The sequence below is a fragment of the Parabacteroides sp. 52 genome (assembly GCF_010500925.1).
Lineage (GTDB): Bacteria > Bacteroidota > Bacteroidia > Bacteroidales > Tannerellaceae > QVMG01.
Genome location: NZ_QVMG01000012.1, coordinates 1 through 87,373, shown reverse-complemented (window position 1 = coordinate 87,373; position 87,373 = coordinate 1). Strand labels below are relative to the sequence as shown.

Annotated in this window: 70 protein-coding genes and 1 riboswitch; of the genes, 29 read left to right on the top strand and 41 right to left on the bottom strand. The window is 43.8% G+C overall.

Annotated elements, in window-relative coordinates:
* Positions 1-131: 131 nt before the first annotated feature.
* Positions 132-1,352: an S-adenosylmethionine:tRNA ribosyltransferase-isomerase gene (locus D0T51_RS08610; protein WP_163727969.1), complete on the bottom strand. Its 1,221-nt coding sequence runs from the start codon at positions 1,350-1,352 to the stop codon at positions 132-134.
* Positions 1,353-1,475: 123 nt separating this feature from the next.
* Between D0T51_RS08610 and D0T51_RS08605 the strand changes: the two genes are divergently transcribed.
* From D0T51_RS08605 to zupT, 3 genes are read left to right on the top strand one after another with little or no spacing between them, the layout of a single operon-like run.
* The gene (locus D0T51_RS08605) at positions 1,476-2,414 is read left to right on the top strand and encodes a cation diffusion facilitator family transporter (protein ID WP_163727967.1); all 939 of its coding nucleotides are present in this window, start codon (positions 1,476-1,478) and stop codon (positions 2,412-2,414) included.
* 3 nt (positions 2,415-2,417) lie between these two features.
* The gene (locus tag D0T51_RS08600) at positions 2,418-3,008 is read left to right on the top strand and encodes an epoxyqueuosine reductase QueH (RefSeq protein WP_163727964.1); all 591 of its coding nucleotides are present in this window, start codon (positions 2,418-2,420) and stop codon (positions 3,006-3,008) included.
* A 60-nt stretch (positions 3,009-3,068) separates the two neighbouring features.
* On the top strand, positions 3,069-3,878 hold the full coding sequence (zupT, locus tag D0T51_RS08595; RefSeq protein WP_163727962.1) for a zinc transporter ZupT: 810 nt from the start codon (positions 3,069-3,071) through the stop codon (positions 3,876-3,878).
* Positions 3,879-3,908: 30 nt separating this feature from the next.
* Here the strand turns inward: zupT and D0T51_RS08590 are convergent, their stop codons facing one another.
* The gene (locus D0T51_RS08590) at positions 3,909-5,132 is read right to left on the bottom strand and encodes a hypothetical protein (RefSeq protein WP_163728027.1); all 1,224 of its coding nucleotides are present in this window, start codon (positions 5,130-5,132) and stop codon (positions 3,909-3,911) included.
* Between the two features lie 151 nt (positions 5,133-5,283).
* Here D0T51_RS08590 and D0T51_RS08585 point away from each other — a divergent pair, with 151 nt between their 5' ends.
* Positions 5,284-6,645, top strand: coding sequence for a TrpB-like pyridoxal phosphate-dependent enzyme (locus D0T51_RS08585; RefSeq protein WP_163727959.1), 1,362 nt, complete (start codon positions 5,284-5,286; stop codon positions 6,643-6,645).
* A gap of 211 nt (positions 6,646-6,856) precedes the next feature.
* Here D0T51_RS08585 and D0T51_RS12355 read toward each other — a convergent pair whose 3' ends face one another.
* The 3 genes from D0T51_RS12355 to D0T51_RS08570 all read right to left on the bottom strand — a co-directional run bounded on the left by D0T51_RS12355 (position 6,857) and on the right by D0T51_RS08570 (position 9,763).
* Positions 6,857-7,318, bottom strand: a complete 462-nt coding sequence (locus tag D0T51_RS12355; protein WP_163727957.1) for a T9SS type A sorting domain-containing protein — start codon at positions 7,316-7,318, stop codon at positions 6,857-6,859.
* Positions 7,319-7,515: 197 nt separating this feature from the next.
* Positions 7,516-7,905: a DUF3244 domain-containing protein gene (locus D0T51_RS08575; protein WP_163727954.1), complete on the bottom strand. Its 390-nt coding sequence runs from the start codon at positions 7,903-7,905 to the stop codon at positions 7,516-7,518.
* A 139-nt stretch (positions 7,906-8,044) separates the two neighbouring features.
* A complete protein-coding gene (locus D0T51_RS08570; RefSeq protein WP_163727952.1) occupies positions 8,045-9,763 on the bottom strand; it encodes a lipopolysaccharide assembly protein LapB in 1,719 nt (572 codons plus the stop codon).
* A 357-nt stretch (positions 9,764-10,120) separates the two neighbouring features.
* Between D0T51_RS08570 and D0T51_RS08565 the strand changes: the two genes are divergently transcribed.
* Positions 10,121-11,416 carry an acyloxyacyl hydrolase gene (locus D0T51_RS08565; protein WP_163728024.1) on the top strand — a complete coding sequence of 432 codons (1,296 nt, stop codon included), beginning with the start codon at positions 10,121-10,123 and terminating at the stop codon, positions 11,414-11,416.
* Between the two features lie 22 nt (positions 11,417-11,438).
* On the opposite strand, the gene D0T51_RS08560 is transcribed toward D0T51_RS08565, so the two are convergent.
* Positions 11,439-11,849, bottom strand: coding sequence for an organic hydroperoxide resistance protein (locus tag D0T51_RS08560; RefSeq protein WP_163727949.1), 411 nt, complete (start codon positions 11,847-11,849; stop codon positions 11,439-11,441).
* Between the two features lie 175 nt (positions 11,850-12,024).
* On the opposite strand from D0T51_RS08560, the gene ruvB reads away from it, so the two are divergent.
* The 3 genes from ruvB to D0T51_RS08545 are packed head-to-tail and all read left to right on the top strand — an operon-like array spanning position 12,025 to position 16,750.
* The gene (gene ruvB / locus D0T51_RS08555; RefSeq protein WP_163727946.1) at positions 12,025-13,050 is read left to right on the top strand and encodes a Holliday junction branch migration DNA helicase RuvB; all 1,026 of its coding nucleotides are present in this window, start codon (positions 12,025-12,027) and stop codon (positions 13,048-13,050) included.
* Positions 13,051-13,054: 4 nt separating this feature from the next.
* Positions 13,055-14,557, top strand: coding sequence for a lipopolysaccharide biosynthesis protein (locus tag D0T51_RS08550; protein WP_163728023.1), 1,503 nt, complete (start codon positions 13,055-13,057; stop codon positions 14,555-14,557).
* A 57-nt stretch (positions 14,558-14,614) separates the two neighbouring features.
* Positions 14,615-16,750 carry a S46 family peptidase gene (locus D0T51_RS08545; protein WP_203583353.1) on the top strand — a complete coding sequence of 712 codons (2,136 nt, stop codon included), beginning with the start codon at positions 14,615-14,617 and terminating at the stop codon, positions 16,748-16,750.
* An 83-nt stretch (positions 16,751-16,833) separates the two neighbouring features.
* On the opposite strand, the gene D0T51_RS08540 is transcribed toward D0T51_RS08545, so the two are convergent.
* The 14 genes from D0T51_RS08540 to D0T51_RS08475 form a co-directional block, all read right to left on the bottom strand.
* Entirely contained in the window at positions 16,834-18,300 is a 1,467-nt protein-coding gene (locus tag D0T51_RS08540) for a PD40 domain-containing protein (RefSeq protein ID WP_163727944.1), read from the bottom strand.
* 11 nt (positions 18,301-18,311) lie between these two features.
* A complete protein-coding gene (locus tag D0T51_RS08535) occupies positions 18,312-20,057 on the bottom strand; it encodes a DUF6057 family protein (protein ID WP_163727941.1) in 1,746 nt (581 codons plus the stop codon).
* A 45-nt stretch (positions 20,058-20,102) separates the two neighbouring features.
* Entirely contained in the window at positions 20,103-21,284 is a 1,182-nt protein-coding gene (locus D0T51_RS08530; protein WP_163727938.1) for a dicarboxylate/amino acid:cation symporter, read from the bottom strand.
* Between the two features lie 44 nt (positions 21,285-21,328).
* On the bottom strand, positions 21,329-22,804 hold the full coding sequence (nhaC, locus tag D0T51_RS08525; protein ID WP_163727937.1) for a Na+/H+ antiporter NhaC: 1,476 nt from the start codon (positions 22,802-22,804) through the stop codon (positions 21,329-21,331).
* Between the two features lie 69 nt (positions 22,805-22,873).
* Positions 22,874-24,157, bottom strand: coding sequence for a murein hydrolase activator EnvC (locus D0T51_RS08520; protein ID WP_163727933.1), 1,284 nt, complete (start codon positions 24,155-24,157; stop codon positions 22,874-22,876).
* A 6-nt stretch (positions 24,158-24,163) separates the two neighbouring features.
* Positions 24,164-25,018, bottom strand: a complete 855-nt coding sequence (locus D0T51_RS08515; RefSeq protein WP_239056751.1) for a DUF4292 domain-containing protein — start codon at positions 25,016-25,018, stop codon at positions 24,164-24,166.
* Positions 25,015-26,757 carry a lipopolysaccharide assembly protein LapB gene (locus D0T51_RS08510; protein ID WP_163727930.1) on the bottom strand — a complete coding sequence of 581 codons (1,743 nt, stop codon included), beginning with the start codon at positions 26,755-26,757 and terminating at the stop codon, positions 25,015-25,017. Before D0T51_RS08510 ends, D0T51_RS08515 begins: the two co-directional genes overlap by 4 nt.
* Before the next feature lie 24 nt (positions 26,758-26,781).
* A complete protein-coding gene (gene dut / locus D0T51_RS08505; RefSeq protein ID WP_163727928.1) occupies positions 26,782-27,213 on the bottom strand; it encodes a dUTP diphosphatase in 432 nt (143 codons plus the stop codon).
* A 40-nt stretch (positions 27,214-27,253) separates the two neighbouring features.
* Positions 27,254-29,089, bottom strand: coding sequence for a 4-hydroxy-3-methylbut-2-en-1-yl diphosphate synthase (locus D0T51_RS08500; RefSeq protein WP_163727925.1), 1,836 nt, complete (start codon positions 29,087-29,089; stop codon positions 27,254-27,256).
* An 8-nt stretch (positions 29,090-29,097) separates the two neighbouring features.
* Positions 29,098-29,604 (bottom strand): 5-(carboxyamino)imidazole ribonucleotide mutase, encoded by a 507-nt coding sequence (purE, locus tag D0T51_RS08495; protein ID WP_163727923.1) that lies wholly within the window; start codon positions 29,602-29,604, stop codon positions 29,098-29,100.
* 81 nt (positions 29,605-29,685) lie between these two features.
* Entirely contained in the window at positions 29,686-30,066 is a 381-nt protein-coding gene (gcvH, locus tag D0T51_RS08490; protein WP_163727920.1) for a glycine cleavage system protein GcvH, read from the bottom strand.
* A gap of 17 nt (positions 30,067-30,083) precedes the next feature.
* Positions 30,084-30,704 carry a phosphatase PAP2 family protein gene (locus D0T51_RS08485; RefSeq protein WP_163727917.1) on the bottom strand — a complete coding sequence of 207 codons (621 nt, stop codon included), beginning with the start codon at positions 30,702-30,704 and terminating at the stop codon, positions 30,084-30,086.
* Positions 30,705-30,716: 12 nt separating this feature from the next.
* A complete protein-coding gene (rpoN, locus tag D0T51_RS08480) occupies positions 30,717-32,165 on the bottom strand; it encodes an RNA polymerase factor sigma-54 (protein WP_163727914.1) in 1,449 nt (482 codons plus the stop codon).
* 203 nt (positions 32,166-32,368) lie between these two features.
* The gene (locus D0T51_RS08475; protein WP_163727911.1) at positions 32,369-32,971 is read right to left on the bottom strand and encodes a DUF4294 domain-containing protein; all 603 of its coding nucleotides are present in this window, start codon (positions 32,969-32,971) and stop codon (positions 32,369-32,371) included.
* Positions 32,972-33,177: 206 nt separating this feature from the next.
* Here D0T51_RS08475 and dinD point away from each other — a divergent pair, with 206 nt between their 5' ends.
* The 4 genes from dinD (at position 33,178) to D0T51_RS08455 (ending at position 37,822) form a co-directional block, all read left to right on the top strand.
* A complete protein-coding gene (gene dinD, locus D0T51_RS08470) occupies positions 33,178-34,008 on the top strand; it encodes a DNA damage-inducible protein D (protein ID WP_163727908.1) in 831 nt (276 codons plus the stop codon).
* A gap of 196 nt (positions 34,009-34,204) precedes the next feature.
* Entirely contained in the window at positions 34,205-34,924 is a 720-nt protein-coding gene (locus tag D0T51_RS08465; RefSeq protein ID WP_239056749.1) for a hypothetical protein, read from the top strand.
* A 12-nt stretch (positions 34,925-34,936) separates the two neighbouring features.
* Positions 34,937-37,000 (top strand): helix-hairpin-helix domain-containing protein, encoded by a 2,064-nt coding sequence (locus D0T51_RS08460; RefSeq protein ID WP_163727905.1) that lies wholly within the window; start codon positions 34,937-34,939, stop codon positions 36,998-37,000.
* Between the two features lie 42 nt (positions 37,001-37,042).
* Positions 37,043-37,822: a radical SAM protein gene (locus D0T51_RS08455; protein WP_163727903.1), complete on the top strand. Its 780-nt coding sequence runs from the start codon at positions 37,043-37,045 to the stop codon at positions 37,820-37,822.
* Positions 37,823-37,838: 16 nt separating this feature from the next.
* On the opposite strand, the gene D0T51_RS08450 is transcribed toward D0T51_RS08455, so the two are convergent.
* The 5 genes from D0T51_RS08450 to D0T51_RS08430 all read right to left on the bottom strand — a co-directional run bounded on the left by D0T51_RS08450 (position 37,839) and on the right by D0T51_RS08430 (position 40,866).
* Positions 37,839-38,942, bottom strand: coding sequence for an acyltransferase family protein (locus tag D0T51_RS08450; RefSeq protein WP_163727900.1), 1,104 nt, complete (start codon positions 38,940-38,942; stop codon positions 37,839-37,841).
* Between the two features lie 99 nt (positions 38,943-39,041).
* Positions 39,042-39,512: a DUF4252 domain-containing protein gene (locus D0T51_RS08445; RefSeq protein WP_163727897.1), complete on the bottom strand. Its 471-nt coding sequence runs from the start codon at positions 39,510-39,512 to the stop codon at positions 39,042-39,044.
* The gene (locus D0T51_RS08440) at positions 39,509-39,922 is read right to left on the bottom strand and encodes a hypothetical protein (protein WP_163727894.1); all 414 of its coding nucleotides are present in this window, start codon (positions 39,920-39,922) and stop codon (positions 39,509-39,511) included. Before D0T51_RS08440 ends, D0T51_RS08445 begins: the two co-directional genes overlap by 4 nt.
* A complete protein-coding gene (locus tag D0T51_RS08435) occupies positions 39,912-40,421 on the bottom strand; it encodes an RNA polymerase sigma factor (RefSeq protein WP_163727892.1) in 510 nt (169 codons plus the stop codon). The genes D0T51_RS08440 and D0T51_RS08435 overlap by 11 nt, the downstream gene beginning before the upstream one ends.
* Positions 40,411-40,866: a DUF4252 domain-containing protein gene (locus tag D0T51_RS08430; protein WP_163727889.1), complete on the bottom strand. Its 456-nt coding sequence runs from the start codon at positions 40,864-40,866 to the stop codon at positions 40,411-40,413. The genes D0T51_RS08435 and D0T51_RS08430 overlap by 11 nt, the downstream gene beginning before the upstream one ends.
* Before the next feature lie 310 nt (positions 40,867-41,176).
* Here D0T51_RS08430 and leuS point away from each other — a divergent pair, with 310 nt between their 5' ends.
* Positions 41,177-44,020, top strand: a complete 2,844-nt coding sequence (leuS, locus tag D0T51_RS08425; protein WP_163728009.1) for a leucine--tRNA ligase — start codon at positions 41,177-41,179, stop codon at positions 44,018-44,020.
* Positions 44,020-44,895 (top strand): YitT family protein, encoded by an 876-nt coding sequence (locus D0T51_RS08420; RefSeq protein ID WP_163727886.1) that lies wholly within the window; start codon positions 44,020-44,022, stop codon positions 44,893-44,895. Before leuS ends, D0T51_RS08420 begins: the two co-directional genes overlap by 1 nt.
* Here the strand turns inward: D0T51_RS08420 and D0T51_RS08415 are convergent, their stop codons facing one another.
* Positions 44,896-46,422, bottom strand: a complete 1,527-nt coding sequence (locus D0T51_RS08415; RefSeq protein ID WP_163727883.1) for a phosphoethanolamine transferase — start codon at positions 46,420-46,422, stop codon at positions 44,896-44,898.
* A gap of 47 nt (positions 46,423-46,469) precedes the next feature.
* On the opposite strand from D0T51_RS08415, the gene D0T51_RS08410 reads away from it, so the two are divergent.
* Positions 46,470-47,054, top strand: a complete 585-nt coding sequence (locus tag D0T51_RS08410; protein ID WP_163727880.1) for a non-canonical purine NTP diphosphatase — start codon at positions 46,470-46,472, stop codon at positions 47,052-47,054.
* A gap of 4 nt (positions 47,055-47,058) precedes the next feature.
* Positions 47,059-49,434: a two-component regulator propeller domain-containing protein gene (locus tag D0T51_RS08405; protein WP_163727877.1), complete on the top strand. Its 2,376-nt coding sequence runs from the start codon at positions 47,059-47,061 to the stop codon at positions 49,432-49,434.
* Positions 49,435-49,534: 100 nt separating this feature from the next.
* Here D0T51_RS08405 and nadA read toward each other — a convergent pair whose 3' ends face one another.
* Positions 49,535-50,518, bottom strand: coding sequence for a quinolinate synthase NadA (gene nadA / locus D0T51_RS08400; protein ID WP_163727874.1), 984 nt, complete (start codon positions 50,516-50,518; stop codon positions 49,535-49,537).
* A 554-nt stretch (positions 50,519-51,072) separates the two neighbouring features.
* On the opposite strand from nadA, the gene D0T51_RS08395 reads away from it, so the two are divergent.
* The 3 genes from D0T51_RS08395 (at position 51,073) to mutS (ending at position 55,410) form a co-directional block, all read left to right on the top strand.
* Positions 51,073-51,603, top strand: coding sequence for an RNA methyltransferase (locus D0T51_RS08395; protein ID WP_163727872.1), 531 nt, complete (start codon positions 51,073-51,075; stop codon positions 51,601-51,603).
* Between the two features lie 11 nt (positions 51,604-51,614).
* Positions 51,615-52,562, top strand: a complete 948-nt coding sequence (cysK, locus tag D0T51_RS08390) for a cysteine synthase A (RefSeq protein WP_163727869.1) — start codon at positions 51,615-51,617, stop codon at positions 52,560-52,562.
* 265 nt (positions 52,563-52,827) lie between these two features.
* Complete coding sequence (mutS, locus tag D0T51_RS08385) at positions 52,828-55,410, top strand: DNA mismatch repair protein MutS (protein ID WP_163728006.1); 2,583 nt, start codon at positions 52,828-52,830, stop codon at positions 55,408-55,410.
* Between the two features lie 88 nt (positions 55,411-55,498).
* Here mutS and D0T51_RS08380 read toward each other — a convergent pair whose 3' ends face one another.
* From D0T51_RS08380 to ychF, 4 genes are all read right to left on the bottom strand, one after another.
* Positions 55,499-56,290: a gluconate 5-dehydrogenase gene (locus D0T51_RS08380; protein ID WP_163727866.1), complete on the bottom strand. Its 792-nt coding sequence runs from the start codon at positions 56,288-56,290 to the stop codon at positions 55,499-55,501.
* An 8-nt stretch (positions 56,291-56,298) separates the two neighbouring features.
* Positions 56,299-57,141 (bottom strand): 5-dehydro-4-deoxy-D-glucuronate isomerase, encoded by an 843-nt coding sequence (gene kduI, locus D0T51_RS08375; protein WP_163727862.1) that lies wholly within the window; start codon positions 57,139-57,141, stop codon positions 56,299-56,301.
* A 27-nt stretch (positions 57,142-57,168) separates the two neighbouring features.
* Complete coding sequence (locus tag D0T51_RS08370) at positions 57,169-58,368, bottom strand: DUF2264 domain-containing protein (protein WP_239056755.1); 1,200 nt, start codon at positions 58,366-58,368, stop codon at positions 57,169-57,171.
* Positions 58,369-58,624: 256 nt separating this feature from the next.
* Positions 58,625-59,728, bottom strand: a complete 1,104-nt coding sequence (gene ychF, locus D0T51_RS08365; protein ID WP_163727856.1) for a redox-regulated ATPase YchF — start codon at positions 59,726-59,728, stop codon at positions 58,625-58,627.
* A gap of 198 nt (positions 59,729-59,926) precedes the next feature.
* Between ychF and D0T51_RS08360 the strand changes: the two genes are divergently transcribed.
* The gene (locus D0T51_RS08360) at positions 59,927-61,150 is read left to right on the top strand and encodes a 6-bladed beta-propeller (protein ID WP_163727852.1); all 1,224 of its coding nucleotides are present in this window, start codon (positions 59,927-59,929) and stop codon (positions 61,148-61,150) included.
* 65 nt (positions 61,151-61,215) lie between these two features.
* Here D0T51_RS08360 and D0T51_RS08355 read toward each other — a convergent pair whose 3' ends face one another.
* Both D0T51_RS08355 and polA read right to left on the bottom strand, forming a co-directional pair.
* Positions 61,216-62,247, bottom strand: coding sequence for a BF3164 family lipoprotein (locus tag D0T51_RS08355; protein WP_163727851.1), 1,032 nt, complete (start codon positions 62,245-62,247; stop codon positions 61,216-61,218).
* 503 nt (positions 62,248-62,750) lie between these two features.
* Positions 62,751-65,519: a DNA polymerase I gene (gene polA, locus D0T51_RS08350; protein ID WP_163727848.1), complete on the bottom strand. Its 2,769-nt coding sequence runs from the start codon at positions 65,517-65,519 to the stop codon at positions 62,751-62,753.
* Between the two features lie 116 nt (positions 65,520-65,635).
* Here polA and D0T51_RS08345 point away from each other — a divergent pair, with 116 nt between their 5' ends.
* Positions 65,636-66,610 (top strand): polyprenyl synthetase family protein, encoded by a 975-nt coding sequence (locus D0T51_RS08345; RefSeq protein ID WP_163727846.1) that lies wholly within the window; start codon positions 65,636-65,638, stop codon positions 66,608-66,610.
* 121 nt (positions 66,611-66,731) lie between these two features.
* Here D0T51_RS08345 and deoC read toward each other — a convergent pair whose 3' ends face one another.
* Genes deoC through D0T51_RS08310 form a run of 7 tightly spaced genes read right to left on the bottom strand, consistent with a single transcriptional unit; the run spans position 66,732 to position 73,813 of the window.
* Positions 66,732-67,595: a deoxyribose-phosphate aldolase gene (gene deoC, locus D0T51_RS08340; protein WP_163727844.1), complete on the bottom strand. Its 864-nt coding sequence runs from the start codon at positions 67,593-67,595 to the stop codon at positions 66,732-66,734.
* A gap of 4 nt (positions 67,596-67,599) precedes the next feature.
* Entirely contained in the window at positions 67,600-67,932 is a 333-nt protein-coding gene (locus D0T51_RS08335) for a nucleotide pyrophosphohydrolase (RefSeq protein WP_163728003.1), read from the bottom strand.
* Positions 67,933-67,935: 3 nt separating this feature from the next.
* A complete protein-coding gene (gene dtd / locus D0T51_RS08330; protein WP_163727843.1) occupies positions 67,936-68,388 on the bottom strand; it encodes a D-aminoacyl-tRNA deacylase in 453 nt (150 codons plus the stop codon).
* Between the two features lies 1 nt (position 68,389).
* A complete protein-coding gene (uvrC, locus tag D0T51_RS08325) occupies positions 68,390-70,201 on the bottom strand; it encodes an excinuclease ABC subunit UvrC (RefSeq protein WP_163727841.1) in 1,812 nt (603 codons plus the stop codon).
* 29 nt (positions 70,202-70,230) lie between these two features.
* Positions 70,231-72,108: a tRNA uridine-5-carboxymethylaminomethyl(34) synthesis enzyme MnmG gene (gene mnmG, locus D0T51_RS08320; RefSeq protein WP_163727839.1), complete on the bottom strand. Its 1,878-nt coding sequence runs from the start codon at positions 72,106-72,108 to the stop codon at positions 70,231-70,233.
* A gap of 20 nt (positions 72,109-72,128) precedes the next feature.
* The gene (gene ybeY, locus D0T51_RS08315) at positions 72,129-72,569 is read right to left on the bottom strand and encodes an rRNA maturation RNase YbeY (protein WP_163727837.1); all 441 of its coding nucleotides are present in this window, start codon (positions 72,567-72,569) and stop codon (positions 72,129-72,131) included.
* Between the two features lie 11 nt (positions 72,570-72,580).
* A complete protein-coding gene (locus D0T51_RS08310) occupies positions 72,581-73,813 on the bottom strand; it encodes a nucleoside recognition domain-containing protein (RefSeq protein WP_163727835.1) in 1,233 nt (410 codons plus the stop codon).
* Positions 73,814-73,991: 178 nt separating this feature from the next.
* On the opposite strand from D0T51_RS08310, the gene D0T51_RS08305 reads away from it, so the two are divergent.
* The 8 genes from D0T51_RS08305 (at position 73,992) to nrdG (ending at position 85,891) form a co-directional block, all read left to right on the top strand.
* The gene (locus D0T51_RS08305; RefSeq protein WP_163727832.1) at positions 73,992-74,954 is read left to right on the top strand and encodes a 2-hydroxyacid dehydrogenase family protein; all 963 of its coding nucleotides are present in this window, start codon (positions 73,992-73,994) and stop codon (positions 74,952-74,954) included.
* A gap of 310 nt (positions 74,955-75,264) precedes the next feature.
* A complete protein-coding gene (locus tag D0T51_RS08300) occupies positions 75,265-76,437 on the top strand; it encodes a C1 family peptidase (RefSeq protein ID WP_163727829.1) in 1,173 nt (390 codons plus the stop codon).
* A 312-nt stretch (positions 76,438-76,749) separates the two neighbouring features.
* Entirely contained in the window at positions 76,750-77,976 is a 1,227-nt protein-coding gene (locus D0T51_RS08295; RefSeq protein ID WP_163728000.1) for a 3-phosphoshikimate 1-carboxyvinyltransferase, read from the top strand.
* 8 nt (positions 77,977-77,984) lie between these two features.
* Positions 77,985-78,404 (top strand): phospholipase, encoded by a 420-nt coding sequence (locus D0T51_RS08290; protein WP_163727827.1) that lies wholly within the window; start codon positions 77,985-77,987, stop codon positions 78,402-78,404.
* A gap of 6 nt (positions 78,405-78,410) precedes the next feature.
* Complete coding sequence (locus D0T51_RS08285; protein ID WP_163727824.1) at positions 78,411-79,214, top strand: metal ABC transporter permease; 804 nt, start codon at positions 78,411-78,413, stop codon at positions 79,212-79,214.
* 31 nt (positions 79,215-79,245) lie between these two features.
* On the top strand, positions 79,246-82,773 hold the full coding sequence (locus tag D0T51_RS08280) for a cell envelope integrity protein TolA (protein ID WP_163727822.1): 3,528 nt from the start codon (positions 79,246-79,248) through the stop codon (positions 82,771-82,773).
* 180 nt (positions 82,774-82,953) lie between these two features.
* Positions 82,954-83,193, top strand: a riboswitch (cobalamin riboswitch).
* A 147-nt stretch (positions 83,194-83,340) separates the two neighbouring features.
* Entirely contained in the window at positions 83,341-85,431 is a 2,091-nt protein-coding gene (gene nrdD / locus D0T51_RS08275) for an anaerobic ribonucleoside-triphosphate reductase (protein WP_163727819.1), read from the top strand.
* Positions 85,409-85,891, top strand: coding sequence for an anaerobic ribonucleoside-triphosphate reductase activating protein (gene nrdG, locus D0T51_RS08270; protein WP_163727816.1), 483 nt, complete (start codon positions 85,409-85,411; stop codon positions 85,889-85,891). Before nrdD ends, nrdG begins: the two co-directional genes overlap by 23 nt.
* A 242-nt stretch (positions 85,892-86,133) precedes the next feature.
* Here the strand turns inward: nrdG and D0T51_RS08265 are convergent, their stop codons facing one another.
* Entirely contained in the window at positions 86,134-87,006 is an 873-nt protein-coding gene (locus tag D0T51_RS08265) for an AraC family transcriptional regulator (protein ID WP_163727813.1), read from the bottom strand.
* Positions 87,007-87,373 lie beyond the last annotated feature (367 nt).

The following is an 87,373-nucleotide window of genomic DNA, read 5'->3' as shown; positions in this document are numbered from 1 at the left end:
AGTCACTAATAATTAATTGTTAATTATAAATTGTAAATTATAATCTTTCACGCTTCACCCATCGTTCATCACTAATCACTAATCGTTAAACGTTCATCACTAATCGTTAATCGTTAATGATTAATTACCGATTACAACAACAACGAACTATCCCCATAACTCAGGAAGCGGAAATCGTGGGTTAAGGCATAATCATAGAGCATTTTCCAGTTTCCTTTGACAAAAGCAGAGACGAGCAGAAGCAAAGTGCTTTGGGGCTGATGGAGGTTGGTGATGATTCCTTGCACGATCTTAAACGTATAACCCGGAGCAATCATTATTTGTGTTGCGGTCACCAGGCGGTCTGTCTGTGTGTTGTCGAGGTAGTCCAGGATATGTTGCAAGGCCTCTTGGGGGGAGAGAGTATCTTGGGGCTCTTTGTAAGGAGCCCATTGATCGACCACCATCTCTTCGGCAGTTGCCTGGGGGTGGGTGGCGAGGTACGTACCGATGTAATAGAGACTTTCCAGGGTGCGTACCGAGGTGGTACCTACGGCAATGATCTTGCCGGGATTCTCTTTTATGTGTTGGATCGTCTGGCGCGATACGGAGATAAACTCGGTATGCATCTCATGGCCTTCGATCGTTTCGCTTTTTACCGGCTTGAAGGTTCCGGCGCCTACATGTAGGGTCAGTTCTTCGCGGACAAAGCCTTTGGCGTCAAGAGCAGCCATCACCTCCGGGCTGAAGTGCAGTCCGGCTGTCGGAGCGGCCACCGAACCTTTTATCTTGGAATAAATGGTTTGATAGGTTTGCAGGTCGCTTTCCTCCGTATCCCTGTTGAGATAAGGAGGGATGGGCAAGACCCCTGTGGCATCCAGTAATTCAGCAAAAGTATAAGTCGGTTTATCCCAGGTGAACTCAATCAGGTGGGTATCTGCGGCACTTTGTAACTTTTCAGCGTAGAGGGTGATCGTGTCTTCACCGATCTGTACTTCTTTTGCCAACCGCCCTTCTTTCCATTTCTTGAGATTACCGACCATACAGGTCCAGCGGCATCGTTCTGTTTGCTGAAAGACCAGGGCGTAGTCGTGTGGATCGACCGGTTCCAGGCAGAATATCTCTATCCGTGCACCTGTCTCTTTGTGGAAAAGCAGGCGGGCCTGAATGACCCGCGTATTGTTAAACACCAACATCGCACCGGAAGGCAGGTAATCTGTTATCTGTTTAAACCGGCCTTCGTTAATCTCTCCTTCTTTATACAAAAGAAGTTTAGACTCATCCCGCTTGGCTAGAGGGAATTTGGCTATCTTCTCCTCCGGTAGCGAATAGTTATAATCCTCTATGCGAATATGTTGTATCGGTGTATTCATTTATCCTTTCTACTGATTGCGTTGCAAAAGTACGATAAAATACCTAACAATGGGGAGAGGGTGCTTTAGAAAAAAGCGTAGCTTTGCAGAAGGATCAATCGGTTTTAAGTAAACGGTTTTATTATGGCACATAATCATAATCACGGCGAAGGACATGGTCATCATGCCCATCATTCCCATGAATTGAGCTCGTTGAACAGGGCTTTCATCTTGGGTATAGGATTAAATATAGTCTTTGTCCTGGCAGAGTTTGGTGCAGGTTTTTGGTTTAACTCACTGGGCCTTTTGTCCGATGCCGGTCATAACCTGAGTGATGTGGCCAGTCTGGTACTGGCTATGCTGGCCTTCCGCTTGGCCAAAGTTCATCCTACCTCAAAGTATACGTATGGATATAAAAAAAGTACGGTATTGGTTTCTTTATTCAATGCCGTGATTCTGTTGATAGCCGTAGGCATCATCCTTGCAGAAAGTATCGAAAAGTTTATCCATCCCCAACCCGTAGAAGGAGGAGCTATCGCCTGGGTAGCAGGGATCGGGGTGTTGATAAACGGGTTTACAGCCTGGTTGTTTATGAAAGACAAAGACCGCGACCTGAATGTAAAAGGTGCTTATCTGCATATGGCAGCAGACGCCCTGGTCTCTATCGGGGTGGTTGTTTCCGGTATAATTATTATTCACACGGGATGGTATATTATTGACCCGATTATCGGGATCGGGATCGCTCTGGTTATCATCTATTCAACCTGGGATCTGTTGAAAGACAGTCTGCGCTTATCCCTCGACGGTGTTCCGACAGGTACCAGCCTGAAAGAGGTGGAAGAGATTATGCAATCCGTCGGCGGAGTAGAGAACGTGCATCACCTGCATATCTGGCCGATCAGTACGACCGAGACTGCGCTTACGGCTCATGTGGTCATACCCGATCTAACGCTTATGGAGAGAATCAAAGAACAGATAAAAAAGCAACTGAATGAGGCCGGCATACAACATATCACTCTTGAATTTGAATTTCCTAACAAAGCCTGTCCGGATGGGTGCGGGCCTTTGTTGAGTAAGGATTAAGTGATGCATACTGATTTATTACACATAAAACAGGGACTACCGGAGGGAGTGACAGATATTGTATTACATACCTGTTGTGCTCCTTGTTCTTCCGCTATTATTGAATGTTTGTTGGCCAATGGCTTACGTCCTGTCATTTTTTATTTCAACCCGAATATATATCCGTTGGAGGAGTATGAACTGCGGAAAAATGAATGTACCCGGTATGCACAGGCCCTGGGGTTGACTATCATTGACGGCGATTACGATCATGCCGGATGGCGAACGGCCATGGAGGGGTTGGAGAAAGAGCCGGAGCGCGGCCGCCGTTGCCTGCATTGTTTCAGGCAACGTCTGTTGGTCACAGCCTGTTACGCCAAGGAAAATGGATATACAGTCTTTACCACAACCCTGGCTTCTTCCCGGTGGAAGAGTCTGGAACAGATCCATGCTGCCGGACAATATGCGGCAGCAGCTTATCCGGGAACCTTCTTTTGGGAGCAGAACTGGAGAAAAGGCGGACTCAGTGAACGCCGGAAGGAGTTGATCGCCCTGCATGCCTTTTACAACCAACGCTATTGCGGTTGTGAGTTTAGTATGCGGAGTGATAAGTAATTTCAAAAGTGAACATTTCTTTTTATACATATGTTATTGTTTGAAAGGAAGATCAACTGTATGGAAAATAATATATTCATTCCCTTTTTACTGACTCTTTTTGCCGGTTTGGCTACCGGCATTGGCAGCCTGATTGCTTTCTTTGCCAAACAAACCAATAAGAGATTCCTTTCTTTCTCTCTGGGTTTATCTGCCGGAGTTATGATCTATGTTTCGTTTGTAGAGATTCTTCGTCAGGCGGAAGAAACATTGGTGGCAGAGATGGGCGTAAAAGAAGGTATGGGAATGACCGTATTGTTCTTCTTTGCCGGTATCCTGTTGATCGGCATTATAGACCGTCTGGTCCCTTCTTTTGAGAATCCCCACGAGGTACGCTCAGTAGAGAGTATGCAGGCTCCTCCGCCTAAAACCAAACTTATGCGCATGGGGTTGATGACGGCATTGGCTATCGGTATCCATAATTTCCCGGAAGGGATAGCCACCTTTACGGCTGCCATAGAAGATCCAGCCTTAGGCATAGCCATTGCTGTGGCTATTGCTATCCATAATATACCGGAAGGAATTGCTGTGTCTGTGCCTATCTACTATGCAACAGGCGACAGGAAGAAAGCATTTTACCTCTCTTTGTTGTCCGGCCTGGCCGAACCTATAGGAGCTCTTTTGGCCTACCTGGTATTGATGCCTTTTATGTCGCCCGCGGTTATGGGTTGTGTGTTTGCGGCTGTGGCAGGCATTATGGTTTTTATCTCCATGGATGAGTTACTCCCCGCTGCCCGTGAATATGGGGAACATCATGTTTCTATCTACGGTCTGGTTACCGGAATGGCTATCATGGCGCTTAGCCTTATCTTATTGGCAAAGCCTCTCTGAGCGTCGAATCGGTTATATACACACACTTTTTCAGAAAAGGTATACCAAAAGGCCGACAAGGCGGTGGTTGGTTACCGAATGGGTATCTTCTATCTTGCCGTTGCGGGCGTTCGGACTGCCATAATAAGCTGTTGAGGGAGAATATTCAATACCTATCCTCCAATGAGGGAGGTTATAGGAGATACTCGCGTTGAGAGTAAATAACTGATCGATGTCCAATCCTCTTCCGTACTTTTCGGAAGAAACCATATCGTGGGTGGTTCCTAAGTTTTTGGAATACCCGATAAAAAGGGCCGGTTTCCATTTATTCCCGTAAGTGAAATTGATCCAGGAAGTGGAATGACGGAACGGAGTATATTGCTGCTCTCCGTTTGCCGGGTCGATGGAACGTATGCCGTATCCACCCATCATCAATGTATGATCCAGTGCGGAGGCCAGGAATGTCTTCGCAGCCACGGTAAAAGAACGGCCTGTATATTTCACATGTGCCTCATAAGAAAAGGTGGTCATGCGTTCCTCTACTTTGTACGATTGTTCTTTCCAGGAAGAAACAGTACGGGGTTTCAAGGAGATCATATGCATACCTGCACCGGCTAACCAACCGGTGGAAGAGATGTAATCAACCCCTATATATAATTCGGGAACACAACTGTTCTTTAAATAAGTAGAGGAACCTCCGGAAGGACCGTTGGAGGTATATTGCAGTTGCCAGATCGTTGCAGCCGTAAGTTTTATTTTATGCGGCATATACTCGAAACGAAACTGCGGGCTTCGGTTGAAAGGCTGAAAAGGAGATCCTGTCGAAAGCCCTAATATATTCGGTGAGACGGAGCCAAAGAGCGGATGCCAGGTCTGGCCGAGTAATAGACTGTATTTCTCCCAATGCAACTGCACATAAGCCTGGCGGATACGCAACATCGTGTTGCTGGGCGAGAAACCACCGAAGTCTGTTTCTACCTTTGCCGACGAACGGGCAGAGCCTAAACGTGGCCCCGTAAGGTCGACACCGAGGCGGGTCGTGAACACATTGAAACTGGCACTGGGTGTTGCATGCAGGTCTTTCCCGTTTGCATCCGGCATCTTATCCAACGGATAAAGATGAAATATCCCTTCAATGGGGGCAGAGTTGGCACGCGTATCATAAAAAACATCCCCCCGGATAAATCCATAAAAAGTATAGGTAAAGTCTTTGCTTTGTGCAGAGGCTGAACATACGATAAAAATGCTTATCAGAAAAAATAAAACGCTTTTCATCATTTCTCCATTTATCATTTGTCAATCAGGGCGCAAAGATATACATTTTTACGTATTCCTATTGAAGAACGAAATTTTATTTGTTCCTTTGCTGTCAACTTGTAAGCCTTTTGGCTTAAATAGGATTAAACATGTAAACTATAATAGTGAAATGAGTACGAAAAAGTTTTTATTAGAGGAGAAAGACATACCAACTGCCTGGTATAATATTGTTGCCGATATGAAGAACAAACCGCTTCCTCCTTTAAATCCCCAGACAAAACAACCCTTGAAACCGGAGGATCTCTACCCTCTTTTTGCCAAAGAACTGTCGGAGCAGGAATTGAACCAGACAGACCGTTGGATTGAGATACCGGAAGAGGTGCGTGAACTATATAAAATCTACAGACCCACTCCTTTGGTACGTGCGTATGGATTGGAGAAAGCCTTGGATACCCCTGCTCATATCTATTTCAAGAACGAAAGTGTGAGTCCTATTGGCTCTCATAAACTGAATTCAGCTATTGCACAAGCCTATTTCTGTAAAAAAGAAGGGGTTACCAATATCACTACGGAAACAGGAGCCGGCCAATGGGGAGCGGCCTTGTCCTATGCCGCGAAAGCATTCGGACTGGAACTGGCCGTATATATGGTGAAGATCAGTTACCACCAAAAACCGTATCGCCGCTCTATCATGCAAACATTCGGTGCGCAGGTAATCGCCTCGCCCAGTATGAGTACAAAAGCGGGACGTAAGATATTGACTGAAAACCCGAATTATCAAGGGAGCTTGGGCACAGCGATCTCCGAGGCAGTAGAACTGGCTATGCAGACACCTAACTGTAAGTATACCCTGGGCAGTGTGTTGAATCATGTGATGTTACACCAGACTGTGATTGGCCTGGAAGCGGAGAAACAAATGGAGATGGCGGGTGAATATCCGGATGTAGTGATTGGCTGCTTCGGTGGCGGGTCCAACTTCTCGGGCATTACCTTTCCTTTCCTGCGTCATAAATTAACGGATGGAAAAGATATACGTATTGTAGCAGCCGAACCGGCTTCTTGCCCGAAACTGACACGCGGACAGTTTCAGTACGACTATGGAGATGAGGCCGGATATACTCCGCTTCTGCCTATGTTCACCCTAGGACATAACTTCGCACCGGCAAATATTCATGCCGGCGGATTGCGGTATCACGGAGCAGGCTCTATCGTCAGCCAGATAATGAAAGACGGATTGATGGAAGCTGTTGATGTGAAACAATTGGATACGTTTGAAGCGGCTACCTTATTTGCTGCCACAGAAGGTATCATCCCGGCACCGGAATCGTCTCATGCCATTGCTGCCGCTATCCGGGAAGCCAACCTGGCGAAGGTAGAGGGAAAAGCAAGAACCATCCTTTTCAACCTCTCAGGACATGGACTTATCGATATGGCTGCGTATGACCAATATATATCCGGTGACCTGACGAACTACGAATTATCCGATCAGGAACTGAACAAAAGCCTTTCCGGATTGGAACATATAATCTAATAAGAGATTCTTTCTTTCGATAGATACGATCCAAACATAACCTATACGGCTATTGCAACTCTTGCGATAGCCGTATTTTTTTTGCCTGAGTGACACTCCGAACAAGGGATTAATCCGAAAAATTGAAAATACAACAGCCCGGGCGGCGATATAGGAAATAAGGATATTTACGGTTTGGTTAAAAAAAGCCGCCCGAAACTGTTGGTATTTATTATTTTACTTTAAACTTACCGGAATAGGATTTGCCCTGTTTGTCCGTACATTGATAGAAATAGATACCGGGAGTATATCCCGTTGGAGAGAGAATATATTCTTCCTCATTCTCTACCTTATAACGGCCCAGTTGTATCCCGGCTGTATTATAAATCTGCATGGAGATTATTCCCAAGTTATTAAAATCAAAACAAATGGTATTATCCAACCGATAAGAAACCTTTATCTCTTTCCTTTCGGTATGGATCGGCTCTATGTCCGTAGGGTAAAAAGAGGGAAAGTCTTCGTTGAAATATAAAATTTCCCCTTGGTGTTTGAATCCGATTAATTTATTAAACTTATAATTATGCGTAGGGTAAATCACTCTACTACAAAAAAATAAACCATTCAAACTGCCTATACCTTCAATCCATTCTATTTGAATTTCCCAATCACTCTCTAAAGTAAATTTCTTTCGCACATTCGTTGTATTTGTCCATTGGTAAAACGGGTTCTGCATTTATGTGGTGCGTAATTCATGTAATAGATGTAAAAATAAATACTAAAAATAAGTAAATTTTTGTTTTCATAAGATTCAATTAATTGTAAAATTATACTTTAAATTCAAATACCGTTTTATTTAAGATGAAAATATCTATAAACAGACAGAAAAAGAGGTCAAAAAATGAAATCCCCCATTAATACTCCGCATCTATGTGTAAGTATAAGGGAATAGGCTCCTTCTTGTAAGGAAAATGGAATAGAATAAGTTGATTTACCCTGTGAAGAGATCACCTCTTCAAAGACCAAACTACCCTTGGAATCGATGATTTTTACCTGTAGGTGGGTGATTGTTTTAGAAAAGACCAAGTCAATCGTATTCCCATGAAGGAAAGCGGTAGGACGAGAAGAGAAAAGTGAACGCGGACTACTATCATTCCATTCTCCTTCTATCTCTATTTCTTCAGCAGGAATAGGAAAATCATCATCGTCTGTTTCTGCATAAGAGAAAGAGGAAAAGGATGAAAATCCAACAAAGAGGATTAAAAAAAATAATTTTAACTTCATGATTTTAAAATTTGTTTATCCAAAGTTAAATTACAAATTCCTTTCCTCCATGAAATAGTGGGTTCTTATATTCACATTCGTATTCACATTCTGTTTTATACATTAAGAATCAATCGTTTATCTATTCCTCATACAAGGATTAGAAAAGGGAATGAATAAACGATTGCAGGTCTGTTATGGCAGAATTTACCTGAAATAATTTTTCAAACAAACGTCTTTTTCGCATGGAAGTAGCAGTAATTGAAGTAGATAATAAGTGTCCGATATCGGATGTCCCCATATCTGTCTTTAAAAGATAACAGATTTGCAGATCCGTTTCCGTAATTTGGGGTAAATAATGAATAAGGGTTGATCTAAAATTAGGGTAATAGATATTAATTTCGCAGATAAGTTCATTCATGTTCTCTTTGGTGATTTCCCCTAAATTTGTGGTGTTATGAAATAATTTATAAATGGATGTTTGTTTAAATAGGATGTCTATTTCTTTCTTATTAATTTGCGCGTTTTGTACTTGTTTCATATTCAGTTCCAAACGTTTTTTCTCCCGAAGATAATCATCCATATTGGATGCAGACGTTTTCAATATATGTTCTAATTCGTTTATTCGGTATTGATCTTCTTCTACCTTTTTTTCTTTTTTCTGATGTTCTTTTAACATCTTCTGATAGTGGTTCTCCCATTCTTTCTCTTTTTTATGCGAAGTGCGTATATACCAGAAGAAAAGGAAAAGGATGCAGGCGGAGAATAAAAACACAAGAGCCAGATCACGTTTCAACAATGTATTCTGTAGCTGACTAAGAGTTATATCTTTCTCCATCAACTGATAGTTGTAAAGTTGTTCGGTTTCACGAATTGCGTTCGTATGCTTTTGCCGGGCAATTAGGGTTTCTATATCGCTGTATCTTATATGTAATGCTGCATATTTTTCCCATTCTTTTTTTTGTTTGGCTATTTTTATTTGTCCCAATAAAGAAGCTGCCTGGGTAGTCAGTTGCTTGCTTTTTTCACTTTCCTGCAGATAATACAAGGCAGTGTCAGGGTTTGTCTGCAGATAAAACCGCCCCAATGTCAAACAAGTGGTATAATAATCAATAGAATCGTTTACACAAGAAAGAGCCTCCTGCAGATAACTTTGCGCTTTGTTTGATTCTTTTAATGCGATATGGCAATTGCTTAATTCTACCAAAATAGAGGGACGGCTTATCTCATCAGCGTTTTCCAATGCCTCTGTATAATAAGTAATTGCTTCATCTATTTTACCCAATTGGCGATACACCCTTCCCATGTCTCGTAAAACAAAAGAGAGACCTTTGGCATTTTCTGCTTTTTTCATATAATCGAAAGCGTCTTTCAAATAAGGTAGCGCTTTGTCATAGACGCGTTGACGTGTATACAAACTTCCTATATGATCGTTTATCAAGGCTAACAAATAATTATCCGTCTTATGGGCTTCTATTCCCAACGCTTTTAGATAATACTCCTGGGCCCGTGGAGCATCTCCCAGATCCTGGGCAACTCTACCGATATAGTAATAGGCAAGTAGCAGGCGATCGGGATTTTCTCCCTGTTCGTAATAGTCGACAGCAGCCCGGATCAACGAATCTGTTGTATGTTTCCTATACGTTTTATCCATCGCCTGTGTCACCAACAAATTCCATTCGGCCCGTTGGGCGCGGTTGAAAGAGGCGGTGGCATCCGCTTTTTTCAATAGGAGATAGGCAGTGTCGGGGTTTGTCTCCATCAGCGATTCTGCTTGTTGCAGCAAAAGCGTGGGGGGTACTCCTTTCTGGCAGCCCAAAAGCGAAGAGACAATGCACAGAAAAAGGACAGATAAGAGGATGTATGTTCCGCATTTCATAGATACAAGCGTTTTAGATAATGCCCGGTATTCACTGGGCGAATATCGGCTTTTTCTATCAATACACAAAAAAGAGGGCTGAACAAATTGTTCACAAAACCGGGAGTATTTTGTTGCCGATGGGCATCAACAGTATTGCCGATGCGCATCGGCAATATTGTCGAAGGGCATCGGCAATATTGTTGAAGCCCATCGGCAATAGAAATTCGGCTTGTATTTTTGTCCGATGCGTTTGAAATAATCTTAAAATTATGCCGGAGAATAAAAGCGGAAACGAATAAAGTGATATATTCGCGGATCGTTCGGCGATAGGGTTATATCCGGACGATTTTAAAAAAGAAGAGATTGACACGATCTATAAAAAGCGGCGTATATGGATGGAAGGTACTGGCTCTTTCAGGAGTATTGTTTTTTCTGTCTGATACAGCTTTGGCACAAAAAGAGATTGCAGGTAATACGCAAGCAGACTCCTCCTTCCTTTCCTGGAAAAAAGAAAGGGAAAAATCCGATCTTCTACCGGATGGACTGCGTCACCTTCCTTTTTCCCGTCGTTTTATCCATCGGATGGAAGCCGAATTACGCCCGGGATATATCGTACCGACAAGTTCTTTCCTGGAGGGAGAGAACGCCTTTTGGCGACCGATAGAGAGGTCTTTTTCAGGACATCTGAAATATTCGTTTAAGTATCATCCTTATACCTGTACCGATCGGATTTACGGGGGAGCTTATCAAGGGCTTGGCTTGGCTTATTATTCCCTGGACAACCGGAAAGAATTAGGCGATCCGATTGCCTTTTATTTATTTCAGGGGGCTCGCATCAGCCAGTTCAACCCTCGTTTATCCTTGAATTATGAGTGGAATTTCGGCTTGTCGTTCGGCTGGAAACCGTACGACTACGAATACAACTATTACAACAAGATCATCGGATCGAAGATCAATGCGTATATAAACCTGGGGTTTTACCTGAACCTGGCGCTTTCCCGTCAGTTTGACCTGACACCGGGCATCTCTCTGACGCATTTTTCCAACGGTAACACGCGGTTTCCCAATGCCGGATTGAATACGGTGGGGGTAAAGCTGGGTTTGGTTTATAACTTTAATCGCAAGGATCATACGCTTTCAAAGCCTTTCTTCAACACCCTTGTTCCGGAATTCCCCCGGCATATAAGCTATGATTTGGTTTTATTCGGTTCGTGGCGGCGAAAAGGGGTCGTTTCGGGAGATATGCATCTTCCTTCGCCGGAGGCGTATACGGTCTGGGGTTTCAACTTTGCCCCGATGTATAATTTCGGATACAAATTCCGTGCAGGCGTATCTGTTGACGGGATCTATGACGGCAGTGCCAATGTCTATACCGAGGATGGTTATACCTTTATCCGCCCTTCTTTAGACAAACAACTGGCTTTGGGTCTTTCCGGACGGGCGGAGTTTGTCATGCCTTATTTCACGGTCGGCATAGGGCTGGGAGCAAATATCCTGCAGGCAGGAGGCGACCTCAAAGCAGTGTATCAGATACTGGCGCTTAAGATTGAAATAACCCGGAGTTCGTTCCTGCATATCGGATACAGCCTCCATGATTTCCATGACCCCAACTGCCTGATGTTAGGCATTGGTTTCCGTTTTAACAATAAATATCCGACTTTACATCGTTGAGAGGGGGTATTCCCCCTCCCTCTTATTTGACGTTTATCTGCACATCGATATTTCCTCGTGTGGCACGGGAATAAGGGCAGAAGGCATGGGCTTCGTGTGCCAACTCTTCCGCTTCTTTCAGAGGGATCCCTTCTACATGGATATGCATCACGACGGATAATTTAAACCCATCACTCACTTTATGTATCGTCACCTCTGCTGTGACTTCGGGACGTACACGGAATCCTTTGGCAAGGGCTACATGCCCATAGGCTCCACTGAAACAGGCGGCATAACCTGCTGCAAATAATTGTTCCGGATTGGTATAGGCACCACCCGGGCCACCCATTTCTTTGGGTGGGCGCAACTGCAAATGAATGACTCCGTCTGCCGACTTCACTTCTCCGCTTCTACCTCCTGTGGAGGTGGCTACTGCTGTATACAATGCTTCCATACTGTTTTTTTATTGATGTATTTCTTCTCTGTCGCTTTTTAGGCGCTTTATTAGACAAACAATAGGGAGGGGGGATTGTTCCGCCCTCCTTTGACTTCTTTTAACTCCTTTGCCTCTTAACTCGCAAAGCGGGTACGAATATATTATTAACTTTGCCGATTAATTAGGAAAGAACATGGCAGACGATTTTGACATACGTAATCAGGAGATACCGGAAAATGAACGGGAATACGAAAATGCATTACGCCCGCTTTCATTCCATGATTTCAGCGGACAGGCGAAGGTAGTCGAAAATCTGAAGATCTTCGTGATGGCAGCCCGGATGCGGCATGAGGCCCTCGACCATGTCCTGTTGCACGGTCCTCCGGGATTAGGGAAAACAACCCTGTCGAATATTATTGCCAATGAGTTAAGTGTAGGTTTCAAGGTGACCTCCGGTCCCGTATTGGATAAACCGGGCGATCTGGCCGGGGTGTTGACCTCCCTGGAAGCGAACGATGTGCTTTTCATTGATGAAATACATCGGTTGAGTCCTGTTGTGGAAGAATATCTCTATTCGGCCATGGAAGACTACCGGATTGATATTATGATCGACAAGGGTCCCAGTGCCCGTTCTATCCAGATCGATCTTTCTCCTTTCACACTGGTAGGAGCCACTACGCGGAGCGGCCTGTTGACCAGTCCGTTGCGTGCCCGTTTCGGGATCAATATGCACCTGGAGTATTATGATGTGGAGACATTGACAAAGATTGTCTTGCGCAGTGCCGACATCCTGCATGTACGTTGTGAGCTGAATGCCGCCCGGGAGATTGCTTCCCGCAGCCGGGGGACCCCTCGTATTGCGAATGCCCTGCTTCGGCGGGTACGTGATTTTGCCCAGGTGAAAGGAAACGGAGATATCGATAAGGCCATTGCCTGTTATTCTCTAGAGGCACTGAACATCGACCGTTACGGACTCGATCAGATTGATAACCGTTTACTGACAACGATCATTGATAAATTCAGTGGTGGCCCGGTAGGACTGACCACCATTGCTACTGCCCTGGGCGAAGATCCAGGCACCCTGGAAGAGGTATATGAACCTTTCCTTATCAAAGAAGGTTTTATCAAACGCACCCCGCGCGGCAGGGAAGTAACCGAACTGGCTTATACCCACCTCGGACGCAAACGCGGCAGCGAGCAGGGCTTTTTATTTGATTGATTCGATGGGAGGAGGCATGAAACGACTGGCAAAAGACACAGCGATCTATGGAGTAAGTAGTATTGCCGGGAAGTTCTTGAACTGGTTATTGGTTCCGATGTATGTCAGGGTATTGCCCCATGCGGGCGATTATGGAATCGTCACCAACCTGTATGCCTGGGTGGCTCTGTTGCTTGTTGCCCTTACCTATGGTATGGAGACAGGTCTTTTTCGTTTTATCAATAAAAAAGAGGAGAAAGAGCCGTTGCGTGTGTATAGTACGACCCTGTTCAGTATCGGTTGTACATCGCTTTTATTCCTGTTAGCCGGCTTTTGCTTTCTTCATCCTATCAGTCATATACTGGGTTATGGCGATCATCCCGAATACATAGGTATGTTCCTGGGCATTGTGGCTACGGATGCTTTCTGTTCCATTCCTTTTGCCTATTTGCGCTACCAGAACAGACCCGTTCGATTTGCAGCGATTAAGTTGATGAATATATTCCTGAACATTGGATTGAACCTCTTTTTCCTCGTTCTCTGTCCCTGGTTGTATCTCCATATGCCCGGGCTTATCGATTGGTTCTATTCTCCCGATTATGGGGTGGGCTATATCTTTATTGCCAATGTTATCACGGTCATCGCCGTCTTTCTCTTTCTTTTGCCGGAGATCTTCCAGGCTTTTCGTGCCAAGGCGGACTTTCCGTTGCTCCGGCAGATGTTACGGTATTCGTTTCCGATCATGATCCTGGGGATAGCAGGGGTATTCAATCAGACGGCCGACAAAATCATTTTTCCTTTTCTCTTCGAAGACAAGGTCTTTGCCCAGGAACAATTGGGTATTTACGGTGCCTGTTTCAAGATAGCCCTGGTCATGGTGATGTTTATTCAGGCCTTTCGTTATGCCTATGAACCTTTTATCTTTGCCCGGAATAAAGAAAAGGGGGGGCATCGGGCGTATATTGAAGGGATGAGGTATTTCATCCTGTTCGGCTTACTCATCTTCCTGGGGGTTATGTTCTATATCGATCTATTAAAATATTTCGTGACGCCGGCATATTATCCCGGTTTGCGGGTAGTACCGATCGTGATGTTGGGAGAATTGTTTTTTGGTATTTATTTCAACCTCTCTTTCTGGTATAAGCTGACAGATCAGACCCATTGGGGTGCTTGGTTTTCAATGATAGGATGCCTTGCAACGGTATTGATCATTTTGCTTTTTGCCCGGGAATACGGGTATATGGCCTGCGCCTGGGCATCGTTCGTTTGCAACCTGTTGATGATGTTGCTCTCTTATTTTATCGGGCAGAAGAAATATCCGATCGCTTATGACCTGAAATCGGCATTTACCTATTTGGGGGTGGCGGCTATTTTGTATACTGCCGGCATGATGCCTGTGATCGAATCGGTATTCATACGGATCGTATACCGTACCTTTTTATTGATACTTTTTGTTACTTTCATCATAAAAAGAGACCTTCCCCTGCATGAACTTCCGGTCGTCGGACATTATTTCCGGAAAAAATAAATTGAAGGGAAGAAATAACAATGCATACAAATTATACATACAATTAAAATAGAAGTTATGAAAAAAATGTGGGCAAGTCTACTGCTATTCGTTATAGCAGTAAGCCAGATACATGCCGATGAAGGTATGTGGGTATTGAAAGAATTAAACAAGGTGAACCTGGCCCGTATGGCCGAACTGGGTTTCACCCCCTCGTATGAACAGTTGTATAGTGAGACCGATCCGTCCATTGCGCATGCAGTCGTTATATTCGGTGGCGGTTGTACAGGTATTACTGTTTCGCAAGAAGGCTTGTTGTTTACCAATCATCACTGTGGATACGGTTCTATCCAGAAGTTGAGCAGTGTGGAGCATGATTATTTGAAAGACGGCTTTGTTTCTCAACGCAAAGAAGACGAGCTGCCTGTGCCGGGATTAAGTGTTCTTTATCTGAAAGAAACGATAGATGTCAGCGACCGCGTGATCAGTCAGATCGAAGGCCTCGACACTGAGTTCGCCCGCCTGGCTGCCGCCGATTCTATCGGAAAGGCCATTTGCGACTCTGTCGGTAAAAACGAATTCCTTTCCGCCAGTGTGATTCCGTTTTATAACAACAACAAATATTTCCTGGTCGTATACGATGTTTTCCGTGATGTGCGTCTGGTATTTACCCCGCCCAGCTCAGTGGGTAAGTTCGGTGGAGATACAGACAACTGGATGTGGCCGCGTCATACCGGAGACTTCTCTGTGTTCCGTGTATATGCCGGAGAAAATAATTTGCCTGCCGCATACAGTGCCGACAACAAACCTTATCAGCCGAAATATGTTGCTGAAGTCTCTATCCAGGGATACAAAGAACACGACTATGCGATGACTATCGGTTTCCCGGGAAGTACCGACCGGTATCTTTGTTCCTGGGGTGTACAGCAACGGATAGAGAACTCAAACAAACCCCGTATTGCTGTGCGTGAAGTGAAACAGGAGATATGGAAAGAAGGCATGGCTGCCAGTGATGCCGTACGTATTAAGTATGCCTCTAAATTTGCCGGCAGCTCCAACTACTGGAAAAACTCTATCGGAATGAACCGGGGCTTGGCCAACCTGCATGTGATCGATCGCAAGAAAGAAGAAGAAGCCGCTTTTGCCGCCTGGGTAGCCCAAGACCCCAGCCGCCAGGAGAAATACGGAGAGGTATTGTCGCTGTTGGAAAACGGATATACTTCAACCAACGAATATGTAAGTATACAGACCTATCTCACCGAAGCGTTTTGGGGAGGTGCAGAGATTGTTCGCCTGGCACGTATGGTGCAGAGTGTAGATGTGAAAGGATCGACACCGGAAGAAATAGACATCTTCCTGGAAGATCGTATCCAGCCTTTCTTTAAAGACTATGAACCGGCGATGGACCAGAAAGTGTTGGCTGCCATGATGCAGATTGTAAAAGAATCGGTTCCGGCTGCTTACCTGCCGGATATCTATGCGAAGGTAGACAAGAAATACAAAGGAGACTATCGCAAATATGCGGCTGATGTGTTCCACAAAACGTCTTTATTGTCATACGATAAGATCGAAGCCCTGTTGAAAGATCCGAAAGCCTATAAGAAGCTGCAGAAAGATCCGGCAGCGGAACTAAGCCTCTCGGCATTGATGTCTATCTTTGAGATACAACAAGAGATGGGAAAATCGCATTATGACATCTCGAAGGGAGAACGTCTTTATTTTGCCGGTCTGAAAGAGATGCATCCGGAGAAAGCCCTTTCTTCCGATGCCAACTTCACGATGCGTCTGAGTTATGGTTCTATCCTGGGGTATCGTCCGTATGACGCTGCCTGGTATGATTATTTCTCTACGGAAAAGGGTATCTTTGAAAAAGAAGATGCTACCAGCGATGAGTTCTGGGTGCAACCGGAAATCCTCGAATTGATAGGCAGTAAAGACTTTGGCCCTTATGCCAATGAAAAGGGGAATTTGCCTCTTTGTTTCCTTTCCAACAATGACATTACGGGAGGGAACTCCGGCAGCCCTGTGTTTGATAAAAACGGACGGGTGATCGGTTTGGCTTTCGATGGTAACTGGGAAGCCATGAGTGGAGATATTGCTTTCGAACCGGACTTACAACGGTGTATCAATGTCGATATGCGCTACATACTCTTTATGATCGATAAATGGGGAAAATGTCCTCGCTTAATTGAAGAGCTCAAGTTGGTGAAATAAAACCTTTCTCCGGCATAAAACAAAAGTTCCTCCGGCGTGAAACAAATGTTTCATAACCGGAGGAACTTTTGTTTCAACCCGTTTTATTTGCCCATGAATGTAACCGTTCTGCCTTTTTCCTTTTTGGCTTTTTGACCGATCTCAAACCTTTGGTCCTTCACCTTCCCCACAATAAATTCAGGAATATTATACGATTTCATGAAACGATGGTAGAAGTCCACCTCTTTCTGAGGTAATAGGAAGGGTTTCTCTGCCTGTCCCTCTGCATTGATATACGTCATATAGGGACGTGTATAAAGTCCGTCGATCCGTCGGCTGCTGAATACCACCCAACGGCTGTTACTGCTCCAGGAATGATAACTCTCTACATCCGGACTATTGGCTGCTTCTAAAGGATAATGTGCGCCTGTCGACAGGTTTATCATATAGAGGTCGGCATCTTTGTGCCAGATAGAGAAATTCCCGTAATCCGCTAAGGTATACAACAGATACTTTCCATCGGGAGAGATGCGGGGGAAAGAGACGCTGCGTCCCTGTAAAGGGGCATTATACAAGGTGTCAACCGTTGTGCCGAAGCGACGGTTTTCCGCATCAAAAGAGATGGCACACAGGCTGTATTTCACCTCCTCGAAGTCCTCCGGCAGATGGCAGGAATCGGCAGAACAGAAATAGAGCGTTTTCCCATCCGGCGAGAAAGTAGGGAATGTCTCAAAAGACTTTTTTGAAAACAAGAGGGGAGAGGTGATGATATCGTGTTTCTCCGTGTCGTATACGACCACGTCGGACTTATGGTCGAACACCTCTACCCTGTTCGAATGGTTCATATGAAAGGCCTGTTTGGTATCATTCACCGAAAAGGCTATATACCGTCCTTCGGGATGCCAGTAGGGATAAACCAGGGAAGAGATGGTGTAATTGGTTTGGGTGTTTAATTTTTCTATCTTTTCACCGTCTATGAGTATCGTACAGCCAATTTTTCCACGCATATGGAACACCATCTTGTCGGGTTGCTGCATGCGGAAAGAGTGGCAGTTCATACAGTTTCCTTCGCTCAGCTTATTCTCCATGATCGCTGTTTCTTTATAACTTTCAAGGTTACGCTGGTAAATACCCATCTTATTCCAAAGTTCGTATCCCGGCTCGATAAGGCGGTAAGCGATATAAGGGTCTATCGGATCAGGAGCTATGCGAAAGGTGAAAGGCAGGTATCCGACCCATTTCCCTTCGATTTTAGCCATTGTTTTGACGGAGACCTTATCTCCCTTATTCTTCAGCAACATCTTCTTCCAGCGGGAAGCAGGGATTGTAAATTGACCTTTCCGGGCAATCACCTCCCAGCTTTCGTCTTTGTCGGTAAAAACAATACAGGCTTCTTCGTAGGGAACGGTTAATTGAAAGTTTAACGGGGCGATATTTGATGGGATCGTGCAATCGGCATAATCCGGGAAGATCGGTGCTCCTTCGTTACGCTCCTGATCAAGGGAGACCGGTGCATGTGAGCAAGCCGTGAACAAAAGAATCAGAGAGAGGAAAAATATTTTGTTTATCATAACCATATGTTTTATTTGAACATGAAATAGAACCAACAGGTATCACCGAAGGAACGTCTCAAGAGATTGGCTGCTCCGCTGTTGTTGCGATGCGCCAATACTTGTTTTTTATATTCCTGGAAGCGACGGATCATCTCTTCGGGTATTTTATAATGTTCCCACATCTCCGGTTGTCCTTCGTAAAGGATAATGACCGCTTCCTGGAAGGAACGAGGCAGAGTGGGCAGAATATCCGTGCCGTAATAGGTCTCAATAAGGTTTTTAAACTGATTCATATCTTTCGTCAATAGGGCGGCACATCCGAAATATTCAATGGCAGTCTTATGACCGGGGTTCTGAGCGGCAATAAGAAGAAGGTCGGTACTTGCCGATGTATGATTCACGATAAAGTTCGTGTCGATCAAACACCTTCTTTTCTCTCCCAACAAAGGGTCTTTTTCTACCTTTTCATCGTTATAAAGGAAGTCGCGGTGTTTTTTTGCCCAGGAGCGATAATATAACGTTTTTTCGAGGATATCCAGGTATTTCTCCGCAACGGGATAAGCTCCGTAAATCAGGTTCGTTTGTATCAAGCGTTTGAATAAGCGGGGGTTGCCGTAACCGGGTGTACTCACGCTGCTCTCGAATGCCATTTCCTGGGCGATGGCACTGTTACCGATGGCAAAATGAATATCGCTAAGCATAATAGAAGGCTGCAATGTCCTGTTCCAGGGAAGGAAGAGGCCATCGATTCCCCGTTGATCGTATAAGAAGAGATCGTCGGCCAACCGCCCTTTCTGGGCAAGGGCCAGGTTCAGATAATTCATATAGAGATAGTTGGAGAGAGGGCCTTTAGACATTTCTATAAGGGGGTCCCACTGTTCAAAGCGGGCACAATAATCGAATCTTTTCAGGCGGGCCGACTTGACATCTATATATTCGGCAATGAAAAGCCAGCCAATCACAACGATCAGCAGTAACTGGGCTACACTATGCACGATCTCTTTTTTGACAGAGATTGGCTTGGAGTTATGGAAGAGTTTGCTGATTACCAGAACGAGGAATAGACTGATCCAGGAGAAATAGATGTGTTTACCGGGAACCAGACCATTATGGTAGTACATATCCGGCAGAAAAGCAAAACGAAAAGTACCGATCTCGCTGAAATAAACACTGACAAAAGCTAAAACAAGCGACTCTACCGGAAGTATTGCCGCAAGATAAGCTTTCGGATTGCGGTTTATTCCTTCCCAGAGAAGGGCAGAGAGCGCATATAGAAGAGCTACCGGTCCGGCCCACCAGAAAAGCAGGAAGACGGAAAGGGCACCCATAAGTAGCCTCATATTCAATGCACGCAAGGAGATATACAGATAGAACGCTCCCAACATCAATAAGAAAGCGACTGTTCCCTGATAGAGATAATTGAAATCGAAATGCATACATAAAAGGGAAATAACCGGTAGGACATATAAGATATAAAGCGGTTTGGACGGACTGATCCGCTTGCATATCAGGGCTGTCAGTATGCCTGTTGCCGTCAGTAATATCGCATTGATAAACGATCCGCCATACGGACGGACAAAAAACTGTACCAGAAACTCGGCAATATAATGGGCAAGTCCTCCCGGATGAACCACCATCTCCCGGAAATAGTAACCGGTAAACAGAAACATTTGATTTTGTTCGATAAAGGCAAAATGGTATTTATAGATCCATTCCAGAAAGGCAAATAAAAACACAAATAACAGAAAAGCAAAAACGGATATTCGGTATTTCATGGTATAATCTTATATTAAACAAAGATACGTACTCTTATGTAATAATCAAGCGGATTCTCTGGGGCGTTTTCCGGCAATCCGGTCAACCAATACGGCAATGGCACCGTCACCTGTTACATTACAGGCTGTACCGAAACTATCCATAGCTATATAGAGGGCGATCATCAGTGCCTGTAAAGTCTCGTTGAAACCGAGCATTGTCTGCAGAATGCCCAAAGCTGCCATAATCGCTCCTCCGGGAACACCGGGGGCGGCAACCATGGCTATCCCGAGCATCATGATGAAGCCACTGTATGCTGCGAGATGTATCGGTTCACCGGCCATAAGCATGATCGCCATGGCACAGGCAACGATCTTCATCGTGCTGCCCGATAAATGGATTGTGGCACATAAAGGAATGGTAAAAACTGCAATATTTTCGCTTACACCGTTTCTCAGCGTTTGCTTCAGGGTGACCGGGATAGTAGCTGCCGAAGACTGGGTACCTAAAGCGGTAGCGTAGGCCGGGAGCATATTACGTAACAGGCGGAATGGATTTTTGCCACTCACGCCACCGGCGATCAGGAACTGAATCAATAAGAGTAAGATATGCAGGATAAAGATTACAAGGATGACTTTGACGAACATGAAAAGAATACCTGCCACCTGTCCGCTTACAGTCATATTCAGGAAAATACCAAAGATATGAAGCGGTAAAAGAGGGATGATGACGCTTTCGATTACTTGGATGATGATATCTTTAAAATCATTGAATCCATTGCGTAAGGTCGTACCACTGATAATCGATAATCCCAAGCCGATCGTAAAAGACAGGAGTAAAGCAGTCATCACATCCATCAAAGGAGGCATGCCCACGACAAAATAGGGTTTCAACATAAAGTCTTCCGGATTCTCCACAGCAACCAGTTCGGCACTGGGTGAGATTATCTGCGGGAATACCGCCGAACAACTGAAATAGGTAAAGAACCCCGAGAAGAGGGTAGAGCCATAGGCGATAAGGGCTGTCAAAGCCAATAGCTTGCCGGCTCCTTTTCCCAAGTCACCGATAGCAGGAGTTACCAACCCCAGGATAATCAATGGAATGGCGAAGGAAAGGAAATTACCGAACAAAGAATTAAAGGTCACAAAGATGCGGGCAATGGCATCGGGAAGGAAGTGTCCGAAAACAATGCCGCTGACAAGGGCGATAACGACCCATCCTAACAAGGATACTCTACTCTTTTTCATATCATATAATTTATATGGCTCCCTTCCCCCTTCTCCCCAGGGAGTTATGAGAGTGACTCTGTTTGAGTCTCCTCTTGGGGTACGATGGGACCTTTTATTTTATAACCCATAAGGGCAATAAGGATACTCATAACCGGACTGATCAGATTAAAAAAGCAATAGGGTAGATAGGTCATAGTAGCTACCCCGAGCACCGTGGCTTGTGTCATCCCACAGGTATTCCAGGGCACAAGAACGGAAGTAACAGTGACCGCATCTTCTGTTGTACGGCTCAACAAACAGCTTTCATACCCATTCTTCTTGTAAATGTCTTTAAACATATTACCCGTAAGAAGGATGGAGATATATTGATCGGCCGTGCATATATTCAATAAGAGTCCCGACGCTACGGTCGAAGAGACCATATTCACCCGGCGGTGCATAAAGCGGGTAAAGACTGAAAGGATACTTTCCAACATCCCACTTGCCGTCATCGCCCCTCCAAAACACATAGCACAGAGGATGAGCCAGATCGTATCCATCATACCGGCCATGCCACGGGTGGAGACAAGCTCGTTTAATTCCGCATTGCCCATCTCTATCTGTGTATTGCCGAAGAAGGTGATAAACAGTCCTCTGAACAAGGATTCTCCCCCTGCCTCCGCCATTCCGGATATCTCCTGTAAAAGATGGGGTTGGAAGAGTACAGCCAATAGGCCGGCCAGGGCGGCAGAGAGGAATAAGGTGATGATAGACGGCACCCGCCGGACAATAAGTATACCGGTGATAAGGGGAACAACTAATAAGCCGCCGGATATATGGAAATGCTCCTTCAAAGAAGCAGCATAGGAAGTTATCTGTTCCATGCCCGTTCCTTCGTGTGTAAATCCGGCAATAGTAAAGATTACCAGCGAGATAAAAATAGAGGGAAGGGTGGTATACATCAGGTAACGGATATGGGTGAATAAAGGGGTGCCTGTTACTGACGAGGCCAATATAGTAGTGTCTGATAAAGGAGATATCTTATCTCCGAAATAAGCACCGGAGATAATAGCCCCGGCAGTCCATCCGGTTGAAAAGCCCTGTGCCTCTCCTATGCCCATAAGGGCTATGCCCATGGTTGCAATTGTTGTCCATGAACTGCCTGTCATTACGGATACGATGGCACAAATGATGCAGCAGGAAACGAGAAAGAAGTTGGGATGGATAATCTGCATACCATAATAGATCAGTGTCGGCACGACCCCACTTATCATCCAACTGCCTGCCAATGCCCCTATCAATAACAGGATAATGAGGGCAACGGATACCCCCAGGATATTGTTACATATGGCTTCTTCGATTGCCCGCCACTTCACTTTGCCAAAGACAATAGCCAGGAAAGAGCAGACGGCTGTTGTCGTCAGCAATACAACCTGACTGCCTCCTCCCAAAGCATCACTGCCGAAGATGCGTATCGTAAAAAAGAGGAGAACGACCAATACCAATAAAGGTATCAGGGAGAGAAGGGGAGATGGTAATTTGCGTGGCGTTTCTTCCATCAAAAACAATTTCTTATTTGATTTATATCGCTACAAAGGTATATGAAAAACAGGAAAACACGCATACTACTACCTATCCAACCAAGGAGCAGGGTTCAGTTTTGTCTTTTCTTTCCAAAGCTGAAAATGCAGGATTGTCGTATGACTATTTTCCGTATCTGTAAAAATCTTACCGATAGCCTGGCGGGTTTTCACCTTGTCGCCGGCTTTTACATATACCTGACTGAGATTACTGTATACGGTCAGGTAGTTCCCGTGACGGATGATCACCGAATTATTATATCCGGGGACAACAAAGACACGGGTTACCTCTCCCTGGAATACGGCGCGAGCATCTGTACCGGGTACTGTCTGGATATCAATACCACTGTTATTTGTCCGGACATATTTCAGTTCCTGGTGTTGTTGTTCACCAAAGGTGCCGACAATGGTATACCTTCCTTCCAGCGGGAATGGCAAGCGTCCGCGGTTAGCAGCAAAGTTGTCGGAGAGTTCTTTCTCCGCCTTGGTCATTGCATATCCTCCTTTGGTGTCGGCTACCCGTTCGGCCTGCGTCGGCAGTTTCTTTCCGCTTTTCCGTGCTTCCGCTTCTGCCTTTTCACGGGCGGCTTTGGCTTCTGCCTCCGCTTTGGCAATCTCTTCGGCTATTTGTTTTTCGATCTGACGGTTTAACGCGTCAGCTTGTTGTTTTTTCTTCTTCAATTGGGCTTGCAGGTCTTTTTGTTTTTTATTTAGTGCCTGTACCTCTTTCTTTTGGTTAGATTCTTCGTTGACCAGTTTTTTGTTTTCTTCTTCCCGCTCTCCCAACAAGAGTTGTTTTTCTTCTCGTGTCTTTTGTAACTCCTGTTGTTTGGCGGTGATCTCTTTTTGTTTTTCTACAATTACGGCGGCTTGTTGCTTCTGCCAATAGGCATATTCGCGCAGATAACGCATGCGGCGCATAGATTGTCCGAAATTGTCCGCAGAGAAAATAAAGAGTAACTTATCTTGCGAGGTGTTGCGTCGCTGCATTCCCTGGACAGACTTTCCGTAATTCTCCTGTTTGCCTTTTAACTCTTTCTCCAGTTCGGTTATTTCTTTGCGCAGGGTATTTACCTGGTTGTCGATAGCGGCCATCTCCTGGTTCAATAACAGGATTACCTGCTTTCTGGAGAGGATTTGCCGGGAGAGAAGGTTGAGTCTGTTCAGCGAGTTTTTTGCTGTCTGGGTAGTTTCTTTAAGCAATTGGTTCGTCGTCTCGATCTCGGCAAGAGCCGCCTTGCGTTGTTCTTCCAGTTTCTTGACAGCAGCCGACTTCTGACCGGAGACGGCCAAAGCGGAACAAAGACATATGACTAACCAAAGATATTTCATTGTTGTTTATCTGGAGCTACTGAATGCTTTTAGTATTTCAGCGAATGTGATCCGCTTATACGAACTACCGGGTATAGAGATTCCCACTTGCACCGGTATATTTGTCTGGATACGGTTGAAGTGCATCTTTATATCTCCTTTGGAAATGCCATCACCCCATAATCCGACATGCATCAACATCGGAAAGGGTTGTCCTTCATTTATCCGGAAATTGGAATAATCCCATTGCACGGCATAAGTTTCTGAGGCATTTGTTATGTGTGTAGATAAGAGTTTTTCCTCTCCGTCTACTTTAAAAGTATAAAGCAGTCCCATCGGGTCTTTCACGTTGGCTTCTGCCATACGCCCTTCCTGATTCAAGCGGAAACGATTGTATCGGGAGGGATCTATCTGTTGCTCTCCCGGTAAAAAGATATGGTTGATAAAAAGCGACTGCAAGTTATAGAAGTTAAAGGTTACAGGTATCTGCCCCTTTAGGTTGGCATAACTCTCTGCCACATACCGTTTGTTCATCCGGTCGATTATCCGGATACTGTCCCTGTTGAGTTCGATACGGAAAAGTTCTATATTGAGAAGGGGCTGGATAGAAAGATGAAAAGCACTGTCTTTCACCATCTTCAGGTCGACACGTGAGCTCATTTCTTTTCCCTGCATAGTCAGTTCAATCTGCATTCGTGCAGATAAAGTATGAAACCGGAAAGCCTGTTCCTGCATCGAGTCGAAGAAGTCCGCATGGGCTTTTGTTTCTCCTCTTTCTACCGTAGCTACTTTTTGAGACGATTTACATCCGACCATCAACAGTAAGAAGAACAGCCCGGCCATTATTATATGGTTATTCGTTATCGTTCTCCGGTCTCTCATTCTTCGATATATATTTTCTCTATTATCTTTCGATCCAATACCTCACTTTCTTTACCCATTTCTTTGGCGCGTATCCACTGCTCGACGGCTTTTTCCGGATCTCCGGTCATATACAGGATATCCCCATAATGATCAACCAGTTCGTAACTGTTTGTCTTGTCTTTTTCCAAGGCCTGCTGGATATATATCTTTGCCAGAGAATAATCACCTTGCACGAAGAATATCCAGGCAAAGGTATCGAGGTAGGTGGCATTGTCGGGTTCCATCTTTACCGTTATTGCACTCATCCGTTCGGCCTTTTTCAGATCTTTCTTATCCAGTGCCAGGAAGTAACTGTAATTGTTGAGGACCATGATGTTTTTATCATTATACTTTAAGGCCTCATCGTATGCTTCGTAAGTCTTGTCCATTTGTTTTAACTGGTAATATATATCCCCGATCTGTCCGTAGAAATCCGACTTTAATTGTCCGTTTTCAGCGGGAATAATCGCTATACCTGCATAATAGGTATGGAGCGCCTCCTGGTATTGCTCCTGTTGGTAATAAGCGATACCCAGATAAAAATAATATTCCGGGGCTTCCGGGAAAAGTTCCATACAGGTGGTGCAGATACGAACGACTTCCGGCAGGTCTTCAGACCGCAAAGCGAGGTTCAATAAATGTTGCCAGGCAGCCTGGTTTCCGGGTTCCAGTTCTGTGACCAACTGAAACTGGAACTTCGCTTCTTCATTTTTATTTTGTGCCATCAACAGACTACCATACCTCATCTTTAGTTCCGTATCCTCCGGATGTTGTTCCAGGAGCTCCTGAAACAAGACAGTCACATTCTCTATCCCTTGTTTGGATTGTTGCAGGCGAACGATATATTGCGAAAGGATGCCTACTTTTGTCTGTACATCCAGTTGCTCATTTACCAACGCCTCTTTTATTTGTTTTTCTGCGGCTTCCTTATCTCCTTTGGCTTCGTAATAGTTTGCCATGGATACGATATAATAGGGATTGGAAGGGTCTATCGTATGGGCTTTTTCATAGCTGGTCAGGGCTTTCTCCAGTTCTTTGTTTTCCAGGTACAGATCTCCCAGTAACAAAGGATAGCGGGCTTCCATAGGAAACTTCACCGCCAATTTTTCTATCTCCCGGTAAGCATTTCCTTTTTGTTCCAGTTGGGTATAGAGACGAAACTTCTGAACAGAGAGCGCTTCGCTCATACCAATAGCCAGCTCCAGTGCATTATAAGCTTCTATTGCCTTTTCTATTTCTCCGGCCTGACTGAGGGCGTCCGCCAGGTAAAAGTTCAAGTCGGTCTTTGCCGGATATTGTTGAACCAATTTTTCATATTCTTCCGCTGCTTCCCCATACAAACCCAAGGTACGGTTGATAGAAGCTAAAGCCATCCGGTAAGTGAAGTTTTCCGGCTTATAAGCCACGGCCTGACGTAAGAGCTCCACGGCCTTTTCCTGCCGGTTCAATTGCATATAGAAAAAAGAAAGTTCATATAATACAGCGGAGGCTGTCGAATCTATTTTCTGGCAATGACTGAAAGCATCGAATGCAGCATCATATTTCCCTGCCAGTTTGAGGTTAAGGCCCTCTAAAAAGAAATAGTCAAACTTCCGTTGATCGGCCACGCTTAATTGCTCTGTCGTCGCAGCCACTTCTTTTTGGATATCGGCAGCCCAGGAGGAGGTTAGCCCCACCAGTAATACGATCCATATGCCTATCAGCCTTTTTCTCATCATTTGTTTGCCTTACTTATTTATCTTTTATTTTCCGGTATGACCAAAGCCACCGGCTCCTCTTTCTGTTTCGTCCAATACCTCCACAGGTTGCCATTCAACCTGGCTGTGGGTGGTGATGACCATCTGACAAATCCGTTCTCCGTCATTCACCGTAAAGGGTTCAGCAGAGAGGTTCACCAGGATAATACCTATTTCTCCCCGGTAGTCGGCATCAATCGTTCCTGGTGTGTTCAATAAAGAAATACCATGTTTCAATGCCAACCCACTGCGTGGACGCATCTGGGCTTCATATCCTTCCGGTAAAGAGAGGTATAATCCGGTAGGTATTAGTTTGCGTTCCAAAGGTTTCAATACTACGGGTTCTGATAAATTAGCACGAATATCCATACCTGCCGATAAAGGAGTTGCATACCCGGGCAGTGGATGATGGGATTTGTTTACGATCTTAACTTTCATCTTTATAGATTGATTATGAGGGACGAAGATACTACAAATATTAATGTTGCCAATCTCCGTTCTCTTTTATTAACTCTACCAAGCGCTCTACGGCTTCTTCTTCGGGTATATTTTTCAGAATGCAGATTTTCCCTTTGTACAGGCTGATCCGCCCGCGCCCGGCCCCTACATACCCGTAATCTGCATCGGCCATTTCTCCCGGTCCATTCACTATACATCCCATAATACCGATCTTCAGTCCTTTCAGATGCGAAGTGGCTTCTTTCACCCGGGCGATTGTGGTTTGCAGGTTAAAAAGGGTACGCCCGCAACTGGGGCAAGAGATGTACTCTGTTTTACTGATGCGCACACGTGCAGCCTGCAATATACCGAACAGGCAACTATCTGCCACAGCAGCCTCACCTCCTTCATTGTGCAGCATTAATCCGTCTCCAAAACCATCCAATAAGAGTGTGCCTAGATCGGCGCCGGCTTTTAATTGAATAGATTCCACATCTGTCTCATAATAACTACGGTGTAAGATCAGGGGAGCGTTGCAGCCCGCAGTAATTAGTTTATGGATGGCTGCCCGCTGAGACCCTACCCCGTTGCGGTTGTTCGCACTCAGAATAAGCACGACCGATGGGTCTTGCCGGAATATCTCTATCATTCTCTCCGTCAAATCCTGGTGGGTCAGGCGGATGAATTTATAACGCGTATTGTAATGTTTCAGTTCTTCTACCTCAGAGGCAATAAATGCAGGATAGGCATTGGGGCGTTCTTTCCAGAAATGGGCATCGACGATCAATTGAAAATGATCCGGCAGGTTGTCGGGATCTTCTGTTCCTATATACAGAAAGTCTGGTGGAGTAAGCGGATTTATTTCAAAGGAGCCATTTGTCCGGTCGGAGATGACTACCGGTGTCTGTCCGCCTCCGATCCGGTGAACCGCCCGTGTTCTTCGCCTATCCGGAGCCAAGGGATTGTAACCAGCTGATAAGGTTCCTTCAATAGGGGCATGCCCTTCCCGTTCGCGGATGTAATCGACTAATTTACGGGCTACCGGCATTTCTGCCTCCGGCTCTTCACTCAAAGAAACCCGGATCGTATCTCCCAGTCCGTCGGATAAGAGTGCACCTATACCTACTGCACTTTTTATCCGCCCGTCTTCTCCATCACCTGCTTCGGTTACTCCCAGGTGTAGAGGGAAGTACATCTTCTCAGCTTCCATGGTTTGTACCAACAAGCGCACAGTACGTACCATCACGACCGTGTTCGATGCCTTGATAGAAATAACCACATCGGCAAAGTCTTCTTCCACGCAAAGGCGTAAGAATTCCATGCAGGAAGCCACCATTCCTTCCGGCGTATCTCCATAACGGCTCATAATACGGTCCGAGAGAGAACCGTGGTTCACTCCTATACGAATGGCTGTACCCTGTTGTTTACATAATTGAAGGAAAGGAAGAAAGCGGTCTCGTATTTTCTCAATCTCCGCAATATATTCCTCTTCGGTATATGTCTGCAGATGAAAGGTTTTTACCTTATCGACGTAATTCCCCGGATTAATACGTACCTTCTCTACTTCCTGCGCTGCTATATCGGCTGCGTGCGGATTGAAATGAATATCCGCCACCAAAGGAGTGACGTATCCGGCAGCAAATAAGCCTTTCCGGATCAGTCCCAGGTTACGGGCTTCCCGTTCGCCCTGGGCCGTGAAACGTACATATTCGGCGCCGGCTTCAATCATACGTATAGCCTGATCCACCGATGCTTCTGTATCCATTGTTGATACATTCGCCATCGACTGCACACGAATCGGATAATCTCCTCCCAGGGGGGTGTCTCCTATATGTACGACAGATGATTTGCGTCGGTTGTAATTGAAGAAATCCAACGTACTACTTAATTTGTTTTGTATGTATATTTTACCTGGGCCAACTCTGCATTGGCCTTGACGATTTTTGTTTTCAGTGCTTCTTTGTAGGCGGCTAGCTTCTCTTGCAGGGGTTCATCGGCTACAGCAAGCATTTGTACGGCAAGGATACCGGCGTTCAGGGCACCATTGATACCTACGGTTGCCACAGGTATACCCGGAGGCATCTGAACGATAGCCAACAGGGCATCCATTCCGTCTAATGTGGAATTGATTGGTACACCGATAACCGGCAAAGTGGTCATAGAAGCGATTACTCCGCATAAATGCGCAGCCATACCGGCAGCGGCTATAATCACTTTTATACCTCTCTCTTGGGCTCCTTTGGCAAAAGACTCTACTTCTGCCGGTGTCCGATGGGCTGATAACGCATGTATCTCAAAGGGTATTTCCATCTCATCCAGAAATTGAGCTGCCTTTTCCATAACAGGCAGATCGGATGTGCTGCCCATAATTATACTAACAATTGGAGTCATTTTTTTAAAAATTAAAAGGAGAAAGCAGGAAGACAGTAGGAGAGTACCTCCTTCTTTCTGTCCTTCCTGCCTCTATACATTTTATTTTGCAAGCAATTTTTCATATTCTGCAGCCGACAATAAACCGTCTGCTTCTGAAGGGTTAGAAAGAGTGATTTTGATTAACCAGCCTTTTCCGTAAGCATCTTCATTGACCAATTCCGGTTTCTCTTCCAATTCGGCGTTTACTTCTTCCACTTCACCGCTTACCGGCATAAACAAGTCGGATACAGTCTTAACAGCTTCAATTGTTCCAAAGACTTCTTCTTTTGCTACTGTCTCCCCTTCAGTTGGGATATCAACAAAAACAATTTCGCCCAATTCGCTCTGTGCGTAATCAGTAATACCTATATAGGCATTATTACCTTCTACACGAATCCATTCGTGATCTTTTGTGTACTTTAATTCTGCAGGAAAGTTCATACTTTAATTGTGTTTTATTAGGTGAATAAATAAGTGTAACTCATAACGACAGCGCCAAATATACAGGCAAATCCCAATAGGAAGCCGGCATAGACCTGCGAAGGAGTATGGCGTTTCAGATAAATACGCGAAGTAGCCACCAGCCCGCTTATCAAAAAAAGAAGGATAAATCCTACGTACGGGTTAATCCTATGTATATAGGAGACAGCCATGACTCCGCCCAGTAATCCGCCGATGCCCAGTGTGTGTGCGCTAATTTTCCAGAAAAAGTTGATGCACAGGACAGCAAGCAAAACCACACAAGCTCCGATAAGAATGGCTAACAGCCAAAAGGGCATTTTCATCTTATAGAAATAATACAGGCAGACCAATAAAGAGGTGAGGATAATCAGATAGGGGACAGCTCTTTCCCGCCTGTCGGAGAGCGCCAAGTCACTGGCTGCTCCATTTCGTATCAATAGCAAGACAAACAAACCTGGGATAACCGCAGTTGTCAGGAAGGTCCCTCCAGCGATTGTCCACTTAATCTGTGTCGGATAGATTGCTAGATAGGTAAAGGAAAGCACCAGTATAATTCCATACGTTACCATCAATAACGGATGAAAGACTATGGACACTATATGAGAGAATAGTTTCATTTTGTCACAAATTTATATTTCTTTTCGCAGACGGGCAACCGGAATGCCTAATTGTTCTCTGTATTTCGCTACTGTCCGGCGGGCTATGATATAGCCTTTCTTTTTGAGGATAGTTGCTAATTCCTCATCTGTAAGAGGTTTACGCTTTTCTTCTCCGTCTATATGTTCCTTCATTATCTTTTTTACTTCGCGGGTAGAAATCTCTTCTCCACTGTCTGTCTGCATCGATTCGGAGAAGAAATACTTTAACGAATAAACTCCAAAGTTTGTTTGCACGTACTTGCTGTTGCTGACCCGTGAGATGGTCGATATATCATATCCCGTACGTTCTGCTACATCTTTGAGTATCATTGGACGCAAGGTTGCTTCATCTCCGGTCAGAAAGAAGTCATGTTGAAGCAGAATGATTACTTCCATGGTCCGGCGTAAGGTTTCTTGTCGTTGTTTAATGGCATCAATGAACCATTGGGCGGCGTCCAATTTTTGTTTGACAAACTGTACGGCATCCCGCATTTTTGTTGTCTGGTTTGCTTTATTGCCGGTATAATCCTGGAACATCTCTGCATATTCTCTGTTGATATGCATATCGGGTACTCCCTTATTATTCATACTCAGTACCAATTCGCCATTGTTCGCATCTACAATAAAATCGGGAATAACTAGGTTCATGGCTGTTTCCAGCGAACTGCCCCATCCACTTCCCGGTTTGGGATTCAATGTGGTGATCTCGTGAATGGCCTTTTTCAGATCTTTTTCTTGCAACGAGAGGTTACGCAGGATCTTCTCGTAATGTTTGCGGGTAAAATCTTCAAAGTAATGCGTTAAGACGGTTAGGGCCAAGGCCACGGCAGGTGTCTTTTCTTTTCTGTCAAGCTGGAGCAACAGGCATTCTTGGAGATCGCGGGCTCCTACACCGGCCGGCTCAAAGTCTTGTATCACTTCCAGAACCGTTTCTATCTCCTTTTCGTCTACATCTTCTCCAGCTTGGAAAACCAAGTCGTCAGCGATTGCCGCAAGATCTCGCCGCAGATAGCCGTCATCATCCATGTTGCCGATGATATATTCAGCCACTTTCATTTCTCTGTCCGACAGTTCGCGCAGGCCTAGTTGTTGGAGTAAATACTCATGCAAGGACTGGCTCACAGAAAAAGGCACGTCTTCTTTTTTTTCCGTCCGTTCGCTGATCTCCCGTATTTTATAATCCGGTATATCATCTTCTGTCAGGTAGTCGCCCAACGAAAAGTCCTCATTGTTTTCTACCAAAGCTGCATCCATCTCTTCTCCTGTTCCGTCCGTATCTTCTATGGGTTCCTTTCCTTCTTCCAATGCCGGATTTTCTTCCAACTCATGTTTGATCCTTTCTTCCAGTTCTATGGCTGGAAGTTCAAGCAATCGGATCAACTGTATTTGTTGCGGAGAAAGCTTTTGTTGTAACTTTTGTTGTAATTGCTGTCTGAGCATCTTCTTCGTCTATCCCTTATGTGGGTGCATCGTTTTTCTTTTTCTATTTGATTGCAAATATAAGTTTTTAGCATTGATAGAACAGTAAGAAAAATATAATAGTTCTAAATAAACAGAAGACAATCGGAGTGGGATAGAGCGTAAACGAGAAAGATTGAGTGATGAAAATCGCATGCGACCAGAAGAAAGGAATGGAGACAACTTTAGAGAAACCCTCCTTCCACCAATACCACAACTCTTTCAATCATGGCATCCTGACCTTTCGGATCATACGTTGTTTTAAGACTGGCCCCGAAAATGCCAGCAAAAAGATTCCAAAATCCTGCCCGGAAGTTTCCCAAATAAGCTTGCAGCAGGTTATAACTGGATTGGTTGCATTCGCGGTTGATAAGCTTGAGCAAGAGTTTTCCCTGGGAAAAAGTCAATTTTTTTAGTTCCGGTTTATATTCTTTGAATAATTCTTTTTCCATCTTTTTTAAATGAGCCTCCCGGGCTTTATCATCGGGAAGGGTCTCCATATATTCATAGGTTTCGATCAATACCTCATACACCATCTTGGCATAAGGAAGCGTGCGCTTTACATCCCGCACCAGTTTGTTGTATGCCTTCCTCTCTTTGTCATTCTTAAATTTCAGTTCAGGATATATATATACCTCCCGCAGGCTTACAACGGCTATGGTATCTTTACCTTCCAAAACCGCACGTTGATAACCTTCCGGTAATATATTTGTCCTAATCTTCTTTTGAGCTGTCACGACTGCACAACACAAAAAACATAAAATCAATATATTAAAGAATCTATTCATATCTTCTTTACAAAAATAGAGCATTTCCTTTTTATATCTTATAGTTTTACACTATTTTATTGAATTCCAAAGGATCGTATAGACTTTTTTGTATATTTGTGAATTATAGGATATGCCTTAACTTTCTCTGAAAGTACACTTTGGCGATTGTATTTGGCCTTGACTATATACATATAATTATACATAAAACCCTAAAACTTTTTACTATGAAACAGAAAGAAATAAAAGAACTTTTCGTACGGTTTGAATCTGCAGCCATTAAAATTGAAGGGATTGAATGTTGGAGTGCTCGGGAACTTCAACCTTTATTGGGTTATACCAAATGGGATAACTTTGTCAATAATGTAATAACCAAGGCCAAGCAAGCCTGTAAAAATGCAGGAGAAAAAATAGAAAACCATTTTCCCGACGTCGGGAAAATGGTTTTGATAGGTTATGGCGTTGAAAAACAAGTAGATGACATTCTATTAACCCGCTATGCATGTTACTTAATTGCACAAAATGGAGACAGCCGAAAACCGGAAGTAGCTTTTGCACAAACCTATTTTGCCGTACAAACCCGTCGGGCAGAAGTTATTGAACAACGTTTCTTGGAAATAGAAAGAGTCAAAGCCCGGGAAAAACTAACAAAAACAGAAAAACAACTTTCCGGCATTCTTTATGAACGCGGTATTGATCAGAAAGGCTTCGGCATTATCCGCTCGAAAGGGGACAAAGCCTTGTTTAATATAGATACCTTGAGCTTGAAGCATAAGATGGAAATACCAGAAAAAAAACCTTTGGCGGATTTTTTACCCACTGTCAGTATAAAAGCGAAAGACCTGGCAGCAGAAATGACAAATGTGAATGTTCAATCCAAAGATTTGTACGGACAAAAACCTATTGAAGACGAACATATAGAAAACAATTCAGCCGTTCGTAAAATGTTATTGGACAGAGGTATTAAACCAGAAAACCTTCCGAAAGGAGAAGATGTGAATAAAGTCAAAAGACGACTGGAAAAAGATAATAAAAACATATTGAAAAAGAAAAAATGAAAAAGGCAAACCATTTTCCCGACGTCGGGAAAATGGTTTGCGCTGTTTAATTCTGTATATATCAGATAGTTAACCACCTATTAGAACCTCATTAACTATGAAAAAAAGACAATTTTGGTACATCCTAACAGTACTTTTTTTTCTTTCTTTTCATTCATATGCAACTGATAATCTGAGACTTCCTGACATAAGAAGTATGGGAACAGGCGGAAATGGAGTTACACAAACCTCGTTTTTTAACCCTGCCCTGGTTACTTTAGCCGATAAAAAGACACTGCAGATCCATTACTTCAACAGGTATCACTTGAAAGAATTAGGAACAGTTACAGGTAGTTTCCTGTATCCCAATCCTATTCTGTCTGCCGCCATCCATCTCTCTTCTTTTGGATATGATGACTACCGGGAAAGCCTGTTGCGCTTTTCGTTAGGCAAACAGCTCAATGAGCGATGGGCATTGGGTATCGGTATACATTATAGCCTATTACAAACCGCCCTTTTTGACGAACGCCCCTCTCGGTTATCCACAGATATCGGAGCTACTTTTTCTCCCTTTGATAACTTGTTGATAGGAATGTTAATAATGAATGCCCCTTCTGTTTCTATCGGAGATAAAAGAGCTGATAATAATAACTTTAGCGGATATAATATTCAAATGGGAATCCAATGGGAAGTTATAAACAGCCTGTTGATAATGGGAAGCATGGGCACAGAAAAAGAACAGGTTCTTACAGGCAGTATAGGAATGGAATACAGGGCCTTTAACTCCTTCTATCTCCGGGCAGGAATACAGAGTACTCCCCTACTCCCTTCTTTGGGAATTGGTTATGACCTTTCTTTATTTTCAATAGACGTGGCTACTGTATACCATCCCGTATTAGGCATGAGTACAGGCCTGGGACTTTCCTTTACCTTTTAATGAGAGACAACTATGAAAAGAATAATGATAAGTTTGTCGGTATTTCTCCTTTTCCATACCGGTTTCCTGGCAGGACAGGGGCATCTATCATCAGATAAATGGATCGAATATATCGAAGAATTGATGCAGGAAACAGAAGATACGCAACGGATTGAAACTCTTTATAATGACCTGTCCTACCTGACAGATCACCCTTTTGAACTGAACCATGTAAATAGAGAAGAGCTGAGAAGGTTACCTTTCCTGACAGACCGGCAAATCGAAAGTATTCTTACTTACCGCGCGAAATACGGAAAGATGGTAACAATCTACGAACTAAAGAACATAGAAGAACTGGATTTTCAAACGATTGATTTACTATTGCCATTCATTTATATCGGAAAAACAGCGGTTGATAACCTTCCTTTCACTGTTAATAACCTGTTGAAATACGGACGCAATGAATTACAAATCAGATACGATCAATGTTTTCAACAGAAAAAAGGATACCGCCCTCAGGCAGACAGTATCCTCGAACAATACCCCAACCGTAAATACCTGGGAGAACCGTTTTACCACTCCGTACGTTATTCCTACCTATTTGACAACCGTCTGCAAATAGGTTTCACAGGAGAGAAAGACGCAGGGGAACCTTTCTGGAACAAACATCATAAAGGATATGACTATTATTCCGCTCATTTTTTCCTGAAAGATATGCAATGGTTGAAAAGCCTGGCTATAGGAGATTATAAAGTCTCTTTCGGACAAGGATTGGTGATCAGCAATGATTTTACACCCAGCCGGAGCGCGATTGTCGCACAAGCCGAAAGAAGAAATAATGGTTTCCGCCGCCATTTCTCCACCAACGAAACAGATTTCTTCCGAGGAGCAGCTGCCACGGTTAATATCGATAAGGTAGATATCAGCCTGTTCTATTCTTACCGGAAAATGGATGCCAAAGTAGAGAATGATGTATTTACCTCTTTCAAGACAGATGGTATCCACCGTTTGGTCCGGGACAAAGAGAAGCGCCATACCGTACCTGTACAGACCTTTGGAGGTAATATACGTTATCTCAGTCCCGACCTATGTATAGGGCTGACAGCTCTCACCTACTCTTTCGGAAACTACCGGATAGAACCGGAGGACAAACCGTATAACCTATTTTATTTCCGGGGAAACAAAAATATAAACCTAGGCATAGACTATCTTTTTAAACGCAAAGGTTTTAAAATATACGGGGAAACCGCCTTATCCGAAAACAAGGCATTGGCAACGCTGAATGCTTTGCAACTAACTCCTACTTCTTACATTTCTTTTTTATTCTTACAGCGTTATTATAACCGAAAGTACCAGGCCTTTTACGGAAATGCCTTTTCTCAAAACAATAATTCCCCCCAAAACGAACAAGGAATATACATGGGTTTACAGGTAGTCCCCCTCCCCTATTGGAAAATCTCTGCTTATGCGGATATATTTCGTTTTCCCTGGCTCAAATACGGAATAGATGCCCCCTCTTCCGGAAAAGAGTATATGGGCCAGATAGATTATACACGCAATAAGAATTTCACGGCCTATATCCGTTATAAATACAAGAAAAAAGAAAAGAATGTAAAAGAGGAAGGCCACAGCGTTTTAATCCTTCCTTACACCCAACAGCGGATGAGGATACAATTCGTATACGGATATCAGCCGGCCTTTTTGTTTAAGACATCCATCGATGCTGTCTCTTTTTCGGAAGAAAAAAAAGATCAACCGGCAAAAGGCATTATGCTTGCTCAGAGTGCCGGCTGGAAATCCTCTTCTTTTCCTCTGCAGGCTGATATCTATATAGCCTGGTTTCATACCGACGATTCCAATAGCCGCATCAGTTCGTATGAAAAGAATATTTTGTATGCTTTCTATATGCCCTCTTTTTATGGCAAAGGCATACGCCTTGCCGCTACCTTCCGGTGGGATATAACAGACCGCCTTACTCTTTTTGCAAAGATAGGCCATACCCGTTATAACGACCGCGATATCCTAGGAACAGACCTGGAAGAAATAGAAGGAAAAGAAAAAACGGATTTTAATGGGAACTTAAGGTGGAAGTTTTAAAGAATACTATCTTTGCCATTGTTCTTACAAAGTGTGATCATTATGCCAACTATTCTTTTCGACAAAATAATATTCGGACCTATCCACAGTCGTCGGTTAGGAGTTTCCTTAGGAGTCAATTTACTTCCTGCAGATGGTAAGTTTTGTTCTTTCAACTGCATCTATTGCGAATGCGGTCTGAATGAAGAGAGACGTACCCATAGCCAATTGCCTACCCGTCAACAGGTACAGAAGGCATTGCAAGAAAAACTTATTTCCATGCAGCAAGAAGGGATTTGTCCCGATGTTATCACCTTTGCCGGGAACGGTGAACCCACCATGCATCCCGCATTCGGAGCCATCATAGACGATACGATTGAAACACGCAACCGTTATTGTCCGAAAGCCAAAATAGCCGTCCTGTCCAATTCGACCATGTTACATAAACCGGATGTATTTGATGCGCTCAATAAGATTGAAGACAATATCCTTAAACTCGATTCCGTCCTGGATAGCCGGATACAACAACTCAATGCTCCCAACTCCCCCTCTTTCACCTTTGAAAAACTATTGGAGCAATTGAAACGCTTTCACGGCAATGTCATTATCCAAACAATGTTTTTACGCGGTCAACACAAAGGTGAATCTGTAGATAACACAACAGAAGAAGAAATCAACGGATGGTTGGAAGCCTTGAAACAGATCAATCCCAAACAAGTGATGATCTATACCATTGATCGCGAAACCCCTGTTCATTCCTTGCAAAAAGTGCCGAAAGAGGAACTGGAGACCATAGCCGACCGCGCCCGTGCATTCGGTTTCAACCTGAGTGTGTCGGGTTAAATCTTTCTCTTTTCAATTATAACTTAATATATATCTGCTTCTTATAAAGAAAATATCCCGGTATCCAATTGGCTCCAACAAAGAATAGAGCCCATGCCAAGGAGCCGCCATAATCTCCTAAAAGAGGACGAAACACATCTGCATACAAAAATGCAGACAGGCCTATTTTACTGAAAAGCGTAGCCAACAAAGCTGCCTGCACATACAAATAGAGAGGATTGATACCAAAAGATTCAAAAAACAAAGACCATTTCTTCTTTCCGTTGATATCAATAATCCAGATCAGTATACCCAAAAAGAGGGAAGCCAGTCCACTGGTGGTCAGTACAAAGGTACTGCTCCATATCTTCTTATTGATAGGGCAGCCATAACTCAACAAACATCCTGCAAACAGAAACAGGGTTCCGATAATAAATATATTCCGGATAATAAGTTCATTGTCTTTCTTACAATCCACGATAATCTTTCCAACATAGAAGCCTAATAAGACATGGGCAACACTGCCGATCGTACTTAAGAATCCTTCCGGATCAAAAGCAATCCTTGTTCCATCGGCCATTGTATCTTTATACATATGGGAGGTGCCGAATAAAAACTTGTCAACAACAGCTACAATATTGTTTTCAGATAATATCGTACTATCAGTAAATCCCAATAAAGCACCATAGAACACTAAAATACCTCCGGCTAGATGCAAAATATATTTATGATTAACCGCCAGTCCCAACAAAGAACCTATGCCATAAGCCAATGCCAACCGTTGCATCACTCCTAAGATACGCAAATTCTCCATATGGGAAAAGCCCTGATTCAACACAAGACCGAATAGGTTCAGTCCCAGTCCGACTAAAAAGATAAGTAGTGTTCTTTTTAATATTTTGAATACACTCTCTTTGGAAAGTGTAAACGCATATTTGCGCAGGGAGAAATACATAGAGACACCCATGATAAACATGAAAAAGGGAAACACCAGATCGGTCGGAGTCAATCCGTCCCACTGTGCATGCCGCAGCGGAGCATATACATATCGCCATGAACCGGGATTATTTACCATAATCATTCCCGCAATTGTAATCCCCCGCATGACATCAAGGGAAACAAGTCTTCCTGAAGGTTTCATTTCTGTGATTTTTACTATTCGTGGTTTTATATAAACCGAACGAAGGACACCACTCAATGGAATCCAACGTTCGGCATTTCATGTCAGCAAATATAGTGACTATTTACTCATCGCCCCGGTAATTTCTTGTACATCCTGCAAAGTAAAATTACCCAAGAGCTGAATAACCGTGAAACCTTCCTCCGTATTGGCCAGCATAATCAGGTCTTTCACCCGCTCACCCTGCATATGAGCATAGAAGGTAGCTTTTGTTTTTTCATCGCGCACACGCATCAATTCCGCATGTTGCTTCGTGACAAATCGGGAAAACTCTTCCTGCATCTTCTCTGTGAGATCCTTTCGTTCGGTCGTAAGTACCTGCAACGATTCGATCTTGCCTTTCAGATTCGCCAGTTTCAATCCGGCAGTTTCTATATTCGGCATCATCTGGAACATTGCCTTGGAGATGTAAACAGAAGTCACACCATCCATATCGGCATATCTATCAAAGAGTTTTGAGTTACTCTGGGCGAAACTGAGCTGTGCAGACGCCAGGCAAAGAAAAAGTAGGAAAATATATTTTGTTTTCATTGTGTGTTTAATTCGTTTAATTGTCCATTAACTATTTCATTTACTTTATTGACTTCCCCCTGTGCTTCGGAAACCTGAGTCAGTCCTTTGTTGAATTGTGTCGACAGAAAGGCCAATGCCTTTTCGGCTACAATCGCTGCTTCCTGCGGATCCTGGAAAGTATCGGCCATCTCTCCTACCCGATTGTTTTCGGTCTGGAAAAAGACAATTATGCCCAACAACAGGGAAGCAGCCACTCCTGTAAACCAATACATAGAAGAAGGTTTTCGCCTCAACGATATACTGCGTTCCTTTTCTCCGGCCGCCAACCGGTCTATATGTTGTTCCAGTCGATTCGATAAGCCTTCGGGCAATTCGGACTCTTGGCGGATTGCTTTTTGGATTAATTCGTCTATTTCTTTATCGTTCATATACGCTTGGTTTGATGTATTGTTCCCGTATCATCTTCCTTGCCCGCGAGAGCAATGTCCGTACATTGACGGCAGTGAATCCGGTAATCTCTTCTATCTCTTCCATCGAACAATCACCGAATCCTCTCAGTTTCAATACCTGTTTTTGGTTCTCAGGCAATTGTTCAATCAATTGTTTGATCCTATCTATTTCGTCCGTCCCTTCCAGTTCCTTGTCAGGAGTAAGATAGTTGGCCAACGTGACTGTCTCCAGGTTTTCTGTCTGCCGGCGGGAACGGGGGGAACGAAGGAAATCCAGGCAAAGATTTTTGATTAAAGTGACCGAAAATGCTTCCGGATTATGAATAGTCGTCAATTCCCTGCGCTTTTCCCAAAGTTTGGCGTAGGCATCTTGCAGAATATCTTCCGCATCATCTTTATTGCCTACCAAGGCCAAGGCGACCCTGTAAAGTTTAGGATGTAAAGGGAGAAACGTCTCTTTGAAGCTATCAGCATTCACCTTTTCCGTGTTTATTTACCACCTGTTCGATATCAGAGGGTTTGATTTTACCTTTTATACGTATCAAGGCAACTTCTTCTCCGGTAGTGATAACGACCATTTCGCGGATTATCTCCTCTTTTATTTTCACAAGCACCCGGGTTTTACTCCCCTTCTCGTTGGTCGTCACCATGGTTTCGTATTTCGAATCTTTCAGTTGTCCGACCCACTTTGTCACCTTTTCCTTCACCTGGGTGGAACAATCGTCCAATGTATAGACCTCAATGCCGTCAACACCCATCGTTTCTGTGAAAAAACCAGCCAATTTCATTGTAAACGTTCCCATATTGATATGGGTCACATTGTCCATCTTCTTAAATTCTTTGAAGAGATCGTCCACAGTCTTCTGTCCATATCCCACCTGGCAGATAATCATCCATGCCAACATAATCATGTATTTCTTCATTGCATACTTTTTAAAGGGTTTTAATCAGTAGACGGGGGTGATTCCCTTTTGTTGCAAAATAATCGATTTTTTTCCATAAAAGTACATTTTCATTCACCGTTTATTTTTTCATCTGCCGGGGAAATAAAATTGCCGATAATTGTCGACACTTGTGCTGATATATGTCGACACAATTGCCGATATATATCGGCACAAGTGCTGACGTATATCGGCAATTTTATTTGTCAGCAAAAAAAGAATAGAATGATCCACATAAATCACTAACTTTGTGGCTCAAATAATATTGTTATATATAAAGAGAGATTTTGAGATGGAATACAATTTCAGAGACATTGAGAAAAAATGGCATGCATACTGGAATGCCAACGGGGTTTACAAAGTAAAAGAAGATGCGGATAAACCCAAATACTATGTGTTGGATATGTTTCCTTACCCGTCAGGGGCAGGTCTGCATGTAGGTCATCCTCTCGGATATATAGCCTCTGATATTTTCAGCCGTTACAAACGACTCAACGGTTTCAATGTATTACATCCGATGGGATACGACGCCTACGGATTGCCTGCCGAACAATATGCCATTCAAACCGGACAACATCCGGCGATAACGACCGAAAAAAATATCAACCGGTACCGCGAACAATTGGATAAGATCGGTTTCAGCTTCGACTGGAGCCGGGAAGTGCGTACCTCTGAGCCGGCATATTATCACTGGACCCAATGGGCATTTATCCAAATGTTCAACAGCTATTATTGCTATGATGAACAACAAGCACGTCCGATAGAAGAACTGATCCAGGCTTTCGAACAAGTAGGAACCGGTGGCGGACTGAATGTGGCGCAAGGGGAAGAACTCTCTTTCACCGCCGACGAATGGAAAGCGAAGAGTGAAAAAGAAAAACAAGAGATATTATTGAACTATCGGATCGCTTATCTGGGCGATACGATGGTAAACTGGTGTGCCGACTTAGGTACTGTATTGGCCAACGATGAGGTGGTCAACGGACTTTCCGAACGGGGAGGTTATCCGGTCGAACAGAAGATGATGCGTCAATGGTGCCTGCGTGTATCGGCTTATGCACAACGTCTGTTGGACGGATTAGAAGATCTCGACTGGACAGAATCGCTGAAAGATACACAACGCAACTGGATCGGACGCAGCGAAGGAGCAGAAATGCAGTTTAAGGTGAAAGACTCCGACAGGGAATTCACCATCTTCACCACCCGTGCAGACACGATCTTCGGGGTTACTTTCATGGTATTAGCTCCTGAAAGTGAACTGGTAGAAGTATTGACCACGGCAGACCAAAAGAAAGAAGTAGAATTATACAAAATAGCGACCAAAAAGAAAACCGAACGCGAACGTATAGCCGACCGCAAAGTGACCGGTGTATTCTCCGGATCCTATGCGATCAATCCGTTGACCGGGGAAGCCATTCCTGTCTGGATCAGCGATTATGTATTGGCCGGTTATGGAACGGGAGCCATCATGGCTGTACCCGCACATGACAGCCGCGACTATGCCTTTGCCAAACATTTCAACCTGCCTATCATTCCGCTGATCGAAGGATGTGATGTGACAGAAGAGAGTTTTGATGCCAAAGAAGGGATCCTGATGAATTCGCCGCAACCCGGCAAAGGTATGGAAGGAGGATTGGTGTTGAATGGTTTGAATGTAAAAGAAGCCATCGCAAAAACAAAAATATACGTAGCCGAAAAACAATTGGGTAAGGTAAAGATTAATTACCGTTTACGCGATGCCATCTTCAGCCGCCAACGTTATTGGGGAGAACCTTTCCCGGTGTATTATGACGCCGATGGCCTGCCACAGATGTTACCGCTGCATAAGTTGCCGCTGAAATTACCGAATGTCGACCGTTTCTTGCCCACCCCAACAGGGGAACCTCCTTTGGGAAATGCTACGGTATGGGCCTGGGATACTGTCAACGAAGAGGTTGTAGAAACTTCGCGTGTCGATAATAAAACGATATTCCCATTGGAACTCAATACAATGCCTGGCTTTGCCGGTTCTTCCGCTTATTATATCCGGTACGAAGATCCACACAACGCCAACGAATTGGTTGATAAAAAGACAAACGCCTACTGGCGGAATGTAGACCTCTATCTCGGAGGTATAGAACATGCTACCGGTCACCTGATCTATAGCCGTTTTTGGAACAAATTCTTGTACGACCTGCAAGTCATAGCCGATGAAGAACCTTTCCAGAAACTGATCAACCAGGGAATGATACAGGGTCGTTCCAACTTCGTATACCGTATCAACGGAACAAACAAATTCGTGTCACTCAATCTGAAAGATGCATACGAAGTAACTCCTTTGCATGTGGATGTCAACATCGTTACGAATGATGTATTAGACATAGAGGCCTTCCGCAACTGGAACCCGGAATATAAAACCGCAGAGTTTATCCTGGAAGACGATAAATACATCTGTGGATGGGCGGTTGAGAAGATGTCGAAGTCTATGTTCAACGTAGTCAACCCCGATATGATCGTCGAGAAATACGGAGCCGATACCCTGCGTCTGTATGAAATGTTCCTGGGTCCGTTGGAACAATCCAAACCCTGGGATACAAACGGTATCGACGGTGTATCCCGTTTCCTGAAGAAAGTATGGGGATTGTTCTATGGCAACAATACCGATAGCTTACAGGTTACCGAAGAAACGCCTACAGCCAACGAATGGAAAGCATTGCATAAGCTCATCAAGAAGGTAAGCTGGGATATTGAACATTTCTCGTTCAACACCTCTGTAAGTGCCTTTATGATTTGTATCAACGAACTGACAACATTGAAATGCCAGAAGAGAGCCATTTTGGAACAACTGCTTATCGTATTAGCTCCTTTTGCTCCTCACATAACAGAAGAACTATGGCATGCTTTAGGCAAGAATACAACCATTTGTGATGCTGCCTGGCCGCAGTATAACGAAGAATATCTGAAAGAAAACAGCGTTACATACGCCATCTCATTCAACGGAAAAACCCGTTATAACCTGGAATTACCGGCTGATATGAACAAAGAAGATGTTGAAAAGACTGTACTTAGCCATGAGAATTCCGCTAAGTGGGTGGAAGGCAAAACACCTAAGAAGGTCATTGTCGTTCCCGGAAAAATCGTTAACATCGTAATTTAATGGCAAAAAAAGGTATTCATAAGATTTACCATTCCGTACAGGATTATATCATTATCCTTATTGGTACGATCATGTATGGTTTTGGTTTTAATGGATTTATCCTTTCAAATGAAATTGTGACCGGTGGCGTAAGTGGTGTCAGTGCCCTGATATACTTCGCCACCAATATTCCCGTATCCGTATCTTATTTCCTTATCAACCTGGTCTTACTGGCGGCGGCTTTTAAGATACTCGGACTTAAATTCCTGATAAAAACCATTTTTGGAGTGATCTCTTTATCCCTTTCCCTTTCTTTTTTCGAATGGCTGTTAGGGGGCGTTCCGATTATTAAAGATCAGGTATTTATGTCTATTATCATTGGGGGAGCTATATGCGGTACGGGTTTGGGACTTATCTTTTCCGCCAATGGAAGCACAGGAGGTACCGACATCCTGGCCGCTATTATCAATAAATACAAAAACGTATCTATCGGTACGGGTCTGTTATTGTTCGACTTTCTGATTATAAGTTCTTCCTTCTTTATTTTCCATGATGTGGATAAGATCGTATTCGGTTTCGTAGAAATGGTAATCAGCAATTATATGCTCGACAGGATTATCAATGGAAATCGGCAGTCGGTGCAGTTCCTCATCTTCTCCCAGAAATACGATGAGATAGTAGCCCGTGTATTACAAGATATGGATAGAGGTTGTACACTTTTAAACGGCGAAGGGGGGTATTCCAAACGTCCGATAAAAGTAGTAGTCTTATTGGTCAAAAAGTCCGAATCACTCACTGTCTTTCGTATCGTAAAAGAGATCGATCCACAGGCATTTATCTCCCAAGGTATTGTCCGGGGGGTTTATGGCGAAGGCTTCGATCAGATCAAAACATAATCACTTTCTGAATATACTCTGGGAAGTATCCAGATAAGGCGATTCGATCTTTCCGGCATCCAATATGCTATGGAACAAATAATCTGTTCTATACCGTTTAGAACTGTTCTCCTTTGCATGTATATAATGTTCAGGGAAAGATTCTTTATAAGCAGGAGACATCCATATCAGGCAGGCCGCCTGGTGTGGAAAAGGAGACTCCGAAGCATGCAACCACATACCGTCTTCTCCCAAAGCCTCCCCATGATCGGACTGATAAATGAAAATAGCTTTTTTATCCCTCAGCCTTTCAATCACATTATATAGGAAATAATCCGTATAAAGCACCGTATTATCATACGAATTGATCATCTCCTGCTGCGTATTGGAAGAAAGTATTTTACTCTTTATAATAGGCGTAAATACGGCAAACTCATCCGTAAAATGGGAGTTATACCACCAATGGGAACCGATACCGTTCAAAATAATCAGTTTCTTCTTATTGGCTACTTGCAACGCATCGTCGTATAAAGGCAACAGATCGCCATCGACCCACTTATCAAATACATACGATGACTTCTCTATATTCACATGAAATAAAGAATCACATTCGTTCATAAAATAAACATAGGTATCGGTAGGCTCCTGGTTGGCCAACCATACCGTATAATAATCGCAGGCATTAAACAAATTCACAAAAGACTTTTCCGTAAACGCCCTCCCATAATCTGTACTATCTGCCCGGGTTAATATATAGGGAACACTGCGGTTCGTATAGGTAAACTCCGTATAAATATGCGGAAAGGATATAATATCCTCCTGAGACAACAAAGGAGTCGTATTACGTTCATAACCGTTGATCCCCAAATGATCGGGACGAAGAGATTCACCCAATACAAAAACAACAATAAGATCGTCTTCTTCGCCACAACGAATGCCTTCGGTCAGATCCATCCGTTCCATACTTATCATCTGTTTTTCTTTGCAATAATCAACGACCGTATAATAAATATTAAAAGGAATACGTTTTGATATAGGACGTTTCAAACCGTCTATCTGTGTGAAGCATACAAGAAGTACGGCAGTTACACAGGCAACTACCAATGGTTTTTCAAGTTTTATATGTTTTATTCTGTAGTAAACAATAAACAAGGATATTAATAACATCAATAAAACAAAGAAGACCAAACCGGGAGTACATAGTTCGGAAGAAGTCCGGAAATCGTTTTCCAACGTAGCATCCAAAATCATAGGGGTGAGAATCGCATTCATGGTAAAACGAAACCAGGCTAACAAAGAACTGATAAACGTTACTAATGGAAAAATAAGGGCAAATACATACTTATTTACCGCAAGTAAAAATATAAGAAAAAAGTTGGCTGTAAAGATAACCCCCCATTGCAATAATAAGATAAATACATCTTTTGCAGTAGTCACGGGTATTTTCAAAAAGTCTGCCGATGTTAAAAATATACTGACAAACAAAGCCGTCAGGAAAGAGAAAATACAGAAACGAAATAATAATTTATTTACAGGAATATGAAACATACTATGTACTTTTGTGCAAAAGTAGAACAATACAAGGATATAATTAAATGAAAACTATAGTATTTGCGACAAACAACAAGCATAAACTGGAAGAGGTTAGAACGATGTTGAATGGAACGCTCTCTATTGTCAACTTAAAAGATATTGATTGCCTGGAAGATATTCCGGAAACAGCCGATACCTTAGAAGGAAATGCTTTGTTAAAAGCACAATATGTCAAAGAGCATTATGGATACGACTGTTTTGCCGACGATACCGGCCTGGAAGTAGAAGCCTTGGATAATGCCCCCGGCGTCTACTCTGCCCGTTATGCAGGTCCCACACATGATCCGGAAGCCAATATGCAAAAACTGATGGAAGCATTAGAAGGAAAAGAGAATCGCAAAGCCCGCTTTCGTACCGTTATCGCTTTACTGCTCAACGGAAAAGAATATATGTTTGAAGGTATCATCAACGGCAACATCATAGATGAAAAGAGAGGAGGTGCCGGTTTCGGTTATGATCCCCTCTTTGTTCCCGAAGGATATGACCAGACATTTGCCGAATTAGGGAACGACATTAAAAATGACATCAGCCATCGCGCACGGGCCGTTCAGAAACTGGCTACTTTTTTATCCACTTTACCCGCATAAAAAGATGAAAAAAATAATATATCTATTTACATTTCTTATTTATTTCTGCCTGCAGAGTATAGCACAAAATATCGGTAGCTGGCAGACATATATGTCTTACTATGATACGCGTGCAGTCACGGAAGGGAATAATAACATTTTTGCCATAGCCGGTAATTCCCTTTTCAGTTTTGGAAAAGACGATGCAAGTATTCGTACCTATTCCAAACCCGAACTAAGCGATACAAAGATAGATACGATCGCTTTCAATACCGATCTAAACACGCTGTTGATAGTTTACAGCAACGGAAATATAGATCTTTTGAATGAAAAAGGAATTCATAATATTCCTTTCCTGATGAAAGACATAAGTATTCCCGACAAAGAGATAAACGGCATATTCTTCCATAAAGAAAAAGCCTATCTCTCTGCACAGTTCGGTATCATGGTGATAAATATGGAAAAGAAAGAGATAACCGATACCTATCGGTTGAAAAAAGCAGTTCATTCTTCCTGTATTTATAACAACCACCTGTATGCTGCAACACCGGAGGGTATCATATACGGTCATTTAAATGATAATTTATTGGATACCAACAATTGGAAGTCTCTTGATAACATTGATTTTCCAAAGATCAATGCAGGATTTGAAGGAATCAATATCCAACAGATATACGTTTTTAACGAGGTAATCTGTATGCATCTGCAAAAAAGAGGTATCTATTACCTGGAAGCCGATGAAATAAATAAACAAGAGAAAACAGCCAAGGTATTGTTGAGTCACAACAGTCTGCAACATCTTACCTTGCAGAATAATAAACTCATCGCTTATAGCGAGTATTCCAGTAATTTCAATGATAATCAGGCTTACATTTATTCGTCTTTGAACGAATCATTTACCCTCACAACAGGACCTTTATATGGCATTACTTCCCTGAAAAACAATTCTATTTTCTGGATAGCAGCCGGTCCGGAAGGTATCAAAGGAATCAAAAAATCCGGAAACGAACTGGAAGTTATTCTTTCCGGCACACAGATCGAAGGTCCCAAAAGAGACTTATCCGCATACATCACCTTCCACAAAGAAAAATTACTTGTCTGTGGAGGTGGACGATGGGTAAACCGTTCCAGACTCCCCTGGACATTTATGACCTATGAAAATAAGAAATGGAATAACTTCGATGATGACAAAATAATAACGGATAGTCCTATCGAACAAAGCCTCGACGTTACATCTGCAGCAGTCGATCCCCAAAATGAAAATCATTATTTCGTATCAACATGGGGAGAAGGGGTATTTGAAATAGAAAACAATAAGTTTGTTAACCTATACGGATTGAATAACAGTACGTTAGAATCATCTTCAGATGATAAAAAAGATCCGCATTACATCCGTGTGGAAGGTCTTTGTTATGATAAAAACAACAATTTATGGATGACCAATAGCGGAGTGAACAATGCCATAAAAGTATTGAAATCAGACGGTACATGGGCTTCTTTAATGTATGCAGATCTTAAAAATCAAAATTTGATTGATAAAATACTTATCCGCAAGAACAACCATAAATGGGTCAACGTAATAAGAGGACAAAACTCTACATCGGGTATATTTATCTTCGACGACAAAGGAACAATCGATGATCAGTCAGACGATGTCTCCCGCTTTTACACCTCTTTCACCTCTGTCTCCGGAGAAGGAAACATAACACCCAATGTGTTTTATTGTATGGCTGAAGACCATGACGGATATATATGGTTAGGAACCAACCTGGGTCCTGTCCGGATAGCTTCCCCACAGAATGCATTGGCAGACAGAAGTATGGGAGCCAGCCGCATTGTGCATACACAAGAAGACGGTACCCCTACTTATCTGTTAGACGGAGAAAGTGTTCGGTGCATAGCAGTTGACGGAGGTAACCGTAAATGGTTCGGTACGGAAAGCTCCGGTGTTTTAATCGTATCACCGGATGCACTTGAAATAGTCGAACAATTCAAAACAGAAAACTCCCCTCTCCCCTCCAACCGCATAGAAAGTATTGCTATCAATCCGGTCACCGGCGAAGCCTTTATCGGCACCGACAAAGGAATGGTCTCTTATATGGGAGGAGCCACAGAAGGAACAGAAGATTATTCCGATGTATATGCATTCCCGAATCCGGTTCGTCCCGAATATCAGGATATGGTAACTATAACCGGATTAGTTGCTAACTCCAACGTGAAAATTACCGATGTAAGCGGTAACCTCGTTGTTCAGGGTACTTCATTGGGAGGACAATTTACCTGGGACTGTCGCAGAAAAAATGGACAAAGAGTAGCTACAGGTATTTATCTCGTCCTTTCAGCCACAAACGACGAAGACAAAAGTGAAAGCGTAGTAACAAAGATTATGGTTATCAAATAAGTATATGTTCGGCTTTGTATGCCGAAATCATAAAAGAGCGGATAAATAAGATATCGTATTACCTTATTTACCCGCTCTTTCTTTTTATCTTTTCTGACTATTAAAGTCCTAATTCTTCTGATATAGTAAGCATACGTTTGATAGGAAGAACAGCTTTCTTTTGCACTTCCTCCTCCACCTGTATCTCAGGCATTTCATATTTCAGGCAATTATACAATTTCTCCATCGTATTCAGCCGCATAAAATTACATTCATTACAAGCACAGGTACTGTCATTGGGAGGAGCAGGGATAAATTCTTTATCCGGATTCTTCTTGCGCATATCATGAATAACGCCACTTTCCGTCGCTACAATGAATTGTTTCTTCGCAGACTGTGTCGTGTACCGGATAAGTGCTGCAGTCGATCCTACAAAGTCTGAGACATGAATAATAGGTTGTTTACATTCAGGGTGTGTGATTACTTCTGCTTCGGGATACATTGCTTTCAATGCAAGAATCTTTTCCAAAGAAAACTTCTCATGCACATGACAAGCGCCATCCCATAAAAGCATATTACGTCCCGTTATACTGTTTATATAATTTCCCAGGTTCCGATCCGGTCCGAATATTATTTTTGTATCCTTTGGGAAACTCTCTACTATCTGTTTGGCATTGGTAGAGGTAACGACCACATCGGTAACGGCTTTGACAGCTGCCGTCGTATTCACATAAGAAATAACCGTATGATCCGGATGTTCTCCGACAAAGGCAGCAAAAACAGGAGCAGGACAACTGTCAGCCAGGGAACAACCGGCATCCAGATCGGGAACCAACACTTTCTTATCGGGACATAAGATCTTAGCTGTTTCTCCCATAAAATGAACCCCACATAAGACAATGATATCTGCATCCGTCTTCGACGCCCACTGTGCCAAGGCAAGGCTGTCTCCCACAAAATCGGCTATATCCTGTATATCGCCCGTCTGATAATAATGAGCCAGAATAAGGGCATTCTTTTCCTTACGCAACTGATCGATTGCTTTTTTCAGATCTATATCTTGGGGAACCGGTGCATGCATATAAGCTACTGATTGATTATCCATACTATTCTATCTTTATACTTTCCGATACAAAGATAACACAAAACATAGAGTTTGGTTTCAAACTCCTCCTTCGGATTTATCCTCCGGCAGTTATCAACCATTTATATTTATATTCTTATTTCTTTTAAAAATTAAAAAACTTAAATGATGATAATAATGGGATGTTGAAACTGTTAAAACATAATTCGTCCTTTCATTGCATAAGAAGTTATTAAGTGATGGTTTCTTCTTATGCATAGGATATCAACTTGTTTGTTTAGGTTTTATTGTATGTATTACAAATAGTTACAGACGTTATTAACAAGTAGTTGATAAGTTGGCATGTGTAAAAAAAGTATAGTTTTATCTCCTGTATACTTGTCAAAACTAGGTGTTGAATCGACGGAGTAAAAAGAGTGTTAACTTATTTGTCCGGTAAAAGAAGTAGGGTGTATAGGTAAATAATCGGTAAATGCAAGCTTATTTTTTCAGTTTCTGTTCACTACTTATTAATAGGTTTTCAACAGGCTGTTTGGATAATTCGTTACTTTTGCCTTTCTAAAGGTAATTATTTTATGCGTAAACTAAAAATAACCGAATTGAATCGGTTGACTCCGGAAGCTTTCAAAACAAGTAATAAGATACCATTGATCGTGGTGCTTGACCATGTCAGGAGCTTGCATAATGTAGGTTCTGTGTTCCGTACCTCGGATGCTTTCTTGGTAGAGGCAGTCTATTTATGTGGTATCACAGCTTGCCCTCCTCATCCCGAAATTCATAAAACGGCATTGGGAGCAGAAGATACGGTGGACTGGCATTATTTCAAAGATACAGTAGAAGCTGTTGAAAAGTTGAAGACTGAAGGATATACGGTATGTGCCATTGAACAGGCAGAAGGAAGTGTGATGTTGGATAAATTGGTGTTGAACAAAGACTTAAAGTATGCTGTTATATTGGGAAATGAAGTAAAAGGAGTGCAACAGACAGTGATTGATTCATGTGATATATGTATTGAAATACCGCAGTATGGAACCAAACACTCATTGAATGTATCCGTCACATCCGGTATAGTTATTTGGGATTTCTTTAAACAATTACATAGTTAATAAGTAAAAAGATGATAAAGATTGCAAAGCAACTGACTGATTTAATAGGTAATACCCCGTTGATGGAACTCTCCCGTTTCAATGCGAAGAAAGAGTTGCAAGCCACGGTGATCGGAAAACTGGAATATTTTAATCCGGCAGGTAGTGTAAAAGATCGTGTGGCTCTGGCTATGATCGAAGATGCGGAAGCCAAAGGACTGTTGAAACCGGGGGCTACCCTTATTGAGCCAACCAGTGGAAATACCGGAGTCGGACTTGCTTTTGTCGCTGCTTCCAAAGGATATACCTTGTTTCTTACCATGCCGGAAACGATGAGTCAGGAACGGCGTAGTCTGTTGAAAGCCTTAGGAGCTAATCTTGTTTTAACACCGGGTGCGGAAGGAATGAAAGGGGCTATATCCGAAGCTGAGAGGTTAAAAGAACAAATACCCGGATCAGTTATTCTGCAACAATTTGAAAATCCGGCTAACCCGGCAATACATAGGCAAACAACTGCACAGGAGATATGGCGGGATACGGAGGGTAAAATAGATATATTTGTGGCCGGTGTAGGTACAGGTGGTACCATCAGCGGAGTGGGAAAAGTGTTGAAAGAACAGAATCCTACTATTCGCATAGTAGCCGTGGAACCGGCTGAATCTCCTGTTTTATCCGGTGGCAAAGCCGCTCCTCATAAGATACAGGGAATAGGTGCCGGATTCATTCCGGAAATATACAATGGCGATGTAGTCGATCAGATCATACAGGTTGCAGGAGACGATGCTATTCGTACCGCACGTGAATTGGCCAAAGAAGAAGGTCTTCTGGTAGGTATATCCTCCGGAGCGGCTGTATATGCAGCTATGACATTGGCTAAACTGCCGGAGAATAAAGGAAAAACAATTGTTGCTGTTTTGCCGGATACCGGAGAGCGTTATTTATCTACTCAATTGTATGCTTTGGATACCTATCCTTTATAATACGTCCTTTTTCATTAGTAAATAAAATTGCCGATATACGTCAGCACTTGTGCCGATATATATCGGCAATTGTGTCGACATATATCAGCACAAGTGTCGACGGCTATCGACACTTGTATTCCCTCCCCTTTTTGAGAGAATGATCCTATGATTCTCTGTAGAAAATTCCTTTTCCTTTCGGATTACGCGTACCTTTTCCTTATATTTGCCTACCTAATTAAAATAAACAAATACTGTGGGAAAACACGTAGTTGAAACTCCTTTGATGAAACAATATTTCGATGTAAAAGCCAAATATCCGGATGCAATCCTGCTTTTCCGGGTGGGTGACTTTTATGAGATGTATGGGGAAGATGCAGTGATAGGAGCCGAAATAGTCGGTATCGTTCAAACGAAAAAAGCCAATGGTCCGGGACAATTCATTGAGATGGCAGGTTTTCCTCATCATGCTTTGGATACCTATCTCCCTAAACTGGTGCGTGCCGGCAAACGGGTAGCTATCTGCGACCAGCTGGAAGATCCGAAGATGACCAAAAAACTGGTGAAACGGGGCGTAACCGAATTGGTTACTCCGGGTGTTTCTATCAACGATAATATACTGAATCACAAAGAAAATAATTTCCTTGCTGCCGTTCATTTTCAAAAGGATACCTGTGGAATTTCTTTTCTTGATATCTCTACGGGAGAGTTTCTTACTGCCGAAGGGACGGTGGATTATATCGATAAACTGCTTCATAACTTCTTTCCCAAAGAAGTATTGGTCGAACGCAATACCCGCAAGAAGTTTGAAGAGGCCTTCGGTTCCCGTTTTTTCCTTTTCGAATTGGAAGATTGGGTGTTTACTGCCGACGCTGCCAATGACCGGCTCTTGAAACATTTTGAGACAAAAAACCTGAAAGGCTTTGGCGTGCAACACCTGAAACTGGGTATTATTGCTTCGGGTGCTATCCTGCATTACCTGGATATAACACAACATAAGCAGATCGGGCATATCACCAGCCTTTCCCGTATCGAAGAAGACCGCTATGTGCGTCTGGATAAATTCACCGTACGAAGTCTGGAATTGGTAGGAACCATGAACGAAGGGGGCACCAGCCTGTTGGATGTGATCGATAAAACGGTTTCTCCTATGGGTTCCCGTATGTTGCGTCGCTGGTTATTGTTTCCTTTGAAGGATGTGAAGCCTATCCGCGAACGACAGGATGTGGTGGAACATTTCTTTCGCCATCCGGAGATGAAAGAGTTCTTGGAATTACAATTGGAACAAATAGGTGATCTCGAACGTATCATTTCAAAGGTGGCTGTCGGACGTGTTTCTCCTCGCGAAGTGGTGCAGTTGAAAGTAGCTCTTCGTGCCATAGGACCGATCAAAGAGTCTTGTGAGGCGAGCGAAGAACCCAGTCTGTGTCGTCTGGGTGAACAATTGCATGCCTGTGTTCCTATCCATGAACGGATAGAAAAAGAAATAAAGAACGACCCCCCTGCCCTATTGAATAAAGGAGGCGTTATTGCGGAAGGTGTCAGTGAAGAACTGGATGAATTGCGTGCCATCGCTTATTCGGGCAAAGATTATCTTTTGCAGATTCAGCAGCGGGAGAGTGAACGGACGGGTATACCCAGTCTTAAGATAGCCTTTAACAATGTTTTCGGATATTATATAGAAGTACGGAATACGCATAAGGATAAAGTACCTCCGGAATGGATACGGAAGCAGACCCTTGTCAATGCCGAACGGTATATCACGGAAGAACTGAAAGAATACGAAGAGAAGATACTGGGAGCCGAAGAAAAGATTATGGCACTTGAATCCCGTCTTTTCAATGATTTAGTATTGAGTTTGGTCGACTATATTCCGCCGATTCAGGTCAATGCTAACCTGATTGCCCGCCTGGATTGTTTGTTGTCATTTGCCAAGTCGGCACAAAGCAATAGATATATCCGTCCGGAAGTGAATGAATCGGAGGTGATAGATATCAAAGGCGGTCGTCATCCGGTAATCGAAAAACAATTGCCTCTGGATGATCCTTATGTGGCCAATGATGTATATCTGGATGATAAGAAACAACAGATTATCATTATAACCGGGCCGAATATGGCGGGTAAATCGGCCTTATTGCGGCAGACAGCCCTGATCACGCTTATGGCACAAATCGGTTCATTCGTGCCTGCCGAATCGGTTCATATAGGTATTGTGGATAAGATATTTACCCGTGTAGGGGCATCGGATAACATCTCCCTGGGCGAATCGACCTTTATGGTAGAGATGAGCGAAGCATCCAATATCATCAATAACCTTTCCAGCCGCAGCCTTGTTCTTTTCGACGAACTGGGACGGGGCACCAGCACCTATGACGGTATCTCTATTGCCTGGGCGATTGTTGAATATATCCACGAACATCCGCAAGCACGTGCCAAAACACTTTTTGCCACGCATTACCATGAGTTGAATGAGATGACAAACTCTTTCAAACGTATCCAAAATTATAATGTATCGGTGAAAGAAGTAGGAAACAAAGTTATCTTCTTGCGTAAACTGGTCAAAGGAGGCAGTGCACATAGTTTTGGTATTCATGTGGCCCGTATGGCGGGTATGCCCAAGAGCATTGTCAAACGTTCGGACGAGATATTGAAACAACTCGAAACGGAAAATCGCCAGGACGGTATCAGTAAACCGGTCAAACAAATTGCCGCTGCCGCCGAAGGTTTTCAGCTTAACTTCTTCCAGTTGGACGATCCTATCCTCAGCCAGGTGCGCGATGAGATAAAAAATACGGACGTCAATAACCTCACCCCTCTGGAAGCACTCAATAAACTGAGTGAGATTAAAAAGATCATTACGGGGAAATGAAAATAGAAAGAACAAGATAAATTAAAAAAGGGGCTGTCCGATTTATTTCGGACAGCCCCTTTTGCATATCATTTATAAGAATGCCTTTTTAAGGCTGTTTGCCGATGTATGCAAGGATTCCTCCGTCTACGTAAAGGATGTGTCCGTTTACGAAGTTGGATGCGTCAGAAGCAAGGAAAACAGCTGGTCCGGCCAAATCTTCCGGAGTACCCCAACGGGCAGCCGGTGTTTTGGCGATGATGAACGAATCGAAAGGATGACGAGATCCGTCTGCCTGTTTTTCACGTAAAGGAGCTGTCTGTGGCGTAGCAATATAACCCGGGCCTAAGCCGTTACATTGGATGTTGTATTCGCCGTATTCCGAAGCGATGTTACGTGTAAGCATCTTCAAACCACCTTTGGCTGCTGCATAAGCAGAAACCGTTTCGCGTCCGAGCTCACTCATCATAGAACATATATTGATGATCTTTCCGTGTCCTTTTTTGATCATAGCAGGGATAACTGCTTTGGCTACGATGAAAGGACCATTCAGGTCGATGTCGATTACCTGACGGAAATCTTTGGCAGACATTTCAGTCATCGGGATACGTTTGATGATACCGGCATTGTTTACCAGGATATCGATCACACCTACCTCTTTTTCGATCTGGGCAACGGTGGCATTTACCTGTTCTTCGTTGGTTACATCGCATACATATCCGTGTGCCTGGATACCTTTTTCTTTATATGCAGCCAATCCTTTTTCTATCAGTTCGTTGTTTATATCGTTGAAAACGATGGTTGCACCTGCTTCGGCCATAGAAGAAGCGATCGCAAAACCAATACCGTATGAGGCACCGGTAACAAGGGCTATTTTGCCTTTTAATGAAAAATTACTCATGAGTCTATTTATTTAATGTCTGTTATCTTTGAAAAGTCCTGATCGCCGTAATCCAGGTTTTCGCCTCCCATACCCCAGATAAAGGTGTAATTGGAAGTGGCAGCTGCCGAGTGGATAGACCATTCGGGAGAGAGTACGGCCTGGTTGTTCTGCATCCAGATATGACGGGTCTCGTCTATTTCTCCCATAAAGTGACATACAGATTGATCTTCCGGCACTTCAAAATAGAAATAGGCTTCCATCCGACGCGAGTGCACATGTGGAGGCATGGTGTTCCATACGCTTCCGGGAGCCAGTTCGGTCATACCCATTTGCAGTTGGCAGGTAGGTAATACCTGGTTGACAAGCATTTTGTTGATGTTGCGGTGATTCGATGTCTCCAATGTACCCAGTTCGGCAACGACAGCATCTGCTTTTGTTACTTTTTTATCCGGGTAATTGCGGTGTGCTGTCAGGGAGTTGAAATAAAACAAAGCAGGTTTGTTCGCATCTTTGCTTTCGAAATACACTTCCCGTTCTCCGCTACCGAGGTAAAGAGATTCTTTGTAGTCCAGTTCATATACCTGATCTCCAGCATATACGATACCAGGTCCTCCCACGTTGTAGATACCTATTTCACGGCTGTGCAGGAAATACGCTTGTTTCAACGGGTCAATAGCTTCGAGGTGCAATTTTTCTGTTTTAGGCATGGCACCTCCTACAATCATACGGTCATACATTGAATAGACCATATTCACTTCATCCGGTGCAAAAACCTTCTCGATCAGAAAGTCTTTGCGTAACCGTGTTGTGTCATACGCTTTGGCATCTTCCGGATGCGCAGCGTAACGTAATTCATAATTTGTTTTCATAACTCTTATCTTTTAATTTTAAATTTTTCATTGTTTGAGGGCAGAGTCTGCACCTACGTCTATACCGTTCCATGCTTTCAGGTTGGTCCATTCGGTATACGGATCTGCCCAGAACGGATGATCTGCGGAAAGGCCTAAAGGCAATAAGCCCATGGCACATAAATAAACACTTCCGGTATTGATATACGATTCGGACATATGGATTTGATTGCCGGCAAAACCAACAGTCAACCAACCGTTTGCATCAAAGTTTTTAGGTGATTTCATTTGTCTCTTAATCACTGCTGTCAGGGCACAACGTACCTGGGCCGGTTTTACTTTGGAGGGAAGGGATCCGATCAGGCAGGATTGTGCCAGGGCATGAAAGGCACCGAAACGATAAACAATAGAACGTCCTACGGCAGGGTAGCTGCCTTCCGGAGAGATGAAACGTTCCAACTGAGCAGCGAAGCGTCCGTGGCGTTTGAGTTGTAGATCGAGGAAATCCGCTCCTTCGATATTATGTTTTTTCATGCAGATCAATACATCGGTCAGCATCGGATGAATAACAAAACTATTGTAATAATCCATATGGAAATCTTTTCCGTCACCATACCAGGCATCCCCTTTGTACCAATCTTCGCGGAAGCGTTTGACCCCGTGAGTCATTCGTTCCAGATCGCATTCACCGGTGAATTCCAGAAGAGCCGCTTCGACGGTTGAAGCAAAAAGTAACCAATTGTTTTGATGCGGTTTGATCGTACGGCTTCTTTTGAGTTCGGTAATCATCCACTCCTGGGCTTCTTTGTCCATATTTCCCCATAACTGTTTGGGAGCCCGTAAGAGTCCTTCAGCCAGGAAGGCGGCATCTACCAATGGTTGCGTATGACGATTGCCGAATGTAAGATAATCAGGTGAAGAGGGGTTTACTGCGTTTTTCAGTCCTTTTACCGCCAGTTTGATATACTTCTCCCGGAGTTGTCCTTCGGGAGTCTGATCGGGTCCTAACTCAAGCCAGGGAGCTATCCCGCAGATAAGTCTTCCAACAGCTTCGAGGTAGGATACCTCTTTGCGAAGAGGGTCTTTGGATAACGACTCGAAAGGCATATTCTGTTTAAGTGTATTATTGCTCAGATTCGTTAATACCGGATCAGCAATTTTTACAAGATTTTCTACCCAAAAAGCCCGGTCTTCTTCACCGGTTGGTTGATCTGTTTGTGCCTGTGTAAAAGCGGGCAGGATAAGCATATAAGCTGCAACTGCAAAACTAAAAATACTTCTTTTCATGTTCTTATTTTAATAGGTTTTTAGACGTGTAAGTATTAGCGCAAACATACACTTTTTTTTTCATTCATAGTGTATGATGAGTATTAAAGCTTACTAACAGGGTAGGGGTCTGCCCAGCAGAATAATCAAAGAATGTAAGTTTTTTATTGGTTAGGTTTTGTAATTTATAGATAGGATTGCACAGAATCGGCAATCCTATCGGGTCTTTGTGATATGATTATACGTTGAAGCGGAAGTGCATAATATCACCGTCTTGCACGATATATTCTTTTCCTTCGACGCCCATTTTGCCGGCTTCTTTGACAGCAGCTTCCGAACCGTATTTGATAAAGTCATCAAATTTGATAACTTCTGCACGGATAAACCCTTTTTCAAAGTCCGTATGAATTACTCCGGCACATTGAGGGGCTTTGCTGCCTTTCAGATACGTCCAGGCACGTACCTCCTGCACACCGGCCGTCAGGAAGGTTTCCAGGTTCAATAGTTTATAAGCAGACCGGATCAGGCGGCTTACACCGGACTCTTGCAAACCGATTTCTCCCAGGAACATCTGACGTTCTTCGTAGGTATCGAATTCGGCAATTTCACTTTCTATTTTAGCAGCAACGATCAGTATCTCTGCATTTTCTTCTTTGACGGCTTCCCGTACGGCTTCTACATAACTGTTCCCGTTGACAGCACTGGCTTCGTCTACGTTGCAGACATACATCACCGGTTTATTTGTCAGAAGAAATAATTCGTGGGCAATCTTCTGTTCGTCTTTGGTATCGAAACTAACGGTACGGGCACTTTTGCCTTGTTCCAATGCTTCTTTGAATTTGACCAATACGTCGTAGATTATTTTTGCCTGTTTATCACCTCCTGTCTGGGCTTGTTTCTGCACTTTGGAAATACGCGCATCCACAGTCTCCAGGTCTTTTATCTGCAATTCGGTATCGATAATCTCTTTGTCGCGTACAGGATTTACACTGCCATCCACATGGGTGATGTTCTCGTCGTCGAAGCAACGCAATACATGCAGGATAGCATCTGTCTCCCGGATATTGGCCAGGAACTTATTGCCCAATCCTTCTCCTTTGCTGGCGCCTTTGACAAGCCCGGCAATGTCCACAATCTCTACCGTAGTCGGCAGAATGCGTTGTGGATGAATGAGTTCGGCCAGTTTATTGAGTCGCTCATCCGGTACGGTGATTACACCTACATTGGGTTCGATTGTACAAAAAGGGAAGTTTGCCGATTGTGCTTTCGCATTCGATAGACAGTTGAAAAGAGTAGATTTGCCTACATTCGGAAGGCCTACGATGCCGCATTGTAATGCCATATATATTACTTCTTAAGTTTATGAGGGCACAAAGATAGTGAAAGATATGATACTATTTCCCCGTCTTTTTATGGGTTGAACGACTTCCGACGAAAATAATACGTTAAATGATGTTACGATATTGTCGTAATACGCTGTTAGTTTTATATATTGCGCTTTCAAAAGAAACTTTTTATAAACTTAAACTGAATATCTATTATGGTAGAAAACAAAAAAATGCTTTGTATAGGTCTGACAGCTCTTCTGTTAAGCTCTTGCAACGGAACAAAGGATCAAGCTTATTGGGAAAATGCGCCGGTCGTAGCCGAAAAAGTACAAATGCCGGGTGGCGAACTGATTCGTTTCAATCCGGCCTTATTGAAAGATACGATTGTATTTCCCCTGAGTCATTTCATGGAAGAAATCGAGATTGTGAAGTTGGACGACAAAGATGAAGCTTTGTTATATGAAGCCCCTGTGACAATATCAGAGAATTATATCCTGGTGAAGAGTGGCAGAAATCCACGGGGAGATTATCGCTCAAGTGTTCCTTTGCCCTGTAAATTATTTGATAAAAAAGGGAAGTTTATTTCTAATATAGGGGCTATCGGACAAGGACCGGGTGAATACAATCTTATTTACTCCATGCAGATTGATGAGAAAAACCAACGCATTTACCTGATGCCCTGGCAAACCGATAAGATATTGGTTTATGATTTGACGGGTAAGTCTTTAGAACCGATCCGCCTGCCTTACCGATCCAACAAAGGTATCTTTAAGGTGGAAGGCGATAGAGTAGGGGTAGCTGTTCTTCCTTTCCCGCAAATACCGTCGGTTGCCTGGATACAAACATTGGACGGCGAAGTATTACATGAAATACCGGCAGGCCATCTCTCTCTTCCGTTTGATTTCAGTAACGAAATCCAGTCTACCCAAAATTCGCCTGACATGGATCTTTCCTTCTGGTATTGGCAGCCACGGCCAGACTCATTGTATCACATTGATCTGCAAAAAGGAGAGTTGAACCCTCGTTTTACGGCTAACTTTAAGAAGGACGAGTTGGAACCGCATTCTTATATGGAATGGCCCAATCATTTCTTGGGTACGACAAGCACGGTGGTGCATATAACCGGTCCTGAAGGTGAACGCAAGGAAGGAAAAGAACCGGCCTTTTACATTGTGGATAAAAAGACGCTCAAAGGAGCCTTCTTGCGGTTGGAAAATGATTATATGGGAGGGGAAAATATGGGGTATCCGATTTATACTTTCCAGAAAGGATATTACGCAAAAAATATGGATCCGGGAAATCTGGAAGAATGGATTGAAAAGATCTTGAAGTCCGACAAGTTGGATGATAAAATGCGCCAGAAGTTAACTGATATAATGAAGAATATCAGTCCGGATGATAACAATTACATCTTGTATGCAAAAATGAAAAAATAAGATTCGCATAGGAATCTATTTATAGAAGAGGAGCTGTGATAAATGGACAGCTCCTCTTTTTTGTTTTAAAATTCCGAACCTTTGATTTCCGGTAATGCGAAGCGTACCAAATAACTCTCATTGACGAAAGGATTGTAGCTTGCATACAGGTATTTATCCTGGCTGTCAACAGCAATCTGCTCCATATGATCAGCCAGTTGATAATGAGCCAGGGCGTTGCCTGCCCGGTCAAAGACGATCAGGCTGTTATTTGCTTTCCATCCGCTATGTTTGGAGTATCCATTGTAAAGCCCGTAAATGTATTTCTCGGTCATATATACATCCTGGAAACCGGAAGTATGCATTTTGTCGACTACCACCCGGCTCACCTTTTCTTCTACCAGGAAGTCCGCTACTTGTCTTTCCCACTGTTTCTCTATCTTTTTGGGACTATATGTATACGATGAGATATATCCGAATGTATTCGAAACATACACCAATTGCTTGTTTTTCTCCGCAATATCTCCTCTGAAAAGCGGCAAAAAGGCGGAAGAGGTATATTCTTGTTTGATCGGATAATCACCAAAAAAATCGATCTCTTTTTTCTTCCGGTTGCAGAGTCCCCATAAGCCTTTCCGATACTCTCCGATACCGGCAAACAGGTCTTTGTCTACCTTCACTGATACATAGGGAGATTGTTTGGCAATGCGCAGACGCGTAAAGGCATCCAGCCGCAATTCGCCGTTTTCTATTTCATATTCATAGAAAATATTGGTTGCTTTATGGAAAAAGGGCAAAGAGGCTTTCAGGCGGGGATCCACGTCGATGGGTAACCGCTCTTTCGGTTTTCGGAAGGAATATTTCTTTATCTTGCGTTCCCCCGTGCCAAAGAAACGCAGGTAGGAGGCATCCCGTTCATACAGAATCACCAATAGGGTATCGTCCACTATATGAAATTCTGGGGCAATCTTATCCGGTAAACGTACCAATGTCTCCAATTGAAGACTGTCTGCCGGAAGGTTTTCCAAGGAGATACGTTCCAGGGTGACGACCGGTTTCTCTTCTTTACAAGCCCCCAGGCAGGCCAGTAAGAGAATAGATGCGAATAGTTTTTTCATCTATGTATTGATTTTATATCGAAAGGATTCGATTTTTCATAAAAATCAGAATTAGAGGCAAAGCTAAATAAAAAGTATTTATAAGAAGTTAAAGCTGACTTAAATGTTGTTACGAAACTATCGTATCTGGAAAAGGAAAGGGATTAACGATTAACGATGAGTGATTAGTGATTAGTGATGAGACGCACAAGCTATTGCTTTCGCCTTGTATGGTGTTTAGTGATGAGTGTTTAGTGATGATAGATTTCTCACTAACCACTAATCACTAATCACTAACCACTAATCGTTAATCGTTAATCACTCATCGTTAATCGTTAACCACAGGGATAGTTTTAGTGTTGATAGCTATCGTCAGTAGTAACGATAGCTATCATCAGTAGTAACGNATAGTTATCATCAGTACTGACGATAGCTATCAACAGTAGAATTATCCTGCAAAAAATGATGCGAGTGTCGAGGGCTATCGACACTTTTTGGGCAAATTTGAGTAAAAATATCCCGATTTAATGTGCTTCCAGCCAATTGTTTCCCACCCCGCAATCCGCGATGAGGGGGACACGCAGTTTGATGGCGTTTTCCATTTCTTGCAGGACGATTTGTCGGACGGTGTCTAATTCGTTTTTTAAGACGTTGAAGTTGAGTTCGTCATGCACCTGCAGTATCATCTTGCTTTGCAGGTTTTCTTCTTCAAACCGTTTGAAAATGCCTATCATGGCTACTTTGATGATATCGGCTGCACTGCCCTGGATGGGGGCGTTGATGGCATTTCGTTCGGCATATCCACGCACGATGGCATTGTTGGAGTTGATATCCGGCAAGAAACGTTTGCGTTTGAAGAGGGTTTCTACGTATCCCTGGTCTTTGGCTACCTGGATGCTTTCATCCATATATTCGCGTACCCGGGGATAGGTACGGAAATAGCCATCGATAAGTTCTTTGGCTTCTCCCCGTGGGATGTTCAGACGCTCGGCCAGTCCGAATACGGAGATGCCGTAGATGATGCCGAAATTCGCTGTTTTGGCTTTCCGGCGCATATCGCTTGTCACTTCCGAAACGGGTATGCCATATATTTTAGCTGCCGTAGCCGCATGAATATCGCTGCCGCTGCAGAAGGCTTCGATCATATGTGTATCCTGGCTCAAATGGGCCATGATGCGTAATTCGATCTGTGAATAGTCGGCGGAGAAGAAGAGGCAGTCGGCATTATCGGCAGTAAAAGCCTTTCTTATCTCACGTCCTAAGGCTTCGCGTACCGGGATATTCTGTAGGTTCGGATTGGTGGAACTCAGCCTTCCTGTGGAGGTAACCGCCTGATTGAAAGAGGTATGTATCTTTCCTGTTTGCGGATTTATCAATTCCGGCAGGGCGTCTATATAGGTACTTAACAACTTCTTTAGTCCGCGGTATTCCAATAGTTTTTCGATGATGGGATGTTTGCTGCGCAACTTTTCCAATACATCTTCACTCGTACTGTAATTTCCTGTTTTTGTCTTTTTGGCCTTTTCGTCTATCTGCAGACGGTCGAAAAGTATTTCTCCGACTTGTTTGGTAGAGTTGATATTGAACGATACGCCGCCGGCCAGTTCATAAATCTCTTCTTCCAGTTTCAACAGGGAGGCGGTCAGTTCTTTGGAAGATTGCTTCAAGGCTACTGTGTCGAGCGTGACTCCGGTAGCCTCTATCTCTGCCAAGACGTAGATGAGAGGCATTTCGATATCGAAGAATAAGGATTCAATGCCTTCTTTTTGAAGGGCAGGAGCAAAATAGTCTTTCAGTTGCAGGGTGATATCCGCATCTTCCGCGGCATATTCTGCTACCCTCTCTATCGGGATATCGCGCATATTGCGCTGATTTTTTCCTTTGGGACCTATGAGTTCTTCGATGGCGATGGGTTTATATCCCAGGTAGGTTTCGGCCAGGTAATCCATATTATGCCTTAACTCCGGATTCAAGAGGTAGTGGGCGATCATGGTATCGAAAAGCGGACCTGCCACCCGGACTCCGTATTTGCGTAAGACAAGTATATCGAATTTGATATTTTGTCCGATCTTTTGTATTTCTTTATTTTGAAGGGCAGGGGAGAAGCGGTCTATAATTTTTATCGCTTCTTGCCGATCGGCGGGAACCGGAACATACCAAGCTTCCTTTGGGGTCACGGCAAACGAAAGACCGACCAAATGGCAACGTAACGGATCGATCCCGTCTGTTTCTGTGTCAAAAGCAAAAAAATCCTGACCCTTTAAAAACCGGGCTAAATCGTTTTGTTTTTCCTCAGTATCAATAAGATGGTAGGTGTGGTCGACCGATTTTAAGCTTTCAAGAGTCGAATATTCGGAAACTTCTGGGGTGTCGGGCGCAAATATATCAAAGAGGGAGCCTTGAATCGGGCCGGTTGCTACCGGTTTTTTTACCTCTCCGGACAATTTCTTAATAAATGTTTTGAATTCTAATTCTGTGTAAATTTCTTTGAGCCGCTCTTCGTTGGGTTTTTCCCGCTTGCAAAGTTGGGCATCGAACTGAATGGGTACATCTGTTTTTATGGTTGCTAAAAATTGAGAGAACCGGATTTGCTCTACATTTTCTTCTACCTTATTTTTCAATGCACCTTTTAGCTTATCGGTATTATTTATCAGATTTTCGATATTCCCGAATTCGGTCAGTAATTTCTGTGCCGTTTTTTCACCGACACCCGGACAGCCCGGGATATTATCGGCACTGTCACCCATCAATGCCAATAGGTCTATTACCTGTTCGGTAGAGGTGAGTCCGTATTTATCCAATACATTTTGTACACCCATCACTTCATAGCCTCCTCCGAATTTGGGACGGTACATGAATATATGTTCTTCGACCAATTGCGCATAGTCTTTATCTGGTGTCATCATATACACATCGTATCCTTCGCGTGCCGCCTGCTTGGCTATAGTTCCGATCACATCATCGGCTTCGTACCGTGGCACTTCGAGCAGGGGTATATTATAGGCTTCAATGATCTCTTGGATGACCGGAACCGATGCACGTATCACCTCCGGTGTCTCTTCCCGTTGAGCCTTATAATCTTCATATGCCTCATGCCGGAAGGTAGGGCCTTTGGGGTCGAAGGCAACTGCTATATGCGTCGGTTCTTCCTGCCTCAATACATCTTCCAGGCTGTTTATAAAACCAAAGATTGCGGAGGTGTTGACTCCTTTGGAATTGATACGGGGATTTTTGATGAAGGCATAATAGGAACGATATATCAGCGCATAGGCGTCAATTAGGAATAGTTTCATTGCTTTAACACGTTTTAGTGGCACAAAATCAGGGTAAATGTACGAAAAAACTCGCTTACTAAATTGTTTTTGTTACTTTTGCGGAATCTTTTGATAGGGGATGGTTACCAATCTGTATGGAGGAACGAAAAAGAATAGAGGCACCTGTCGTTGCGGAACTCAAACAGTTTCATGATGATTTTGCTACTTCACTTGAAAGTAGTACGCAATACCTGCAACAGGCAATTGATGTTATTTTACAAGCTAGTGGGAAACATATTCGCCCTTTGTTGGTGCTTTTAGCAGCAAAGGCCTGTGGGAATGTGACTTCTGAGACGATCAATGCCGCGGTATTATTGGAGCTTTTGCATACGGCAACTCTGGTTCATGACGATGTGGTAGACGAAACCAAACAACGCAGAGGGGTTCCTTCCCTGAATGCTATTTATGATAATCGGATGGCCGTATTGGTGGGCGATTATCTTCTTTCTTCCGCTTTGATACGCTCTATACAAACCGGTGATTTACGCATTGTGGGTATTATCTCTGGCCTGGGTCGTGATCTGGCAGAAGGGGAAATCAAACAATTAGAAGCGGCGGAAGAGGTGCTTCTGGATGAAGATCGTTATTTTCAGGTTATTCGCAAGAAAACTGCCAGCCTGCTTTCTGCCTGTACCGAGATAGGGGCCATTTCTGCCCATGCATCCGATGAAATGATTGTTTTACTTCGTCAATTCGGGGAATATATCGGTTATTGTTTTCAGATAAAAGATGATATCTTCGATTATGACAGGCAAACAGATATTGGCAAACCGACAGGTAACGATATCCGCGAAGGAAAGGTGACTCTTCCTCTCTTATATGCTTTGAAAAACGGGGAAGCTACTGCGGTGGATAAAGCACTTCGTATAATAAGAGCCAAAGATTTTACGACGGAAAACATTGATGAACTGATTCGTTTTGCTCATCAGGAGGGGGGGATTGATTATGCTGTGAAGCGTATGAAAGAATACCAAACAAAAGCAGTGGAACTATTGTCTCAATTGCCTGTTTCCGAATCCCGGGAATCTTTATTGCTCTTAACAGACTATATCATCCATAGGCATAAATGAAAGCATGCGACGTTATACGTCGAATGCTGAAGTTAAAGGAGTCAGAGAAGTTAAAGGAGTCAAAGTAGTTACAAAACTCTTTAACTCCTAAGTCGCAAAGCGACTGCTAACTCCTCTCAAATTACAGCCGTTTGGTTATATCACCTACCAGGCTGCTGGCGCCTATGCGGAATAAATCTTTATGCAGCCATTCATCTCCTAGTATTTCTTTGACGATGGTGTAGTATTTTACCGCATCTTCTGCTGTGCGCACACCTCCGGATACTTTGATTCCTATCTGTTTCTCTGTAAGGCTATAATAGGTTTTGATAACCTGACACAGGGTATATACGGCCTCAGGCGTTGCTCCGGGATATTCTTTTCCGGTCGATGTCTTGATGAAGTCGGCCCCTGAATAGATCGCCAGAATGGCTGCTTTCTGGATGTTCTTTGCCGTACGTAAAGCACCTGTCTCAAGGATTACTTTCAGTTGGGCTCCCCGGCAGCTTTCTTTGATCTCTTGTATCTCTTCGGTGAGTTCCTCCAGGTTCTCTTCCATGAAGTATCCGAGATTGAGCACTACATCTATTTCGTCCGCTCCCTGCATTACTGCCATAGCCGTTTCTGCGATTTTAACCTCTACAAAGGTTTGCGAGGAAGGGAAACCTCCGGCTACGGATGCGATCTTAATATCTTGGGCAGTAAGCGCCTGTTTCACGGTGTCTACAAAGAGGGGATAGGTACAAATGGCAGCCACATTGGGAATGTCGGTGCTGCCTTCAAAATCATTCACCTGCTCGACCATCTTCCAGATATTCTCTTTATTGTCGAGGGAGGTGAGGGAGGTGAGATCTATGCAGCCATGTATTCTTTTCAATACCTCGGGAGTGAAATTCTCTTTGTACTTTTTATCCAGTAACAATTTGACGGTTTCTGTTATTTTTTCCTCCGGTTGGGTAGGGGGGAACTGGGAAAATGCCTTTTGATATTTACTTTCTTCGCTCATTTTTTTATAGTTTTTCGTTGTTTTTATGTCTTTCTATGTCACGTGTTGTCTTTTTCTGTAGATTCTTTTCGAAGGCTGCGGTAAGGTCTACCCCCGTTTGGTTGGCAAGGCAAAATAATACCCATAGGACGTCGGCCATTTCGTCTGCCAAGTCCCTGTTTGTATCACTTTCTTTAAAGGATTGTTCGCCATAGGTACGGGCCATGATGCGCGCCAGTTCTCCTACTTCCTCCGTCAGGATAGTCATATTGGTGAGTTCGTTGAAATAACGGACTCCGTATGTTTTAATCCATTGATCTACTGTGTTTTGTGCTTGTTGTATTGTTATTTCCGCCATCATTTATTCTTTGTTTTGTGAGTCAATGAGGAGAGTCACAGGACCGTCGTTGAGAAGTTCTATTTTCATGTCGGCTCCAAACGTGCCTGTGGCTACTTCTTTTCCCAATTGAAGTCCTATTTCAGCGCAGAAAGAATCGTACATCGGAATCGCTCTCTCCGGCTTGGAGGCGCGGATGTAGGAGGGGCGGTTGCCTTTTTTTGTGGAGGCTTGCAGGGTAAACTGGCTGACTACCATAATCTCTCCTCCGTCTTCGATCACAGAGCGGTTCATGACTCCGTTCTCGTCGTCGAATATGCGCAGGTTTACCAGCTTTTTGGCTAACCATTCAATGTCTTCCGAACTATCCCTGTCTTCAATACCCACCAGGATTAAGAGTCCTTTCCCGATCCGGGCTTTGACTTTTCCGTCGATTGTTACAGATGCGTATTGTACGCGTTGTGTTACTGTCTTCATTTTATTCTCCTAATGCTTCTTTTATAAGGGTCGCTTTCGCTTCTCCGATAAGCTTTTTGAGCTCCTCGAAATCGGCTTCCCGCATGCGTTTGACGCTTTTAAAGTGACGTAAAAGTAATACTTTTGTCTTATCTCCTATGCCTTTTATACTGTCTAATTCCGAAGCTGTCTGGCTTTTGCTTCGTTTGTCTTTATGAAAGGTAATGGCAAAGCGGTGTACCTCGTTTTGCATTTGCTCAAGCAAACGGAAGAGCGGCGTCTGACGGGCCAGTCCCATACTTTCCGGAGGTGTACCGAATAGGAGATCGGAGGTCCGGTGTTTCTTGTCTTTGGCCAATCCGGCGATGGGAATGGATAGACCTAATTCGTCTTCAATGACACTTCGTACCACTTCCATTTGCCCTTTTCCCCCGTCTGTGATGATAAGATCGGGTAGGGGTGTTTCTTCTTCTATGGCGCGTGTATAACGTCGTCTGACGACCTCTTTCATCGAAGCATAATCATCCGGTCCTACTACTGTTCGGATAATATATTTGCGGTATTCTTTCTTTGCCGGTTTACCCATAATGAAAACGACACAGGCTGCCACAGCATCACTCCCCTGGATGTTTGAATTGTCAAAACACTCGATACGTGCCGGTAGTTTTTCCAGGTGTAAAGCATCCTGGATCTCTTTCAACAGGCGGGTGTTTCGTTGCTCAGGATTGAGCTTTTCTGCCTGTTTGAGCCGGTCTACTTTGAATTGTTTTACATTCAATTCGGATAAGGCCAACAACTTCTTTTTGTCTCCTCTTTGCGGAATAGTGAAATTTGTATTTTCCAGATTCATCTCCGGGTCGAATGGTACAAGAATCTCTCTGGCGGTGCTTTTGAAGCGCTCACGCATCTCTATAATGCCCAGGCTCAGGAGTTCCTCCCGGGTTTCATCCAACCGTTTTTTATATTCAAAAGTGTATGCCTGTACAATGGCTCCGTTGCCTATATGCAGGTAATTTATATAAACCGAATTCCCGTTTTCTGCCAGTGAAAAGACATCAATATTATTGAGTGCGGGGGTGACAACGGTCGATTTGGCGCGGTAATTTTCAATGATATCGTATTTTTCTTTTAATACCTGTGCCTCCTCAAAACGCAATTCTTCGGCCAATGTCTGCATCTGTTCGAAGAGATGTTTGCTGACTTGGGAGATATTCCCTTTCAGAATCTCTTTGATCTGGGTTATGTTTTGCTGGTATTCCTCGTGGCATTGCAATCCCTCGCAAGGTGCTTTGCAGCGTTTGATATGGTATTGCAGGCATACTTTGTACCGTTTTTGTTGGATGTTCTCCGGGGTTAACGGATAGTTGCAGGTACGTATGGGATACAGTTCTTTTATCATCTGTATCATTACCTTGGCAGCGTAAGCAGAAGAGTAGGGTCCGAAGTATATGGAGCCGTCTTTTACTATATTCCGGGTGGTGAATACCCGTGGGAAATATTCGTTCTTGATGACAATGGAAGGGTAAGTTTTGTCGTCTTTGAGCAATACATTGTAACGCGGCCTGTACTGTTTGATCAGACTGTTTTCGAGGAGGAGGGCATCCTGCTCTGTGTCTACAACGATGTATTTGATGTCTCGTATCTGTTTGACGAGTACACGAGTTTTGTTGTAGTCATGCTCTTTATTGAAATAGGAAGTCACCCGTTTCTTTAGGTTCTTTGCCTTTCCTACATAGAGGATCGTTCCTTTCTCGTCGAAGTATTGGTAACATCCGGGTGTCTCCGGAATGACGGAAAGGATCGTTTGAATATGTTTGTTTTTCTCCGTATTCATTTCAATGTTTCACGTGGAACATTTATTTTTTATCTTCCCAAAAGTACCAATAATATATTGATGTCGCTTGGTGAAATGCCGGGAATCCGGCTAGCTTGTGCGATTGTGTCCGGGTTTATTTTATTAAGCTTTTGTCGGGCTTCGGTAGACAAAGACTGAATGGTGTTGTAGTCGAATTTGTCTTTGATGCGGATATTCTCCAAACGATTTATTTTGTCGGCAATGATTTGTTCCCGTTTGATATATCCGCTGTACTTCATCAATATCTCTGCTGCTTCCAGGATTTCTTCTTTCCGGTTAGCCGGCACTTTATTCAGTTCGGTGCGAAGGGCGGGCACGAGGGCGGACAGATTTTCTAAAGTAATTTGAGGACGAAGGACGAGGTCGATAAGTTTACATCCGTGGGAGAGGGGAGTCGTTCCGAGTTTCTCCAGTTCGCTGTTCACGTGTTGCGGTTTGATGGAATAGTTTTCCATAAAGGAGATAATCGCATCCCGACTTGCTTTTTTTGTACGAAGCAATTCTTGCCGGTCTTGTTTGGCTAAGCCTAAACGATATGCCTTTTCGGTTAGACGCATATCTGCGTCGTCCTGGCGAAGAAGGATACGGTATTCGGCCCGGGAGGTAAACATGCGGTAAGGTTCGTCCACACCTTTGGTTACAAGATCGTCAATCAATACGCCTATGTATGCTTCGTCCCGTCCCAAGACAAACGATTCTCCGCCGTGGCAATTTATATGTGCGTTTATACCGGCAATCAATCCTTGTCCTCCTGCCTCTTCATATCCGGTAGTACCGTTGATCTGTCCGGCAAAGAACAGGTTTTTGATTTGTTTCGTTTCCAAGGTATGATTCAATTGTGTCGGATCAAAGAAATCATATTCGATGGCATAGCCGGGACGATAGATGCGGATATCCCGGAATGCGGGGATCGATTGCAAGGCGCGCAATTGAATGTCCAATGGTAAAGAAGAAGAGAATCCGTTCAGGTAATATTCTTGTGTGGTCTCTCCTTCCGGTTCCAGGAAGAGTTGGTGTTGTGTTTTGTCTGCAAAAGTAACAATCTTCGTTTCAATGCTTGGGCAATAACGGGGACCGATGCTTTGGATCTGTCCGTTATATAAAGGAGAATCGGGCAATCCTTCCCGCAGTATGTCGTGTGTTGTTTCGTTGGTGTATGTCGTCCAGCAACTCAATTGGTTCAATATACGTTTGGAAGAGTCTAAATAAGAGAATTTATGGAAATCATTTTCTCCCTGTTGTTCTCCCATTTCATCGAAGTGAACGCTTCTTCCGTCTATACGAACGGGCGTTCCTGTTTTCATGCGTTCGGAACGGATACCCAAGGATACCAATTGTTCGGTGATTCCTTTGGACGCCGGTTCAGCTATACGCCCTCCGCGTATTTGCGTCCGTCCGATATGCATAAGCCCATTCAGGAATGTACCATTGGTAAGAATAACGGCTTTGCTGCGGAACTCTACCTCCATCTCTGTGCGAACCCCGCAAACACATCCGTTTTCTATAATCAATTCTTTGGCTTTGTCCTGCCAGATAGATAGGTTGTCCTGATTTTCCAAAATACCCCGCCAAACATCGATGAAACGGGCACGATCGCTTTGTGCCCGCGGGCTCCACATGGCCGGTCCTTTGCTCCGGTTCAACATCCGGAACTGGATGGCTGTCCGGTCGGTAACAATACCCATAAAACCTCCCAAAGCATCGATTTCACGGACAATTTGCCCTTTGGCAATACCTCCGATAGCCGGGTTACAACTCATTTGGGCTATTTTGTTCATGTCCATTGTTATCAACAAGGTCTTGGAGCCCAGGTTAGCAGCGGCAGCAGCGGCTTCACAACCGGCGTGTCCTGCGCCTACAACAATTATATCATATTTAAAATCCATATCTTCTTTTGTTATCCGGATTATCTGTTTTCATCTAAATAGGCAGTAGGCAATAAAGCCAATGCTTTGTTTTCATTTTCTTCCATTATCTCCCTTTCACCGGGACCTTTGTCATTTATTCCGCATAAATGAAGCACGCCGTGGATGATTGTCCGGTGTAACTCTTCGTTGTATGTCGTGTGGAAAGATTCCGCATTTGTCCGGACTGTATCCAGGCTGATAAAAAGGTCTCCGGAAATCTTGTTTTCTTCGGTGTAATCGAAAGAAATGATATCTGTATAGTAGTCGTGTTGCAAGTATTGCCGGTTTACCTCCAGTATCTTTTCGTCGGAGCAAAAGATATAGGTGATATCCCCCACTTTTTTATCGTATCCACCGGCTACTTCTTTGATCCAATTACTTACAATCCGCTTCTTTATCGAAGGGAAAGAGATCTCTTCTGCGTAAAATCTTATTGCCATTTTTATATAGTTTATCCAAAGAATACATAAGTCAATGCGATCGCTGCGATGGCACCGGCCAGATCGGCCAACAGAGACAACTGTACCGTATACCGGGCATTCCGAATCGCCACACTTCCGTAATACAATGCGACCACGTATAATGTGGTATCGGTGGACCCTTGTACGACGGATACTAATCGGCCCACAAACGAATCGGCTCCATAGGTCTGCATGGCGTCGATCATTAAGCCGCGGGCGCCACTCCCACTCAGCGGTTTCATCAGGATCGTAGGCAATCCTTCCACAAACCGGGTATCCATACCCAGGGAAGAGACACCGAGGCGAACCCCTTCGATGATGAAATCCATCGCTCCGGAAGCACGGAAAACCCCGATACCAACCAGGATAGCCACCAGGTAAGGAACAATGGTGATAGCCGTTTGGAAACCTTCTTTGGCCCCTTCGATAAAAGCATCGTATACATTTATCTTTTTCCGGATGCCACTGATAAGAAACCCGCATATAATAGAAAAGAGAAGTGTGTTTGCAAAAAGGGTGGAATACAGAGCCACCTGTTCTTGTTCCAGGCTGTTAAACAACCAGACCAATCCCCCGATAAATAAGGCGAGCCCTCCGAAAAAGAACAACAGATTCTTCTGGAATACATTGATCCGTTGTTTGAGACATACCGCTAATATGGCTACCAGGGTGGAGGTGAAGGTCGCCAGCATAATAGGAAGGAATATATCCGACGGGTTGGCCGCCTGTTGTTGCGCCCGGTACATCATGATGGTTATAGGAATGAGAGTAAGTCCTGATGCGTTGATACACAGGAACATAATCATTGGATTGCTGGCGGTTTCTTTCTCTTTGTTCAATGCCTGCAGTTCTTGCATGGCCTTTAACCCCATGGGGGTTGCCGCATTGTCCAGCCCCAACAGGTTGGCTGATATATTCATGAAAATGGAACCGGTAACCGGATGATCTTTGGGTATATCCGGAAATAACTTTGTGAATACGGGAGCTCCTAAGCGGGCAAAAGTCTGAATCACCCCTCCTTTTTCTCCGATTTTCATAATCCCTAACCAAAGAGTCAATACGCCGGTCAGGCCCAGGGATATCTCAAATCCGTCTTTTGCAGAAAGAAAAGAGGCATTGATAATGTCTGTAAATACAGCGGTATCCCCTCCAAAGATCAGTTTGCACAGAGCAACCAGAAAGGCAATAAGGAAAAAAGCGACCCAGATGTAATTTAAAACCATACTTCTTCGCATTGAGGATTGACCATTGAGTATCGACAAGGAGCCTCTCATTGCCCTTGTCCATTTTTTGTTTGCAAAGAGGAATTCACGCTTTGCCCTGCAAAAGTACAATTTCTTCTTTGCATTACGGGGTTGTTTATTTAATTTTGACCCGTATAAATAGAGTATAATGAGTCAGATGAGGAAGATTTTAGTTACTTATGACATGTTCCGGGAAGGTTTTGCGGAATTAGAGGATAAATATGAAGTTACTTTTCCGCTCGGAAGAGATTTTACGTATGACGAGGTGTATGAAATGATTCCGGAGTATGATGTTTTATGCTCCATGTTTGATTTTCCGGTAAACAAAGAACTGATGGACAGAGCTTCCCGATTAACGCTTGTGGCCAATTATGCCGTGGGGTATAATAATATCGATGTTGCCTATGCCCTGGAAAAAGGAATTGCCGTTGCCAATACCCCTGATCCGGTGACTGCTCCTACGGCAAACCTGGCTTTGGGACTGATGATAGATACCGCCCGCCGGATTACGGAATGCGACCGGAAGTTAAGAACATTGGGGCGGGATATGAAAGTGGGTGTGTTGGAGAACCTGGGTGTTTCGCTTGGCGGACAGACATTGGGCATCATCGGCATGGGACGCATTGGCAAAGCCTTGGCTAAAAGAGCGAATGCCTGTGATATGAAGGTGGTTTATCATAACCGTCACCGGCTGACGGTGGAAGAAGAAGCGAAATGGAATGTCACCTACGTAAATAAAGAAACACTTTTGTCGGAGGCAGACTTTGTTTCGTTGAATGCTCCTTATACGCCTGAAACCTACCATATTATCGGAGAACCCGAATTATGCAAGATGAAACCTTCTGCCATTCTGATCAATACCGCCCGGGGGCCTATGGTAGATGAAGCCGCCTTGATCAAGGCTTTGCAGGAAGGGCGTATCCGTGGAGCCGGTCTGGATGTTTTCGAACAGGGGGATTTCCCTTCTCCCGAGTTACTTGAGATGGAGAATGTCGTGCTTACGCCACATATCGGTACACAAACATTGGATACGCGTATACTGATGGCCAAGACGGTAAGCAATAATGTGATTGGTTTTCTGGAAGGCGATCGCCCGGTCTCCCGGGTTATGCATGCCTGATACCTGAAAAAAAGGATAAAAAACAGGGCTTTGGGGGTTCAATCAAAAGGTTTTTTTGTTTTTTTTATTTTAAACGGTTTCACCGCCTTTTATAAATAGTTTGACCTTTCCGGAAGGGGAAGCGTGTGTAAGTGTGTCAGGGCTTTGGTAAATCCGTTTCTCTGAACGATTCTTATGGGTGAAAATAAACGGTTTCACCGACTGTTTTCAAGAGAAGGATAAGGAGTGAATTCTTTGTGAAAATAAATATAAAACTTCTGCAAAGAGGAGGGGAGAAAAGTAGTTCGTTTATCATCAAATAATAGAATATATGAAATCATTCATTTTTATTTTTTATGCGTCAATTTTTTCTGTGTTTGGCGTAAGTGCACAAGGTTATCAGTTTACAGAAGTACATCGTTTGCCTGCCACCCCGGTGAAGGATCAGGCGTCTACAGGAACATGCTGGTGTTTTGCCACCGTTTCTTTTCTGGAGTCGGAATTGCTTCGCCAGGGGAAAGGGACCTATGATTTATCCGAAATGTTTCTGGTGCGACAGAAATATAAGAATCAATTGCAAGACAATTATGTACGTCAGGGAAAAGGAAATATCGGACAGGGAAGCCTTTCGCATACGGCTAAACGCGCCTTTAAGCAGGTAGGTATTGTGCCGGAGGAAGTATATACGGGAATCAATTACGGTTCCGCTCGGCATAACCACACGGAGATGGTGGCCTTTATGGAAAGTATAGCCGGGAAAGCGGTCGATATGAAAAAACGAAGCCCGCAATATGAAAAATTGATGGAGAACCTGTTCGATACCTATATGGGCGAATTGCCGGAGACATTCACCTATAAAGGCAAAGAATACACGCCTCAATCCTTTGCCGCCTCGTTGGAATTAGATATGGATAATTATGTCGAACTGACCAGTTTCACCCATCAGCCTTATTATGCAGCCTTTGATCTGGAGGTGCCGGATAACTGGGAGCATGAGTCTATCTATAACCTGCCTTTGCAGGAGTTGATGGAGACCCTGAATCATTCCCTGAAGAGTGGTTATACGGTTTGTTGGGACGGAGATGTGAGTGAAAAGGGATTCTCTTTCGCGCAGGGAGTAGCCATTCATCCGGAAGTAACGGATATGGACGATTATGCCACTACGGACCGGGCTCGTTTCGAGCAGATGGATCCCCGCAGCCGCTTGGCTGAAGTCTATAAGTTTGAACGCCCTTACCCGGAAGTCAAAGTAACCCCTGTGATTCGTCAACACGGATATGAATCATTTGTTACCACAGATGATCACCTGATGCATATCACCGGGCTGACAAAAGACCAAAACGGAACAATTTATTATATCACCAAAAATTCATGGGGTACGGACCGCAATAAATTTGGCGGTTATCTCTATATGTCAGAGAGCTATGTACAGGCCAAAACTATTTTTATAATGGTGCATAAAGAGGCGATACCGGATCATATAAAGTCGAAATTAGGTATCTGATCCCCGCTTAAACAATCGATACCTTTGCCTAAGGGCAATGCGTTTTACCGGGTCTATTCTGTTGCCGATGGGCATCGGCAATATTGACGAAGCTGTTCAGCAATATTGCCGAACGTGATCAGCAATATTGTCGATGCCCATCGGCAACAGAATGGACCCTTGTTTTTTCAAGTCCATAACCACCTGTCCTGAATCCATAAAAGTTTACGAATCAAGGATTTATCGCATGGAAAGAATAAAGTAAGTATAAAACATATTCATATGGTGGAATAAATCCGTACTTTTGTATGTTGAAAAAGAAAGGCAATGAACATGAGTTATACGGTGAAAGCTCCGGAATGTCCGATCCGAGTATCTATACAACTGCCCGCATCTAAGAGTATCAGCAACCGGGTTTTGATATTGAGTGCATTGAGTTATAGTAGCTACGAAATACAAAACCTGGCGGATTGTGATGATACACAGGTGATGGTAGAGGCCTTGTCTTCGAATGAAAGAGATTTTGATGTCAAAGCGGCCGGTACATCTATGCGCTTTCTCACGGCTTTCCTCAGCAAGGTGGTTGGCGAATGGACGATTACCGGAACGGAACGGATGAAGAACAGACCCATCCGGATACTGGTAGATGCATTGAATGCATTGGGAGCCCGTGTTGAATATATGGAAAAGGAGGGATATCCTCCTTTGCGTATTTATGGGAGCGCTTTACAGGGAGGGGAGATTTCTTTGGCCGGTGATGTGAGCTCTCAGTATATTTCAGCCTTATTGATGATTGCTCCCCTGACAGAAAAAGGAGTCAGTCTCCGGCTGGAGGGAAAGGTAATCTCCAAACCCTATATTCGGTTGACCCTGCAACTGATGGAAGCCTTCGGGGTGAAAGCGATATGGAAAGATTCGACTATCCGCATTTCTCCCCAGGAATATACACCTATACCTTTTACGGTTGAATCCGACTGGAGTGCCGCTTCTTATTGGTATGCGATCATGGCTGTTGCTCCCAAGGCCGAGATAGAACTCCTGGGCTTGTTTAAGCAAAGTCAGCAGGGAGATGCTGCCGGGGCTGCCCTCTTTGCCCGTTTGGGGGTTGGCACTACGTATACAAACCGCGGGGTCGTTCTAAAGAAGAACGGGAACAAATGTGAGAAGCTGGCTTACGACTTTGTCAATGAGCCGGATCTGGCTCAGACATTTGTCGTTACCTGTATCTGCCTGCAAATCCCCTTTCGGTTTACAGGTTTGCAGAGTTTAAAGATCAAAGAAACAGACCGGATCGAAGCTTTGATAAACGAATGCCGTAAATTGGGTTATTTACTGAAAGCGAGTAACAACAGTATATTGGAATGGAACGGAGAGCGGTGTGAGCCGGAAGTGAATCCTGTAATTGCGACCTATGAAGATCATCGGATGGCTATGGCTTTTGCTCCTCTCTGCCTACATTTGCAAGCGGGGATAAAGATTGCAAACCCGGGTGTTGTCTCCAAGAGTTACCCCCGTTTTTGGGAAGATATGGAAACTGCGGGTTTTAAAATAGTTAAATAGGACTGACTATGTGGTATATTATTCTTGGCCTTATTTTATTAGGGGGGATCGCTGCCGTATTGGGTTACTTCCGCAACAAGAAGTTCGAAGAGATGCTGGAGCGGGGAGAGATCACGGAAATACCGGAAGCGCAAGAGATTCCGGAAGAGTGTTGCGGGCAACATCAATTATGTGAACGTGACAGTCTATTGGCTGCCGTTAGTAAAGAGATTGAATATTATGAAGATGAAGACTTGGATCGTTTCCGGGGCATAGAAGCGGATGCGTATAGTGAAGAGGCTGTTCGTGAGTTTCGCGAAATTCTTTTCACCTTACAGGAGATAGAAGTAGCCGGCTGGTTAAGGAGTTTGCAGTTGCGGGCTATAAACCTACCCGATGCATTGAAAGACGAGGCTTTTCTTATAATAGGAGAAAGGCGGATACACTAAAATCATATGGAGATACTTCAGTATACTTTTTTTCAACATGCTCTGATCGGTAGTTTACTGACAGCGATTGCCTGTGGGATTGTCGGCACCTATGTGGTGGCTCGTCGCCTGGTCTTCATCAGCGGAGGCATTACGCATGCTTCTTTTGGCGGCCTGGGACTTGGTTTCTATATGGGGATGAATCCGGTTTGCATGGCCTTGGTCTTTTCGGTTTTTTCCGCTTGGGGAGTGGAATGGGTCAGTAGGACACAGCACATACGGGAAGACTCCGCCATTGCGGGTATCTGGTCACTGGGCATGGCGCTGGGAGTGATCTTTATCTTTCTGACTCCGGGTTATGCACCGAACCTTTCGGCTTATTTGTTTGGAAATATACTGACAATCACACAGATGGATATTGTTTGGATCGGGCTGCTTTCTTTCTGTCTGATTCTTTTATTTGCCTGTTACCTGAAAGAGATAGTCTATGTTGCTTTTGACAGGGATTTTGCCGTGACACAAGGATTACCTGTTCGTTTTATCGAATATATGATGATGTCTTTGGTGGCCGTAACCATTGTACTCTCTATCCGGCTGGTGGGCATTATGTTATTAATGAGTCTGTTGACCCTTCCGCAGATAACGACCAACCTTTTCACGTCCGATTTCCGGAAGATCATCTATGGAAGCGTTGGCCTTGGTTTCCTGGCTTGTGTCGTTGGATTGGCTTTGTCTTATTTGTTTAATGTCCCTTCCGGAGCCTTTATCATTCTTGTATTGGTGGTTCTCTTTTTACTCGCTAAAGCAATAAAACAACTGATTCGGCGTTAATAGAAAGACATATTTTGTCGTAGCCTATAAAATGAAGAAAGGTTTTTACATCATATTATCCTCAGTTGCGATATTCCTGTTGGGATCCTGTAATACACAGAAGAACACCCGGTTTAATCGCTTTTATCATTCCTTTACCACACGGTATAATATCTATTACAACGGAAAGGTCTCGTTCGACGAGCAGTTAGACGCCATGCATAAGGGCTATAAGGAGAATTATACGGAGAGGATATTTATGTACCCCATCAGCGCGCAACCCAAAGACAAAATGGAGCCGGGAGGCCCTTTTGACCGCGCTATTGAGAAAAGTAACAAAGCAATCAAACTTCATTCGCTGCAAACAAAGCCGACTAAAAAACCCGGCTGGCGCAATAAACCGAAGCAGGTAGCTTGGCAGGAACAGGAAGAGTATAACCCCTTCCTGAAGAACAGTTGGTTGATGCTGGGACAAGGACAATTCTATAATGCCGATTTCTTACAGGCCTCGGCAACCTTCTCTTATATAGCCCGTCATTATGCCCACGACGCGGAGGTGGTGGCCGAAGCACGGATGTGGCAGGCACGGAGCTATGCGGAATTGGGATGGTTCTACGAGGCAGAAGATATCCTGGGGAAATTGAATACGAATGGTATCCCCAAGAAAAACCTGAAACAATATGCTGCGGTAAATGCGGATTACCTGATAAAAGAACAACGTTTCGAAGAAGCTGTCCCTTATTTATTGACAGCGATAAAAGGGGAGAAGAAGAAGTTGCAACGGACACGTATGAAGTATCTTCTGGGGCAGATCTATACCGATATGGGCATGAATGGATTGGCCTATGATATGTTCCGGCAGGTAGCTGGTGCCAATCCTCCGTATGAGTTGGAGTTCGCCGCCCGTATCCGTCAGACGGAGGTATTCTCGGGGAACAATTACCAGAAAGTCGTCAAGTCGCTCGAACGAATGGCTAAGAACGATAAAAATAAAGATTTCCTGGATCAGGTGTATTATGCAATTGGGAATGTCTACCTGAACAGGGAAGATACGGTGAATGCCCTTGTCAATTATGAGTTGGCCGTAGAGAAGAGTACCCAGAATGGTATGGACAAGGCCATTGCTCAGATAAAATTGGGCGATCTTTATTTCACGATGCGCGATTACATCAAGGCGCAGCCTCACTTTAGCGGTGCATTAGCCGGTATCAACAAAGAACATAAAGACTACAAACGGGTGGATAAACTCTCTTCCATTCTGGACGAACTGGTTATACATGTAGAAGCTGTTCAATTGCAGGATAGCTTGCAGACCTTAGCCCGTATGCCGGAACCCGAACGCTTGGCTGTGATCGATAAGATCATCGAACAGGTGATCAAAGAAGAGGAAGAAGCCAAAGCCTTAGCCGAAAAAGAAGCCTACCTGGCCGAACAACAGGGTTTGGGATCGGGCATAAACCGGCCGGGAACCGAGACCAATGTCAATATATTACCCATAGGAGGAGACGGTACATTCTATTTCTATAACACACAAGCGGTGGCACAGGGGAAAGCACAATTTCAACGCCGCTGGGGAAGACGCCCCTTGGAAGATGACTGGCGTCGTTTGAAGAAGACTTTCTCAACCTTTGAAGAAATAGATCCGCAGGCAAAAGAAACGGAGCTGGGTGAACAACTTGCAGGGGCAGATTCGATATCGATTCAGGGAGATAGTCTGCAGGCAGAAAATGCGGTTGCCGAACTTTCTGATGACCCGAAGACGCGTGAATATTACATACAACAACTGCCCCTGACACCGGAAGACATAGATGCCTCGAATGTGATCATTGTAGATGGGTTGTATAATATGGCAATGATCTATAAGGATAAACTGGAAGATCTGCCTTTGGCAATAGAAGGTTTTGATACGTTGGAACGTCGTTTCCCGGAGAATGAACATCGGTTGGAAAGTTATTACCAGGTATACCTGATGGCTTTGCGTTTGGAAGATACCGTATTGGCAGAAGCTGCCAAGAACAAATTAATGCATTTATTCCCGGAAAGCGATTATGCCGTAGCCGTAGCCGACCCGGATTATATGTATAACATCCGCATGATGGACGTTGTACAGGATTCGATTTATGAATTGACTTACAACGCTTATCTGGCAGGAGACGTGAACCGTGTGCAGAAGAATTATAAAGAGATCAACAAAAAATATCCGCTGGCGAAATTGATGCCTAAATTCATGTTCCTGGACGCATTGACCTATGTGGAAACAGCAGATGTGGAAGGATTCAAAGAAGCACTCAAGGCTTTATTGGAGAAATATCCGGATGCGGACGTGAGTGAGTTGGCAGGAGAGATGCTGAAAGGCGTATTGCGGGGACGTGCCCTTGTGCAGGGTAATGTGCGTGGGATGACATGGGACCTGCGCTTTGGTGGAGAAGGAGAGATTTCTGCTGCCGATTCGGCCCGTACCTTTGTAGCTGAAAAGAATAGCCCTCATCGCATGATGTTGGTATTCCCTACGGGAAGTATAGACCGCAACCAATTGCTTTTTGCTGTTGCTGCTTACAACTTTGCCAACTTTATGGTGAAAGAGGTTGACCTGACCTTTGAAGAGGCCGGCCCGCTCACGATGTTAATGATCACAGGCTTTTATAACTTCGATGAGATCTATCAATACTATAAGATGATCTACGGGGCAGAAGGATATGCAACCGCCCTGAGCCGCGATGTTATCGTACTGCCTATATCGCAAGATAACTATGAGACATTGATGCGTGGCAAGACATTGGATGACTATGTATCCTTCTTCGATGAACACTTCTCTGAAGAAGCTCCCGATGTAGTGGCCCGCTGGTTGGCCCGTATGGATGCGGACGAAGAAGAGCAAATAGAAGAAAGCCTGGAAGAAACACCGGTTGAAGAAGAACCGGTAACCTCTGTTGTGACCGAACAAGAGACTGAAGAGGAGACCGAAGAAGAAGAGGTACAGGAAGAAGAGGAAGAAACCGATCTGACAGAGATCCAATCGGCAGAAGGGGGAGTCAGCTTTGTGACAAAAGATACCGTAGCTGTGGAAACGGAAGATACCGTCGTTATCGTCTCTACTCCTGTCAAAGACAAAGGGCTTACCTTGAAAGACATAGAAGAGATCCGCAAGCGGGAAGAAGAAGAAAGAATAACACGGGAAGAAGAAGAACGCCTGAAGCGGGAAGCCGAACTCCTGATAGAAAAAGAATTGCAGGAACAACAACAACGCAACCGGGAGATTTTGCAGAAAAAACGCAAAGAGGAAGAAGAGGCCTTGTTGAAAGCCAAAGAAAAACAAGAAAAACAACTTCAACTCGACCGGAAAGCAAAATTGAAACAAGCCGAAGCCGATCGTAAGGCAAAAGAAAAGGCAAGTATAGCACTTCAAAAGGAGAAGGAACGCGCCTATAAGGAACGCCTGAAAAAGCAGGAGAAAGAACAGAAGGAGAAGGAACGTGCCTACATCCGTAAACTGAAAGAAAAAGAAAAGGCCCGCAATGCACTCCTGAAAGCCAAAGAAGCCGAGCAGAAAGCCAAAGCGAAGCAGAATAAGCGGAAGTAAAAAGACAATATACTATCCAACATAATTCAACCTTTTGGAAATCTTTTTAATGACTCCTTGTTCGAGAGTTTTCCCGAAAAATAATTAATGCGCTGATTTACTGATATGGCAATTGCCTGTTGATAACTTTTTATTGCCAAAAAGGAAAACATCATAGGAGGATGTATATACTTTTCCTTACCTTTGCTCCTAAGATACGGTTCCGATACTTCGGATGAAAAGGGAACCGGGTGAAAGTCCCGGACTATCCCCGTAGCTGTAAGTTTCATAAAGAAGGTTGAATAAAATAGCCACTGGTACAACCCCCATTTCTCGTTGAGAATGGGTTCCTATTCTCCCTTGCTTCGCAAGAGGACATCCGCCGGGAAGGCATTCAATCTGAAACAAGTCAGAAGACCTGCCGTAGATACAAACGATTCGGGCTTTCGGGTGAAAAGCAAAAGGACGAACTTTAGCAGAAGTATATATTCTATAACCGTTGGATATCTCTCCTGTTTCGCCTCTTCTCTTCTTCAGTCCAGCCCATTGCATGTAGTGTGTAGATAAATCAATTAATAAAGCAATATTATGGACTTAGTTATTGTCAAAAGAGATGGGAAAAAGGAGACGTTCTCCCTGGAAAAAATCAAAAAGGCTATTGCCAAGGCATTCTTATCGGTAGGAAGTTTTGCAACAGAAGATGTGATCACGAATATACTATGCCGGGTAAACATCAAAAACGAAACAACGGTAGAAGATATTCAAAACCAAGTGGAGGTCGCGCTTATGGCAGAACGTTATTATGCCGTAGCCAAAGCTTATATGCTTTACCGACAGAAACATACGGAAGACAGGGAAGTGCGTGACAAATTGCAATTCCTTATGGAATATTGCGATGCCAAGAACGCAGCTACCGGCAGTAAGTACGACTCCAATGCCAACGTAGAAAACAAAAACATGGCGACCCTTATCGGGGAATTGCCTAAGTCTAATTTCATCCGCCTGAACCGCCGTATGCTTACCGACCGGTTGAAAGATATGTTCGGGAAAGAGGTATCAGACAAATATATCGAATTGCTTAATAATCACTTTATCTATAAAAACGACGAAACAAGCCTGGCTAACTACTGTGCCAGCATCACCATGTACCCCTGGTTAATCAACGGGACAATGGCTATCGGAGGGAATTCGAAGGCTCCGACCAACCTGAAATCTTTCTGTGGAGGTTTTGTCAATATGGTGTTCATGGTTTCGAGCATGTTGAGCGGCGCTTGTGCCACCCCGGAGTTCCTGATGTATATGAACTACTTTATCGGACTGGAGTATGGAGACGACTATTACCTGGAGGCCGATAAAGTGGTCGACCTGTCCAGGAAACAACGTTCCCTCGATAAAGTGATCACCGATTATTTCGAACAAATCGTCTATTCTATCAACCAGCCTACCGGGGCGCGCAACTTCCAGGCCGTGTTCTGGAACATCTCTTATTACGATAAATACTATTTCGAAAGCCTTTTCGGTAACTTCGTATTCCCCAACGGAAGTGCCCCTCATTGGGAATCACTCAGCTGGTTGCAGAAGCGCTTCATGAAATGGTTCAACGAAGAACGTACCCGCGCCATCCTTACATTTCCCGTAGAAACAATGGCTCTATTAACCGAAAATGGGGACACAAAAGACAAGGAGTATGGCGATTTTACAGCACAAATGTATAGCGAAGGGCATTCCTTCTTCACCTATATGAGCGACAATGCCGATTCCTTGAGTAGCTGCTGCCGCCTGCGTAACGAGATTCAGGACAACGGCTTCAGTTACACGCTTGGAGCCGGCGGGGTCTCTACCGGTTCGAAAAGCGTATTGACCATCAACCTCAACCGCTGCATACAAAGTGCCGTCAAGAAAGGATATCCCTATCAGTTCTTTCTTGAAGAGGTGGTCGACCTGGTGCATAAAGTACAACTCTCTTACAACGAGAATCTCAAGTATATGCATCAGAAAGGCATGTTACCTTTGTTCGATGCGGGTTATATCAATATGAACCGTCAATACCTCACCATTGGTGTAAACGGACTTGTGGAAGCAGCCGAATTCCTGGGCATCGAGATCAATGACAATGCACGGTATACCGACTTTGTACAAGAAGTGCTCGGCATTATCGAGGACTACAACAAACGTTACCGCACCAAAGAGGTTATGTTCAACTGTGAAATGATCCCTGCCGAAAACGTAGGCGTAAAGCATGCCAAATGGGATCGCCGCGATGGGTATAAGGTGAACCGCGATTGCTACAACAGCTATTTCTATATCGTAGAAGACGAATCATTAAACATCATTGACAAATTCCGCCTCCACGGACGTAAGTATATCGAGCATTTGACGGGAGGTTCCGCTTTGCACCTCAACCTCGAAGAGCACCTCAGTAAAGAACAATACCGTCAGCTATTGCGTGTCTCCACCCAGGAAGGATGTAACTATTTTACCTTTAACATACCCAACACCGTCTGTAACGATTGTGGGCATATAAGCAAGCGCAACCTCAAGGAATGTCCTTCCTGCCAAAGCAAGAATGTCGACTACCTTACCCGCATCATTGGCTATATGAAACGTATCAGTAACTTCTCTCAACCCCGGCAGAAGGAAGCCGCAGAAAGACACTATGCTTCAGTACGTCAGTTATGATATTGTCTTTCAGGAGATCCCCCAGGAGGTGACGCTCGCTATTAATCTTTCCAACTGTCCGAACAGATGCAAAGGTTGTCACAGCGCTTACCTCATGCAGAACACCGGTGAAGTACTTACCGAAGAGACACTCGATATTCTTCTCCTTACCTATGGAAGTGCTATAACCTGTGTCTGCTTTATGGGAGGAGATGCCGATCCGGCAGAGGTGGAACGACTCTCCGTCTACCTGCACGCACGCACCCAAGGACGCTTGAAGACCGGATGGTACTCCGGTAAAAAAGAGTTACCGCCAGATTGCTCTGTGGCCCATTTCGATTATATCAAAATCGGACCCTATATAGAGCAACTGGGGGGACTGGACTCGCCGACAACCAACCAACGCTTCTACCGTATCGATGCCGGTCAACTCATAGACATGACCCATTGGTTCCAGCGCAATAGAAAAATATCTGTTTAATCACTAACCATTAATCGTTAATCGTTAGTTGACTCTTCCTCAAATTAAGAAATTCAAGCCTTGTATTAGGAAATTGTTGAAAAAATAGTACATTTGTGCACAGTCTGAAGGGGTAGGAGTAGCGGTTCTGTCACTTACCAAGAGACGGAACGGTCGCTTTTTAGGTATACGACTGACGCAGCAAATGTATGCCTTTTCTTCTTTAAAATGATTCTGCAAACTCCCTGTTGATTTCACAAATATTAGCTGTTTGTATCTTTTTTATGAAAAGTGGATACTCTTTTTCGGATCCTGCCGGGCGAATCCCCGAGATTTTTTTTGCAAAAGTCCGAAAACTGAGGAAGGGAAAGGAATCCTTGCTCCTCGGCAATCTGCCGGAAGGCTTTTTGGGTGGTGTTGATCTCGTGGTAGATCAGTTCTACCCTTTTCTTTTTCATCCATTTGTATGCCGATACTCCAAAAGCCTTTTTGAACTTCGTGTCGAAGTTGGAGAGACTACAAGCATAAAGCTGGGCAAACTCGTTCACTTTCTTCACCTTACGGTAATTCTGCAAGATGAATTCCGTAAAGGACGAGCTCTCATGCAATATAGGATAAAAGAAAGCCGCCAGCTCTTCCTTTGTATAATAAGCGCGCAATAATAGAAAAAACTCCTCTGTTTTCAATTTCATATACTCCGTACAGAGAAGGCTTCCCTTCAGGTTAGCCGTCAACCCTTGTATATAGGTCTGTAAGACCTGTTTTACACACAAAGAAGCCGGTTTCTCCTCTGCCGATACAGCTACCTCTTTTAGCTGGTTGAGCGAAAAATGGCTGCACAGGCGGAAGTTCTCCCGGATACGTAGAACGAGTATGGATACCCCCTTTTTTGTCTCCGCCTTGAAGCGGGTGCCCGGAGCAAAAAGCATCATATTTCCCGCGTGTAATTCTTTGTGAAGTGTGAAATCAAAAGAGATATGCATATTTCCTTCAAGGATAATCATGACTTCGGTGGCCTGGATGGTATCAGTCCATTCTGTAATAGATGGACGACGTTTGACTTCAATAAAAAAGTTTGTTTCCTGTTTGTTGGTGGAACAAGCCTGATTTTCGGCTGTATATAACACATTATTCATATAACACTGTTAATTAGGTGTTTACATTTTGTTTACTTTCTTTTTCCTGCAAAGGAGGAGAAATACATTTTTCCACTTCCTTTTGGGGAGAAGGATCTGAGGGCCTTCCTCTTCCTCTTTTTCTCTTCTTCTCTAAGGGTCTGTTTTTCCTATTCGTTTTTAGTTGGTTTTTTAACAAATATTAAAAACATATAACTATCAGTCCGTCAGCGCAAAAGCCCCTCCCCTTAGTTCGTTCCGTCTCTTGGTAAGTGACAGAACGGCAACCGTTGTTGTAATAGGCTTGAAATGAATAGAATAACCGTTTACAAAAAATAAAACAAAAAAAAGGAGGAAAAAATGAAAACAAAAACAGGTACTCGCCACG

Bases quoted from the DNA above. Each gene is read 5' to 3' on its own strand.
- D0T51_RS08445 (WP_163727897.1), bottom strand. From the start codon at position 39,512: ATGAAAACAAAATATATTTTCCTACTTTTTCTTTGCCTGGCGTCTGCA.
- D0T51_RS08450 (WP_163727900.1), bottom strand. From the start codon at position 38,942: ATGAAACCTTCAGGAAGACTTGTTTCCCTTGATGTCATGCGGGGGATT.
- D0T51_RS08380 (WP_163727866.1), bottom strand. From the start codon at position 56,290: ATGAGTAATTTTTCATTAAAAGGCAAAATAGCCCTTGTTACCGGTGCC.
- nhaC (WP_163727937.1), bottom strand. From the start codon at position 22,804: ATGGAAGAAACGCCACGCAAATTACCATCTCCCCTTCTCTCCCTGATA.
- D0T51_RS08370 (WP_239056755.1), bottom strand. From the start codon at position 58,368: ATGCTTATCCTGCCCGCTTTTACACAGGCACAAACAGATCAACCAACC.
- kduI (WP_163727862.1), bottom strand. From the start codon at position 57,141: ATGAAAACAAATTATGAATTACGTTACGCTGCGCATCCGGAAGATGCC.
- D0T51_RS08560 (WP_163727949.1), bottom strand. From the start codon at position 11,849: ATGGAAGCATTGTATACAGCAGTAGCCACCTCCACAGGAGGTAGAAGC.
- D0T51_RS08605 (WP_163727967.1), top strand. From the start codon at position 1,476: ATGGCACATAATCATAATCACGGCGAAGGACATGGTCATCATGCCCAT.
- deoC (WP_163727844.1), bottom strand. From the start codon at position 67,595: ATGAGCGAAGAAAGTAAATATCAAAAGGCATTTTCCCAGTTCCCCCCT.
- D0T51_RS08550 (WP_163728023.1), top strand. From the start codon at position 13,055: ATGGGAGGAGGCATGAAACGACTGGCAAAAGACACAGCGATCTATGGA.
- D0T51_RS08295 (WP_163728000.1), top strand. From the start codon at position 76,750: ATGAGTTATACGGTGAAAGCTCCGGAATGTCCGATCCGAGTATCTATA.
- D0T51_RS08415 (WP_163727883.1), bottom strand. From the start codon at position 46,422: ATGTTTCATATTCCTGTAAATAAATTATTATTTCGTTTCTGTATTTTC.
- D0T51_RS08575 (WP_163727954.1), bottom strand. From the start codon at position 7,905: ATGAAGTTAAAATTATTTTTTTTAATCCTCTTTGTTGGATTTTCATCC.
- D0T51_RS08570 (WP_163727952.1), bottom strand. From the start codon at position 9,763: ATGAAATGCGGAACATACATCCTCTTATCTGTCCTTTTTCTGTGCATT.
- D0T51_RS08335 (WP_163728003.1), bottom strand. From the start codon at position 67,932: ATGGCGGAAATAACAATACAACAAGCACAAAACACAGTAGATCAATGG.
- D0T51_RS08610 (WP_163727969.1), bottom strand. From the start codon at position 1,352: ATGAATACACCGATACAACATATTCGCATAGAGGATTATAACTATTCG.
- D0T51_RS08355 (WP_163727851.1), bottom strand. From the start codon at position 62,247: ATGAAAAAACTATTCGCATCTATTCTCTTACTGGCCTGCCTGGGGGCT.
- D0T51_RS08310 (WP_163727835.1), bottom strand. From the start codon at position 73,813: ATGGTTTTAAATTACATCTGGGTCGCTTTTTTCCTTATTGCCTTTCTG.
- D0T51_RS08300 (WP_163727829.1), top strand. From the start codon at position 75,265: ATGAAATCATTCATTTTTATTTTTTATGCGTCAATTTTTTCTGTGTTT.
- D0T51_RS08455 (WP_163727903.1), top strand. From the start codon at position 37,043: ATGCCAACTATTCTTTTCGACAAAATAATATTCGGACCTATCCACAGT.
- rpoN (WP_163727914.1), bottom strand. From the start codon at position 32,165: ATGCTCAGACAGCAATTACAACAAAAGTTACAACAAAAGCTTTCTCCG.
- leuS (WP_163728009.1), top strand. From the start codon at position 41,177: ATGGAATACAATTTCAGAGACATTGAGAAAAAATGGCATGCATACTGG.
- D0T51_RS08475 (WP_163727911.1), bottom strand. From the start codon at position 32,971: ATGAATAGATTCTTTAATATATTGATTTTATGTTTTTTGTGTTGTGCA.
- dinD (WP_163727908.1), top strand. From the start codon at position 33,178: ATGAAACAGAAAGAAATAAAAGAACTTTTCGTACGGTTTGAATCTGCA.
- purE (WP_163727923.1), bottom strand. From the start codon at position 29,604: ATGACTCCAATTGTTAGTATAATTATGGGCAGCACATCCGATCTGCCT.
- ychF (WP_163727856.1), bottom strand. From the start codon at position 59,728: ATGGCATTACAATGCGGCATCGTAGGCCTTCCGAATGTAGGCAAATCT.
- D0T51_RS08485 (WP_163727917.1), bottom strand. From the start codon at position 30,704: ATGAAACTATTCTCTCATATAGTGTCCATAGTCTTTCATCCGTTATTG.
- D0T51_RS08600 (WP_163727964.1), top strand. From the start codon at position 2,418: ATGCATACTGATTTATTACACATAAAACAGGGACTACCGGAGGGAGTG.
- D0T51_RS08360 (WP_163727852.1), top strand. From the start codon at position 59,927: ATGGTAGAAAACAAAAAAATGCTTTGTATAGGTCTGACAGCTCTTCTG.
- nadA (WP_163727874.1), bottom strand. From the start codon at position 50,518: ATGGATAATCAATCAGTAGCTTATATGCATGCACCGGTTCCCCAAGAT.
- cysK (WP_163727869.1), top strand. From the start codon at position 51,615: ATGATAAAGATTGCAAAGCAACTGACTGATTTAATAGGTAATACCCCG.
- gcvH (WP_163727920.1), bottom strand. From the start codon at position 30,066: ATGAACTTTCCTGCAGAATTAAAGTACACAAAAGATCACGAATGGATT.
- D0T51_RS08430 (WP_163727889.1), bottom strand. From the start codon at position 40,866: ATGAAGAAATACATGATTATGTTGGCATGGATGATTATCTGCCAGGTG.
- polA (WP_163727848.1), bottom strand. From the start codon at position 65,519: ATGAAACTATTCCTAATTGACGCCTATGCGCTGATATATCGTTCCTAT.
- D0T51_RS08410 (WP_163727880.1), top strand. From the start codon at position 46,470: ATGAAAACTATAGTATTTGCGACAAACAACAAGCATAAACTGGAAGAG.
- D0T51_RS08265 (WP_163727813.1), bottom strand. From the start codon at position 87,006: ATGAATAATGTGTTATATACAGCCGAAAATCAGGCTTGTTCCACCAAC.
- D0T51_RS08285 (WP_163727824.1), top strand. From the start codon at position 78,411: ATGGAGATACTTCAGTATACTTTTTTTCAACATGCTCTGATCGGTAGT.
- D0T51_RS08535 (WP_163727941.1), bottom strand. From the start codon at position 20,057: ATGAAATACCGAATATCCGTTTTTGCTTTTCTGTTATTTGTGTTTTTA.
- D0T51_RS08515 (WP_239056751.1), bottom strand. From the start codon at position 25,018: ATGAGAGACCGGAGAACGATAACGAATAACCATATAATAATGGCCGGG.
- D0T51_RS08530 (WP_163727938.1), bottom strand. From the start codon at position 21,284: ATGAAAAAGAGTAGAGTATCCTTGTTAGGATGGGTCGTTATCGCCCTT.
- D0T51_RS08465 (WP_239056749.1), top strand. From the start codon at position 34,205: ATGGGAACAGGCGGAAATGGAGTTACACAAACCTCGTTTTTTAACCCT.
- D0T51_RS08395 (WP_163727872.1), top strand. From the start codon at position 51,073: ATGCGTAAACTAAAAATAACCGAATTGAATCGGTTGACTCCGGAAGCT.
- D0T51_RS08440 (WP_163727894.1), bottom strand. From the start codon at position 39,922: ATGAACGATAAAGAAATAGACGAATTAATCCAAAAAGCAATCCGCCAA.
- ybeY (WP_163727837.1), bottom strand. From the start codon at position 72,569: ATGGCAATAAGATTTTACGCAGAAGAGATCTCTTTCCCTTCGATAAAG.
- dut (WP_163727928.1), bottom strand. From the start codon at position 27,213: ATGAAAGTTAAGATCGTAAACAAATCCCATCATCCACTGCCCGGGTAT.
- D0T51_RS08540 (WP_163727944.1), bottom strand. From the start codon at position 18,300: ATGATAAACAAAATATTTTTCCTCTCTCTGATTCTTTTGTTCACGGCT.
- D0T51_RS08345 (WP_163727846.1), top strand. From the start codon at position 65,636: ATGGAGGAACGAAAAAGAATAGAGGCACCTGTCGTTGCGGAACTCAAA.
- zupT (WP_163727962.1), top strand. From the start codon at position 3,069: ATGGAAAATAATATATTCATTCCCTTTTTACTGACTCTTTTTGCCGGT.
- D0T51_RS08420 (WP_163727886.1), top strand. From the start codon at position 44,020: ATGGCAAAAAAAGGTATTCATAAGATTTACCATTCCGTACAGGATTAT.
- D0T51_RS08590 (WP_163728027.1), bottom strand. From the start codon at position 5,132: ATGAAAAGCGTTTTATTTTTTCTGATAAGCATTTTTATCGTATGTTCA.
- dtd (WP_163727843.1), bottom strand. From the start codon at position 68,388: ATGAAGACAGTAACACAACGCGTACAATACGCATCTGTAACAATCGAC.
- D0T51_RS08290 (WP_163727827.1), top strand. From the start codon at position 77,985: ATGTGGTATATTATTCTTGGCCTTATTTTATTAGGGGGGATCGCTGCC.
- D0T51_RS08510 (WP_163727930.1), bottom strand. From the start codon at position 26,757: ATGATGAGAAAAAGGCTGATAGGCATATGGATCGTATTACTGGTGGGG.
- D0T51_RS08545 (WP_203583353.1), top strand. From the start codon at position 14,615: ATGAAAAAAATGTGGGCAAGTCTACTGCTATTCGTTATAGCAGTAAGC.
- nrdG (WP_163727816.1), top strand. From the start codon at position 85,409: ATGCTTCAGTACGTCAGTTATGATATTGTCTTTCAGGAGATCCCCCAG.
- D0T51_RS08305 (WP_163727832.1), top strand. From the start codon at position 73,992: ATGAGGAAGATTTTAGTTACTTATGACATGTTCCGGGAAGGTTTTGCG.
- mutS (WP_163728006.1), top strand. From the start codon at position 52,828: ATGAAACAATATTTCGATGTAAAAGCCAAATATCCGGATGCAATCCTG.
- nrdD (WP_163727819.1), top strand. From the start codon at position 83,341: ATGGACTTAGTTATTGTCAAAAGAGATGGGAAAAAGGAGACGTTCTCC.
- D0T51_RS08585 (WP_163727959.1), top strand. From the start codon at position 5,284: ATGAGTACGAAAAAGTTTTTATTAGAGGAGAAAGACATACCAACTGCC.
- ruvB (WP_163727946.1), top strand. From the start codon at position 12,025: ATGGCAGACGATTTTGACATACGTAATCAGGAGATACCGGAAAATGAA.
- uvrC (WP_163727841.1), bottom strand. From the start codon at position 70,201: ATGAATACGGAGAAAAACAAACATATTCAAACGATCCTTTCCGTCATT.
- D0T51_RS08405 (WP_163727877.1), top strand. From the start codon at position 47,059: ATGAAAAAAATAATATATCTATTTACATTTCTTATTTATTTCTGCCTG.
- mnmG (WP_163727839.1), bottom strand. From the start codon at position 72,108: ATGGATTTTAAATATGATATAATTGTTGTAGGCGCAGGACACGCCGGT.
- D0T51_RS08280 (WP_163727822.1), top strand. From the start codon at position 79,246: ATGAAGAAAGGTTTTTACATCATATTATCCTCAGTTGCGATATTCCTG.
- D0T51_RS08460 (WP_163727905.1), top strand. From the start codon at position 34,937: ATGAAAAGAATAATGATAAGTTTGTCGGTATTTCTCCTTTTCCATACC.
- D0T51_RS08520 (WP_163727933.1), bottom strand. From the start codon at position 24,157: ATGAAATATCTTTGGTTAGTCATATGTCTTTGTTCCGCTTTGGCCGTC.